Here is a 115343-nt window from a genome sequence, read left to right as displayed (position 1 = left end):
GCAGCGCAGATTGACCCTATTGCGGGTAACGCGGGCGATTGTGGAAGAACAAGCTGCTTTCTTTCGAGGAGGCATGGATCACCTGAAACCGATGGTGCTCAGGCAAATCGCCGAGAAAGTGGACCTGCATGAATCCACTGTCAGCCGGGCGGTCGCCGGAAAATATGCGCAGACACCATGGGGCACTTACGAGCTTGGTTACTTCTTTCCGTCCGGCTTCAACAGCGGGCAGGAAGATGCATCTACAGTGGAGCGCGTAAAGGCGAAGCTGCGGGAGATGGTGGAGCAGGAAGCGGGCAGTGCGCCGTATTCCGACCAACAGCTGGCGGCATTGCTTGAAGGGGAAGGCATTCCAATCTCCCGGCGAACCGTCGCCAAATATCGGGAGGAACTCGGCATTGCCTCTTCCTTCAAACGTAAGCGCGCTAAGGAGCAAGGGCTGTGACTAGTGCTCCGGGAGCATTTTGCACCACAAATTCATATCCTCGAACTTATCGTAAATATCGCAGTTCTTCGTCAGACGACCCTGGTAGTCGTAGCCTAGCTGAAATAATGCGGCATTCATGCCGAAGGACAATGCGCGCGAGAGCGAATAAGCAGAGCGAATATTCCGCTGCCGCAGATCCTCTTCCAGCACATGAAGCAGCTGTCGCATCAAACCATGTCCACGGTATGCGGGCAGCGTCAGACAGTCCGTGAGTTCCGCATTGCGATAGGTGGCGTTGATTTCAGCGGAGGCAGCGCTGATGATCCGGCCCTCATGCTCTACGACATAAAACGAAGTACCTTCTTCCATGACATGAGCCACGTATGCGGGGTCATTCATCGGAATCGGATAGGTTTCGAAAATCTGCCCATACAAGGAAGCAAGCTCCTGCGCATCCTGAGCAGCAGCACTCCGGATGGAGAACGAATCCGCTAACGGTTCTTTCTCCGTCTTCGGTTGTAGGGCAAGCACTTGCTCCAGAATGTGATCCTCTTCGATCCAGTGATCGCTCGTGCGTCTGGCAAGGTTGGTGTATTTGGCCATGCAATACGCATCTTGCCCATCGAAATACCCCTTGTAAATCCCCTCCAGCATATACCCTCGGGCCATAAAGGATCGCATATCCTGCTCACGCGCTTTTACGAACAGCTTCGTATACAAGGGATTGCCCAGTAATTCCGTGAGACGGCTGCACAGTGCATCCACATTGTCCTCGTAGTAATAATCATCGACCCGCAGCCGCTTGTTGAAATCATCTCGGCATAAGAGAAGGGTAAAGCTGCTTCCCTGCTCGGTTTCCATTGCATAATACGGCTTATCATTCGGCTTCGATTCCATGATGACTGATCCTCCAATCCCGTTTCCGTTATTCTACATGGATTGCATGCAAAATCAATGCCAGTTTAATGAAATTGTAGGCGCGTTGCTCAAGTTGGCACCGAAATTGCATGAAGTATGGGCGAGAAGAAACGCAGATGGGAGGGGAAGCGATTGACGCGGGAGCATTTGATCAAGCCGCTGCTAAGTGCCCACTATCCGATGATTGACTATGGCAAAGGCGTATTTCTGTACGATGAGCATGGAAAAGCTTACTTGGACGCCTCGTCAGGCGCTGTAACAGCAGGGATCGGACATGGGGTGCAAGAGGTGATCGATGCGATGCAGGCGCAAGCGCAGAAGGTGTCTTTCGTTTATCGGTCCCAATTTACGAGTGAACCGGCGGAACAGCTTGCGAAGCGACTCGGTGACATGGCACCGGGTCATGATTACTGGTCCTTCTTCGTGAACAGCGGCTCAGAGGCAACTGAAACCGCGATGAAGATTGCCATTCAATATTGGCAGGAGCAAGGCCGACTCGGCAAAAATAAAGTCATTTCCAGACGGATGAGCTACCATGGCATCACGCTTGGAGCATTGTCGATGTCCGGTCACGTGACGAGGAGAAGGCGGTTTATTCCGCTGCTTGAGGAGCTGCCGCTAGTAGCGGCACCGTATTGTTACCGGTGTCCGTATCAGTTGTCGGCACCGAGCTGCGGGCAATCGTGCGCGGATGACTTAGAGACGAATATTAAGCGAATCGGCGCCGACCATATTGCGGCATTCATCGCGGAGCCGATTATCGGAGCGGCCGGTGGTGCTGTCGTCCCCCCGGACGGTTACTATGAACGGATCAAAGCGATCTGCGAGAAATACGAGATTCTGTTCATCGCCGATGAGGTGATGACCGGCATTGCCCGCACCGGGACGATGTTCGGCATGGAGCATTGGGGCGTGGAGCCGGATTTGATCGCGTTAGGTAAAGGGCTTAGTGCGGGGTATACGCCGATCGCGGCTACCTTAGTGAAGGACCGGATCATGGAGCCGATTCTGGCCGGCTCACAGATTGTCATGTCCGGCCATACGTTTAGCGCAAATCCGCAATCCGCGGCAACGGCGCTGGCCGTTCTTGATTACATCGATGCCAAACAACTGGTAGTTGCCGCCGAGGAGAAGGGCAGCTATCTGCGGCAAGCACTGGAGAGGATCGCGTCTAATTGTGCAATGATTGGCGATGTTCGCGGCAGAGGGCTGCTGCTGGGGTTGGAATTTGTCGCCGATAGGGCGAGCAAGCGGGTATACCCTGTTTCGCTTGGTGTAACGACGCGGATCGTGGAGCGCGCGCAGAGCAAAGGGCTGCTTATCTATCCTGCGGCCGGAGGCGTGAACGGTGAAGGAGATGCCGTTATTATCGCCCCGCCTCTAGTGATTACAACGGAAGAGATGGACCTGCTAGCCTCACTGCTTGAAGAAACGGTTGCCGAAGTGATGGGGGAGGTCATGGTCTGATGACGAAACAGAAGACGATCGCGATCGATGAGGCGCTTGAGTGGATCGTAGATGGCTGTACGCTCATGTATGGCGGATTCGGCGGGATCGGAACACCTCCGACGCTTGTTGAGGCGATTTTGGATAAGGGCGTAAGGGACATCACACTGATCGGCAACGATACCGGCTTTCCGTGGATTGGTATCGGTCGTCTGGTTACAGAAGGCCGTGTTCGGAAAGTCATCACCTCGCATATCGGCTCTAATCCGAATGCCGGTCGCATGATGGAGGACGGTCGGATGGAGGTGGTTTTCTATCCGCAAGGCACGTTGGCGGAGAAAATCAGGGCAGGCGGCGTTGGACTGGGCGGCATTCTCGTTGATGTGGGAATCGGTACTACTTTGGAAATAGGCAAAGAGAAGGTCATCGTGGACGGCAAAACCTATCTGGTCGAGCCGGCGCTCACTGCGGATGTTGCGATCGTTCATGCTCTGAAGGCAGATGTGTATGGGAATCTAATCTATGACAAAAGCGGTCGCAACTTCAACCCGCTAGTGGCGATGGCAGGCACACGGACGATCGCGGAGGCCGATGAGATCGTTCCGTTAGGCGAGCTGGATCCGGAGTGTATTGTGACACCGGGCATCTTTGTTGACGCCGTCGTTGCAGGGAAAGGAGTGAACTGGCAATGGGTGTGGGAGAAACAAGCCGTGACCGGATCGCAAGGCGAGCCGCCCGTGAAATAAAGGATGGCATGGTCGTTAATTTGGGGATCGGCATTCCGACGAGAGTGGCTGATTTTATACCGGAAGGCGTTCATGTGACCTTCCATGCGGAGAACGGCATTTTAGGAACGGGGCCGACACCCGTAGGTGGCGAGGAGGATGGATTTCTGTGCAATGCGGGAGGTTATCCGGTAACCCTGGCTATCGGCGCATCCTATTGCGATAGCGCGATCGCTTTTGCCATGATTCGCCGCGGTTGTATCGATATGACGGTGCTCGGGGCGCTGGAGGTCAGCGAGCATGGGGATTTGGCCAATTGGATTGTACCGGGTAAACGGACGGCTGGCATCGGCGGCGCGATGGAGCTGGCGCAGAAAGCCAAACGCGTCGTTGCCGTGATGAACCATTTGAATCGCGACGGCAAGCCGAAGATTAAGAAGCAATGCGAGCTGCCGCTCACTGCGCAGCGCTGTGTCGATTTTATCATTACGGAAATGGCGGTCATGGAAGTTACGGATGAGGGCCTTGTGCTGAAAGAAGTGATGTCTCCTTTCACGATTGAGGAAGTAATCAACTGCACCGAGGCCACACTCCTCATACCCGATAAGGTTGATTACATCACGTAGCCGATGAAGGAGGCGGACAGCATGAACCTGAAGGCGCATATTCATGAATGGATGCTGCAGAACCGTGAGGAAGGCGTTGGATTGCTGCAGAGCTTGGTCCGAATCGCCAGTACGCAAGGCAATGAACAGGAAGCGCAATTGCTCGTTGCAGGCAAATTATTCGAGATGAAACTGGATGTGGATCTGTGGGAGCCCGATGGTGCCCTACTGGAAAAGCATCCTTATTTCTATTCGCCGAGAACAAGTTTCGCGGGGAGTCCGAATGTCGTGGGCATCATGCGGGGGAGCGGGGGCGGCCGTTCAATCATCTTAAACGGTCATATGGACGTGGTGCCGGAAGGCGATCGATCGCAGTGGCGCAGTCAGCCGTATAGCGGTGAAGTCGTGGACGGGAAGCTGTATGGGCGCGGGGCATCGGATATGAAAGGCGGCAATGTCTCACTGCTGCTTGCGATCCAAGCGATTAGAAGCTTGGGTATTACGCTGAAAGGCGACGTGATCTTTCAAAGCGTCGTCGAGGAAGAAAGCGGTGGAGCCGGAACGCTGGCGATGATTGTGAAAGGGTATAAGGCGGATGCGGCATTGATACCGGAACCGACCAATATGCGGATTTTTCCGAAGCAGCAGGGGTCTATGTGGTTCCGCATCGTGGTGAAGGGTCGGGCCGCGCATGGGGGAACACGGTATGAAGGCGTCAGCGCGATTGAGAAAAGCATGCTCGTGGTCGCTCATGTGCTGGAGCTTGAGCAGGTGCGCAATGCGGGGATCCATGATCCGCTCTTTGCGGATAATCCGATCCCCATCCCGATTAATATCGGCACGATTCAAGGCGGCAATTGGCCGTCTTCCGTGCCGGACACGGTGACATTGGAAGGTCGCATGGGCGTAGCGCCGGAGGAGTCACTTGAACATGCCAAGGAGCAAATGGCCAACTGGCTGGAGCTGCTCGAGGAGAAGGACGAGTGGTTCCGCACGGCACCGCCGGAACTCGAATGGTTCGGCGCCCGGTGGGTGCCGGGAAGCGTGGATCCGGCGCATGAATTGGTGCGGATCGTGGCGGAACAATATACGTCGGTGACAAATCAACCGGCAGTATTGGAGGCTTCGCCGTGGGGCACGGACGGCGGGCTGCTGACAGTTCTGGCCGATACGCCGTGCATTGTGTTCGGCCCCGGCCTAACGCAGATGGCCCATTACCCGAACGAGCATATCGAGCTCGCTGCCATGTTCGAAGCGGCCGAGATCATCGCGCTCACGTTGGCGGAGTGGTGCGGAGTTGAGGTTGAAAGTGCCAGCAGCGACGGGGATGGCGTGGGATCTGAAAGGGACGAAGGAACCGAATTAGCGGTAGAGGTTGAAGTTAGTGCGTATGCAACGGAAACGGTAGTGGAAGTGAGTGTAGGAGCGGAAGCGGCTGGAGCTAAGGCTGAAGCAGAAGCAGAAGCAGAAGCAGAAGCAGAAGCAGAAGCAGAAGCAGAAGCAGAAGCAGAAGCAGAAGCAGAAGCAGGAGCACAACAAGACGAACAAACCGTAACAAAAACTCATCGGCACTAAATGGCCAAGCGGCTATTTTCGGCTACATGTACTGAACCAACCGATAAAAAAGCGCTAAAGAATCGTAGAAGCCTTATTCGTTCGAAAACAGCTGCTAATTTATTCTAACGAACCGTAGAGGTCTTATTAGGGGCAATTGGAGCGCAAAAGGGCATTTTAACACAAAATAACGTTTGTAGGATTCGTTAGAATTTCAAAAGATGGGAACTGGTCTAAATAAGACCTCTGTGATTCGTTAGAGTTTTCACAGGGTGGACGCCACCGTGACAGCATGACAAAAGCCGCCTCAAAAGCGCATTGCGCACTATTGAAGCGGCTTTTTGCTGTAGTTAAACGTCTAACGGCAGCTTACGTCGCCACCGCGTTTACTCGCTCGTGCCCTCAGGCTCGCCCTTCGGCGCCGCCGCTTGCTCCGGCGCGCCATCCCCGCCGGCAGGCGCTGGCTGCTTTGCACCATCGCCAACCGACTGATCCTGCTGCCGCGCGCGCATGAGCTTTTGCTTCATCTCGTCGCGTTTCTCGCGTTTGTCCTTGAGCGAGTGGTGGTCGGCCGCCTGCTCATACAGCTTGCGTCTGCCGATGCGGCGCAAATTTTCTGGCACCAGGTTGAAATTTTCATCTTTGATGAGCGAAATAATGCCGGTGCTCGGCGGCTGCTTCTCAATACCATAGATTTCGTTGAAATATTCATCTGCACGGCCGGGCACATAATTGCTAGGCTCAGGATAACCGACGATGACGCCCTCATAGTTTCGCAAAATCACTTTATCCTGGCTCTGCGAGATGAGATAGTTCGGCTGAAGTGCGATTTTACCGCCTCCACCAGGGGCATCAACGACGAAGGTTGGCACAGCATACCCGCTCGTATGTCCGCGAAGCGCTTCAATAATCTCGAGCCCTTTGGAGACGGGCGCCCGGAAGTGGCCGATCCCTTCGGATAAGTCGCATTGATAAATATAGTAAGGCCGCACGCGGATTTTGACCAGTTCATGCATGAGCTTTTTCATAATATGGGTACTATCGTTGATCCCTGCGAGGATAACGGACTGATTGCCGAGCGGCACGCCGGCATCAGCCAGCATCGCGCATGCTTTCTTCGCTTCATCTGTAATTTCCAGCGGATGGTTGAAGTGGGTATTCAACCAGATCGGGTGATACTTGCGAAGCATCGTGCACAAGTTCTCCGTAATCCGCTGCGGGAAAACGACCGGCGCCCGAGTGCCGATCCGTATGATCTCGACATGGGGAATTTCGCGTAAGTTCTTCAATATATATTCCAAAATCGTATCGTTAATCAACAGCCCATCCCCGCCGGATAACAGCACGTCCCGAACCTCCGGCGTATTGCGGATATAGGCGATGGCATCGTCCATTTGCTTCTTCGGCACGCCCATGCCCACTTGGCCGGAGAACCGGCGGCGCGTACAATAACGGCAGTACATGGAGCATTGGTTCGTCACGAGGAAGAGGACGCGATCCGGATAACGATGGGTCAATCCCGGCGTTGGTGAATCTTCGTCTTCATAGAGAGGATCCTCGAGATCATATTTCGTCTTCAGCAGCTCCGCGGAGATCGGAACCGATTGCAGCCGAATCGGACAGCGCGGATCATCCGGATGCATGAGGGAGGCATAGTAAGGCGTAATGTTGAGGGGGATCGTTTGCGTCGAAATGAGCACACCTGCCTCTTCATCAGGCGTCAAATTGACCACTTGCTTCAGCTCATCCAGCGTCTTAATCGTATGGGTGAGCTGCCAGAGCCAGTCATCCCATTGTTCATCCGTCACATCTTTCCACAACGCTACTTGCTTCCAGTGCCTCTTGCTGCTTAGGGGCACCTTGTCCGTCCCGCTATCGTTTGACATGCTCATGATTGGCGCACCTCCACGGATATTTGCTACTCACACCTATTGGTGCAAGAAACATGCCAATCGTGCCAAACGCAGCCCATTCCACGCAAAAAAGGCCTCTGCCTACATGCAGAAGCCAACCCGCCACTCATCATCACGCCAACCATTGATTCAAGGTTTCTTCGAAATTCCATATCGGTTCAGCTTATATTGCAAAGCTTGCCGCTTCATCCCGAGCTCCTGAGCAGTCTGGCTGACATTGTAGCCATTCTTCTGAAAAGCGATCACGATCGCTTCACGCTCCATCTGCTTCATCCGCTCAGGCAGTCGATCATTTTCACCGCTTTCCACCTCAGCGACCACCCGATCCGCCATCAGCCCATTAGGCAAATGCCGCACCTCTATCGTTTCCTCATCGATTTCCACCATATTGAAGGCAGACTCGATCGCATGACCCAGCTCGCGAACATTGCCAGGCCAGCTATATTCCATCAATCGACGAAGGGCATCAGGTGAGATGGACCGGATTTGAAGCCCGAACACCGGATTCAGCCTCTCGATAAAATGGTTCACCAGCAGCGGAATATCTTCTGCTCGTTGCTGCAAAGGAGGGAGCTCGATCTTCACGACGCTCAGCCGATAAAATAAATCGTACCGCAGCAGCCCCTCTTCGAGCGCCTGCGCGGGATCCATATTCATAGCGGTAATGATGCGGACATCCGCTTGCTGCTCGTTGGTTCCGCCTATTCGCCTGACCATGCCATCCTGCAGCACGCGCAGCAGCTTGGCTTGCAAATAAACATCCAGACTGCTCAGCTCATCCAGAAATAACGTGCCTCCGCTTGCTTGCTCGAACAGTCCGGCCCGATCGACAGCACCGGTAAACGCGCCTCTTGCCGTGCCGAACATGATGCCTTCCAGGAGATCAGCCGGAACAGCGGCACAGTTCTGTGCTATAAAAGGCCGGTTTCGCCTAGCTCCCGCATTGTGAATGCTTTGCGCGAACAATTCCTTGCCTGTGCCTGTCGGCCCGCAAATCATGACAGGGGATACCGTGCGCGATGTCTTTTTCGCAAGAGTTAACGCATCTTGGAACGGTTTGCTCCGGCCGATGAGGTCGCTGAACTCGTATCTTGCCGTGCCTTTATTTTTGTTTTCCTTCTGCTTGGCTTGATAGAGCTGATGCCGGAGGTCGAGAATCTGATCATGCAGCTGCACAATACTCGTAATATCTTTTGCGACTTCCAGTGCGCCGATCAGTTTGCCGTTGTCATAAAGCGGATAGGTGCTGTTTATGGTCATAATGCGTTTTCCCGTCACGTTGAAATAGGTTTGAATATGAGCGGGCAGCTGCTGGCCGGTTTGAAGCACCTTCTCGAGCGTACTCGTTTCCTGCGTAAGGGAAGGGTAGAGGTGCAAAATATTTTTCCCGAGCACTTGCTCTCGGTCGAGCCCGTCAATTTCAGCCATTTTATCGTTGTAGAAGACGGTATTGCCTTCCTGATCAATGAAATGAACGCCTACGTCAATCGTGTTTAGAATCTTCTCAAAATAGTCGGACACGATGCTGCTCCGATCGGACATCGTTCGCTCGCCTCCATGCCGCCGCGATAATTTGCATAAATTCACACGCTATACACAAAAGTTATGCACCAAGCCGAATATTCATCACCCAGAAAGCAACCTAGCATACTGTGTAGGAAGGTGGTGATGAAAAATGGATTTTACACTTGCAGCATGGGTGACCTACACGATGTGGGCAGTATTTGCCCTTATGATCATTGATTTTGTTATAGCCTTTTCCAAATCGTTCTGGAAAGGGACTTTCGATACAACATTTCTCGGTTATCTGAAAGACATTGTCTTCTATGTCCTTCCTTTGAATTTCTTGCTTTCGATGGTTTCCATCGACCCAACCCGTTACACGCTTATCGTGCTTTTCTTTTTAGGCGGGGCTTCTGTCATGTATAAGTACGTGATGGATATCATCGGTCGATTCCGAGCGTCTTAATATCATAGAAAATGCTGTAGGGGGCTGCGAGGGGGCGAGCCCCGAACGGCCTCTTTTGGTCTGGGTGCGTTTAGGCTATAATTGGGAGGTCACGCCATTTTTACATTATTCCTCTTACGAAAGGTTAGGTGCGTATTCATGAAATTTAGCGAGTACCGGTACGAACGCCCGGATGTTAAAGAGTTTGAACAGAAGTTTAAGTCGCAATTGGAATCGTTCCTATCCGCGCAAACCTATGACGAGCAAGACATTGCCATGACACAGCTAAACCAACTTCGCAGTGAGTTCGATTCGCAAGCGCAGATCGCGAGCATCCGCCACTCCATTGATACGAATGACGAGTTTTATAAAGCCGAACAAGATTTCTTCGACGAAAGCGGCCCGATCGTGCAAGAATACATAACGGATTACTATCGCGCACTTGTGGGTTCCAAGTTCAGAACGGAATTGGAGCAGAAATGGGGCACTCAGCTGTTTCAATTGGCCGAGCTGTCGCTTAAGACGTTCAGCCCAGAGGTCATTGAGGATCTGCAGCAAGAGAATAAGCTGACGACCGAATATTCGAAGCTGATTGCCTCTGCCAAAATCCAGTTCGAAGGCGAAGAACGGACATTATCCCAGCTCGGGCCGTTCCAGCAATCCAAAGATCGCGATATGCGTAGACGAGCTATGGAAGCCTCATCCGGTTTCATGGCTGAGAACGAAGCAACCTTCGATCGTATCTACGATGATCTCGTGAAGGTACGGACGAAGATTGCGAAGAAGCTTGGTTTCGGCAACTATGTTGAGCTTGGATATGCACGAATGAGCCGCACGGATTACAACGCGGAGATGGTTGCGAACTTCCGTAAACAGGTGCTTCAATATATCGTGCCGGTTGCCTCGAAGCTGAAGGAAGCGCAGAAGAATCGGATCGAAGTCGATGAACTGCTATATTACGATGAGAATTTCTCGTTCAAGACGGGGAATGCAACGCCGAAGGGCAATCCGGAGTGGATTGTGAAGAACGGCGAGAAGATGTACGCCGAGCTGTCTCCGGAAACCGATGTGTTCTTCCGCTTTATGCAGGATAACGATCTGATGGATCTGGTGGCCAAGAAAGGCAAGCAAAGCGGCGGCTATTGCACATATATCAGCAAGTACAGCGCACCGTATATTTTCTCCAACTTCAATGGCACTTCCGGTGATATTGATGTGCTGACGCACGAAGCCGGCCATGCTTTCCAAGTTTACGAAAGCAGAGGCTTTGCCGTACCGGAGTACAGTTTCCCGACTTATGAGGCTTGCGAAATTCATTCGATGAGCATGGAGTTCTTTACGTGGCCATGGATGGATCTCTTCTTCGAGGATGAAGCGGACAAATACCGGTTCGATCACCTGGCTAGCGGATTGATCTTTATCCCATATGGCGTAACGGTGGATGAGTTCCAGCATTTCATCTATGAGAACCCGGATGCAACGCCTGCAGAGCGCAAGCAAGCGTGGCGCGAAATCGAGCGTAAATACTTGCCGCATCGCAACTACGCGAACAATACGTATCTGGAGCAAGGTGGATTCTGGCATAAACAGGGACATATTTTCAACAGTCCGTTCTACTATATCGACTACACGCTGGCACAGATCTGCGCGTTCCAATTCTGGAAGAAGATGCACGAGGATCGTCCGGAAGCATGGGCAGACTACTTGAATCTATGCCGCCAAGGCGGCAGCTTGTCGTTCACGGAGCTGGTGAAGGTTGCCGGCCTGAACTCCCCGTTCGAAGATGGCTGCGTAGCGTCTGTCATTGGCAGCATTGAGAACTGGCTGGATGAAGCTGCACCGAATGTCGAATAAGAATTTTTAGGTGAAAACCGCCTCTATGGCGGTTTTTTTTATGTTTTAAACAGGGTTCTGCATGGATGTGAGGAATAAGAGTACAGTGTGTAAGGAGTAATTTGAAAAAAAGTTTGAACCATTCAGATAGATTGCCGCTTCAGCTGGCATCCATAGATATAGGTTGATGTAGGAGGTAGCGAATTGTTGGTTTCGAATCATGCTGAACAAGTGCAACGGGATGAGAAAGTACCTGCTCATGAAGCGGAGCTGGTAGCCTTGGCGAGAACCGGTGATCCGGATGCTTTCGGAGAGCTTGTCCGCAGAAGCCGTGCCAAAGCGTTTAACCTTGCGTACTCCTTAACGCAGGATCACCATCTTGCGGAGGATGTGGTGCAGGAAGCGCTTGTGCGGGCATTTCTTCATCTGGGATCGCTAGTGGAAAGCAGCCGATTCGCCCCTTGGCTCAAAACCATCGTGCGCAATGAAGCCAACATGAAGCTGCGCCGCGGAGGGCCGCATCGCAGGGAGCGTCCATTCACCAGCTGGAGCTGCAGTGAGATTGCCTCGGTAGAAGGTGCGCGTGTCGGCATTGATGATCCTTTTAACATCGACCATGTGCTGTTCCGTCTCGGAAAACTTGCGCTTGATGAAGCGAAGCAGGCGAATGATCCCTCTGCGGCCTTGCTGCGCAAAGATTTAGTCGATGGCATTCGCGGCATGATGCACTGTTTAACCGGTCGGGAGAAACGGATCTTCGAAGCGTATTTCTTCGATCAGCTGCCGCCCCAGCATATCGCTTCCTTAATGAACACGGCGGTCGCCAATGTGTACAACAGCATTTCTAGAGCTCGGCAGAAGCTGCAGCAGGAGCGGATTCGCACTCAAATCAGCCTGTACATCGACGGTCGCAAGAAGTTAGGAAAGCCGGCAGTGAAGCTGCTCGCTCCACCGCAGTACAAAATGACTTGGAAGGATTGATAACAATGGAAATGATAGCGAAAACCGATTGCAGCTGGAGTCACAATACCGACACAACTGCGCTGAACAGTATGGTGCAGTATACGGAGCTGGCAGGCATGACTTTGGTAGAGGTGATGGGGTACACGGCGCATGCTTTTCGGATCGTAATTGACCAAGACGCCGTAGAGGTGGGAAGTTATTCTTGCTTCGATTGGAAGCAGCATCATGAAGCAGCTTTGAACAATCTCGGATTCTCCGTTCAATATGCCGGCAAACAGACGAACAATCCTCCGACACCTGAAGAGCTGGAGGAAGGGATCGCACTTGTGCAGCAGGCGATAGACCGCGGTATTCCCGCGCTTAGCTGGGATCTTTTTATCCCGGAATGGGGCGTAATCTACGGCTATGACGATAATCGGCGGGTTTTTAAGTGTAGAGATGTCCGTCAAGATGGCGAGCTGCCTTATGAGAAGCTGGGACGAGGCGAAGTAACGGAGCTGTATGTGCTTGGGATTACGGGCTATCAGCCCGTCGATCGGAGAACGATGTTGAAGGGAGCGCTTGAGCTTGCGCTGCAGCATGCGAAGGTGCCCCAACGGGAACTGGAAAAAGGACCTCACCGCAACGGGATCGCTGCTTATGATGCATGGATCAGAGCGTTCACGAATCGGAGTGTGGAACCTTTCGGAAACAGCGTGAATACCGTGAAAGTTTGGGATGCGCGCGAATTTGCCGTGAAATTTCTGGATGAGGTAGTCGCAAATTGGCCGGACGAGAGTGAGAAGGATTCGCCGCAATTGCGAAAGCTGGCATCTGAAGCTTCCTCTCATTATCGAATTGTGGCAGACCGGCTCGGTGCTCTAGTCAGTATGTTCCCTTTCCCGCAAGGGGGCGAGCCGAACCAAGAGGCTGTAGCGACTCGCGCGATTCAACTGCTGCAAGAAGCGAAAGCGGCGGAAATTCAAGGTGTTCGTGTTCTGGAACAGATGCTGGCAGCATTAAGTTAGCCTGCACTCTCCGCCACAACCACCGAGAAAAGAGGCTGAGAGTCGGAAAATCCGCCTCTCAGCAAACAAACTAACCCAACCCCCTCCGCACCGGATGCTGAGAGTCCGAAAACCGAACTCTCACCGCCGAAACTACAGAAAAAAGAAGCTGAGAGTCGTGAAATCGAACTCTCAGCAAACAAACTAGCCCAACCCCCTCCGCACCGGATGCTGAGAGTCCGCAAATCGAACTCTCACCGGCGAAACCAAAGAAAAAAGAAGCAGAGAGTTCCGAAATCGAACTCTCAGCAAACAAACTAACTCAAATCCCTTCGCACCGGATGCTGAGAGTCCGAAAACCGAACTCTCATCGGCGAAACCAAAGAAAAAAGAAGCTGAGAGTTCCGAAATCGAACTCTCAGCTCCCAATCTTACATTCACAGCACGGGCTGGATGATCTTAAGCGGAATATCCGCTAAAGATGTCAAATTAGAGTTAGTTTGGGGGCAATTAGCGGTATATCCGCTAATCACCAAGCATAATGAGAGTTTCGAGCGGCTTGGCAGCGGAATAGTGGATTTTAAGCGGAATAGCCGCTAAAGATCCCAAATTAAAGCTAGTTTGGAGGCAATTAGCGGAATATCCGCTTATCGTCAAGCATAATGAGAGTTTCGAGCAGTTTGGCAGCGGGCTAGAGGATCTTATGCGGAATAGCCGCCAATAACGAAAAATTGGATTTATTTCCCATACATAAAATGATCGTAAGCTTCTACCTCCTCATATAGTAGCTATATAAGCAACTAAGGGAGGGTGGACGGAATGGAAGAAATTTGGGATGGGCTCCTCGAATTGCTGGCAGGGATCGGCGTTTTGTTCTTCATTGTGAGCTCCTGGTTCTGGTTTGCAGTTGGATGCGTAAGCTGGATTCTTTACTCGGTGTTTTATCATGCCGATCCCATGCACTATATTTGTTTGGGTATCACCATCTGGTGGCTTATAACGCTATGTATTTCAAGAGAGACGAAGGATGGGCTGTGGGGCGGATGACTATTCGAGATAGATCATTTTGCGCGTCATTCCGCCGTCGATGACAATATTTGTGCCCGTCACGAAATCATTTCGAGGATCTGTCAGATATAGACAGGCTCTAGCAATGTCATCGGGCTTACCGACTCGGTGCGACGGATGCTGGTGATGATCCTCAGGACGAAGGTTATCGTAATCGCCTGTTTCGATCCAGCCCGGACTGATCGCGTTAACGCGTATTCGGTCTGGCCCCAGCGAAACCGCGAGCGCATGCGTCAGCGAGAGAATCCCGCCTTTGGACGCGGCATAAGCTTCCGAATTCGGCTCGGACATGATCGCGCGCGTGGATGAGATATTCACGATTGCCCCGCCTTTGCCGCCGGATCTCATTAATTTGGCTGCTTCTCGAGCACATACAAATGTACCGCGCAGATTGGTATTGATGACACGATCCCATTCCTCGATCGTAAGATCATAGACCGCTTTCCATATTCCAAATCCGGCGTTATTGATGAGTACATCGAGTCGACCCGTACTCTCCGCTACCTTTGAGAAGCAGGCCTCTATGGCAGCAGGGTCGCTAATATCGAGTACATGGCAGATCGGCGGAAGAAGTCCTTCTGCTGCAATCAACTGAGCAGTTCCTTCAAGCATCTCTGCATTCTTGTCCACAAGTACGACGGTTGCCGCTTCACGTGCATAGGCAAGTGCCACATTTCTCCCAATCCCATTCCCCGCGCCGGTTACGAGTACCACTTGGTTCTGAGCTCTCAATATTTTCCACTCCTGTTCTTGTACATGCCTGATACAAATACTTTATCCGATTGTTAGGTGGTGTTGCAAAAGAACAGTAGTCTGGAACATAAATTTAGGCTGTCCCAAAAGCGCGATATGCGACTTTTGAGACAGCCTTATTTAGCTTCTGGGTGTTACCTCATATATTTCTGCAGGAATGTTAGCGGTGAGTAGGTGTTATCGACTTCAGACAAACCATACAGATCGCTCCAATTGTAAATGACAAGGAACGGCAGCAGCCCAATCGCAAGGACAGCAATCATGAAACCGAACATCAACATCCGTAATGCTTTACCGGCATTCATTGCTTTTCATCTCCAATCGTGACACTTGTTAACCTGCTCCTTACTACCTTATGCCGCCCGATCGCCAAATCGGCACTTTTATAAATAATTGGATGTTTATTCATGAAGTGGAAAATACTAAAGCCTACTTAGCTTAAGTGAACATAAAGGAGAGATCATGATGGCAACGGATTCAAAACAGCCACAAGATGAATCCAGACGAAGGTTTCTAAAATATTCAGGCACCGCACTGGGAGGCGTTGTTCTAGGCGGTGTGATTGGCGGATTAATCGGATCGAGCGTCAAACAAACAACGAAGGACGAGGAACCCGCAGCACCTGCGCCGACCCCGGCCGAAAGCAAGGACTACAATCAAGCGCTGATGTTCTTCTCGCAGGATCAGTTTCTGACAGCTGAAGCAGCATCGGAGCGGATTTTCCCGAAGGATGATCTGGGTCCGGGGGCCAAAGAATTAGGCGCTGCTTTCTTCATCGACCATCAAATGGCCAGTGCTTTCGGAACCAATGCGCGCGACTATATGTCACCGCCGTTCTATAAAGCGGAAGCGTCGCAAGGCTATCAGCTTACCTTTAAGCGTAAGGAGCTCATGGCTTTAGGACTCGACTCCCTCAACTTGTATAGCAATTCAAAGTATCAGAAGCAGTTTGTGGACATTACCCCCGAAGAGCAGGATGCGGTTCTGACCGCATTCGAGAAAGACGAAGTCCATTTAAAAGGGGTTCCGGCTTCGACTTTCTTCTCGATGTTTCAGAATCTCACGCTTGAAGGGATCTATTCGGATCCGCTCTATGGAGGCAACAAGAACATGCAAGGGTGGAAAATGAGGAATTTTCCGGGCAATCAAATGAGCTATTCCAAAGAGATCGAGAAAGAAGAATTCGTCAAAATGGAACCGCTTAGCCTGGCTGATCATCTCGATTTAGGTTAGGAGTGATGGAATATGGCGACTAAACTTCCGAAAGTACCTGTCGTTATCGTCGGAATGGGCTGGGTTGGCGGCATCATCGCCGCAGAATTGTCCAAGGCCGGCATTCAAGTGGTCGGGCTTGAGAGAGGGAAGGGCCGCGGGACGCAGGATTATTTCCATGTCCATGATGAGCTTCGCTATGCGGCGCGTTATGAGCTGATGCAGGATTTGTCCAAAGAAACGGTGACGTTCCGAAACACCTATAAAATGCGGGCACTGCCAATGCGGACCTACGGATCTTTCCTGCTCGGGGACGGACTTGGCGGCGCGGGCGTGCACTGGAATGGCCAGTATTATCGTTTTCTGCCCTATGATTTTGAAATCCACAGCAAGACGGTCGAGCGTTATGGGAAGAACAAGATCCCTAAAGACATGACGATCCGCGACTGGGGAATTACATACGACCAGCTTGAGCCTTACTACGTGATGTACGAGCAAATGTCGGGGATTTCGGGGGAGAATACAACGCCTCCGAACGTTGGTGCGATGTCTAAGCCGTTCGCGACGCCGCCCATGAAGAAATCACCGGGCATGAAGCTGTTTGAGGATGCGGCCACTAAGCTTGGCTTACATCCTTATGTGATTCCGTCCGCAAACTTGACGGAAGTCTACAAGAATCCGGATGGCATCGAGCGTGCAGCCTGCCAGTATTGCGGTTATTGCGAACGCTTCGGCTGCGAATACGGCGCCAAGGCAGATCCTGTCGTCACTGTGCTTCCGGTCGCCCAAGCGTCAGGAAAGTTCGAGCTGCGCACCCATTCGAATGTGACATCCATTCTGCATAACGGTTCCAAGGCAACCGGAGTGACCTATGTCAACACGCCGACTGGAGAAGAGTACATTCAGCCGGCGGATGTCGTGATTCTGGCAAGCTACGTATTCTCGAATGTGCGTCTATTGCTGATGTCCAAGCTTGGCAAGCCTTATGATCCGGATTCCGATACCGGCGCGATTGGTCGCAACTATGCCTATCAAGTGAATGGTGCGAGCACGAGTGCGTTCTATGAAGACCGCGAATTCAATCTGGCAATGGGCGCAGGGGCACTTGGCAGCAGCTTGGACGACTTTAATGGCGATAACTTCGATCACAGCGATTTGAAGTTTCTGCATGGAGCCAATATTCGCTTTACTCAGACGGGGCTTCGTCCGATTCAGTATCAACCGGTTCCGGCCGGTGCTCCGAAATGGGGCGCCGAGTTTAAGAAGGCTACGATTCATAATGCGAACCGAATCTTATCGGTCACCGGGCAAGGAGCGAGCATGCCGAATCGCTACCACTTTCTGGATCTGGATCCGGAATACAAGGATGCGCTCGGACAGCCGCTGCTGCGGATGACGTTTGATTTTGAAGAACAAGATCGGGAGCTCGTTAAATTCATTGCGCAGAAAACGAAGGACATTGCAGACGGCATGAACGCCACCAAGGTCGAGATGCATGATGCGCTCAAGCAGTATAACATCGTGCCGTACCAGTCCACGCATAACACAGGCGGGACGATCATGGGCAGTGATCCGAAAACATCGGTAGTGAACAACTATTTGCAAATGTGGGATGCCGAGAATGTGTTTGTTTGCGGGGCTTCGAACTTCGCTCATAACAGCGGGTACAATCCGACGGCAACGGTTGGCGCATTCGCCTATCGGGCCGCTGAAGGGGTCAAAACCTATCTGAAGAAAGGAGGATCTCTTGTGTGAGCAGTGGTAAAGGCCAGGCGAATGAACTGCTGGATCGTGATTTGATTGTTCACTTGTCCGAGCTGCGCAAACGTCTGATCTATGTTGCAGGCTGGTTCCTGGTCGCCTTTAGCGCCGGCTTGTACGAATCGCCGCGAATCATCCGGTTCATCAAGTCGCATCTGGGCGGCATCCAGGTGGAATGGAGCGTGTTTGCTTTATCCGATGGGCTCGTTGTGTACATGAAATGCGCGCTTCTGATCGGGATCACCATAACGCTGCCATTCCTGATGTATCATTTCTGGGCATTTGCGAAACCCGGGATGACGGAATCGGAAGCTAGAGGCACGCTCATCTATGTACCGATGTCTGTGCTGCTCTTCCTATTGGGAGGCTCATTCGGGTATCTGGTCGCGCTGCCGATGATGATTCGGTTTATGATCAAGCTCAATCAATCGATGGGAGCCGCCGAGGTGTATGGCATCCAGCATTACATGTCATTCCTGATCAGCTTCTTGCTGCCGATGGGAATCGCTTTCGAGATGCCCTTGGTAATGACCTTTCTAACCCGAATCGGACTGCTAACACCGGAGAAAATGAAGCCCATACGCAAATATGCGTACGTCAGTTTAGCCGTGCTCGGTTCATTGATCTCGCCGCCGGATTTCGTATCGCATCTGTCCGTCACGGTACCGCTCATTCTTCTATTTGAGATTAGCGCACTGGGATGCTCCATTTACTACAGACGGAGGCTGAAGATTGCCATGCAGCCGGCACAGTAAAAAAATTCTACAATCGGAGGTGCTCCTATGTTTAACAATATTGGCATATCGGGGCTGATCATTATTTTCGCCATCGCGTTAATCGTGTTTGGCCCTGCAAAACTCCCGCAGCTCGGTCGTGCGTTCGGGGATACGCTGCGCGAATTCCGCAATTCCACGAAGGGGATTGTCGATGATACCCCTGAAGAGAAAACGAACATTATCGAGATCGAATCCAAACATTAACGAGTAAAGGAAGATCAACAATGAAACTACGATTACTGATCATCACAGCAGTAGTGGCAATGGCGGCGATAGGGCTGACAGGCTGCGGCGGCAAGGATAACAACAACACCGGCAACAACACTGGGAATAACACCAATAACGGTACGAATACCGGAACGAACACAGGCTCGAACAACAGCGGCGGCGGCAAAACGATTACAGTGAAAGCCTCCAATTTCAAGTTTGATCAAGAGGAAATTCATGTGAAGCAAGGCGACAAAGTGAAAATCACCTTGGTAGACGAAGAAGGCGTTCATGGCTTTGCAATTGATGATTTCAAGGTAGATATCAATGAAAATAACGGAACCGCGGAATTTACGGCTGATAAAGCCGGGGAGCATGCCTTTCATTGCTCCGTGATGTGCGGTTCCGGCCACGCGAAGATGGTTGGGAAGCTGATTGTGGATTAGTTAGAAACTTGCAAGAGAAGCTGCCGGGAACGGCAGCTTTTTTGTTTTCTTACGTCGATCGTGGATTGACGATTTCAACAGCATTAGGATAACATTACGTTAACGTAAGTTATTTGGAAAGAGAAGGGAGACGGATGAAGCCCACATGGAAGTAAACCTCAAATTCACGATGGAAGACATCACAGAGCGGCTCGGCATCACCGCCAGAACGCTTCATTACTATGAGGAAATTGGTTTGCTTCCGACAGTGAGCCGAACGGAAGGCAGGCACCGGGTTTACGATGAGGAGATGGTGCTTCGCATTCAACACATCCTGCGATTGAAGGAAGTGCTGGGTGCATCGCTTCAAGAAATACGTGATATTTTGCAAGCGGAAGCGGATCTTGATCGCCTTCGAGCAACGTTTTACGGTGATGCGCTTACGGAGGACGAACGGGAGAATGTGCTGGATGAAGCGACGGATCGTCTTCAGGAAATCATCGGCCACATCGATGAGCGGATGGAGAAGCTTCAGTTATTGAAGCAAGGTTTCGCAGAGCGTCTTGATCGCGCAAATCGATTAAAGCATCGCTCATCAGCTTCGCCAGCGGATTGAGTGAAAGGGGAGAACAAACGTGAATACTTCTCGAAAATGGTGGATTTTATCGGTAACGAGCCTGGGCTCCTTGTTATCGGCACTGAATTTCAGCACGCTCATCATTGCATTGCCGGATTTGCTTAAAGGCTTACAAGCATCGCTGCTGCAGGCTATGTGGGTGATGCTCTCGTATATGGTGGCGCAGACCGTTATGGTGCTTATGGCCGGCTCTCTAGCGGACCGGTTCGGACGAAAACGTATTTATATTGCGGGTATGCTGCTCTTTACGATCGTATCCTTTATCTCAGGGTTCGCCGAGCATGCTCCGCTGCTGATCGCGTTTCGAATCCTGCAAGGCATTGGCGGCGCGATGGTTATGGCCAACAGTACGGCAATCGTTGCAGATGCGTTTCCGAAGGAAGAGCTAGGCAAGGCACTTGGCATTAACATCATGGTCATCGCGGTTGGTCAAATTATCGGACCTGTTCTTGGCGGCTGGCTGACGACGGCATTTGGCTGGAAGTGGACCTTCTGGTTTAATGTGCCGTTCGGGGTTATCGGCGTCGTCTGGGGACTGGCGGTTATGGGGATCAAGGATGATAAACTTGCCGCTCCCAAAGCGGGCGGACTGGACATCGGCGGTGTGCTTACTTATGTCGTTTCCATTACAGCGCTGCTTATTGCTTTGACTTGGGGGCCGATTCAAAGCTGGACGTCTCCGGTCGTGTGGATATCCGGCTTATTCTTTGTCGTGCTTTTCCCCGTGTTCCTTCGTTTCGAACGGAGGCATCCGAACGCACTGCTGCATTTGCCATTATTTACGAATAAGATATTCTCATTCGGTATTATTTCGGCTACGTTAAACGCCATTGCACGGATGGCAGTCATGTTCATGCTCATCTTTTACTTCCAAGGCGCGCTGGAGAAGGATGCATTAGTTGCCGGCATCATGACGATTCCGCTTGCGGCAGGCATGCTCGTCGTATCGCCGTTAGCAGGCAGTCTTGGCGACAAATACGGGGAGACGACACCGGCAACTGTCGGCTTGTTTCTAAGTATTTTCGGCTTGGCCGGGCTTGCGTTGGATACGAACCTTGGAACGCCTTTCTGGCATTTAGCGCTTTATATGACAATCATTAGCATCGGTTCGGGGTTGTTTAATTCACCGAATTCCAGCAGTATTATGAATGCGGCCGGTGCCAAGTATCGCGGCGAAGCTTCAGGGATTCGCTCGCTCACGACGAACATGGGAATGATGCTCAGCATCGCGTTCTCCATGCCGATTGTGACGCATAGCATTCCTCATGAAGCGATGCTGGCTATATTCTCGGGTACGCAGGTGGGCATGAAGGGTGCAGATTCATCGTTGAATGGATTTATCAGCGGACTTCACGCCGTGTTTTGGCTCATGGCAGCATTAATGGTACTCGCAACGGTCATGTCTCATATGCGAGCGAACAAACGAATGACTAATCATGGATAAGTAGGGAGACTTTCATTGAAATGCCGGATCGAACGATATTATTGAAGCTATGGGGCGTTTCGCTGTTATGGGGCGGCAACTATGTTGCCAGTGCCTATATGCTGCGGGATTTCTCGCCGATTTTTCTGTCCTTCGCAAGACTCGTCGTCATGTCGCTGTTCTTAATCAGTGTTGCTATGGTTCGTCATTCCATGCGGAAGCCGAATCGAAGAGAAATTGGCCTGCTGCTGCTTGCGGGGATATCCGGCACGCTAATCAATCAGCTGTTTTATTTTACCGGGCTGCAGCATTCTACGGCCGGCAACGCTGCGCTGATTATTGCGTTGTCGCCGATTGCGACAACGTTGCTGTCGCGTATCTTCCTGAAAGAAGAGATTACGCTGGTGAAAATAACAGGAGCAATCGTTGCGCTTGTCGGCGTCGTTTGCATCGTGCTCTATGGCGGCAAGGAGCTTGGCATCTCCAAGGGAGACGTTTACTTGTTGATGGCCATGCTCGGTATGTCGGTCAGCTTACTGTTTATTCGAAAGCTAACCGTCTCGATGTCATCGTATGAAGTAACGATTTATTCCACGGTCATTGGCACGATTCTGATGTCTCCGGCCGTTGGCGTAGAGGCATGGAACGGCAACCTGCATGGTAGCCACAGCTGGTTAGTATGGCTGCTCCTGATTACGGTAGCAGTTATCGGCCAAGGTTTGGCCGGTTTCTGGTGGAACCAAGGCATTGCCGTTGCCGGTCCATCGACTAGTGCAATGTTCATGAACATACCGCCTTTCGTCGCCATTATTGTAAGCTTCTTTGTCCTTGGAGATCCGATTAAAGCTGCTCAGATTGGCGGCGGCATTCTGATCTTGGCCGGTGTAGCGATCACCAATATGAAACGTCGTCAGCCACAGGTTAGGACGGCGGGCGTTGATGTAAACGGGTAGCGCATATGCGTTAGGGGAAGGACTGTTTCAAAAGTGTGCAGCTGACTTTTGAAGCAGTTCTTTTGTTATGTGAAGACCAATATAGAGATGCAAGGGATTGACAGGAAACCAAATGGTTGTATATAATCGGAGACGTAAAGCGAAACCAAATGGTTTCGTATCGAACCGACTATCATACAAAGCGAGGGAAATTGCATGTTGTTTAGTGACATTAATTATTGGGCGGTAATAGTGACAGGTTTGCTATCTTTGGCATTAGGATTTCTGTGGATGGCCGTTATTTGGAAGAAGCCATATCAGCGGGATATGTATGGCAGTCCTACGACTGAGCCGAGCAATGCAGCCAAGATGCAGTCCTTTATCATCTATATAATCGTCTCGTTCGTGACCTCGATCGCGTTTGCCGTATGCTTACAGCTGTGGCAAGCCGGCGGACAGGCCTTCGATTATGACGGTGATTCCTTAGCCGGTGCATTCTGGTTCACGATGCTTCTGGCAGCGGGCTATACGCTTCCGTTCACGGTTGGCAAGAAAGTTTGGCAATTCAAGAGCTGGCTCGTTGTCGCCGTTGATACTTCTTATGAAGTGCTGCGTTTCACGATGCTGCTGCTTATCTTCTGGTTCTGGCAATAATCGATTCACGCGCAAATACCCGGTGAATGAGCGGACAAGCTCACACCGGGTATTTTTTCGATTTACACCGCGAAAGGCATATCTGCCAATGCTCCGCATACGATTAGGCGAAGAATGCGAGGAGAGGGATGATGCTGACATGGCCGCGAACGAACAGCAGCTGACGCTAATCGCAATGGCTAATTTGCCAAGTGGTGCGGAGCTGATGTTACTCAACCAGTCTGCCGCGCATGCGGCGGTTTGTGCAGCAGATTTGAATGGAGATCGATTGTCTGAGATTGCTGCGGTCTACCGGTTGGGCAACCAGCTTCATTTGGTAGTGCTGCAAGAGAAGAAAGGGGAATGGAAGAAGGCAGCTGAGGTCAAAGGGCATGGTCATGGTGTAGTGCAGCTCATGGCGATGCCGGTGCTGCGGGCAGGTCAGAACAATCTGATCGTAGGCTGGCAAATCAATGCGCAGTGGACGAAGCTGTCAGTGTATGAATGGAGCAAGGAAGGATTAAGAGATGTCGCGCCGGCAGGCATGAGCTACAGCTTTATGCAAGCGATGGATATGCCGGGCTATCAAGGGCTGGATGGCAGGGCGGAGCTTGCGATCTGGATGCAAAATAGTGGGGAATCCTACCACATCGACGTCCTTCGTTGGCAAAATGGCAGCTTTGTTCCTGCGCATGACGTGTACAGCTATTATTTTCCGCATGTCGTCAAGTATTATGAACGGCTCGTTTGGAGGTATCCGCAGTATCCGCTGTATTGGTACCACCTCGCCGATGCCCAGTATCGCTCGGGTTTTGCTGAGCCTGCGTTGGTATCCGTTCATCAAGCGCTGGCCTTCGCTCAGCCGACACGAGATACTCTGCTTGAGCTGGAGCAGTCGATCCGGGACGTGCTGGAACCGGCAGTCGCAACCCGTGCAGTGGGATTGTTTCCGGCGTCGCTGAAGACCGTAAAAGGTTTGAGATGGGGCTATATCGACAATCGGGGAAGGATGGCGATAGAGCCGCGGTTTGACGATGCCGGCGACTTTCAGGAGAACGGATTGGCGGTGGTCTCCGAGAAAGGAAAATATGGCATCATTAACGCATCCGCTCAGTTCATCGTTCCACCTATTTACGATTCAATTGGTAAATTCTCAGAGCAGCGCGCCTCCGTGATTGATAGCCAAGGCTTTAAGCTAATCAACGAAAGCGGTACGGTGTTGACCAAGAAGGCGTACCCATTCATCTCAGATATGCATAACGGCAGAGCGGTATTCTATGATACGCTGCCCGGAGCTTCGGGAGAGAGTACGATTCGCTATGGCTATTTGGATGCGCAGGGCAACGTAGTGATTCCGGCTCAATATGAGGAAGCAAATGATTTTCAAGGAAATAAGGCGCTCGTCAAAGTGAAGGATAACGAATATGCGTTAATCGGTCTGGACGGTCTTAAACTCCACACCTACAATTATCCCATGGTTGGCCCGCTTGGCGACGGTTTGTTATCGTTCCAGCGCGAGATGGGGGGTAAAAGCGGCTATATAGACGAACGCGGGAATGTCGTGATTCAGCCCGCTTTTTACTCGGCTTTTCCATTCGAAGACGGCCGTGCGATCGTCAACATTTCCGATGATTTCAGGTCGAATTATGGGGTCATCAATAAGCAGGGTACGTTTGTTATCAAAGCAGAGTATAACGACATCCGAAGCTTAGGAAGCGGTCGGTTTGCGGTCGGCAAAGCAATCGATCCTCAGCAGCCTTTTATCGGTTCCATCTATGCCATCGCAGATTGGGATGGGAAGCTGCTCACGGACTTCGTTTATACAGATGTCGCTGATTTCAACAAAGGTCTGGCTTCCGCATCGGATGCGAAGCAGACATTCTTTATCGATCGCAACGGGCATCCGGCCACAGGCTATCCGCGTGTGAACGGCAGCGGCTCGCTTACTTTGGAAGAAGGCGGATTAATCAAAGCTTTCGTGGATCAGCGGCTTTCCTATCTGGATCGCAGCGGCAGGGTCATCTGGCAGCAAAATACGACCATTCCCCTGAAGCAGCCCTACTTCGTCAAGGAAGAGAAATTCAAACCGAATCGAGATTATTTGGTTTATTATCCGCAGGTGGAAGGGATGGCTGACCAAGCAGCGCAGCAGAAGGTCAATACGAAGCTGCGCGAGCTTTCGCAGGTGAAGCCGATTCCGGCGGATCAGAAGCTCGATTATTCGTACTCCGGTGATTTCGATGTCTCCTTCTACAAGCAGAACCTGCTTCAGCTTGAGCTGACCGGCTATAATTTTCCGTTCGGAGCCGCACACGGGATGCCCACTAAAAAATACGCGATGATTGATCTATCGACCGGCCAAATGTTTGCGCTCAAGGACTTGTTTAAGCCTGACAGCAACTATGTGAAGGAGCTTAGCGATATCATAGGCAAACAAATCAAGGAAGATCCGCAATATTCCTACGTATTTCCGAATACCTATAACGGCATTCGAGCGGATCAGCCGTTCTTCGTCTCTGAGAACGCACTCCATATTTATTTTGAACCTTATGAAATTGCACCGTATGCGGCAGGCTTCCCGACGTTCACGATTCCTTTTGCCCAAATCAGATCGATTCTGGATACGAACGGAGCGTTCTGGCGGTCGTTCCATTGAACGGTTCCGTGCCGTATGAAAAGTCGCGATTTCGCGGCTTTTTTCTTTGTCTAAGTGGACGGTAAGTTTGTATAATGAGTACAAACAGGTAGGAACGCGCTTCAGTGATGCGGTGACTCGGAGCATAGCGAGAAAACAATAGGAATTGGTGATCGATGATGAATGACGATGTATGGAAAGCGAAGGAATGTCCCATTTGTCGTAAGCAAAATGCTTGTGAAGGAAGCCATGCCTGCTGGTGCAGCAAAGAGCAGTTCCCCAGCGGAATATTTGAGCTAGTGCCAGCGGAAGAGCTGAATAAGTCTTGTATTTGTCTGGATTGTTTGAAAGCCTTTGTGAAGGCTAATTCGAATAGAGGGAATTAGGGAGCCGGGAGCCGGTTGGCCAATTTCGAATTGGAGGGATGCTACACTTATGTTTCCAGAGATTACGCAACATCCGGATTATTTAAGTCCGCAATCGTTCGCTTGGTGCAAGCAACTTGCAGCAAAGACGGGGAAATACGAGTTTACTTGGTGCGCTGTGGTTGAAGGCGTATCTGGTGAAAATGTGCTGTCGGAGAAGCTTGCCACGATTATTGGTGGAAAAGTGCTCGATGTGGGATGCGGTCACGGGGACTACACGAATCGGTGGGCGGCATTTGCTGTTGAAATTGTTGGTCTGGATGTTACGGAAGGCTTTCTGGAGACGGCAAATCTCCATCGGAAACCGAATGTAAGTTTCGTTAGAGGTGACACGCATAACGCGCTTCCGTTTGCAGACGATGCGTTTGATGTGGCTTACACCAAGAAAGGTCCCGGCAGCTGGTACAAAGAAGGAAACAGAGTTGTTCGTCCAGGCGGTAAGCTGGTCCTCTATCATCCCGGTGATGAGAATGGAGAGGGCGGAGAGCTTGGATTGTGTTTTCCGGGTCTCTTCGCGCCGCCGACACTTGGCACGCCGATATGGGATCGCGTGCAGGACCGGCTGGGAACAAGCGGACTAATTGACATACATATGGAACGAATTAGAGAGACGGTCTGGATTCCAACGGCTGAAGATGTGCTAAAGATGCTGTGCTTCGGCCAACGCGATAGCTACTCGGCATATGTGAGGGAAACCTGTTTCGATGGGATCGTATCGCAATTTGAGAAACATGCCACTTCGCAAGGGATTCGCACGACCGGGTTTTATTATTTGATCGAAGCCGTGGCTTCTGGTTGAGAGGCGGCTCCAAGCACCAAGAACGCGTCGACCCGCCGTCTGGCAGAAGCTGAGAGTCTTAAAATCGAACTCTCAGATGCAAAACCGCCGAAAAAGGATACTGAGAGTTCGAAAATCGAACTTTCAGCTCCAAGAACGGGGCGAATTGCCGTCTGGCAGAGGCTGAGAGTCTCAAAACCGAACTCTTACCGGTAAAATCACCGAAAAAGGACACTGAGAGTTCGAAAATTGAACTCTCAGCGGTAAACGTATCATGAACATTCAAGTTGAAAATAGTGTAAGCGGATATTCCGCTAAATGAAGCATAATTGTACTGAAATCGATCCATCCTCGCTGCTTTTACTAAGTGTAAGCGGAAATACCGCTAAGCGAAGCATACTCCCGCAACCTCGCATCGGATGGCCAACCCCAAGAGACGATGACTCGCCAAACGCCGCGCCTTTATCTAATCCAATTTGTTCAAGCGCTTACATCAATCCTCCGCTCAAATCTTCAACACAAGCATCTGAAGATAGGTTGTTGAGCGACTATGTAGAGCGTACTCCAGTTATGATTTCCAGAGGAGCACTTCATAAATATCGCAGCCATTTTAAGCGATTGCGAATGATATGCCGCTTTACAGCCATACTAATTCAGGGCTCTCTCAGCGTGCCATTACGAAGCGACCGGAGCAAAACAACCCCTCCATGCACGCTGCTCTTCCTCGACAACAGAGCAAGAGCACTCGACAAATGCTTGCAATGTGATGCATCAATCGGAAGATAAGTTTAGTATTTCTGATTCAGAAGTGATATTTTATAAAAGACACTAGCAGTCTACTATCGATATCCATTACGTGAGGTGAATCATTGTGAAAGTAAGTCAACATGAAATTGATACCCTAACCCTAAACGAAGAAACCATTCAGCTTGCTGTAAACCTGATCCGTGTAAACGGATATGTGATCCTTGAAGGCGTCCTGCCGAAGGAAAAAGTTGCCGAACTTAAGAAAGCGTTCACAGAGGCGATGAACTGGTTCATCGATAAACATGGTAAAGAAATTTATTTGAATAAAACCGGCTTCAACGAAGGCACAAACCACTTGGGAATTTTCCTACCATTTGCGGCGCCGTTCAACGATTCACTGGTTATCGAGCACCCATTTGCGCTATCCATCATGGATCGCATTCTGGGCAAAGATTACTCCGTAACGTTGTTCTCATCGAACACATCGCTGCCTGGCGGTCAGAAAACACAGCCGGTACACCCGGATTACGGCGCTCGTTTCGGCGATCTGTGCACAACGCACCTGCCGATCACGGATCTCGTGTTCAACATTCCGCTCGTCGATGTTCACGATGGCAATGGCCCTATGGAAATTTGGCCGGGCGGCACGCACTTGCTGCCTGATAACTACTACGGTCCGAACGGCCCGAATCCAGAAGAACTTGCACCGCATATGCATTCGATGAAAGTTCATATGCCTGCAGGCTCGATCTTGATTCGCGATGTTCGCATGTGGCACCGCGGCACACCAAACCGCAGCGATGAAATCCGTCCAAACCTTGCACTGATCTACAGCGCGATGGACCGCGATAACCGCGTTCAAATCCCGCAAGAAACGTACGGGCAGCTGTCGGATCGCGCGAAGCACCTATTCCGCTGGCAGAAAATCGGTTACCCGGTTATCGAGCCGACTCACGAATAAATCATTGAAGAAGGACTACAAAATCGTTATGATTTTTGTAGTCCTTTTTTTATAGCCTTTTTTTATAGCCTTTTTGTAGTATCCATTCAAGGAGGAGCACACAATGAGAATGACACCTATTTACAATGAAGTGGGAACACCAGACAAGCTGCTCGCAATCACCTTCGACGACGGGCCAAATCCGGAATGGACACCGCAATTCCTGGATGTATTCAAGCCATATGGAGCGAAAGCAACCTTCTACGTGCAGGGGACGAATATGGAAAAATACCCTGAAGTCGCTAAACGCATGTACGAGGAAGGGCATGAGTTCGGCAATCACAGCTTCTCTCATCCGCATATGGCGAGTTTGACTAAAGAAGAGCAAACAGAGGAGCTGCGACGTGCCGAGCAAATCATTGCCGATACGATTGGAAAACGTCCGGCTACGTTTCGTCCGCCGTATTTAGAATATAACGACGACCTCCTTGCCGTTTGCGGGCAATTCGGATATCCGATCATACATGCAACGAATCTCGATACCCGCGATTGGGATATGCCCGGGACTGAACATATCGTGCATGTTTCACGGGCAGAAGTGCGTGAGGGAAGTATCCTCTTGTTCCATGACGGATTCGGTGATCGTTCGCAGTCACTGGCGGCTATTCAAATCCTGGTACCGGAGCTAATTGAGCAAGGATACAAGCTTGTCACGATCAGTGAACTATTAGCCAACGAAATCAAATAATTTCGCGAATACGCCGTACGAAGCTTTCCGCCGCAACGGACAGCTTCTTATCGCGTCTCACCGCAAACCCGATGCCCCGAGTCGGCAGGGGCACATCAAGCTTTAACTCCAATAACCTCCCGCTGCGCAGTTCTTCTTCTACGAAAGATCGGCTGATGAAGGCCGCCCCATAGTTCAACCGTGCGAATTCCGTTAATAAATCGACGCTTCCCAGTTCAATATCCGGCTTCACCGTTACACCTTTCGCGGCAAACCAGTGATCCACAAACACACGCGTACTGCTGCCCGGCGAGAGTAAGATCAAGGGCAGCTCCGCAAGCTCATGAATGGAAAGTGTCTGCTTGGCCAGCTCCTTATAATCCTCCCCAACGACAAAACAATCCTCAATCGTAGCCATCGTATGGATAAGCAGCTGTGGATCTTGTATGGGCAAATGAAGCATCGCGCAATCAATATCACCATCCAGCAGTCTACGGGTGATGTCAGGCGTTTTGCCGTGCGAGAGGCGAATTCGGATGCCCGGATACTCGCTGTGAAATGCATTCAGCTGCGGAAGCAGCAAATGCTTAATGAGAGAATCGCTTGCGCCGATGCGAATTTCGCCGGCATGAAGCTGCTTCAGATTGTACAGATGCTTTTGCGCGGAATCCAGCATCGAGAACGATTGCTCGACATAGTCCAGCAGAGCCCGGCCTTCGTCTGTGAGCTCGACTCCTTTAGATAAACGGTGAAAGAGCTGCACGCCCATCGCTTCCTCCATCTGCTTAATGGCATAGCTAACGGAAGGTTGTGTGACATGAAGCTCTTGTGCAGCTTTCGTTAAATTTCGGTGTCGCGCCGTATGGAGAAAGATCCGATACCACTCTAAATTTATCATTTTGACATAAACCACCTTTATGACAGAGATCTAATATTCCGATTTCATTTATTCCAAGTATCTCATTATAATCGGGATAGATCAATTACTCCTAAAGAGGTGGACGGAAATGGTAACGGTACATCCGGATTTTGAAGCGCGTTCTCCGTGGTCGGCGAATAATGATCGACTCGAGGTAAGAATCAGTCCTCCGAGGTCAGCAGTTGAAGGCACGATTCGTGTACCCGGCAGTAAAAGTCTTACGAACAGAGCGTTAATTATCGCGGCACTTGCTCAAGGAAAATCCGAACTGCATGGCATTCTCAAGAGTGATGATTCCTACTGGTGCATCGATTCGTTACAGAAGCTTGGCGTAGCTGCAGCCGTGCAGCAAGAGACAGCTTCCATTGAAGGCTGTGGCGGAGTTTGGCCGAATCCTTCCGCGAACTTATATGTAGGTGCTGCAGGGACGGTGGCAAGATTTCTGCCCGGTGCGCTTGCGATTGGTCATGGACAATGGACATTGAGCGGAAGTAAACGGATGAGTGAGAGACCGCAGGCACCATTGCTTGCTTCCTTAACAAAGCTCGGCGCTAAATTCGAATATTCAAACTCGGAACACAGCCTACCCTACATGCTGCAGGCAACCGGACTGAACGGCGGCGAGGTTACGATCCCAGGCAACACATCGAGTCAATTTCTTAGCGGGCTGTTAATCGCCGCCCCTTATGCGAAGGAGCCACTAACGATACGGATTGATGGAGAAGTTGTTCAAAGGGATTATGTGCAAATGACGCTCGATATGATGGCTGATTTCGGTATCAAAGCTGACGTGTCGCCAGATGGTCAATCCATCACTGTCCCGCAAGGCAGCTATGAAGCAAGGATTTATCAGCTGGAACCGGATGTCTCCACCTGTTGTTATTTCTGGGCGATTGCGGCATTGACCGGAGGCCGAATTCGGACAGAAGGCATCCAAGCAAGTCATACAAGTCAGCCTGATATCGAGATGCTGGAGATCTTGGAACAGATGGGATGTACGGTTATGCATGGAGAGAATTTCGTTGAGGTGCATGGAACGGATCAACTTAAAGGCGGATTTACGCTTAGCATGAAAAAATGGTCCGATCAGACGCTTACGATAGCTGCAATGGCTGTCTTCGCAGATGGTCCAATTACATTAAAGGATGCTGCACATATCAGGCATCATGAATGCGATCGTATCGCAGCGATTTGTGCGGAGCTAACCAAGCTGGGAATTCGCGTAGAAGAACATCCTGATGGTCTGACGATTTATCCGGGTACTCCGGTGCCGACATTGGTGGACTCCCATGACGATCATCGTATGGCTATGGCGCTTTCGCTCATTGGTCTGCGGGTTCACGATATCCGTATTTCCGACCCTGGCTGCGTATCCAAGACTTGTCCGGCGTATTTCGAGCAGCTGGCCGGACTTGGTATTCAGGTCGCATATTAAAGAGAGGAGGCCAATCTAATGGCAGGCAATACATTCGGTGAACGGTTCAAAATCACAACCTACGGAGAGTCGCACGGCGCTTCGGTTGGCGTCATTGTAGATGGCGTTACGCCGGGCGTTAAGATTGACGAGGCTTATATCCAGAAACAGATGGATCGGCGCAAACCGGGACAATCTTCCGTGACTTCGCCTCGCAAGGAGTATGATATCGTTCATATCGAGTCCGGCGTATTCGAGGGCAAAACAACAGGGACGCCGCTCTTCATTATTTTGCATAATCACGATATGAGGCCGGAGGCGTATGGTTCGATTCAGCATGCTTTTCGCCCCGGTCATGCGGACTTTACGTATTTGCAGAAATATGGCATTCGCGATCATCGCGGCAGCGGGCGTGCTTCAGGCAGGGAAACGGCGGCCCGTGTTGCCGGTGGTGCAATTGCGCGCAAGCTGCTTGAGAGGCGCGGTGTTGACGTTATTGCTTACTCTCGCGAAATCGGCGGGATTAAATGCGAAACCTTCGAGGAAACGAGCATCGAGCAAAATGCGGTTCGTGCCTGCGACGCTGAAGCAGCAAAGGAAATGATTCGCAAAATCGAACATTTGGCTTCCATCGGCGATAGCTGCGGCGGAATTGTAGAGTGCCGGATTCGCGGAGCGATGCCGGGTCTCGGTGAACCTGTTTTCGATAAATTGGATGCCGAACTGGCGAAGGCGATGCTTTCCATTGGCGCAATCAAAGGGATCGAATTTGGAGCCGGTTTTGAAGCGGCCGGGATGCTGGGCAGTGAGCATAATGATGGCATGAACAGCAGCGGCTTTCTCAGCAATCATGCAGGCGGCATTGTGGGCGGAATAAGCAACGGGCAAGACATCGTATTTCGCGTTAGCGTCAAGCCCACTTCATCCATATCTGTACCTCAGCAGACAATCAACGTGGACGGCGAAGAACAAGAGATTCAGACAATCGGCCGTCATGATCCCTGCATATGTCCGAGAATCGTTCCTGTTGTGGAAGCGATGGCCTGCCTTGTCGTGGAGGATATGTATAAGCGACAAGCAGCTATGCTTGGCTAGCGAAAAATGGTACGATACGCCTGAGAACGAAGGAGGCGAGCAACCATGAATTCCTACTTGTGGGAAGGCAGCAAGGTCAGACTGCGGCCATTGGAGTTTGGCGATTGGGAGGACTATCATCAGAATGATCGCGATTCTGAAGGTGCTCGGCTATGCGATATGATTCATTTTCCAAGAACCGAAGAAGGTACGAAGGCATGGGCGGAGGAGAAAGTCGACCATCCGGCGGAAGGTGATAACATATGGCTATCCATCGAGACGCTTGAAGGCGTGTTGGTCGGCAGTATGTGTACGAGCAATTGCGATCCGCGAAATGGTACATTCAAGTACGGCATTGCGATCTTCCGCGAGCATTGGCGCCAAGGTTATGCCTCGGAGGCGGTTAGGCTGATTCTTCGCTACTATTTCGAGGAGCTGCGGTACTACAAAGCCAATGCCCATGTGTATGCATTCAATAGCAGTTCGATTGCGCTGCAAGAACATCTCGGCTTCAAGCAAGAAGGTCGTCTGCGTGACATGATCTTCACCAAAGGCAAACATCACGATGAATTGATCTACGGGCTCACGAAGAGCGAATATGAGGAATTGCTGCAGGAGAAATCAACGATGGATTAATTCGTCGTTGATTTTTTTTATGTAACGCGTAAATCAGCCGAATGGCCTACGATAGCCGTTCAGTTCTATTGACATGGAAGCAATGCCCATATGATAATCGAATCATTGCTGGTAATTATTAGAATTGATAGGAGTCATTAGTCTTTTCAGTAGAGAAAAGAGGGATTGTATGGCTGTCATCCAAGTGGAGAACTTGCGCAAAGAGTTCAAACGCAACAAGAGTAGAGAGGGGTTATGGAACAACGTCAAAGGGCTTGTCTACCGGGAATATGAAACCAAGACGGCCGTTGACGACATCTCGTTCACGATCGACAAAGGCGAGATTGTGGGTTATATCGGACCAAACGGAGCAGGAACCCGTCACAGCTGATTTTGAACAAGACAGGAGAGTCGTTGTTCTCACCGATTCTGCCTTATGTGGCGCCGGTCGTCGGACTTGTGTTATTCCTGCTGGCTTATGCAGTTTGGAATATGGGACTTAATAAGTATCAGGGGACGGGAAGTTAGCGTTATTCATCAGGGCTGCCAGCTGGCAGTCTTTTTTTGATAAACAAAACTTATTGCATGGATAAAACATTGAAAATTCTGTTAATCGGTCGGCAGTGCTACACTCTAACTAAACGATCATTGTTGGAGGTGGACGTATGGAGATTTCGAGCATTTCCGAGAGCTTCAGAAGATTTGCCGAGAAGGAGTGCAGCGGGTCAAGCCGCTTGTACGAGCAGCTTTCCGCCCGAATTGCGGCGGATGAAGAACTATTGCGAATTGCCTCTGCCAGCAGTGAGGGCCAGCCTATTCCGAACCTCTTTCTAGGTGCTGTCCATTATTTGCTGCTGCGGGGGATGGAACATGACTTAAACGATTATTATGCGAGTATTGTGCCAGACCCTAAGGACGCTTCAGCAGCTTTTGAATCGTTCAAGGAGTTCTGCCTGCTTTACCGCGATGAGCTTGTTCACCTTCTGACTACGAGGCTAGTGCAGACGAACGAGGTTCGCCGTTGTGCGTACCTGTATCCGGCATTCTGCCTGATCTACAGTCTATCGAACAAGCCGCTTGCTTTGATTGAGATTGGAACGAGCGCCGGACTGCAGTTATTTTGGGATCAATATCGATATTCGTATGATGCCGTCGATGGATACTTTGGGAATCAGCAAGCCGAGTTCACGCTGACTACTTCTCTACGCGGCCCGAACATGCCATACCTTCGTTCAGAAAGTCCTCCGGTGGCGTCCAGAATCGGGATCGATCTTCATGTGAATCAGCTTCATCATTCGGATAGTCGCCTTTGGATGAAAGCCTTGATTTGGCCGGAGCACCGGGAACGGAATCAGCATTTTGATGAGGCGGCAGGCCATTTTGATCATCAAGCTGTTCAACTGATTGAAGGCGATGCCTTGGTAGATTTGAATGCGGCAGCAGCAAGGAGCACCGATAAGCATGCCTTATGTATCTTTCATACTCATGTAGCTAATCAACTTAGTCTTGCAGACAAACACCAATTGTGCGAACAAGTTCGAATATTGGGGGAGACAAGAGAGGTCTATCACCTCTACAATAATATGTGGGATCCCGAATTGCATCTGGATTCCTATAGGAGAGGCCGGTCCGATAGCGTGACTCTTGCCGAAACGGATGGGCATGCCAGATGGTTGAATTGGAAATTAAGCCGAATTATGAAACAAGGAAGTGATCCGGTGTTCACGGAAAGCGAATATTTCGATGAGCAATTTAAGGATATCAAGTTTTCGAAAGAAGAAGTTGTCTCCGTTCATTTTCACGATTGTACGTTCACGAATTGCGAGTTTAGTGAAACGGTCTTCGATGAATGTAAGTTTACCGGATGCACGTTTATCCGCTGTGATTTGAACCTCATGAAAGTAGCGGACAGTAAATTCTCGCAGGTGTATTTCATGCAGTCGAAGCTGGTGGGCGTCAATTGGTCGGAGGCCGAGTGGCCTCGAATCGCTGTGCCAAGCCTGCTGAAGTTCGAGGATTGCACCTTGAATCACTCGACCTTTATCGGAGTGGCGCTTCCGCAATCCACAATCATGAATTGCTCCGTTAAGGATGTCGACTTTAGAGAAGCGGATCTCTCGAAAGCTAACTTAAGAGGCTCGGATTTCACGGAAAGTGTATTTGGTGAAACGAACTTATCCGGTGCCGACCTCTCCCACGCGTCCAACTATCAGATTGACCCTAGCCAGAATCGGATTCGCCAGGCGAAATTCATGCTGCCCGAGGCGCTTAACCTGCTGTATGGCATGGATATAGTGATCGATGAAGATTGATTGAAGTATAGGCTGCCTCGAAAGTGTATCTTTTGACTTTCGGGGCAGCTTTTTTCCTATTCAGTCAGCTTTGACCCGCCATCAGGACAAAATTCCGATAGGAAAATGGCTGGACGCCTGTTATATTGGAGAAAGCGCTTCAATTTTGGAAAAATCAGTAATGGGAGGCTTTGAACAGAGATGAACAAGGTGCTGACGGATTCACAGATTGGGCAATTTATGGAGCTGGGCTGGGTTAAGGTGGAGGAGGCGTTCCCGCAGACGCTTGCGCTGGAATGCCAAGACTTCCTGTGGGAGCAGCTAAGACGCTACGAGATCGACCGAGGCAACAAAGAAACGTGGACTCCCCCTATATTGTTTATGAAAGAAAACTTTCGCAACGCGGCATTTGATCAGTGTAATACGGACCGCCTCGGTGATGCCATAGAGGATTTAATCGGCGCGGATCGCTGGACGCAGAAGGTATTATGGAACGGTGATGAGAATCGGAATTATCCCAGCTGGGGCTGGTGGCCGGTCAATTTCAATCTTGGTGCGAACGAAGAGTGGAGTGTACCGTCAACCGGCTGGCACTGGGATGGATCACATTTTCGCCATTTCGTAGACGCTCGCGAGCAGGGCTTGCTGTGTTTGTGCGTCTTCTCGGAGATCGGGACGCATGGCGGAGGGACATTGATCGCGGAGGGCTCGCATCAAGTAGTTGCCCGGTACCTAGCCACAAAACCGGATGGGATGGATCCGCATGAAGCGATAGCCGAGTGTAATGTGTGGCATCCTTGGCTGGCTGCGTTGACCGGAAACGCAGATGATTCGTTCTTGGCTGGAGCGAATCGTGTTGAGAAATTTATGACGAACGCATTTATGGATGAGCATGGCACTTTGCTTCGGGTGAAGGAGACGACTTCTTCGCCAGGTGACGTCATTTTGTGCCATCCTTTTCTCTATCATACCTCCTCGCAAAATCATAGCGGCGTTGCCAGGTTCCTGTGCAATCGTACAACTCCTCTGAAAGAGCGGATGAACTTCGATCGCATAGACGGCAGTGCGTATTCACCGCTGGAGCTCAGCATTAAACGCGCGCTTAAGCTGTAGAATTTAGTAATTGCTTCCAATCGCAAGATCATATACGATGAAGTTACTTGTCACCGAAGGGAGTGAGCGGCATGAAACGCCGGGCTACGATGACTACTACAACAATGAAGGTGAACATGAACTGAATAGGTGGGCAGGCACAGTGAGTCTGCCATGAAGAAGGATGTTTCTGTACTTTATTTCTGTATTAGGATAGGTTTGTTTGCGCATGCAAGCTTATCTTACCGATCGGAATGATGAGGCCGCAGGCAATATGCCTTGCGGTCTTTTTGCGCGCAAAAATAGGTTTACGATGCGGAGGCCAACCGAATATGTTGAAGCTGAACTATTTATTCCATAATGAAAACTTAGCCGAAATGATATTGAAGAACTGGGATTATGATGCAGACTCGATTGAGATGTTCCAATATTGCCGTATTTCATCGAATGCGATATATCCGTTTCGCAAGGCAGGCAAGACGCAGCTATTAAGGTTTGCTCCGGTTGAAGAGAAGAGCAGACCAAATATCGAGGCGGAACTGGCATTTATTAAGTACTTGCGTGAGCAACATTATGGCGTGCTGGTGGCCGTGAAATCCAAGAAAGGCGAGGAACTCGCAGAAATTCGAACGCCTTGGGGCGACTATTACGCCTCCGTGTTTGAGAGAGTGCCGGGTGCAGCGATGAATCAGACTGCACTTACCGACGAGATCATCTTCAGCCATGGCCAAGCGTTGGGGCAGCTCCACCTATTATCGAGCGAGTACGTTCCAGGCGATGCAAGAAGATGGTCCCACATCGAGGTGCTCGATTGGATTGACGATCAGATCAAACTGCTCCCGAATGAAGCGGCAGCCCGATCGGAAGTCCAATTGCTTCGCGAACATTTCGCTGCTTTTCCCATTCATAAGCGAAACTACGGTTTAATCCATGATGACTTCGAATACGACAACGTGTTCTACGATCATGAATCGAAACGCTGCTATGCGATTGATTTCGATGACGCCATGTATCATTGGTATGCGATGGATATCGAGCAAGCGCTTGATAACTTGAGAGACTGCATTTCGGAAGAGCTGTATAGCCATAAGAAACAGTGCTTCTCGGAGGGGTATAGCACGGCATTCGAATTACCGGAGGATTTGGAATCCGTATTACCGGCGATGAGACGTTTCGCAAATGTATATGGATATGCGCGTCTAATTCGGTCCGTTGCGGAGAAATGGGACCATGAGCCGGACTGGATGCAGCACTTGCGAACGAGATTTGAGCAAAGCATGCGCAGCAAATCGACGTTATTCGGCAAGAAGCTTTCATAGACGACAGGAGAAAGAGAGGCTCATTCTTTGAGCCTCTCTTTCGCTTACATAAAGAAGGAGAAGGGTAATAAATTGTTGTTGTGATTATCGAAAACTCGTTATATAATCAAATGTGCCCGAGCACATAACGATTGAAACCGTTCCCAACGTGCCGGACACAAACACGCGATCCCGCGAACCATCGGAGGGAGAACATGAGCAGATACGCAGTTGAAACGCTCAAGCAAGATGGCTTAACCGTTATTAAGTTGTCTGATTCGTTAAGCGGAAGTATCGCAGAGCTGCTGCCGGAAGTGGGCAACAATCTGTATAGCTTTACGACTGATGGACGCGAAATCATCAAGACTTCCATAAGTTTAGCCACATTGAAGAACGAGAAGTTTGCCAGCTCGAAGTATGGTACACCTGTCTTGTCTCCGCCGAACCGGATTAACAAGGGTACCTTTTCGTTTCAAGAGCGTACGTACCAATTTCCAATCAATGAACCGCCGGATTATCATTTGCATGGGGAACTAAGCGTGAGAGCATGGGAAGTGCTTGATTGCGGTGCCTCAGACGAACAGGGAGCATGGGTTATTAGCCGACTGCGGTACGAGGACCACCCGGATATCCTGGATTATTTTCCCCATTCATTGACGTTTACCATTACATACCGGCTGCTTGACGGCAAGCTGAGTATGGATAGCTGCATTAAGAATGAAGGCTCTGACGAAGCGCCATTCGCTTATGGTTTGCATCCTTACTTCTCGCTGCCATATGAAAGCGACCCCAACCTTACGCTTCAGGTACCTGCCAAAGTAGAATGGCCGATTACGAATTTATCTTTCGTTACGGGACGCCCCGAGGCCACGGCACTAAGCGAAGCCATTCAACAAGGAATCGAGCTGGCCGATTATCCGGAGCTCGGATGTACGCTGCTAACGATAGATCCGGAGTCGGACTTTATTAATCGCCTTGTTCTTCCGAAGGCGGGCTATACGATAGCCTACCAGCTGGATGCGCAATTCCCATTCGTGCTGTTGTTCCGTCCGAACTGGGACCAAGCTTTCTCGATCGAGCCTTACACCTATGTAACGGATGCATTCAATCTCCCTTATGAGCAAGAATTAACCGGTGCACAAGGTATAAAAGCGGGAGAAGAGCGCAGGATAACAACCTCACTTTGGATCGAATCGAATAAAAACACAAGCCAATAAGGAGGCACAAGGATGAAACAGCTTGATTTTCAAACCATCATTCGACCTGAGATGCCGAAACGGATGGATTACCGGATAGGATGTATCGGATCCGGCTTTATTATGCGGGATTGCCACCTTGTCGCTTATCGCGATGCCGGATTTAACCCGGTTGCCATTGCGTCCCGTACGTACGAGAATGCGAAAGCTGTAGCGGAGCTTCGTAACATTCCGAAGGTTCACCGTACATGGGAAGAGCTCGTACGCGACCCGGAAATTGAAATTCTCGATATCGCATTGCCGCCGGATCGACAGCTTGACGTAGTTCGCGAAGCGGTCAAACAATCGCATATTAAAGGTATTCTATGCCAGAAGCCGCTGGCGATGAATTCGCAGGAAGCGCGTCAAATCGTCGAGCTATGCGAGGCAGCAGGGATCAAAATCGCCGTAAACTCCAACATGCGATACGACCAATCGATCCGCGCGCTTAAAGCGATTCTTGAAGGCGGATACTTGGGACAGCCAGTACTTGCAACGATCGAGATGCGCGCGATTCCGCATTGGCAAGGATTCCTTGAGCAATACGAGCAAATCGAAATTCTCAACATGGGTATTCATCATATTGATGCATTCCGTTACCTGTTCGGCGACCCTGAGAAAATCACAGCCGTAACGCGCAGAGATCCGCGCACGAAGTTCTCTCATATCGACGGTATTTCGCAATACACGTTCCAATATGAAGATGAGCTCATGGCGACCAGCTTGGACGATGTATGGGCTTGGCCGGGCGAAGGTACGGAGAAGGACATTTACATCAAATGGCGCGTTGAAGGCTTGGATGGCATGGCTACAGGAACGATCGGCTGGCCGCGCTATCCGGAGCATTCGCCAAGTACGCTGGCATTCACGACTCGTCAGCAACCGAACGAGTGGATTCGCCCGGAATGGGATTCCGTTTGGTTCCCAGACGCCTTCCAAGGCACTATGGCACAGCTGCTGCGCGCCGTGGAAACAAACAGCGAGCCGGAGATCGGCGGCCGCGATAATCTTAAAACGATGGCTGCAGTCGACGCTTGTTACAAGTCCATCGCTGAAGGCAGAACAGTAAAGTTATCGGAATTCATTTAACCCCAAATATAACGCGCGGAGGTCATCATTATGTTACAAGTCGGTATTTTCAACGCTTATTATCCTTATTCGCTTCAGGAATCGATCGCAAGAATGAAGAAGGACGGTTTCTCTTGCGTACAGCTGGACTTGGCTTTCAAAGACATGGATCTATCCTTCGATTCCTTGACGAAAGAGAAATGCCGCACGATTCGCGATGCATTTCGTGACGCGAATCTGCCAATCGTCTGTATCTCCGGGTATACGAACCTCATTCATCCCGATCCGGTGAAACGCAAGCAGAACATCCACGGCGTGAAGAAAATTCTTGAATTTGCTCGTGACCTTGGCAGCCCGTATGTAGTTAGTGAAACTGGTACTTTCAATACGGAAAGTGATTGGGTTTGGGATCCGAAGAACGCTACTGAAGAAGCTTATGAGGAAGTAGCGACCACGATTGAAGATCTGGCGAAATTTGCTTATGACAACGGCTCCGTATTCTTGATCGAGAACTACGTGAACAACGTAATCGGCTCTGTTGATCAAGTATCTCGTTTGCTCTCGGATGTGAATCATCCGGGTCTTGGCCTACTGATGGATCCGACTAACTATTTCACAGACAACAATATTGATCATATCGATGAAACGTTGAACAAGATCTTCAATGCACTTGGCGACAAAGTCAAAATCGCGCACGCCAAAGATTGCATGAGAGCTGTAGATACATTGGAGAAACATGCGAATATCGACGCTTCGGAATCGCATTCGTTCCGCGGTGCAGGCGCAGTCGAGCTTCCGGCTCCGGGGCTTGGCAATTTGAACTATGATCTGTATCTGGAGCGTTTGGCGAAGCTTCACCCGAACATTCCGATCATCATTGAGCATTTGGAAGAAGAGGACATTCCGCGAGCGAAAACGTTCCTTGACAATAAACTCAAATCAGTTGGCGTATAAAGGCTCTTGTGAGATTAAATCATTCGCTCTATAATAGTAGGTGCCCGAGCACAACTTGAGCAATAGGAGCGAATTATGACCGTAACCATTAGAGAAATTGCCAAGCAGGCAGGGGTATCGCGAGGAACCGTTGACCGGGTGCTTAACGACCGGCCCGGCGTGAAACCAGAGGTTCGCGATCGAATTCTAAGCATCGTAGCTGAATTAAATTATGTACCCAATATTGCTGCTAAAGCGTTAGCGTATCAGAAGAAACCGCTTGTATTCGGCATTATTATGCCGCCGCAGGAAATTCAATTCTTCGAAGCCATTCGGAACGGCATCAGCGTTGCGGCAGAGGAGCTTAAGGATCTTGGCGTCCGTTTGGAGTATCGATTCGTCGATAACCAGAGTCCCGAAGAAGGGGCTGCTGCCATTCGCGAGCTTGTGGAAGCCGGCGTAAGCGGGATTATGTTCTCCGTCATGGACGATGAATTGATTCGCGCGAGCATCGATTACGCTGCTGAACGGGCCGTTCCGATTGTTACATTCAACTCGGATGTGGAGCTCAGCAAACGGATTTGTTTTGTTGGGCAGGATTTGCATAAGAGCGGAATGGTTGCTGCCGGTCTGATGAACCGCGTCTTGCAAGCAAATGCGAAAGTGTTGATTGTAACGGGGAACTTGAAGTTCCATGCGCATCGTTCGCGGGTCGAAGGCTTTAAGCAAGGACTTGCGGAGCATGGGAATAAGCTGGAAGTGCTCCATGTAATTGAGGGCTTCGACCGTTATGCGGATACGCATTTGCAGCTGGATTGCGCACTTCGTACGAATCCCGATATCGGTGGCATTTACATGGCGACAGGCGATATCGGCGCATGTGTAGACATTATTAAACAGCATCACCTAGAAGGAGCAATTCGAGTTGTCTGCAACGATTTAATCCCGCCCGCCATTCAGGGTCTGCGTGAGCGGATTATTGATTTCACGATTGTGCAGAATCCGGAGAGACAAGGGTACTTGTCGCTGCGCATCCTGTTTGATCATGTGTTTGCAGGTAAGCAGCCGGAGTCCGAGCATCATTATACAGAGACACATATTTATATTCCCGAGAGCCTGTAAGGCTTTCTTTTTTGGGGAATTTCGTGCCCGCGCACGAATATAAATAATTAAGGAGGCGGTCATAGTGGCAATTGTCGTGCAACGTAGAGATTACAGTTTGAAAGGCATCGAGAGCAAACGCGCGGATGAGAGAGGCTTGGCTTCCGCAGAGTGGCATCAAACCCCGATTCCACGTGCGAAGATGAAGGAATTAATGAAGCGGAAGGATGGTCCGGCGATCCGAGATACGCTGATCTGGTTTGGCGGTCTTATTATTCTTGGCTTCCTTGCTTATCAATCTTGGGGCACATGGTGGGCCGTTCCGGCATTCTTCCTATACGGACTGCTCTACGCAACACCGGGAGATTCCCGCTGGCATGAATGTGGACACGGCACCGCATTTAAGACACCTTGGATGAATGATGTCGTTTACCACATTGCTTCTTTCTTTGTACTGCGCTCGGCAACGCCATGGCGCTGGAGTCATGCCCGTCATCATACGGATACCATTATCGTTGGCCGCGACCCCGAGATCATTACTGCAAGACCGCCGGTTTGGAAAATCCTTTACATGCAAATTTTCCACCTGTATGGCGGCCCGCTTGCAATCAAAAGCTTCCTTCTGCACACATTCGGCAAACTGGATGAGCAGGAGAAGGATTATATTCCGGCTTCCGAGCATCATAAAGTGTACCGTGAAGCACGCGTTTACATGCTGATTATTCTAGCTGTTATTGCAGCTTGTATCTACATGGGCAGCATTTTGCCAGCTATGTTCATCATTCTTCCTTCCTTTTATGGTGGTTTGCTCGTGCTAACGTTCGGGATTACGCAGCATTTGGGTCTTTATGAGGATGTGCTGGATCATCGGCTGAACACCCGGACAATCTATATGAATCGGGTATTCCGTTTCCTTTATTGGAACATGAACTATCACACCGAGCATCATATGTTCCCGATGGTTCCGTTCCACGCCTTGCCTAAGCTGCATGAAGTCATGAAGTCCGATTGTCCGGAAGCTCGTCCGAGCCTATGGGCAGCGCTGAAAGAAGTAATCGGAGCGCTTCGCAAGCAGAAGGACGATCCTTCCTATGTAGTTGTTAAGCCGCTGCCAGATACAGCCCTACCTTATCGCTACGGTCCTAATATGGACTATCAAACAAGGAGTGAAGCATAGTGTCAAACGTATGGGTAGAAGTTTGCGATGCTGATGAAATTGAAGTCGAGGATGTTATCCGCTTCGATCAGGACGATCGTTCCTTCGCGGTATACCGTACAGATAAAGGGGATTACCACGCGACTGACGGTTTCTGCACACATGGGAAGTACCATCTGTCAGAGGGACTTGTGATGGGGAAGCAGGTTGAATGTCCGAAGCACAACGGTCGCTTCGATATTACAACCGGCGCAGCCGTACGAGTACCTGCTTGCGTGGATTTGCAGTACTACCAGGTCAAAGTAGAAGACGATAAAGTGTTTATTCTAATCTAATTTCGTACCAACAGAAGGCACCGAATGGATAGGGAGAATTTCCTGTTCGTTCGGTGCCTTTTCATGTATCATAAACCTATATTGGTTTAATATTCCAGTGAAGAGGTGCGTCTATGAGTGAGCAAGCAGTTGTCGCTAATATATCCGGTTCATCGATTGTACTATTAGTTAGAGATATTCAAGTTTCTGCACAGTTCTACAAGAAACTCGGATTTTCGTATGAAGAAATAGGTGGACACGCCCACGTTGCCAGAGGAAATATTACTTTCATTATGCATGCTGCCATCAACCCGGAGGATGTTAGACCGTTTTCATCGGCGGCAGGAGGATTATATTTCGATGCATTTGCTTATACTGACGCCGTTGACTTGTTGGTTGACGAATGTCAAACCCAAGGCGTTGAAATCGTCAATGGCCCGAATTACTCGGAGCAGTGGAGCGAGTTTACGATAAAAGATTTGGATGGTTATCGGATCACTTTTGGCGGCGGAGTTAGCAAGAAGATAGAGTAGGTTCTGAAAAAACAGGTTATACCGCTTGCATCTTTGATGGATGTAGGCGGTATTTCTTTTTGAATGACAAAAGTGTAGTAGAAGAAGCAAGCTATAGGTCATTGGTGATAAGACTCAAGCATGATTCACGGGATTACAAAATATGACAAAAATAGCGATTGTCGGTTCCTCAGTCGATCTCTATAATAGAGCTATATCCAACATTATCGATAATCGATAATGTTAAAAGGAGCAGTGAATGCCATACGCAGCCCTCATGCGGATTACCCCATCAACTCGATAAGCGAACATGTCTATGCGGATTTGAAGAAGGCTATTCTCGAAGGTGCTCTACAGCCAGGCACTCGTCTAATCGTGACGGAGATCGCGGGTAAATTCCAAGTCAGCCAAGCTCCTGTCCGGGAAGCGTTGGAACGACTGAAGCAAGAAGGCCTCATCTGCGGCATTCCGAATAAAGGCTCCGTCGTATCCACGATAACGGCAAAAGAAATAAAAGATATTTTCGTCCTGCGCGAGATCATCGAAGGTTTTGCCGTCAGGCAATCGATGCCCCTATTAACAGAAGAGGACTTCGAATATCTGCATCTCATTATCGGAGAGATGGAAATCGCGAATCGGCAGCAGGAGATGATACGCATTCTGGAGCTGGATATGGATTTCCATGCATTCTTCTATAAACGTTGTGACAATCAGGCTGTTCTGGAGCTGTGGAATCATATGCGCACGAAGGTGATGCGGTTTATGGCAATTTCCAACCGTCATCATACCACGGAGGTTCTGGCCGAGTGGCATCTCATGCTTATCGATGCTTTGCGCTCTGGCGATCCGGATGCGGCAGCGACGGCTTTTGTAGAGCACATGCACGCTTATAAGATAATTGATCTTGAGTAGCAGCATGAAAGAAACCATCAGCTGGTTAACATCCGTTCGTAAAGGGGATAGAACATGCTAAGCGAAGGGCTGTTGTATAAGGATGATGTCATTTTGACTTGGATGAGGGATCGGTTTCTTCAAGATCTTGTCTTAGGTCTCAAGCCGAAAAACACAAATTTGAAAGATAGCTTATCTCGTTTGAATTTGAATCCCTATTTCACCTACCCTGCTTTAGCGATAGTTGAGCCGACATCGTCTAATTTGGTGGAGAAGGAAAAAGTGCTTCTCGAGGAAATGCGGGATTATTTGCAGCAGCAGGTATCCGGTCCTACCGGAAGTATTGTATTTATGGATGATCAGAATCGGATTGCCTTGTTGTTCTCGTGGGTATCTAAGGCGGAATTGGAGAAGATTCAAACCAAGCTGAGCAGGCAATTCAATCTTCAAATCAACATCGCTGTTGGAAATCCTTGCAGTCAGTTAACGGATATGAAACAATCGTATAAACAAGCATTATTCGCACTGCAAGATAAGTTTTATCTTGGAATGGGCCATATCATCTATTACAGCGAACTCCCCGAATATTTGGAATGCTGCGATTATCCGGCAGACAAGGAGCTTGAATTACATGAAGCTTTGAAAATGGCAGACTCTGCTGCCGATATCGAAGAGGCGGTTGAAGCCTTCTATCATTCCTTGCTAGAGCAAGGACCGGTCGACATCAAGGCTATGTATGAATTGACGGCTCGCCTATTAATTGGAACGGAGAAGAAGCTGCTCACATCCCCCAATTATGACAGCGCTTACAATAAATTGGAAATTATGTCCATCGCGAAGATGCAAACCTTACAGGAAATAAAACAATATGTCTCTCATTTCTTATCCGGTATAAGAGAAGCCCTGTCCCAGGACCAGAAGGAGAGCCACCGTAGCATTATTAAGAAAACCATCCAACACATGGAGCAGGAATACCAGGCGTTATCGCTGCAAAGCGTCGCGCAGAAGGTATATATGACACCGACTTACTTAAGTCTGCTTTTTAAGCTAAACACCGGCAAAACCTTTATCGAACATTTGACCGACATTCGGATCGAGAAGGCTAAGAAGCTGCTTGTCAGCACGCATTATAAAAATTATGAAGTAGCTGAGCAGGTGGGTTACCAGGATCCTCGTTATTTCAGCCAAATCTTCAAGAAGAAGGTAGGTTTATCGCCGACAGAATATCGGGAAACGGTCGCGAATTAGCAAATAAATAGGACTCCGGAGAGCGTTCTTAACGCTTACCCGGAGTCCTTCTTTATTGGTTATGGCTACAATCGAACGTCGTGACTGCGGCTTCCGCCGTCGTCTAGTTTCGCTGCGCTTTCCAGCTCCTTCTCCCACGTTAAATGGCGGTATTCCGCAGCTGCCGGTTCGTTAGTAAACCAGTCGACAAAATCATTCCAAAGCGACATATTCCATGCCGCATCGATTTGAGCGGTCGAGTAGACGCCTTCCTTGAGACGGACGAAGCCGAAGATATCGCGAACCTGCGATTTCTCTGCCTGCACAACAGTAAGCTCGGCAAGGTGCGGTGGAATGAAAATCACGCCTGCAGGAGTGCCGAGCACGATATCTCCGGGCAGACAAATGGCTTTTCCGATGCGGGTAGGCACATTCATGCCCACCATCGTGACATCCGCAATGGCAGTCGGGTCACTCCCCCGATAATAAACATTGATATCCTCGATTTCGACAATTTGCTGATTATCGCGAATGCCGCCCCATATAACCGCACCTCCACGTTTCGTGCGGGTAGATATTGCCGTACTCAAATTTCCGCCAACATACGTACCGAGATGGACCTTGTCGAACATATCGACAACGACAACATCGTCCTCCACAAGGGAATCAATCACCCACTGGTTAAAGAAACCTTTGCGGCCTTCCTGTTCATGGCCGTATTTCAAGAGCGTTTCATGCAGATCGGGACGCTTAGGAACCATTACTGCGGTCACTGCGCGTCCGACCATAATCTGATCCGGATGAATGATTTTGAACTCTCCTTCAAATTGAAACGTATATCCATGGTTCCAAAGAGGGCCCCACGCTTCCTCCAACGTGATTTTTCGCATGCGGCGCAGTACATCCTCGGAAACTTTAGGACGGCCATTCGGGAAACGCTCCCCTTCCCATAGCGGGGTTAACTGTACAATATCTTCCGGGTTATCAAATCTCACCGTTTGCACCTCTTTCATTTGGTTAAGTAGGTGAATAAATAATCTTAAGTCTATTGTTAAGGACAAATCAGATATTGTCGATGCGAGGTTTTTAAGGTCTTTCCTCCGGAACGCATAATAATTTCACCTATCCTTCAATCGTTTTAAATAAATCAAACCATTTCGTAAAATTGTCACCTTCACTCATGTAACCGTTTTCTATTAGAGTATAGACGAGCTCTAACTTACAAAAAGATTACATCCTTTCAAGAGGAGGAGATCCAGGAGTGGCAACTGAAACGTTAGCCCAAGCATCACGCGCGGAGTTGGCGAGAGCAGCTTCCTTACGAAAGCGAAAAAACAAGGAAGAAACCAATGTAGCCGGGTATCTTTTTATTGCCCCATGGTTAATCGGATTTTTGTTGCTTACGTTATGGCCAATCGCGCAATCCTTTTATTTATCGTTCACGGAGTATTCTTTGCTGGAAGCGCCGGTTTGGACCGGAACAGACAATTACGCCACTATTTTTTACCATGACGATACCTTCACCAAATCGTTAAGCGTAACGTTTATGTTCGTTCTGATCTCGGTCCCGCTAAAGCTGCTCTTCTCGCTGCTGGTTGCGATGGCGCTCAGCAAGAATATTCGGGGGATGAATCTCTACCGGACGGCGATTTACTTTCCTTCCTTAATCGGGGGAAGCATCGCGGTAGCTGCGCTTTGGCGCAATATGTTCGGCTTGGAGGGTTATGTGAACCAAGTGTTGTCCTGGTTTGGCATTCAAGGCTTAGGCTGGATCACGAATCCCCACACCTCGCTGGGAACACTCATTCTGCTTAATGCATGGCAATTCGGTTCTACGATGGTCATTTTCTTGGCCGGCCTCAAGCAAATCCCGCAGGAGCTTTACGAGTCTGCCTCGGTAGACGGTGCAGGACGTTTCCGCAAATTTGTCAGCATCACGCTGCCGATGCTCTCGCCGGTCATGTTCTTTAACCTCGTGCTAGGAATCATCGGATCCTTTCAAACCTTTACTTCGGCTTTCATCATCACCAAAGGAGGTCCGATCAATTCGACTTACATGTATGCGCTATTCCTGTACGAGAAAGCCTTTAAACATTACCAAATGGGCTATGCTTCCGCCCTGGCATGGATTCTGCTCGTCATCGTCGCACTATTGACCGCGCTTAACTTCTTAGCCTCACGTTATTGGGTATTTTACGAGTCGGACGGAGGGAAGGCCAAATGACTACGATTCGGTTTAAGCTATCCAATCATTTGTTTCTCTCTTTATTCTCGCTCTTGATGCTTTATCCGGTGATTTGGTGGATCGGCGCTTCCTTGAAGAAAGCGGAAGAGCTGAGATTACCCACCATTTGGCCAGCCGTACCGATGTGGGAGAACTACAGCAAGGGCTGGAATTTCTCTGCCGACTACAGCTTCGCCCACTTCTTCGGCAACACGCTGCTGATGGAGCTTGGCAACGTAACGGGCGGGGTACTGACCGCAGCGCTAGTAGCGTACGGATTCGGGCGGCTGCAATTCAAGTTTCGCGGCTTCTGGTTTTCGATTCTACTGCTTACCATGATGCTGCCGGGCCAGGTTACCGTGGTGCCGCAATATATTCTCTTCAATAAGCTCGGCTGGGTGGACAGCTATATTCCACTGGTGCTGCCGCACTTCTTCGGCGGCGGAGCCTTCTTCATCTTCCTGCTCGTTCAGTTTATTCGCGGCATTCCGCGCGATTTGGATGAAGCCGCCAAAATTGACGGCAGCTCGGTATATGGGATTTTCTTTCGCATTATTTTGCCGCTGATTAAGCCTGCGCTTGTTACGGTAGCGATCTTCACCTTCATCTGGAGCTGGGATGATTTCTTTGCACAGGTGCTGTATATAAGCTCGATCGATAAGTTTACGGTCGGTCTGGCGCTTCGAATGTTTATCGACCAGTTTGACATCCAGTGGGGACAGCTGCTCGCCATGTCTTTCCTGTCCATCATGCCATCTGTGATCATCTTCTTATTTGCCCAGAAGTATTTTGTGGAAGGAATATCCACGACCGGTTTGAAGGGTTAGCCCCCAATACGATGAAGATTCGAGAGGAGATGGAAGGAATGAGAAGAAGAGGATCGGCTAGTCTATTGTTATTGAGCTTGGCTACGGCGCTAACGGTAACAGCGTGCAGCAGTGGAGGCGGCGACGGCAATACGAACGGCAATAACGCGGCTGGGACCGAGACCGGAGCCAATAATGAAGCTGCGAAAGGCAACAACGAGGCTACCCAGTTAAGCATTATGTGGTGGGGGCCGGATGCTCGGCATGAAGCAACGAAGAATGCACTGGCGATCTACACCAAACAGCATGCCGGAGTGACGTTTAAACCGGAATTCATGGCCTGGGATGCCTATTGGCAGAAACTTCCTACGCTTGCGGCTTCCAAATCGATTACGGATGTCCTGCAAATGGATGCCGCGTTTCTTCAAGAATATGTAGCAAGAGGGCAGCTGGAGGATTTGTCCGATATCGATTTAAGCGGAATCGTGGATCCGAAGGTCATTGATAATTTGAAAATCGACGGAAAATTGTACGGGATTCCGTTAAGCCAGAATGCAGCGGGCATTGCGTTCAATAAAGAGGAGCTGACGAAATACGGAATTGCGCTGCCGAAGCAGAATTGGACGTATGATGAGTTTTTCCAATGGGCTAGAGATGCGCGGGCGAAGCTGCCGGAAGGCAAATATCCGATCGGGGATTCGGGAACATGGGATTCATTCAACTTCTATCAGACCTCCATGGGCAAGGATCCGGTCATGGCCGATGAAGGGAAGAAATTTACGCTCGATAAAGATTTGTTTATGACTTACTACAAGACGTACGAAGAATTCCGTAAAGCCAAAATCGTACCGCCGGCGGAACAAGCAGCCGCTTTCCTCGAGAACGATCCGCAGGCTGATCCGATGGCATCCGGCGTGCTCATGACGCGCGGCGCAACGACCGGTTCGGTAAGCGCGCTGGAGCAGCTGATGCCGGGTAAAGTGGGCGTCGTCAACATGCCGATCGGTCCTTCGGGAGGCGGCTGGGCACAATCGACGATCTTCCTAAGCGTCAGTGCGAATTCCAAGCATAAGGATGAAGCCAAGAAATTTGTGCAATGGTTCATTTCGGACAAAGAAGCCGGCAATGCATTGGGGCTGACTCGAGGTATCCCAATTAACCCGGAGATATATAAGACGCTAGAGCCGACGCTTGAACAGAAGGACAAGCTGGGTAAAGAAATCTACGACCTCTCGGTAGAGAAGGCGCTGCCATTCTATTCGGCTGCTGCGGGATTTTCGGAGTGGGTAGATACGTATAAGAAGGAAATGGAGGCCGTCTCGTACGGGCAGCAATCCATCGAAGATGCGTATGACAAGATCAACAAAATGGGTATGGACTTAGCGGCAAAAGCCGCTTCGAAATAACCACGGACATAGATTCCGATGAAGAGGAGAGAACGACTATGAAGCTAGCTGAATTTTTCTCCTCACAGCCCTCTCAGCTGTGGGAGCTTGCGAAGCAAATGAACGTGAACTATGCGGTAGGCGGCCTGCCATGGGAAGAGAAAACCGAGAAGGCTTGGGACCTCATGCCGCTTATTCGGATGAAACAGCGGTATGCTGATCATGGCCTGTCTCTGTTAGTCATTGAATCGATGCCTCCAAGCAATCATATCAAGCTCGGTACTGAGGGGCGCGATGAAGAAATCGAGAATTTCCAGAAGTTCATCATTAATATGGGTGCAGCCGGCATCCCGGTGCTCTGCTACAATTTCATGGCTCAGTTTAACTGGTTCCGCACGTCTACAACAACCAAGACGCGCGGAGGGGCGCTCGTTTCGAGCTATGACCATAGCTTGATGAAGGATGCTCCGCTGACGGAAGCAGGCATTGTGACGGAGGAGCAGCTTTGGGAGAATCTCCATTATTTCATGGAACGCATCGTTCCGGTTGCCGAGGAAGCTAAAGTAAGACTGGCGCTTCACCCGGATGATCCGCCGATTACTCCGATTCGCGGTGTCTCCCGAATTCTTCGCAGCGCGGATGCGCTGCAGCGTGCGATTGATTTAGTACCTAGCCCGTACAATGGCATTACGCTCTGCCAGGGGACGATGGCTACAGCGGGGGAAGACATTCCAAGCGTCATTCGCCGATTTGCCGAACAAGATAAGCTATTCTTCGTCCACTTCCGCGACGTGAACGGAACGCCGGAGAAATTTGAAGAGACCTTCCATGATAATGGCAAAACCAACATGCTCGAAGCGATGAAAGCCTATTATGAAGTTGGTTTTACCGGACCGGCAAGACCTGACCATGTGCCGACGATGGCCGGCGAAGCGAACGAGAATCCGGGCTACGAGCTGCTCGGCAGATTATATGGAATCGGCTATATTAATGGATTAATGGAGGCTGCTTCGGCCGGGTAACGCAAAGAAACAGTCCGCAGGTGATTTACACGACCGGCGGACTGTTTTTTTTATTTCGATTAGCTCCAAAGCCGGTCATTGGAATAGTAGTTATTCCACTGATCTGTCGATTCCCACAGGCCCGGAATTTCAGGATGCAGATGCTGCTTGAGCAGCTCATCATTTAAGTCATCGATGCCAAGCCCTGGCGCATCCGTTAGGGTTATGAATCCATTCTGCACCAGCTTCTTCGGAAGCTTGCTGCCGATGACGATATCATCCCACCATTCCACTTCGCAGGAATGATACTCTAACGCAAGAAAATTCTCCGTGGCCGCGGCGACGTGGGCAGCCGCCAAACATGCGATCGGGCTTTCCGCCATATGAATCGCCATTGCAACGCCGTAATCCTGCGCCATATCGCCAATTTTCTTGGTTTCCAGAATGCCGCCCGATGTTAGGACGTCAGGATGGATAACCGAAACGCCGCCGGCTTCGAGAAGAGGCTTGAAATTTTCCTTTAAATAAATATCTTCGCCGGTACAAATCGGCGTCGTAACCGCACGTGCCAATCTCGCATACTGCTCCGTATACTGCCAAGGGATCATATCTTCCATCCAAGCCAGATTGAATTTCTCCACCCGGTTGCCTAGTTTAATACAATCCTCCAGACCGATGTGACCGAAATGATCAATTGCAAGCGGTACTTCATAGCCGATAACCGCTCGTACATCCGCCACATATTGCTCCAGCACATCCAGACCTTTGTCCGTCACATGAACGCCTGTGAACGGATGAGCGATGTTATGTATATCATAATGACGATTTCGGATATCGCGAACTTCTTCTTCTGACAGACCGGCAGCGTTTAGCTTGTAGCGTCTTCTTGACTTGTCTATCATTTCTTCAACAAAACCGAGAGGAGCGCTCAGGGTTCCGGGTTGATCCATCAATTGCCCGATACCTAGGTCCATTTTGAGGAACGTAAACCCGTCGTCCATTCTTTTCTTAAGAGCGACACCCATTGCGGTACCTGTATTCTTACCGCTGACGTCCGTATCGCAATACATCCGGATCTTGTCTCGAAACTTTCCGCCCAGCATTTGATAAATCGGCACGCCATACGCTTTGCCTGCCAGATCCCAAAGGGCGATTTCAAGACCGCTGACGCCGCCGCCTTGACGGGCATGTCCGCCGAATTGCTTAATCCGGCGGAATAGTTTGTCGATATTACATGGATTTTCGCCGAGCAGCCTGCCCTTTGTTATTTGAGCATAGACCTTGTCGGCTCCGTCGCGCACCTCTCCAAAACCAACCAGACCCTGATTGGTATACACTTTAATCAAGCTGCTATGGAAAGGACCGCCAACAATGTCGGTAAAACGGATATCCGTGATGCGAAGCTCAGATGGACTGGAATGCGTAGTTACATGTGCAAGTGTTTCTTCATAGGTGTTTGGCTTATTCGTCAACTCATTCACCCCGATTGAATAGAAGTAGCGATGCAACTTAATCTTAGTGAATTCCATTGGTCGGTCGCGATACCGTAAAATTATGATTTCGTTTGTTTTCTTTGGAGAAAAGACAGGTGTTATTCTTTCGTACGGCTTATTGTGGAAGTGGTGCAGGCCAAACGATTTCGACCCTTATTCCTCCGAGTGTTGAGGGAGAGAATCGAATATCAGTGCCTTCGCCGAATTCCAGGACAAGCCTTCGAAACACATTCCATATGGCGTAGCCCATATTCTCATTCAGAGGGGCATGCAATTTATGATGAAGGCTATCGATTTCCTCCAGGGTCAGTCCTATTCCGTTATCTTCAATGACGATCTTGTTCTGTTCACCGAGGATGCTGCCTGTGATGCTGATCATACAAGAACCTTGCAGATTCCGTAATCCAGAAGCGAGATTCCGTTCCTATCCAGCGTCGTTGCTTGCACATCCTCCATCCGGATCAGCATGAAGCAGAACGTCCCATAATCTTGATATGGAATGCCGTAGAGTTCTAATTTGGATTGCAAAGTTTCTTGTGGATAGCGTTTTCCCATAATCAGCTCTAGCAGCAGTTTCTCCTTAAGCACAGGTATATGTTCCTTCAGTGCATGGACTGCACGCTGATAGGATCCGGCTTCTTCCCATTGCCGCTTGATGTATGGGATGACGTTTAAGACGGAATTTACTAAATGCTCATAACGAATGGGCTTTAGTAAGTAATCATCCGCCTTGTTCCGGATGGCTTGCTGAGCGTAAGAGAAATCGGAGTATCCCGTTAAAATAATGCATCTGGTTTTTGGGGAGATTTCATGGATTCTTTCAATCAGTTCTAGTCCGGACATTTCAGGCATACGAATGTCAGATATAATGATGTCTACGGCATGTGACTCTATTATCTCAATGGCTTCATCGCCTGAATAAGCTTTAAACACATGATGGATGAACCAAGGGATGTTGTCAGCCAAACTATCGACATAGGGAAAGCCGTTTCAGAAAGATATGAAATTGAAAAAATAAAGGAGGATAATACATGATTCTGAATCAGGAAGAGATCGCTCAATATCATAGAGACGGATATGTGCTTGTGAACAATCTGTTTGATCGGGATGAAATTAATCCAATGATTCGCGAAATTGAAGGCGGCGAACGGGTAGCAGGTTCAACGTTTAGCAACGATGACCGCTCGGGCCTAAAAGCCAAACTGACGATCTGGTTTGAGCTTAGCCCGGACATGTGGTCAGCCGTTTCGACCTGTCCGCGCCTAGTGAATAATGTAAGTGTCTTACTCGGCGAAGATGCAGCTTTCTTTCATGGAAAAGTCATGCTGAAGGAGGCTCATTCAGGCGGGGCTTGGGAGTGGCATCAGGATTATGGCTATTGGTACGATCAAGGTTTTATGTATCCGAATATGATCAGTGTATTTATTGCCCTTGATGCGGCAACCAAAGAGAATGGCTGCCTGCAGGTACTCCGTGGCTCACATAAGCTCGGGCGACTGGAGCACGGAAAAGTAGGCGGGCAAACCGGTGCCGACGTGAACCGCATTAATCATGTCCTGTCGATGTTTGAACTTGTTCACTGTGAGATGACGCCGGGCTCTGCGCTGTTTTTCCACAGTAATCTCTTGCACTCTTCCGCACCAAACCTGTCGGATTACCATCGCCGTACTTTCGTCTCTTGTTATAATGCAACGAGTAATCCGCAGCTTCAAGGGGATGGAGTCAAACACTATGATAAATGTCCGGTAGGCACGGATGATTGGTTGAAGAAGTTCTAAGCCGCAACGAAATAATCGTGTTGTTTAAGCCGCCCAGCCAATCGGGCGGCTTTCCTTTGTTTATAAATCAATAAATAAATGAAACTTAGCATGAAATAAATGACCCCATCTAATATACTTCAAATATATTCCTAAAATTTCCTTGTTATTATGGAAGTATATCCGGTGCAATAGCAGTGCCCAAACTAAATCATGGAACGGAGAATGGTGCAATGGAATCTTATTTGCAAGAGAAAATTGAATCATTACGTTTTGAAATGAATGAACGGGCATGCCGGCACGGAAGCCTCACAGATGAGAGAGTCGTCTATGTGAGTCAGCAGTTGGACAGATACATATTTGTTTATCAGAAGCTGCAGCGAAAACGATATAAAAGCAAATCGTAATCATCGATTTGGTAGAATAGAATCCAAACGATACCGAGCGGTTGTCGGTCATGGTTTGGGTTTTTTGTTTGTTGGCGCGTTTGTTCTGGCAATGACTGAAATAATAATGGTAAACTATAGCTGTTATTATTTTACAAAACAAGGAGCAGCTAATGAATATAAGGTTCCTATCGAAAGAAGAATATTTGGTAGATGGCATTCGAGTGGACAATTTATTTGACCGGCAATACTGTATCTTTGATTTGGAAGGCACGGGCAGTTAACCGGAATTACAAATGAAAGTTAATAGACGCACCATCGTATTCGGAGGTTTATCGTCGCTTTGTTGATTTTTGCGGGGATGCTGTTCTCTGATGCATATTCTAGCAGAATATCGCACGAAGCAAGTAGCTGATTTTGACCTGACGGAAGGTTTGAAAGTGCGGAGGTTCATCATTCCACCGATGTATTTGACCTAGAAAAAACGATGAAGTGAGGAGATCATATGTCTGAAATCTTGAATCGTCAATTGCTTGAAGCGAAGGAACGCGTTCATCATCTTCATAAGGCGCAGCGCAAAAGAGAGGAACTCATGAAGAGGCTTCATTCGCAGGAACGTCTTATTATCCAATATGAATTACAGTTGGAATCTGAACAAGCAGATGTCGAGCGTTTAACGGGTTTGACGTTGACTAATATTTTTCATACGATCCTTCGCAGCAAGGATGAACAGCTTGAAATGGAAAGACAGCAGGCGTTGCAAGCCGCGCTCAAGTTGCAGGAAGAAAAGCAGAGACTTTCTGATACGCAGGAAGAATTGAAGTTAATTGGCGATGCGCTTGCTGCGTTTAGCAGTGCAGAGTATGAATATCAAGAGCTGATGAAAGCGAAGGAAGCGGCGCTGCGCAGCGGTAGCTTCGGTTCTGAAGCGCTAAGAAAGATGGAGGATCAAATTGCCGAACAGACTCTCTTAGTAAAGGAAATTAAAGAAGCGATAACGGCCGGTAAACGTGTCATGGCTTCGCTGGAGGATGCTTCGGAAAGTTTGGATAAAGCGGAAAATTGGGGCAACTGGGATTTATGGGGCGGCGGCGGAGCTATCAGTACGCATATCAAACATGGCCATGTAGATGATGCCAAAGGATTTATCCATCAAGCGAACCATCAATTGCTCGATTTCCGCGATGAGTTGAAGGATCTCGATCGCAGCATGAACATCGTCATCGATATTAGCGGAACGCTGAAGATGGCTGACTATTGGTTTGACGGCCTGATTACGGATTGGATCGTCCAAGGTCGCATCAAGGATTCGCAACAACAAACCTTGGACGCTATTCATAATGTTCGCCAAGTGATCAAACAGCTCGAAGCGGAGTATTCCAAAGCAGAAGCGGCACGTGCCGGCTTCGTCACGAAGCGTCAAAACTGGATTGAAGATACGGCGAGCGGGTAATGGATAAGTAAGAAGATGGCTCCTTTATGATGAGGAGGCCATCTTCTTTTTTATGCTCTGGTGGAGCGAAAGTAGCTGTGGAAGCGGCAGCTGCGTCCTAAGAAATTCTAACGAACCGTATAGGTCTTATTTTCGTGAAATTGGACTCACGAAAAATCTAACGAATCGTAGAGACGCTATTTAGTCCAAATAGCCAGTTGGGCATGGGATATCGGCTGAATAAGGCCTGTAGGATTCGTTAGATACTCAAATGGCCCAATTTGGGGCAAATAAGGCCTCCAGAGTTCGTTAGAAGTTCGGGAGGAGGCGCTGCGCTTCAACCATTAAAGCTTAACCCATGCCGTTAAGCCGTCCGGCTCATCGGGATTGATTCCCTGACGTTCCGCACTGCAAAGGGCCACGATCTGAGGAATGAATAGGAACGGGATACCTTGAACCGGCAGACGAAGCTGCGATTCCGTCATGACGGTGAGGTCAACATCACCTGCTGAGATGCTGGCAGTTGCATCGCCAAATGCGATTACCTTCGCACCGCGTGCGCGAATATCATGCATCAGCTTACGTTGATGCTCGCTTCCTGCGCTAGTGAGATGAGCAATTACGAGCGTGTCCGGACCAACGGTCACCATCGGACCATGGCGAACATCGAGCACATGAAACGCATGAGCCTGCACTTTAGCGATTTCCGTCAGCGCGATTGCGCCTTCGGCCGCTAGGCCGTGCAGCTCTCCGTCAGCGAGGAGGACGGCATTCGTCCAGCCATAGTCGCTCGTCTCACGGATTGCGGACTCGGCGCGTTCCATATAAGCTTCTCCTTGGCTAATCGCAGCGGCGATGTCGGCGAGAACGTGCTCGTCGTTGCCAAGAAAGGCGGCGATCATGAGATTAGCGGTATATAAATTGGTAACGGTTCTTGTCTGGCACACGCTGTGGTCAAACGCCCATGGCAGGGAAAGGGTGAGATCTGCGATTTCGGATAAGGCGGAGTCGATGATGTTGCATGAGATCGCCAGTACCGGCGCATCGCCGCGTGCTTTCAGCAGCCGAACCGATTCTACGATCTCGCTCGTCGAGCCCGAGCGCGATGGAGCAACGAGAAGTGTATCGCTGAGAAGGGGGGCGTAGGCTTCAGCATGGAGCAGCAAATCCCCGCCCGCAAGTGCAGTAGCGGGAATCCCGGCACGTAAGCGAACGGAGAACGACGCCGATTCGCTGAGCGTATAGCTCGAACCGCATCCGATAAACGTAACCGAGCGTTTGCCTTGCGAATGAAAGAAATCGGTAATCACGGTGCGATTCTTCAGCATATAGTCGTACGTTTGCTGCAGGGCCGAATATTGCGATTTTATTTCCTCATAGGTCAAGCTCATCGGAATCCTCCTCATAATAGGTGTTGTCGATGGGTATGCCTCTATAATAGATCGTTTAGCTGATGTCATCAATCATAATTTGATTGTAACGATCAATTAATGATTGTAAAGATCAAAATAACCCGATATGATTACCTTATCAGAGCCATTACTTCCAATGCTAGTTTTTGTATGTACAGCAGTCATTCAGAAACGACAGGAGGCCTCTTCCTTATGCCACTTCTTTCTTCCACCCGCATGCTTCAACAAGCCAGAGCAGGCAATTACGCCGTAGCCGCTTTCAATGTGCACACTTTGGAGATGCTCCAAGCGGTAACAGAAGCGGCAATAGAGATGCAAGCACCGCTAATCATTCAATCCACAGTAGGTACGGTCAAACATTTAGGCCCGGAATACATCGTCGCAGCAGCTACGGTTGCCGCCAATCATACCGGATTGCCGATTGCGCTGCATCTCGATCATTGTACGGAATTCAATCTCATTGTCAGATGTATCCGAGCAGGCTACACCTCTGTTATGATGGATGCTTCCATGCATCCGTTCGAAGAGAATGTGCGGCGAACCGCGAAAGTGATGGAAATTGCGGAAGCCGCCGGCGTTAACGTGGAAGCGGAGTTAGGCAAGGTTGGAGGCGTAGAGGACGATATTATCGTGGATGAGCTTGATGCATTCCTTGCCGATCCGGATGAATGCGTGAAATTCATGGAAGCAACAGGCGTCCATACACTCGCTCCTGCTATCGGTACCGCACATGGCATTTATAAAGGTACGCCAAATATTGATTTTGCTAGAATCGCATCCATTGCAGAGCGCGTTGCAGCACCGCTTGTGCTGCATGGCGGTTCCGGCATTCCGGCAGAACAAGTGAAGCTGGCGGTATCGCTTGGCATGGCGAAGATGAATATCGCAACCGAGCTTCGCATTGTATTCTCGGATGCGATCAAGGATGTTTTTGCAAACAAACCAAACGAGAATGATCCGCGCACCTACATGGTGCCGGCCAAACAAGCCGTAAAGCGGCTTGCCATGGAGAAAATGCAGCTGTGCGGATGTGTAGGCAAAGCTGTAGATATGCGCTAATGATGGAGGAAAGAGCATGATGCAATCGAAAGGCGAGCTTCGCAGAACGAAACTGCTGGAGCGAATTAAGGAATCTGGCAAAGCTTCGATTGGAGACTTGATGGAAGCAACGGACAGTTCCATCGCTACGGTTCGGCGGGATCTGGAATGGCTTGAGAAATCGAATAAAATCATCCGTACGATTGGCGGAGCGATCTATGATGAAGGCAGCGGAAGAAATGCAGAGCTGGCTTTTGCCGAGAAACGCGATGTCAGCCGTGAAGGTAAGGAGCGAATTGCTGCTGCCGCTGCCTCTTTAGTGGAAGAAGGCGATATCATCTGCCTTACCGGGGGCACAACCACGTTCATGATTGCCAAAGCGCTCAAAAAACACCAAAACATTACCGTCGTCACGAATGCGGTCAACATCGCGAATGAATTGTTCGACGCCGAAGGCGTGCAGGTTGTTGTATCGGGCGGAGTGATGCGGCATAAGAGCTATGAGCTTATCGGTCCGCTTGCGGAGAGCGTCATTGAGAAGCTGAACATTACGAAAATGTTCCTCGGCGTTGATGGCGTTTCGCAGGAGCATGGGTTTACGACTCATAATGAGCTGGAGGCCCGTATCGCGCAGCTCTTCATCGCGCGCTCCAGTAAAGTGTACGCCGTGTACGATCAGGCAAAGCTGCAGAAAACAGCGCTGTTTACCATCATTCCCTACGATAAAGTGACAGGTGTTATCACAGATCTGGAAGAGGAATAGACGTACATTCTAATTCGTTGGAGGGCATTGCGATGATCCATGCTGCAGTAATAGGAGCGGGTAGTAGAGGGATGTTCGGCTTAGGCTCTTACGCTTTACGCAAACCCCATGAAATCAAATTCATTGCCGTAGCAGAACCAAACGAAGAGAGACGTAGCAAGTTTGCTGAAATGTATGGCATCGCGCCCGAACTGCAATTTGCGAGCTGGGAGGAGCTGCTTAATCAGCCGAAGCTCTGCGAAGCGCTGCTGATTTGTACGATGGACAGGGAGCATTACAAGCCGACGATGAAGGCGCTCGAGGTCGGTTATCACATATTGCTGGAGAAGCCCATGTCGCCTGATCCGAAGGAAGCGTTGCTAATGGCAGAGGAAGCACAGCGGCGCAATCGCATTCTGACGATTTGCCATAGCATGCGGTACTCGAATTATTTTAGCAGCGTGAAACGATTAGTGGATCAGGGAGCTGTCGGGCGATTAATGACGATCCAATGGACGGAGAATGTGGGGTACGCACACCAAGCCCATAGCTTCGTTCGGGGAAACTGGCGCAACACGGCCTTATCCAGTCCAATGCTGCTGCAAAAATGCTGCCATGATCTTGATTTCTTGAAATGGATCATTGGTGCCAACTGCAAGAGCCTATCCTCCTTCGGCAGCTTGTCCTACTTCCGCGAGGAGAATGCGCCTGTTGGGTCAACCGCACGATGCACCGACGGCTGCAAGGTCGAGCATGAGTGTTCGTTATCGGCCATTAAACTGTATTTGAATGAGAAAGACGAATGGCCGCAAAATGTCGTTTCACTCGAGCCGACCTTAGCCGCGCGTCTTCATGCCCTGCAGAATGGACCCTATGGCAGATGCGTGTATCGCTGCGACAACGATGTCGTCGACCATCAGGTCGTCAATCTGCTCTTCGATAATGAAGTAACCGTTGCTTTCACCATGACCGCCTTCACGAGGGATACCAGCCGTTCGTTCAAAATCATGGGAACAACAGGTGAGATGCTCGGACATTCGGGCACCAATGAAATCGAAATCCGGCATTTCTCCGGAAGAACGGAGATCATACGTCCGGAGCAGCAAGAAGGCTCGCACAGCGGAGCTGATTCGGTGCTGATGCAGAGCTTTGTTAGACAAGTGGAAACGCAGAGCAACGGCGTCAGCTCGGGTATGGAGTCGGCACACAGCCATCTGCTGGTATTCGCTGCGGAACAATCGCGATTAACCGGTAAAACCGTTCAATTTGAGGACTATATCGAACAGTTGAAAGACGCATAGGGATTGGGAAAAGGCGCAAGCGATGCTTGTCGCTTTTTTTGTTTTGCTGCAGGAATTGTGAAAATCAATAAAATGATGAAGGTGCGAAAATATCGTAGATATCTTTTCCGCGGGTCTTCTTATATTTTGAAAGTAAGAAGTACGGTTTTACATCCAATCGGGGGAGTTGAACTGCTGGTGGAAAAAGGGGTAACGAAGGCGATTAACTTGGGTCGCTTGTATCAAGGACCATTTCAAATTGAACAGGATGATGGCTGGTATACGATCTTTACGACGACCCCATCAAGCAAGCCTGTCCGTAATCCGGGGCTTGGATTGATCGCATACGCTTGGGAGGAGAATGGACCGTCCATTAAGGCGAGGCAAGGGCTGGAGACAATTGAAGAACATGTAGAGAAGCTGGCAAAGCTTCCGTATGCCGATGTACTCTATATTCGGTGTGATTGGAGGGATGTACAATCTCGTCCCGGCCAGCTCGACTTTCATCCGATCTGGGAAGCGACATTTGCAGCCGCTGAACGCTATGGTCTCCGCGTTGCTTTCCGCATTCAGCTGTCGAGTCCGAATATTCAGCCGGCAAGGATTGCCATGCCGGATTTCTTGCATGATCAAGTGCCACTGGTCAATATCGGGCGATTCCACGAGCAGGACTTTGATTATTACGAGCCTCGTTATGATCATCCTGCGTTCCAAGCTGCCTTCACGGAGTTAAATGAGCTGCTGGCTGAGCGATTCGACGGTAATCCGATTATCGAGTTTGTGGATCTGATGATGTATGGCTTCTGGGGGGAGGGTCATACGAATGATCTGAAGAATCCATTCCCTGACTATACAACGGCAGAGCACACATTCATGTCGATGACGAGGCAGCAAATCGAGCGTTGGAAGTATACGCCGCTTGCAGTCAACACACAGCCTGACATTAGCCATACCGGCAATCGTACGGTTAGAGAGTACGCAATGAATGAGAACTGTTGGGTACGGACGGACAGCATCATTATCGAAGAGCCGGAACAAATCGAAGTGATCACAGGTCGGGCGGCTTGGACCGCAGCCGTGATTGAAGATGGTTACTACCGGCATTTCAAACAGGATAAGCTTACATTTGATAGCGGGAACGTCGATGTTATTGCAAGCTCCATGCTGCATGCGCTCGATGTCGGGGGGAACTATTGGGGATTATGGACAGAGGCCGAAGCGATAGCGAGCTATCATGAGAAGTACCCGGAGGGCATCGAGACGCTTCGGCGCCGATTAGGTTACCGGCTTCGCCCATCCTGGGTGTGGCAGCGGAAACGACAGGGGACAGATGAGCTTGTCATCGCGCTCGCCAATGACGGCGTTTCCGGTGTTCCCGGTACATTGTGGCTGGAGGCTGTCAGCTCAGATGGAAGGGAGAAGGTGCGCGGCAAGCTGGATAAGGGAAGTCCGCTGCCCGGTAAAGTGGGTCTTGCTTCAATGATTCTCCCTCCGTCTTGGCGAGATCAAGAGATTAGGCTTTCCATAGCGCTTGAAGTCATGCCAGGTCAGTTTAAACAAGTGAACTGGGCGTGCGCCCAGAAAGTAAACAAGGATGGCTCGTTGTCGATTCAATTGAAAGCGCATGAGGATACCGATTGGCGGTGCGGAGTCTAATGCTAACGATCGGTATAATCGGCTGTGGCTGGCATTCAAGGGCAACGCATGGACCTTGTTTAAAGCAGTATAAAGAAACGATCGGCGGGGTTCGACTTGCCGCTTGCTGTGATTTAGATATGGCGGCGGCAGAGGCGTATCGGGCGGATTTCGGCTTTGAACGAGCCTATACCAGTCTCACACAGATGCTTGAGAACGAACAATTGGACGCCGTATGGGTCATCGTTCCGGAGCATCTTACCGTACCCATCTCGATACGGGTCATGAATTCCGGTGTGGCGGTTTTCTTGGAGAAACCACCGGGTATCAACACCGCAGACGTCATACAGCTCAAAGAACTTGCAGCTAAGTTAGGTATTCGTCACCGTGTAGCATTTAATCGCAGGTTCGTCCCGATGGCGGCCCTACTGATCGAGAAACTGCGGGCACATGCGCAAGATAAACAAATCTACAGTATCACCTACGACATGATCCGGATTAATCGCAAGGACGCTGATTTCTCTACAACGGCGATTCACGCCATTGATGCCGCAAAGTTTATTGCCGGCTCCGATTATGGAGCGCTGCGATTTCAATACGATGATTTGTCAGGAGTCGCTCCCGGGCTTATCAATATCATGGCAGAAGGCTACTTCCGCAGCGGCGTGCGTGTGAATTTGAACTGTTATCCCTATTCAGGGTCAGCCCGAGAGATGGTCACCGTTCGGGGGGAGGGCTTCTCCTATGAGCTGCATTTGCCGCTAATGGAGAGCCAAGGCAGCTTCGCCGGACTCATTTGTTCGGAGAAGGGGAAGGTTGAAGTCATCCGCGAAGAGCGGGAGTGGACGACGGCATTTGGCTTCTATCACGAGAATGCCGGCTTCTTGGACGCGTTGCAATCGGGAGCGAATTTGAATCAGGATCTGAGCTCATCGATCCAATCGGTCGCAGTCATGGAAGCCATTCGTAATCGCGCAGAAACGTATCATGGATAAACAAACAGAAAGCCGCTTCCTTCACGATTAGCGTGAAACGAAGCGGCTTTTCTTATCCTTCAAGGAGATACTGCTGTTTGCGGAATTCGCTTGGCGTCACGCCGCTAATTTTCTTGAACATCCGGTTAAACGAATTAATGTTCTGATACCCGACCTGCGAGGCCACATCTTGAATGCGCAGATCAGCGCCTTTCAGAAGCGACTTGGCCAGATCAATCCGGTAATTGTTGATGTAATCGATAAAGTTCATGCCCGTCTTCGTCTTAAAATAGGTCGATAGATAACTGGCGGAGATATTAAGCTTGTCGGACAATATATCAAGCGTAATATCGTCCCGGTAATGCTGCTCCATATATTTCATCACAAACTCAATGATATTATCTCGCGCTGCTTTCTTCTCATTCACGCGAGCCATTGCAAAGGTGAGAAGTTTGATCAAATAGTGCTGCAGCTCATCTGGATTGGAACAGTTGCGCGCTTTGCCGGATAGCGTCAGATGGCTCTGAAGAGCTTGCATATCCAGATGAAGCGAGGCGAATGTTTTGGTTACCACTTGGACGATGTTCTCCGCAAAATCATAATACTGATTTGCCGTTGCGTTCTTCTTTTCTAGCTGGCCGAGTACCTTGGAGATGATGCGAAGCACGAATTCCTCATTGCCCGCCGACAAATTCGTATACAGCTCCTGCTCTTGTCCGCCTGTCATTGCAGCTTGCCAATCCGGCAGAGGCTCGTCAGCCGTTATGATTTGGGTTACATGATCAAGCTTACGGTAGTCGATTAAAGCTTGTACTTGTTCGTAAGCCCGCGTCAAATCAGATGAATTCCGATATAGGCTGCCGACGCCGATCGTAATGGACCAATAACGCTGGTCCAGATCGAATACGGTCTTCAAGCTGCTGAGAAAGGACGGAATCTCCTCTTGAATCGAATCTCCGATGACAAGCGAAAGAATGAGATCATGCTCCAGCTGTATCGTTTGCGTCTGCTCGTAAGTCTTCAAATGAGAGTCGATATACTCGCGTACAAAGAAGGAAGCTTTGCCTTCATCCGCATCGATGTCACGGAAGAACGCGGGCGTAAACTGCAGCCGGAACAGCAGAAGGCGATACGGCTCCTGAATGGAGAAGTCATACAACTCCTGATCCTTCAGCTTAATATTTTTGATTTTGTTCATAAAAGCATAGTAGCTGAGCAGGGAGTTTTTGCGGCTATTGGCTTGATCGATCGTGTTGTTGGTCTGAACGAGGTGTCTGACTTGATCGTTTATGTAGTTGAATTCGTGAATGCTGCTTTGAACAGCAGAGGGGGCGTTAAGCGTCTGGATGGACTGCATGATGCTTTTGACCGGATTATGGAATCGTTTCGTGAAGAACCAAGCCGCACAGATACTAATAATGGCGAACGCGATCAGTAATGTGAGTAGAATCGAGTTGATATGGCTAATTTGTGCTGAAAGCAGGTTGTCCGGAACGATCTTGACGTATCGAATACCGGTGACCAAGCCTGTTTTGTTGAAATAATAGTTATCGTTCCGGTTCACATAATTCTTGCCTTTCTCCCATGCAGGCAGAGAGGTTTCAATCTTCTCGTCGACGTTATCCGCTGCTACTGCGTTACCGGCTGCATCTAAGAGGATGAATTGATCTTGCGAGGAATCGTGAAACTCTCGAAGCATTTTGTTTACGTCCAGCATAATGATCACTTGATAATCCGGGAGGAATTTGTTTCGGACAATAACGGGCAAATATCGGCCTTTGGCCGTCAGTTGATTGATTGTCTTCTCTTTAAACGTGGAGGAAGGCAGAATGACGTAGCTGCCCGGCTTGCTGAATTGTTCCGCCCAGAACGCCGGTGAATAGTCCGCGCTTTGGTAGTATTGGGCGAACATTTCATTGGCGCCGACACCGCGGTCACCCGATATGACAAAGTTGCTATCCTTAAAATAGATGAATATATTTTGCACAGCGATATCTTTATGGCCTAAGTAGCCGTTAATGGATCGCATGAGTGATCGTGCATTCAAATAGTCGAGTGTGGGGCGGTTCAGCGTAGTCAATTTCTCGTCCAGCAGCAGATCAAATCCTATATTCCGAATTTGATTGAAATGATTCTCGTATTTCTCAATGGTTTTATTCATGCTTAAGGTATTGTATTTGATAACTTCGTCAGTGGCGTGATTCTTCAGTAGGGTGAAGGAGAAGAAAAAGAATGAGATGAGAGGGATGAGAATGGCTAGAAAGCTCAGTAGTAGCTGAATGAACAGGGAACCTGCAGCGTGCTTGAGGAGCCCGGTTTTTCCCATTGTTTTCCTCCTATTCTTTGGAATACATGAGATGTCCCCATAGTAGCATCGTAAAACTGTTAAATCAAGGTAGAAATTTGTAATTACATCTTATTAGAAAACCACACAACATTAACTAGTATAGGAAAACTTCCTTAATAGATAGGAGGAGATCGAGGCACATTCTGTCGAATACCATAGCAAAATGTTAGCACCGCGCTTGGTTGAAGGAGGGCAATCGTGTGAAGAAGAACGGGATAGCAAGGATGCTCATCATCTCCATGTTCGCGCTCCTTGCAGCATGTAATGATGAGGAAAACGCTGCGAACATGCATGATTCTGCAAGTAATCAGGCAGCTGCAAAGACGAATCCGTCTGCGGAGAACGATACCGAAGCTATGGCTGGCGACGCAGTCCGCGTATCCTATATGGACGGCTTATGGGATGCAGTCATTCCTTCTCCGGACGGTCCCGCAGTTCAAGCGATCAACAAAAAATTCGGCATTGATTTCAACCCTCAATTCTATTACATGCAGGAATACCCGGATAAGCTCGCGGTCACTATGGCAAGCGGTGATTTACCGGATATGATCGGTCTGGAGAATCCCGATGCCGGTTTCATCAGATGGGCGAAGCAAGGTGCTTTCCTGCCTCTTAATGACTTCATTAAGAATTACCCGACGTTATCCAAAATCCCGCAAAACGTATGGCAATCCGTTTCAGTCGATGGGAATATCTACGCGATTCCAAGATGGTTTACGAAGAAATACGGCAAACAACCGGTGATCCGGAAAGATTGGCTGGACAATTTAGGTTTGCCGATGCCGACGAATTATAAGGAACTGCGAGATGTGCTTATCGCCTTTACCCAAGATGATCCCGATATGAACGGGAAGGATGACACCCTTGGTTTAGGGTTGTCATCGGTGGGAACCGGACTCTTGTATGGCGCTGCGATGGGGGCTGGTTACGATTCAGCCGCTTGGTATGACCGGAATGAAGCAGGACAGCTGATCCCCGGCACCATTACGGAGAGTAACAAAGTGCAGATCCAATTTCTATCCGAGCTATATTCGGCAGGTGCTATTGCGAAAGATTGGGCCGTCTCCAAGATGAGCGATGTGCGCAATGATTTCTTCTCCGGGAAGTTCGGGATGTACTTCGAGCAGCCCTATGATTTCAACGAACAGCGTTTTACTGCGCTTAGAGAGTTGGAGCCTTCGGCTAAACTGGCCGTGATTCCGCCTTTTCTGCAGGATGACGGTCAACGCGGGTATGTTTCTTCCAGTAATGGCGTTTATCAGATGATTATGCTAAATGCCGAGCTGGAGAAGCAGCCGGAGAAGGTGAACCTGATTCTGGGCATGCTCGATTATATGAGCAGTTGGATTCCATGGGAGAATCGGAATCCGGGGAATGGGGATTTCGATTGGCAGTACGGCGGAGTGGACAAGGGCTATGAGATGAAAGACGGCATTCCGGTCGAGAAAGCAGATGCTCAAGATTTGCGTCCCAAAAACTACTTGATCGGCCGATATTGGGCTCCAAGCGATGAAGCGGTTCAGCCGCAAAATTCCTTCTCGGACCCGCTGGCGAAACAGTTCGTACAAGACGCGGTCAATACGTTGAAAGGGTACAAGTTTTACCGGAACCCGGTCGATTACATCACTTCTCCGCTGCGTAACGAGAAGGAATCGGAGCTTGAACAAGCGTTCACGGACCATGCCACGCGAATGATTGTCGGCGATGAACCTCTCTCTGATTGGGACGCCGCGGTTCGGGAGTATCTGAGGAACGGCGGACAAGCCATAATTGACGAGGTGAACAGGCTCATTAAGGAGCAGCATATTTCGCCGGGATGGGAATAACGATTGCTCTATAGGAGCTGATTCAAAAGTGCGCAGGGCGACTTTTGAGTCAGCTCTTTTTGCGTTGACGCAGAAAGGTTGAAGTGTCGCGCGCCGCCACACGCTACTCCGCCAACCGCCAACCGCCAACCCACCAACCCACCAACCCGCAACCACTTGCTAACCGCCGACCGCAAAACTCTAACGAACCGTAGGGGTCTTATATGAGCCAAATGAGGGGGTTTGAAAATCTAACGAACCCTACAGGCGCAATTACGTGTCGAGAAGCCCCTTTTTGCTCCATTTTAATGCAATAACGCCCCTACGGTTCGTTAGATTTGAAAAGCGGTTTTTTTCACGTAAATAAGGGCTGTACGGTTCGTTAGCGCGAATGCCACGCTTTTGGACCAACTTAAAGTCTCGTCAGCAGGTGTGAAAATTACAGTCTCGACCTGGTCGATTTTTTTGTTACTTCACTTTATTTCATCTGAACGAATAAATCGTTGAAGCAGTCAAAGAACAGTCGATTTTCATCTCATCGCTCATCTTATACGCTAAGTGTGAGGGGAAAGCGCTTTGCAAAATTTATTCCTCCTATATGAGCCACATTTGTTCCTTGAGAGCAGCGAAATGCGGATAATGCCGATTTTGACCGGCAAAATGGCGGTTTAGGCAAAGGATACGAAATCAAAAACGGCATTCCAGATGATATTCCGGATGCACAAAACTGCAGGAACTCTCGTTGTACGTTTAGGGTTGCTGTCTGTTACCAGTTGAGGGGAGGAGCATGAAGATGTGTCCGATATCGAACCAAGAGCTATATGAGTGGTGCAAAGTGCCGGTTAACGAGCTGATGGATCACAAGGCGCGCCGAATTCCATTAAGGCTGGTCAAGGATTCCGCCGAAATGGGCATGATCATGGCCAGAGAGTTCGCCGATGACATTCGACTCGCCAATGAAGAGGGTCGACCCTTCCGAGCGATTGTGCCTTGCGGGCCGAAGGCGTGGTATCAACCGTTCGTTACAATCGTTAACGAAGAGAGCATCTCGCTTACGAATATGACGGTGTTTCATATGGATGAGTGCTTAGACTGGGAGGGAAAGCTGCTCTCCCGCAATGACCCTTATAACTTCAGAAGTTTCATGGAGACGTATTTCTATGGCGGGGTTCGACCTGAGCTTGCCGTTCCTCTGGAGCAGCGATATTTCCCGATTCCATCTGCGATCGAGACGATCAAGTCGCGTATTGCGGAAGCCCCGATTGATCTGACGCTTGGCGGCTGGGGACAGGATGGGCATCTGGCCTACAATCAAGCGCGAAGGCATCCGTATAGCTCGATAACGGTGGAACAGCTCCGCAATTCGGAGATCCGAGTCCAGGATAATAACCTCGATACGATTATTGCTTTAGCCCAGCGCACCTACGGTGGTGCCTATCAATTCGTACCGCCGATGTCGATCACGCTTGGCATGAAAGAGTGCCTGTCCGCTAAAAAAATTAGAATTTACAGTGATACGGGAGCTTGGAAGCAGACTGCTCTCCGAGCAGCTCTATTCTCAGGCGAGACTGTCGAGTATCCGATGACCCTGCTACAGTCACACCCGGATGCGCTCATTACAGCAACACTCGAAACGGCCGCACATCCCATTGCCGAACACCCGGAATGGACGTTTGACGGGGTGCAGGTATGAGTATACTGCGGCCCGTTTCGGATACGCATTATCGCTTCCGCCGCCTGATCGGAACAGGTGGAATCGGCTCAGGCATCTTGTTTCAGCTTGAAGGAAATCAAACCCTAGGCAGAAACGAAAGCCGCCCCGGGGTGCTTACGAACAATCAGGATTTCTGCAAACTGCATATCATTTGCCATTATCCGGCTGTTCTGCTGAGCGAGCAGAGGATTGAAGAAGCGAATAGATTCAAGGTTTATCCAATCGGTAAGGTGGGAAACGACCTTGAAGGGAAAGCACTGCTAGAGCAGATAGTTAGTTCCGGGATGTCTATCGATTACGTGGGCAGATTGTCAGATGCCAAGACATTATTCAGTGTTTGCTTCCAATATCCCGATCTGGCAGGGGGCAACATGACGACTTCCAATAGCGCAAGTGAGCGCGTACTTCCGCAAGATATTAACCATGCACTTGAGCAGCTTCCACCGGAAGGTATCGCGGAAATTGTGCTTGCTGCTCCTGAAGTACCGCTCGCCGCCCGCATCGCACTCCTCGAAGGAGGGCGTTCTCGGAAGAGCTTCAACGTCGCAGCCTTACTGTCATCCGAAGCGGCCGAGTTCGATGCACTTGGCGGATATGCGCTTACGGATCTGATAGCGGTTAATCGTGATGAAGCCCGCCGAATCGCCGGATTAGCAGCAGAAGCAGGGGGAGCGGAAGCGGAGCTTTCGCTTGAGCCTGATAGCAGTCAACTAGCTGCCGTCTGTGCGAGTTACCTCGGCATCCACAATGCGGAGATAAAGATGATCATGACAGACGGTGCTTCCGGCTGTTACAGCTATGAGAACGGCAGAATCACGCATACCCCAACGCTGCCGGTAAAGGCCGTAAGCACAGCCGGTGCCGGCGATGCATTGCTGGGCGGCGTCGTTTGTGGCTTGAGCTGCGGCCTGCCGTTTGCCAAGGCGCATAGCGATGCGTATTTCGGCGAAACTCCGCTCGAAAGCGCGGTTGAGCTTGGCGCATTAATTGCCGCCTTGGCCGTTACTTCACCGCATTCCATTCATCTTGAGCTGAATGCGAAGCTGCTCGCAGCTTTCGCCATAGAGAACGAACTTTCCATGACACCCGCATTCAGACATATGCTTGGTGCAAGCCAATTATAGGAGGGAGAGAGAAGCATGATGAAGGTGAAAGTACGACTTGTGCAGCGGTTCCAAGCAGCAAGCAGAGATCAGTTCCTGGCGCTAGAAAGTCAGTTCGCCAGACTCGAACGCGAGAATCCCGCCTTTCCGAAAGGCAAACGTTATTTGCCTTACAGCGGCAGGGAAGCCGGGAACACACTGATCTGGGAATGTGACTTCGAATCCCTGGAAGCGGCTAACCAAGCGCTTGCTTTCCTTGAACAGGATACAAGTCATGAAGAGCTGGCACAGCAGCAGCTGCCTTATTTTCAAGAAGTCTATACCGAAATCTACCGATTGCTGGAGGATTAACGATGACGAAGCCAAAGAAGATTCTCCCGATTGAGGACGTCATTCCTGAGCCGAACATTATCGTCATCTCTCCGCATTACGATGATTTCCTATTCTTTCTGGGCGGTTATGTACTGGAGCTAAAGGAGCGACATCTCCTACATACGAAACACTTCCGTATTATCAACGTGTTCTCGCGCAGCAATTATCTAGCGCATACCGGAAGCGGCAATTTCGACGACAGTCTGGATCGCATCAAACTAGCAACCGGCAAACGGCTGTTGGAAGACTTGAATTGTATCGATGAGCTGTTGAACCCATACGGTTACGGCTACGAGCTGCTTGCCGAATACGAGTGCTTCACTAGAGGCAAAGCGCTGGCAAGCAGCGAGATGGAGTTTCCGCATGGCATGTTCGAGGATTTCGATGAACGGGATCAGGAAATATTCGCTAGAATGCTTGAGCGTATAGCTCAGTGGTCGATGCTTCCCGATACGGCGTTAGTATTCCCGATCGCTTTCAAGGAGCATATCGACCACTTTATCGTGCGTGAAGCTGCGGTGCGAGTGGCAAGCGAGCTTGGCAGTAAGGCGCGGGCCGCCTTTTATTTTCAAGAAGATAAGCCGTATGGAGGGATCGCAACGAAGGACGAGGAAGCGCGAACTGAAGCGTTTATTCAAACGCATAGACTGGAGAAGCGCAGCTATCGTCACCATCCGGGGAGCGTTGTGGAGCTTGCCTTCAAGCATTACATCAGCCAGGTCGATGAAGTCTATCGGATTGGCGTTCATCGTCGCGCAGATGCCTTAAGCAGGATGTACGAAACAGCGTTTCCTTGTGATCAACTATTCCGCTATCCAAGCTAGGTGAAGGAGTTACTTCACATTCAGAACCATTCTTATTAAAGGCTGATGTGGCAGGAGTCAACGCGATAGTAAGCTTAGGAGGCGACTTGAAGGTGGAGAAAATGTATGACATCACCTACGAAACGAGCTTTGGCGGCGATTATTCAGACCGGTTAACATCGTATGCAGGCGAGAAATTGAAGCTGTTCTTTGTACCAAGCGTGAAGCATGGGCGCGAGATCGTCGAATTCATACGCAGAACCGGAGTGGCGTATGAGACGGTAACAATCGACAGGGCTTGGGATTTGAACAAATGGGGACTTGGCGATTATTACGATATTCGGGCATCGGTCGATGATCAGCACATTATGTTCGACAACTTAGAGAAGGTGCTGACCTCAGAGCAGCACTTTGACGTATTGGTTATTCCGGCGGTAAATGGCTGGTCGCATTTTACGGCTGCATCCCGAGAAGCGATTCTTCGCCGTGTGGAGGCAGGCGCGGGTTTAGTGTTAATGCGTCCTTTCCATGGGGAGGACAAGCCAAAGTCTGCAGAGCTCGAAGCGCTGTCGCCGCTTGTGAACCTGTTCGAAGAAGGGTTCGCTGTCGACAATAATGCCGGAGAGGGCTACCCGAAGGTGCGTTTTGATTTGCTGAAATCTGGCCGATGGGCGGCCTCGAAGTCTCACTTTATAACAAACGGCATTCCGCTTGAGCTGCTGCCTTGCGAGGAGCTGGCCTATTATCCTTATCAAGCTGCCGGCGATGTGTTGATCGAAGCTGCGGATGGTTCGCCAGTTGCTGCAGTGAAGAGCTGCGGCAAAGGCAGAGTAGTCGCGTTCGGTTACTACCCGCGCGATATCCTGCCTCAGCATAAAGAGTTCACCGGCAAGGAATCAACCTACGATGCGGTAATTGACAGATGGGCTGGCGCAAAGAGGAACTGTTCTTTTGACTATCTGGAAACGTTCTATGAGCTTGTCTACCGAAGTGTGATCTGGGCTGCTCAACGCGAACCCGGTTGTTTGATAGAGCCGCCTGTTCGCAAGGAACAGGCATGGATCATTTGTACGTCGGGTTCCGTCACCCCAGAACGTATCCGGTATTCGATTAAGCATGCTTATGATGAGGTTGTTGCAGAAGGCGAATGCGTGGACGGTGTGCTTCGATTACCCGCGGAGTTGACGAACGGCGGCGAATTCCGCATTGCGTTGAATGCTTTTGCTGCAGGATCGTTAGTGGACTTTGCTACCTATGGTCTCTCCCAGCCATTAAAGGCGTTTATCGCTGAAGCTACGGTAAGCCAACAGTCGCTTAAAGGGGATGAAACGCTGCAAGTGATTCTCCAGCTGCAAGGTGAACCCTGTAAGCTTCGCGTTCAGATCGTCGATGATTTCGGTCAAGTATTGAAGCAATCCGTGACGGCATTTAAAGGCGGTATGGATCAGTTAACCCATGAATACCGAACAACGGCGATGAAATCCATGCATATTACGGTACAAGCAGATGTGATCATCGGGAATCATCTTGTGCAACGCTGGACGTCGGAGAAAATCGTAGTGACGCCGTCTGTAAGACGAATCGACGATTTCGAAGTGTTCACAGCTCCGCAAAATCGCGGCCATGGCGATTTTCTCGGTCTCATCGGCGAGCGTTATCAGGAGATCGGCATTACCGGTTTGTTCCCCGGCAGCTCGAAGACGCTCACGATGTCAGGGGCTGAAGGACTCGGCGTGTATTGGTACCATCGAGGGCCTTATGTGGAACGGAAGGAACAGTATTATCGGACGAAGGATAAACAATATCTCGTTCGTATTCCTTGCCTGAATGATCCGGCGTTCTGGCAGGAGCTGCAGCATAAAATCACGGGCAAGGTATCGCAATTCAAGCACTTCGGGCCGATTGCCTATTTCGCCAATGATGAAGGCTCGCTCACTTGTTATACCGATGAGCTCGATCTTTGCTTCTGTTCCCACTGCATAGGAGAGATGCAAGAATGGCTCCAACAAGAATATGGAGGCAATATTGAAGCGCTTAACCTGTCATGGGGAACTGCATATAGCAGCTGGAATGAAGCGTATCCGCTCACACGCGAGGAAGCGAAAAGAAAAGCCAGCTATGCACCTTGGGCAGATCATCGCCGCTTTATGGAGAACACGTTTATTGAAGCTTATCGGCGAATTGCCTCCATCGTTAAGGGGGAAGACGATGGAGGCGTCATTCGTATGTCCGGCTGCCAAGCGTCCACAGCATACTCCGGCTATGATTATTACCGCCTTCATCAGCATGTCGGTTATTTCGAAGCTTACGGAGTCGGCAACCAATACGAGTTCCACCGTTCCTTCGCGAAGCCCGGCACCATTATTGGCGGCTGGTTCGGTTATGGGGTCGATGGCGTAACTGCCAAACACGGTGTATGGCATGGCGTCTATCACGGGCTGACATTATGTAATATTTTCTGGGAGTTCAGCATGCTGAACCCGGATTATTCACTAAGCAATAGTGCAAAGGATCTCAGCGTCCCGTTCAAAGAAATTCGTGAAGAGGGAATCGGCAAGCTGCTTCTTCATGTGGCTGAGCGGGATCATTGCGGCATCGCCATTCATTATTCGATGGCTTCCGTACGTGGCACAACGATTGCGTCGGACAAAGCGCGCTTCGAAAGTAACCGTCAAGGCTGGATCGATCTGCTGGAAGACAGCGGGTATCAATACTCGTTTGTGGCTTCTCAGCAAATCGAAGCCGGCGAGCTGATAGGCAGTAAGTTTAAGCTGCTCGTACTGCCCTATTCCATCGCGCTAAGCGATGCGGAGACGGCCGAGATTACCCGCTTCGTTCAGCAAGGCGGCGTTATTATTGGGGATATTCAGACGGGCTTGATGAATAAGCACTGCACGCCTCTGATGCAAGGACAGCTTGACAATCTGTTTGGAATCGAGCGGCTGTCGACTGAGGCAGAGCCATTCTATAACAATGACGGCTTCGTGCCGAATGCCGACTTCGTTTATTTTGCACCGGATGCATCGTTCCAGGATGTACGGATTGCGGAATTCGGCACCCGTTCAGCGGCTGGACAGCCTGCTTTCCGCGATGACTTCATGCGTAAGATCGCGGCTGTGAATATTCACCAATATGGTGAGGGAAAAGCTGTATATTTGAATCTCGCAATGGCGGAGTATACGAAGCTTCGCCGGCAAGCAAACGGGGGCGCGGCACTTCGTGAGTTAATCGGCCACGTAATCAAGCTCTCAGAAGCGAGTAAACCTGCCGAACTTAAGAACATCGACGGCAAGGCTGTTCTTGCCGGCTGCGAAAGCTTCTATTATACGAATGGGACTGCGTCGTATGTGGCGGTACTCCGCAAACTGGGCGATGTGCAATCGTTGGGTCATGATGGATTGGCGGTCGGTGGAGGGAAGAAGCAAGAGCAAGAGGCATCGCTGCTTCGGTTCGATTTTGCCAACTTTGCACATGTCTACGATATCCGGGAACGCCGTTATTTAGGCTACACCGATCATGCGGAATTCGCGCTTGCCGAAGGGGATACGAAGCTATTTTCCTTGCTGCCGTGCCAAGTGGTCGACTTAGGCGTGACAGCCAATCGGGAATGGAAACGCGGAGCAACGGAACAAATCAGCTTCGCGCTTGAAACCGATCCGCTTGCCGAACCTAGCTTCGAAAGCGTGATTAGCATTCATATATGCGCGCCGGACGGTACGAGAGATTGGCTGTACAGCGATAATATCCGATTAGAGCGAACCAATTACGTGCATGAGGTCGCAATTCCATACAATGCGCGCACAGGAATTTGGACCGTGACGGCGAAAGATACAGCGACTGGAATTTCTGCCCAATTTGAAGTGACAATCGTATAGGGAATTCAACTCGGAACCCGGAGGTTGAGAGATGAACGATTATTTGACGGCACATGCAGCTTGGGAACAGACAGGGAATTGGATCACGAAGGATACGGCTATCGATTGCGAAACGCCATTCATGAAGGAAATGCTGAGCAGCGTCGCAAGTAAGCAGTCGAAAGCTGCGCAATATAAACGGATTACATTCCGTTACGGCGTGACGGCAGCTGTACGCGCAATAATCCGCGAACAACTGAAGTGCGAGTATGCGGAGCATGAGGAAGGTTATGTGATTCATCTCGCGGCGGATGAAATTACGGTTTATGCCGAGCAGGAAAGCGGATTGATGTATGGAACAGTAACCCTATCCAAGTATGCGGACCGTAGCCAGGGTTACGTAAATGAAGGCGTCATTTACAACGTTCCGACTTGTCCGGTAAGAGGATTGAAGGTGTATCTTCCGACGGAGGAGGGCATCGCATATTTCAAATCGTTCGTGGATATGCTGGTTCACTTCAAATACAACACCATTGTCATTGAGGTCGGCGGGGCGATGGAATATAAGAAACATCCTGAGATTAACGAAGGCTGGGTTCGTTATTGCGAGGAAATGTACGAATACAGCGGGAAGACGATCGTTATTCAGGAGAAAACCTTCTCCTGGTACAAGAATTCGATCCATGCCGAGAACGGCGGAGGCCGTTTCCTATCGCAGCGACAAGTGCGGGAGCTCGTCGATTATTGCAAAGAGCGCAACTTAGATGTCATACCGGAAGTGCCTTGTCTCAGCCATTGCGATTATTTGCTCATCAATCATCCCGAAATCCGAGAACGTCATAATGACCCTTATCCCGATACCTATTGTCCATCTGACGAACGCTCGTATGAACTATTGTTTGATGTACTGGACGAGGTACTGGAGGTATTTGAGCCGAAGACGGTTCATATCGGTCATGATGAGCTCTACTCCATCGGGCTATGCGATAAGTGTAAAACGAAACCGGCTGAGCAGCTATATGCGGATGACATCAAGCGAATCTACTCCTATTTGCAAGAACGCGGCGCACAGACGATGATTTGGAGCGAGAAGCTGCTTAATGCGATTACCGCCGATGGGAAAACCTATGGCGGCTCCGAGAGACGCATGGTCGATTATGACACCGGCGTCTATATGGGGGAAACGATCCCGGCCACGTACAAAGCGATTGATCTGGTGCCGAACGATATTATGATGATGCATTGGTATTGGGGCGTTGAACGGCATTTTGACCAACCTTTTATCGAGCGAGGGATGCCGGTTGTATTCGGAAATTTCGATGGACCTTCCTTTGCAGATTGGAGTACGCGACTTAGCGATGGACCGCTCGGCGGCATTATTTCCAACTGGAGCGCCTTGAAGGAAGAGAACCTGCAGCGAAATGGCGTACTGTTCTCCATGGCTTATGCGGCGTATCTATTCTGGCGTGATTCGTACGACGATACCTTGCACGAGGAAACGGCGAGTCTTGCTTTCGAAGCGCTATATCGATACAGGTATCGCGAAGCGCTGCGAGAAGCGGGATCCAGTGCCGGCACTTCGTACGTGGAGGTGCTTCATACGACGGATCACATTCGTGAGTACCATCAATTCATCGACGGCATCTACCTCGACAATAAGGAATATCGGATAGGGGAGTATGTGCTTGAATATGAGGATGGTTCGCGGGTTGGCGTACCGATTACGTATGGCTTCAACATCTCCAATAAGGATCGATTCTGGAATCGGAAGCTGACCAAAGGCAGTGTCCACACGGCAGCGCAATATGACGTAGATCCGATCCTGTATGAAGCAGCCTTCACTTCTTTACCTGTGCGGATTGGTGAAGAAACCTTCTACAAATGGCTGATCGCCAATCCCTATCCGGACAAAACGATTACCGCCGTCAGGCTGACAGTAGACAATCCTGCAGCAGGGAACATTTGGGTGCGAACCATAACCCATGTTCCCGATCGTGCTGATGCGATGAAAGCTGAAAGCCCGGAACCAATCCGTATCCTCGGAGAGGCCAATTTGGCTTCCAATTAGTCACTTTGTTCGAAAGCATGAAAACGATGAGAGACTTAAAAAACCGACGATAGGCATTTCGTCGGTTTTTTTCTATAGTAGGGACATTCTGATACACGCGGAGGTGAAGAGAAGCCGATTTGCATCCAAGGTGCAGTCATGACCCGGAGGATAAACGAAACGAGGAGGAAGAGGATGAGAAGAAAATCATTGGTTGTGCTTTTTGCATTGTCGCTCGTAATGGGGGTATTCAGCTTCACGCCCCAGATCAAGAAAGCTTATGCGGCTACGATCTACGAGGTTGGCCCAGGCAAAACCTACACCAATATCGGGGATGTTCCGTGGGAATCCCTGGTGGCAGGCGATACGGTCAAAATTTATTGGCGATCGACGCCGTACAAAGAGAAAATCGTCATCTCACGAATGGGTACGGCTGCAGCGCCAATTACGGTAACCGGCGTTCCAAACGCCAGCGGCGTGCGTCCGGTTATCGACGGCAATGGTGCAACGACTCGCTCGGCGCTTGATTTCTGGAACGATAACCGTTCCGTTATCAAAATCGGCGGTGCCAGATTCGCAGGAAGTGCTTCCGATCCATCAACAGGCAACTTGCCGAAATACATCACGATCGAGAACTTGGAGATTCGCGGCGCTAAATTAGGCTACAACTATACCAACAATGCCGGCACTTCTGTAGCCTATATTAAAGCGGCCTCGCCGATCTTCGTCGAGTACGGCGAGAACCTCACGTTCCGCAACAATATCATCACGGATGGCGGTAACGGACTGTTCGTTGCGAGCACAGATGCCGGCGTTTCGCGGAATATCCTTGTCGAGAAGAACTATATCTACGGTAACGGCAACAGTGGCAGCGTCTACGAGCATAACATTTACACCGCTGCGATCGGCATCACGTTCCAGTACAATCGGTTAGGAGATCTATGCAGCGGCTGCACCGGAAACAATCTGAAGGACCGTTCTTCCGGTACGGTCGTTCGCTTCAACTGGATTGAGGGCGGCAATCGTCAGATCGACTTAGTAGAAGGCGATGATACGACAGCTATTTCAAGCGACGCCAACTATCATAAGACATTCGTGTATGGCAACGTACTCATCAAGCCAAACGATACGCGTAACCCGCAATTCGTTCATTATGGAGGCGATAATGGGACAACGTCGCTTTACCGCAAAGGTACGCTGTATTTGTATAACAATACCTTTATCTCGAATCGGACGGACAATGCGACCTTGATGCGTTTGTCTACGAGCAGTGAAACAGCTGATGTACGAAACAACGTTTTCTATAAGAGCGTTTCGACCTCTGCACTCCGAATTATTGACCAGACCGGTACAGCAAATCTGTACAACAACTGGATTAACACTGGCTATACGAATATAGCAGCAGGCTCAGGTGGAACAGTCACCCATTCCGGCACGATAACGGGAACATCGCCGGGCTTCACGAATTTCTCGACGTTGAACCTGCGTCCTACAACGGGATCTGCACTTATTAACGCCGGCACCTCATTGCATGCAAACGCGAGCGCATTCCCGGTAAGCAACGAGTATGTGCAGCATCAACTATCCGTGGCTCGCGCAATAAACGGAACACTTGATATCGGAGCATTCGAGTATTAGAATTCCGCATCACGATCAGGAGAGAAGAGCCATTAGGTTCTTCTCTTTTTTTAAGATTCAGGTCAGATTTTAAACTAGTCGAAGAAGAATGAAGGTTCGCAAAAGGCTACTGTAGTTTCCGGGGGCAATCTGCGGTACGTTCAAGTAGACAAGAAATTCAACTATCGATTTCGGGGAGGTTTGCAGGAATGGTCAATCCATCACCCAGACGAGCTTTTATGATTACGATTGTCGCTTCCATGCTGATTTCATTGCTCATGATCGGCAGTGTTAGTACAGCTAATGGAGCGGCTGCACCGGTGAAGCTGAAGGCGTTATTTAACGTCGATGCCGAAAGCGGAGCTTATGATGCCGAGAAAAGCTTCGCATTCGAGGTGGATCAGAAGGACGGCTTTCAAACGATTAAGATGCCAGTTTCGGTATTGAAAACGCTAGTAGCAGATGGGAAGCTGGGCAGTATTGCTTTTGTACCTGCAGATGCTGCGCTTAATGACGATGGTGAACCGGTGGGCGGCTGGCCGGCAGACAAGGATGCCGTTTACGTGGACAAGATCAACCTCGGAAGCACGTCCATCTATGCGAATCAAGCGGATAAACCGTTCTATTTTCAAAATTTCATCAATGAAGATGATCTCTACTACACCTATTCCATCAATGGAATTGAAGCGAAGGATTGTGGGGTCAACGATTCCAAATGCGTAGCGTTCTCCGTAGCTGGGAATGCCGGCACCTCTTGGATGATCTACAAGGAGCCGATCGATCTGACAGGCGTAGCAGACTCGGAGAAGCTTACCTTCCAGTTCGACCTTAGCCGCGTGAAATACGGCAACTGGGTGCCGGATTCCTCGAAGAAGCAGCCCGGTGTGAACGAAGCACCGCCGGCTACAATCGAAATCGGGCCGGGCAAAACGTACGAGAACATCAATGATTTTGCATGGGAAACGCTTAAAGCAGGCGATGTCGTCTATGTGTATTACCGCGAAACACCTTACAAAGAGAAGATAGGCATCTTTGCGGAAGGGACGAAGGACCAGCCGATCCTTATTCATGGTGTTCCCGGTCCAAACGGCGAGCTTCCGAAGATTGACGGGAACGGGGCTGTATTCAGACCACTAAATCCGGTTCCTAATGCGAATCGCTCGCTTGTACGTATCGGCAAAGACAGCAAGCCGGCGAAGTATGTGACCTTCGAGAATTTCGAAGTGTTTAACGCCCACGCAACGAAGAAATATGTGAACGCAAGCGGTGCACTGGCCAGCTATGGATTTAATGCTTCCGGGATCTGGGTCGACAACGGCGATCACATTACACTCCGTAACAATAAGATTCATGACAACGGAAACGGCATATTCGGGACATCCTCGATGTATGTATGGGAAGGAGCGGTGATTGATTACACGTCGAAAAATATGCTCATTCAAGGCAATTCCATCTATGGCAACGGAAACGTCGGCAGAATGTTTGAGCATAACAGCTATATCGCGGCAATCGGCACCGTTTACGAGAATAACCATTACGGCGATTTGCTGCCAGGCTCGCAAGGGTATGGCTTAAAGGATCGCGGAGCCGGAACCGTTGTGCGATACAACTGGATCGAAGGCGGCAGAAGGCAAATTGCGCTCGATGATGCCGAGGATTCACCGCGTATCGTCCTTGATGCAACCTACAATGACTCGTTTGTCTATGCCAACGTGCTGATCGAACATGATCATCTGTTCGATACTTGGGGCGACGATGAGATTATTAACTTCGGCGGCGATAACGTCACGGTTCCGGATCGTCACGGTACGCTGAACTTCTTTAATAACACGGTTGTGACTTACAGACAGCAGCGTGTGTATGGACAAGACGGCGTGCCTGGCCTGAAAGATCCGGGCCGGATCGAACGGACGGTGCTGTTCTATGCACCGGGCAAACATGTGGATGCGCGCAACAATGTATTCCATAAAGCTGGCGCTAATCCGGCTCCGCTTGTCATTACGGATGACGACGGTTCAATCGAGCTGCGCAACAACTGGTTCACAGCAGGCTATTACTACGACTTCAATGAGCCGCTCCGCGTACCGGCTAAGAACATAGGCACGTTAACAGGAGCGGATCCGGGATGGATCGATGGTTCACTGAGCGGACAGAATTACAAGCTCAGCGCCAGCTCTGCCCTCATCGATGCCGGGGCGGGATTGCCGGGGCAATATGACGGTTTGATCGAGAAACAGTATGTGCTGCATCAGAATAGCGAGAAACGACCGGAGAAAGGCAAAATCGATATCGGCGCTTTCGAGTATTTGAAGAATGGCGGAAATTAACAGGTTTTATGGATTGATTCAGGGCGCCCGACTATCGGCGCCCTATCCTACCTTTTATCAACTTCTACTTAACGGAGGTACTACCAAATGACTACTCATACGATCGGTATTATTATGAACGGCGTTACAGGACGAATGGGTACAAACCAGCATTTGATCCGTTCCATTCTGGCGATTCGGAACCAAGGCGGTATCCAGCTTGCGAATGGAGATACGATTATGCCGGATCCGATTCTGGTCGGTCGACAAGCGCATAAGCTGCAGGCATTGGCACAGAAACATGGCGTTGCAAAATGGAGCACGGACTTGGAAACCTGTTTGGCGGACTCCAGCTATTCGATTTATTTTGATGCGCAAACTACGAACCGACGTGCGGAGAGCATTAAACAGGCGATCGCAGCAGGCAAACATATCTATTGCGAGAAACCGACGGCGGACAGCCTTGAACAATCGCTTGCGCTCGCGCGACTGGCGAGAGAAGCAGGTGTCAAGAACGGCGTTGTGCAGGATAAATTGTTCCTACCCGGCTTATTGAAGCTGAAACGGCTTGTGGATTCGGGTTATTTTGGACGGATTCTATCGGTTCGGATGGAATTCGGCTATTGGGTATTCGAGGGAGATTGGCAGGCAGGGCAGCGTCCATCGTGGAATTATCGCAAAGAGGATGGCGGCGGCATTATCGTCGATATGTTCGCGCATTGGCGTTATGTGCTTGACAATCTATTCGGGGAAGTGAAAGCGATTTCGTGCCTAGGTGCGACGCATATCCCGCAGCGGGTGGATGAGCAGGGGGAACGTTATGCATGTACAGCAGATGATGCGGCATATGCGACGTTCCTTCTCGAGAACGGAATCGTCGTTCAAGCGAATTCCTCGTGGGCGGTGCGCGTAGATCGTGATGATCTCCTAACCATTCAGGTGGATGGCACCGAGGGCAGCGCCGTTGCCGGTCTTCGGGATTGCAAAGTGCAGCATCGCGTGAATACGCCGAAGCCGGTCTGGAATCCGGACATTCCAAATCCGTTCCAGTTCACGCAGCAGTGGCAGGAAATGCCGGACAATCTGGTGTTCGAGAATGGCTTCAAGGTGCAGTGGGAGCTCTTCTTGAAGCATGTTGTTGACGACGCGAACCCCTTCCAGTGGGACCTGCTTGAGGGTGCAAAAGGGACGCAGATGGCGGAGCTTGGATTGCAATCTTGGGCCGAGCGGCGCTGGGTCGACGTACCGGCTTTGGAACTGTAGGAGGTGTAACCCACGATGATGAGGAAAAATATAGTATTACCTCGTGCCGGCGGCGAGTTATATCGGTATGAGCTCGTTGAAACTGCGCCGATTGCCGCACCTTCCGGACCTTTGCGGGGACGGATCGCTTATTCCGCGGTGCATGTCGTCTGTGATCCTTTCGCCGAGGCAGAGCCATTGCTCGGAGCTGCGATTGATTGGCAGACCACGATGGCGTATCGCCATCATCTGTGGTCGCTTGGCCTTGGCGTGGCGGAAGCGATGGACACGGCACAGCGGGGGATGGGGCTGGATTGGCTCCGCGCCAAAGAGCTGATTGGGTTCTCGTTGAAGGAAGCGGAGTCGGTGAAGGGGAAAATCGCTTGCGGCGCCGGAACGGACCAGCTCATGCCGGGACCGCAAGTAACGATTGATGAGGTCATTCGCGCTTATGAAGAACAGTGCGAATATATCGAGAGCCGAGGCGGGCAAGTCATTCTGATGGCAAGCCGCGCATTGGCTGCCGCAGCGAAATCGCCGGAAGATTATGAACGCGTGTACGGCAGCATTCTGCGTCAAGTCTCCCGTCCGGTGATTCTACACTGGCTCGGCGACATGTTCGATCCCGCACTCGCCGGATATTGGGGGGAGCGCAATGCGGATGCGGCGATGGACGTGTGTCTTCGCATCATTCACGCGCATCAAGACAAGGTAGACGGCATAAAGATTTCGCTGCTTGATGCGGATAAAGAAGTGCAGATGCGGCGTAAGCTGCCGAGCGGTGTTCGGATGTACACGGGGGATGATTTCAATTATCCCGATCTGATTCTTGGCGATGAGCAAGGGTACAGTCATGCCTTGCTCGGCATATTCGATGCAATTGCTCCGGTAGCCGCAGCAGCGATTCATGCGCTCGATCAAGGTGATCTTGCACGGTATCATGCGTTGTTCGATCCGACAGTTCCGTTATCCCGGCATATTTTCCGTCGACCGACTTACGCATATAAGACAGGCATCGTGTTTATGGCGTATCTGAACGGACATCAATCGCATTTCCGAATGCTGGGCGGTGCGGAAGGTGCGAGGTCTATCGTTCACCTTGCGGAACTGTTTACGTTAGCCGATCAAGCCGGGCTGCTTGCGAAGCCGGAGCTGGCTGTTCACCGCATGAAGCAAGTACTCGCACTGGCAGGCATAGAGTAGAGGGGAGTGAACGGCTTGGAAGAATTGACGACCTTTAAGCGGCTTAGCTTGAATCAAATTACGACGGATCGATTGTCGCTGCCGGAAGCCGTAGAGGCATGCTTGCGTGCCGACATTCCGTGGATTGCGCTGTGGCGTCATAAATTGGCACAAACAGGATTAACCGAAGCCAAGCGTTTGATTCGCGATTCCGGACTTCAGGTCTCGAGCTTATGTCGCGGCGGCATGTTTCCGGCAGCTACCCCAGAAGAACGCCTGCAGCGGATGGATGATAATCGGCGGGCGGTCGAAGAAGCGGCTGAGCTCGGAACGGATGTACTCGTCCTTGTCTGCGGCCCAGCTCCGGATAAAGATATTGCCGCAGCCAGGCTTATGGTGGAGGAAGGGATCGCCGAGTTGGTACCCTTTGCGGAGTCGTATGGGATTAAGCTTGGTATTGAACCTCTTCATCCGATGTATGCAGCTGAGCGTTCGGTGATCAACTTATTGTCGCAAGCGAATGAAATCGCCGAGAGGTATAGACCGGATCAAGTCGGCGTCGTTGTCGATGTGTTTCATGTGTGGTGGGATCCGTCATTATATGAACAGATTGCTAGAGCAGCCGGTAGAATTGTCGGATATCATGTGTCCGATTGGATAGTTCCGACGCCTGACCTGCTAATGGGGCGGGGCATGATGGGGGATGGGGTTATCGATCTGCGGCGCATTCGTAAGGCCGTTGAAGGAGCGGGTTATAACGGCCCGATCGAAGTGGAGATTTTCAACAAGGCGATCTGGGAGTTAGATGGCGATGAGTCGCTCTCCTTAATCAAGAATCGTTACTTGGAACATGTGTAAGGAGCGGAGGTAAGGATCATGAGAACCTATTATGAAGCGGATAAAGTACGAAGCGAAATTCCTAATGAACCGATTCCTGATGAAGTCAGGGCTATCTACTTGCGCCCGGGGGAGCTGCTATCTATTCAAGAGCAGTTCCCTGTTGCATTTCAGCCGCTCGGTACGTTGGAGTGGCATGGGAGACAGAATCCGCTTGGCGTCGATTCGCTTAAAGCCGAGCATTTATGTTTGGAAGCGGCGAAGCAAGCGGGCGGCGTTGTGATGCCTACGATTCATTTTGCGGCAGATGCTTATTGGGATGCAGGCTTTGGAATCGGCTATGGGATGGATGCGACTGCAGGCTACCAGCTTCCGGGTTCTTTTTATGCCATGGATACGGCACTTTTCTCCGCGCTGCTCATCAACGCATGCCGGAACTACTTAAATCGCGGCTTTAAGCTCGTCGTGCTCGTATCCGGTCACAATCCTTCGATTCAGCAAAATGTCCTCGATGAAGTGTGCTTCCATTGCAAATCGCCCGAAGGCGTCGAACCGGTCTGTTTTACGATGGATTATTTGCTGATGGATGCGGATGATCCGCGCCGTGCCAGCGATCATGCGGCAGGCATTGAAACGAGTATGATGCTGCATTTGAACAAGGACAGAGTCAACATGGCTGCCAATCTGGGACATACGCGCGAGCATCTTGGCATTGGCGGTTCCATGTTGTATTCGGACGCTACAGCGGAAGAGGGCGAGCTTCGGTTTAACCGGCAGGTCGCTGGTTTGGTCAAGTTTGCAACAGAACGTCACAATAGGCTGCTTGGCAAAATCTAAGGAAATCGAAGGTGATGAAGCGAACATGAAGTCGAAAATGAAGCTTGCCATCAACACGCTTGGTTGTCCGGACTGGGCTTGGGAGCGGATCATCGATGAAGCGGCCGGATTAGGCTGCGATGGCATTGAGGTCAGAGGGATTCAAGATGAAATGTTTCTCCCGAATTGTCCGCCATTCTTGCCTGACCAAATTGAATCGACGAAGGATGTCCTACGCAGCAACGGGTTGTCGATCTGTTGTCTCAGCACCTCGTGTTTCTTCCACTCCCCGGATCGGTACGAGGCAGCTATTCAAGAGGGGAAAGCTACTATTGATCTGGCGGAAAAGCTAGGCGTCCCTTATATTCGCGTGTTCGGCGATGCTATTCCGGATCCAAGCAATAAGGAGCCTGTATTTGCCGCAGTAGCTGCAGGATTGCAGGCTTTAGGTGAATATGCGGCTGGTAAGCAAGTTAGCGTGCTGATCGAGTCGCATGGCGATTTTGCCAATCATGATGATTTGCGAGAAGTCTTGAACCGGACGAACTGTTCCGCGATCGGCGTGTTGTGGGATATCCAGGTGACGTGCATGCATGGCGATGGCCAGTTACCGAGCGAAACGTACGCCAAGCTTGGCGAGCATGTCCGTCATGTGCATGTGAAAGACATTAGCGGAACCGGTGAAGGTGAACGAATTTGCTTGCTTGGTGAAGGCGATGTGCCGATTGCAGATTGTCTGGCTATTCTTCAAGAGAACGGCTACGACGGCTATTTGTCCTTCGAGTGGGAGAAGAGATGGCATCCTGACATTGAAGATCCGACGATTGCTTTTCCGGCATTCATGCAATATATGGCCCAGTTGAATAAGTAAAGGGGATGAAGCGATGGCAGCGCAAGCCATATGCTATGTTGGCGCCTCTGTTTATACACCTAATGGCATCGTGGAGCAAGGCAAGGTTATTGTAGACGACCATGGCCAGATAGCCGCTATCGGCGGGTCTGAGTTGAATGTGGAATCTCAGGTGGTGATGCAGGATGTGAGCGGCTTGCTTCTCATCCCCGGTTTCATAGATGTACATATTCATGGCGGCAACGGCTACAGTGTGATGACTGGTGAGTACGAGCACTTGGACGGCATTAGTAGATTCCATGCGGCGAACGGGACAACCTCGTTTCTGGCGACGACGACCACAGCGCCGCTTGAGCGAATTTCATTTGCGTTAGGTAAAATTGCTGCCGCTATTCGCGAAGGCGTCTCTGGGGCTGACTTGATCGGCATTCATCTGGAAGGGCCTTATATTGATGAAACGAGGCGAGGGGCACAGAGTAAAGCCGATATCCGCGAGCCCGCTGGGCCGGAGATTCAGCAGTTGATCGAAGCAGCCGAGCACCAGATTAGATTGGTGACGCTTGCGCCTGAAGTGCGCGGGGGACTTGAAGCGTTGAGGCAGTTGGTAAGTCTGGGGATTACGGTGTCGGCCGGACATTCGAATGCAACCTATCAACAGGTATGCGAAGCCGTTCGCAGCGGCCTTAGTCATACCACGCATCACTTTAATGGGATGAGTCCGCTACACCACCGCGAGCCTGGCCTAGCCGGTGCGGGACTGATGCTGGAGGAGCTGACAACGGAGCTGATTTGTGATGGCATTCATGTTCATCCGGCGGTAGTGAAGTTGTTGTTCGATCGGAAAGGTCCGGATCATGTCTGCATGATTACGGATGCCGTCACCTGCGCCGGTCTCGCTGATGGGGATTACGGTGAGGCCACGATGCATAACGGGCAAATCTATTTGAAGGATGGCTCCAGTCTTGCAGGAAGCTCGCTTACGATGATTAATGCGCTGCGGAATGCGATACGTTTCACGGGTTATTCGCTAGAGAAGCTGTTGCCGTCTATGACTTCGGTGCCGGCGCGTCAAGTAGGAGTCTCCGCTTCTAAGGGGTCGCTTGAGGCGGGAAAAGATGCGGATTTCCTCTTGCTAGATCCGGAACTCGAAATCGTGGCTACCTATGTTCGAGGGAAGTCGGTTTATCGGAGGGAGACCGATGGCTGAAGCAGCGGTGGACCTGGGAGCAATGGCTTTGAAACAAGCTTATGTAGGCGTAGATATCGGAGGTACCAATACCGTTATCGGTATTTTTAATCACTCGCGGCAGCTGCTTAAGAAGAAGTCGATCCCAACGCTGCTGCCACATTTGCCGAATAAAACGGACCTTCCCGGAACATTCTTTGATTCGCTGTCCGAAGAAATTTTCATATTGGCGAAGGATGCCGGTTGTTCAGATGGCTTGGCATTATGCGGCATGGGCGTTCCCGGCATCGTGGACCCGTCTCGTGGCAGGGCAGAAGCGGCATCGAATTTGGGCTGGTTTGGCGTACCATTCGCTGAACAGATGAGCAGTCGTTTGGGCATCCCGGTACGAATCGACAACGACGTGCGAATCTATGCGCTAGGCGAGGTGATTGCAGGTGCCGGATTGGGTTATCGCAATGTGCTTTGTTTGACAGTAGGTACAGGCATCGCGGCGGCTATCTTTGCTGACGGACGTATCGTTACGGGCGGGGACTATTTTGCCGGGGAAATCGGACATGATCCGGTGGATGGGGCAGACGGCGTTTGCATTTGCGGGCAACAGGGCTGCGTGGAAAGCATCGTGTCCGCAACCGGTATTGCTCGACTTGCGAGGGAGGCGGTTGAACGTGATGGCTCGTGTACCTCTTTGCGTTCATTGAACCGGGTACCTACTGCATTCGATGTCTACACCGCGGCTACGGCAGGTGATGTCGTTGCACAGGGGATTTTTCGATATGTTGGCGGGGTGCTCGGCTCCAAATTGCTGACCGCCGTCTGTTTGCTTAACCCGGATGCCGTCATTATTGGGGGCGGGGTTGCGGAAGCAGACGATCTGCTGCTCGGACCGATCCGCGACAAAATCCATGAGCGGTACGTCAATTCCAAGAAACCGGCGATTCTGAAAGCGAAATTAGGTGATTCCGCTGGACTAATCGGTGCCGTTACGTTTGCGCAGCAGTATCGTCATGGAGAAAGGAATGGAAGCGATACATGACATATTCACAGTTGGAAGTTACGAAGCTGGTGTTTCCCGGCCCTTTTGAGCTTGCATATGAAGCGGGGGTTCTTGATCTCGCTTCTGTGGAAGACGATCAAGTAGTGGTCAAGACCACGTACAGCTTAATCAGTCCGGGCACGGAGCTTGCGCTGTATACGGGCACTCATATCGATATCGATAATCCGCGAAATCGATTCGCCAAATTCCCGTTTTATCCGGGTTATGCTGCTGTTGGTGAAGTGATCGCTGCCGGTGACGGCACTGATTTTGAGGTGGGCGATCGCGTATTTACAGTGGGGCATCATGCGAGTTATGGCGTGTTTGGCGCCTCGGATGAGGAGATTGTCAAACTCTCAGACGGCGTCGAACCACAGCAGGCTCTATTCGCCAGAATTGCCGAAATCTCGATGACATCCGTTCTACAGGCGCGTGTTCGAGAAGGGGATTATGTAGTCGTGCTTGGTATGGGGTTGGTCGGTAATTTAGCGGCACAGCTGTACGCGAGGCAGGGAGCCATCCCGATCGGAGTCGATATGGTAGCTGAACGACTGGCGTTAGCCCGTAATACCCATTTGAAGCATGTCGTGCAATCGGGGACGGGTTTGATGGAAGCCATTCATCAGATTACAGGCGGCAAAGACCCTGATATCGTCGTCGAGGCAACGGGGGTTCCGGCACTAGTGAATACGGCGCTTGAACTGTGCAGAGTGCACGGACAGGTGATATTGCTGGGATCGACGCGCGGCCTGGTCACCATGAACGTGTATGACCATATCCACCGCAAAGGCGTCAGCTTAATCGGGGCACATGCCTCGATCAAAGATATCGACGGCCTTCCATCATCTGGCTCGCTCTATCGCGAGATGCTGCAGCTTATAGAAACAGGTGAACTAGTAGTGGAACCTTTCATCACGCATAAGCTTCCGAGTACACAAGCTAAACAAGGGTACGAGCTTTTGTTGAACAGCAAGGATGTAGCGCTTGGGGTCCTATTGGACTGGCGCGATTGATGGGCATTGTAATAGAGACGTCCGCTTCCATTAATAGGAGCGGACGTTTTTTCTTTTGGGAAACTCAACGCGGATATCCTGGGAAACTCGCAAAAGAAGCTCATCAGGGGATCTACTTTGGCGGAAAACAGGTGAAAATCGCAAAAGTAGCTCGCCTAGGGATCCATATTGGCGGAAAACAGGTGAAATTCGCCAAAGTAGCTCACAGAGAGATCTACTTTGGCGGAAAACTGATAGTAAATGCAAAAGTAGTTCGCCTAGGGAACAACATTGGTGGAAATGTGGTGGATTCACGTGAAGAGTAGCGCTGAGAGCAACACATTCGTTGGAAAGTGGTGGATTAGAGTAAAGAGTAGCGCTGAGAGCAACACATTCGCTGTAGGGTGCTGAATATGAGTAAAAAGTAGTTCTAGGAGCAACACATTCGCTGAAAAGTGGCAGATTCGTGGAATGAGTAGCTTTGGGAGCTACACAATCAGCATTTCGATTCGGACATGAAGAAAGAGTTGCTGCAGGAGCAACTCTTTCTCATGATAAATACGTTGCGTTCGGTTAGCGACCACAATTTAAAGGCTTGTGACATTCACTAGCGGAAGCAGCACCGCTACATCGGCTAAGTTTACTTGCCCGGTGCCGGGAGTCATCGCATTTGCGGTGCCAACAGCGACTGCGTACCGCAGTGCCGCCGAGATGTCCATGCCGCGTGAGCATGCGACGGTCCAGCCTGCGACAAAGGAATCGCCGCATCCAACCGCATTTACAGGTTGGATGCTCGGAGGAGTCGCCAGCCACAACCGTCCGTCCGGTGTTGCGGCAAGGCAACCGTCAACGCCCAGAGAAACAATCAAGTTTTGTACGCCATACTCGCCGAGCTGTGCTGCCATTCGGCGGACGGCGCCATAATCACGAGGATCGGAGCCGGACCATTGCCGAAATTCATCCTCGTTCGGTTTGACCGTATGCGGACCGCTTCGTGCGCCTAACGCAAGCGGTATGCCGCTCGTATCTAGCACAACATTAGCACCCGCCATATTGGCTTCTGTTATTAGCTCCGCATAGAATCGATCACCAAGCCCCCGCGGTAAACTACCGGATAGCGTTAACCACCGACCCGGCACACATAAGCTCCGCCATGCTGCTATAAATCTCTCTTTTTCCTCGGAGGAGATTACCGGACCTGGTTCCAACAACTCGGTCGAACGGCGACCGTCCTCCTCGATGATATTCAAGCAAATGCGAGATTCTTGCTCAATAGGGATCATCTGCTGTTCAAGGCCAATCTCTTTCAATTTGCTCATAATCCACGAGCCGTTGCTGCCTCCGGCGAATCCGGTCGCCAAGACGGGAGCGCCGAGTGCCGCCGTTACTCGCGCAACATTAAGTCCTTTTCCTCCCGCAGTGGCATCCACATGCGTTACCCGATTCACCTCACCCAGATGCAGAGCGGGGAGGACAAGCTGCTTATCAATCGCCGTATTCAATGAAGCACACACAATCGGAAGTCCACTCGAAGCTTCCGTCATATTGTCTGCAACCCCTTCGGCCACAGCTTTGCCAATCCCTCGCGCGAGACCGCACCGGCTCCGCCAATCGCAAGGGTAGATAGTGCCCCGCAAGCATTAGCGAACACGAGCGCTTCAGAATCGGTTTTGCCTTCGAGTTTAGCTGTAATAAACCCGGCATTGAACGAATCGCCTGCACCTGTCGTATCGACCGGATTTACAGAGAAGGAAGGAGCGAACTCGACAAGACCATCCTGGAATACGGCCATAGCGCCTTTGCTTCCGCATTTTACCACGACCGTACCACGAACTTCCGGCAAGCAATCCGGTAAACCTTCTATCGTATCCGATTCAAAAATTCGCATTGCTTCCTCTTCGCTAGGGATGAACCAATCGGTAAAAGCTAGCAGTGATCGAACTCGCTCGCGATCCCAATTCTCAGATGGATCCCATCCGGAATCGAAGGAAGTCGTGAGGCCATACGATTTGGCCTTCTTGAACACCTGGGCCCAATGCGGTTTCATCTGCTCTTGCAGGAAATACGAGCCAAAATGCACATGCGCAGCATCAAGAAAAATTCCCTCCGGTATGATTGCAGGCGAAACGGCGCCAATTGCTCCCATATACGTCAGAAGCGAACGATCTTTGCCATCTGATAGGGATAGCGTAACTCCGGTGCGCACATTGTTGTCTACTACAACATGCGTAACATCAACGCCAAGCCGCTCTAATTCCTTTACGCAGAATTGGCCGAGCTCATCCGCGCCGACAAGGGAAACAAAAGAAACGTCCACGCCTAATCCAGCCAAGCCTGCCGCTGTAATAGCAGAAGAAGAGCCTAACGCAAGCCGAAAATCCTGAATCAGCTTCTCGCGATTCGGTTCAGGCTGAATATCTGAATCGGCGAAGATCAAATCCACATTCAACTCACCAATGACGATAACTTTCCTAGCATTAGCGGACATGCGCAAGACCCCGTTTCGCAAAGGTATGAAGTGCTGCTATTTCAACTCAATCGCCGAAGCAACAATCAACTCAGCCGTTTTCCTCCGGTAGCTGTCCCAGTCACTCCCGCGTGACGACCATGAGGCTTGCCCATCCGCAATCGTTTCATGCATGCCGGTCGGAACGGCTTCCTTGGCGATCGCATCCGCCGCTCCACGGTTGCCGCGCTGCGAGGCAAGCCATAAATATTCATAATCCTGAATCCCTCTGCGGAGGTTCTTCATCCGAATGGAGCTAATCGGTCCGTTAATGCCCCGATCCTGTTCGCGGAAGAACGGATCGCGTCCGGGATAGAATAATATTCCGTCGCCATTGCCGAAGTGGACACCGTCATCCCCGTAATAAGCAGCCTCATTTTGGGCTACATACATGAACGTAACCGGATATTGAAACACATTCTGATTCCAGCGACCGCGCGGGCCTTGATGGTTATGGCGCCAGTGCGTGCCATGCCAGATGAAATACCCTTCAATGCCATAACGCCAGCGCAGCCAAGCATTCACGCGCATATCGACTGCTTCCGATTCCAGAATGAGCGACCCATGATAGGGACGGTAGCCATTGTAGAACCACAGCTTATCTCCGGTTTCCTCACATTTCCGGACGGAAACAGGATCGATCTTATGAGCGCACCAGATGTCGATGGCAGCCTCGATTTCCGGCGTGAATCTACGCGTCGTTAAGAGTGGTAATTTGCTGCCGGAACCTGCGGAATCATGGATGGTTGTCGCCTGTGCATTAATCCACTCGTATTTCGCCGGGAGCGGCTCATCTATTAAATAACAGAAATAAACGCCGGGCCACTTCAAACTTTCAAAATAATCCACCCACTTGTCCGCTTCGCGCTGAATTTCCGCCGGCACACTCCCGAGCACTTTACCTCCGTACATCCCGACCGGAAATACCCCTTCACCTACATGCTCGCCCGGGCCTTCATAGCCGTTCTCTCTGGTAAAGAACGATCCATCGAGGTAAGGCGCATATTGTTCCATCATCGCAGCGTCAAAACGATTGTTGTGCACATCCGAGCCAACCAAATCGAACCGATGGCGATGCGACATTCTGCGAAGCCGATCCCGAATATCAGGTGTATCCGGGAAGTATTCTTCGATTTCGTTTGCATACACAAAGGTGACCGAGTGATTCTCGTCCGGCAGCGCAAAATCATAGAGCTGCAGCTCGACCGGCAGCTTCGCGACCAGCTCCTCGCCGCACCGCACGGTCACCGCACCAAGGTAAATCCCCGGTTTCAACGATGCATCGCGCGGAACATACACATCGATCCAGAAGCCTTGGTTGGAGCGGGGCGTCATGTGCACGGGTTGCCCGCCAAGCCCCGGCTTGGCATCTGCGGGAATAAGCGCATCCGGTATCCAGCCGGAGCGATGAAGCGGGGGAGCGGATTCCGCATAGAACCATTGAGGCGCCGTTCCGAGATCGGGGGAGACGTATAAATAATGCTGCGTGAACACTTCGATACGCCGGCCAACGGAATTGGAGGGATCTTCATCGAGCAAAGCGGCATTTTCCATTCGGCATTCTCCGAACTCCGCATGAACAAGCTCGGACATTTCGACACAGAGCCCGGTAACCTCCGTGCTGCCTGCTTCTACGATAACCTGGAACGCGACCGTCTCGTTCCTTGCCCCGAACAAACGAATCGTGCTGCCATCCCATACGCTGTTTCCCTTTTTATTCGGATTCGCCAAATCTTCCTTCAACACCTTCTCGCCGTCATTCACGGCCCACACCGAAAGCTTCATATTGGATCAACTCCTTCTATATAACCGCTATCCTAATTGTGCGCCTTAGAAAGGCAAAGGGAAACTGTAGAAATTTCGCATGGTTCACGAATTTACCGTATCTTTACTAGTCGCTTTTTTCAGTTCTTCACGAATTTTACGGCCAGCACAAAATAAATGAACTAGTGAAAAAAGCAGCAATTTTCATAGCTATCCGACATCCGTTACATTGGAATCAGCGAAAGCGAGACGATGGCGAAACGAATGGGAGGCTAGTCGATGAAAGTGGCATTTTCCACGCTGGGCTGTCCGACTTGGAGCTGGGAGAAAATTTTGAAAGAAGCATCCGAGCTTGGGTTCGACGGCATTGAAGTCCGCGGCATCGAAGCGGAAATGGCGCTTCATAAATGTACGCCGTTTCTGCCGGCAACTATCGAGCAGTCCATGAACCAACTAAAGGAACACGGCCTGGAAATCATTTGCCTGGATACGTCCTGCGTTTTTCACGACCCGGCGAAGCTCGAAGCTTCCATTGAAGAAGGAAAAGCAGCAGTGGATTTGGCGGTCAAGCTAGGCGCGCCCTACATCCGGGTATTCGGGGATGCGATTCCGAACAAAGACGCCCGCGAAGAAACGATTGCGCAGGTTGCCAAAGGCTGGCAGGCGGTTTGCCGCCATGCGGAAGGCAAGGGAGTTTGCGTATTAATGGAAACGCACGGCGATTTCTCGGATTCCCGCACCATGCTGGAAGTGATCGATCAAGCAGGCAGCAGCGCGCTCGGCGTGCTCTGGGACATTAACAATCCCTATAAGTACGGAGACGGAGAACCGCTTGACGTCACCTATGAACGGTTAGAACGCTACATTAAACATACGCATATCAAAGATACGAAAGGCGCGGACATGCACAGTCAAATTACGCTCGCCGGCGAAGGCGACGTACCGATCCGCGAATGCGTCAGGCTTCTTGCTGAGAAAGGGTACAAGGGCTGGCTGTCCTTCGAGTGGGAGAAACGATGGGTGCCGGAGATCGAAGAGCCGGAAATCGCGTTCCCGCAATTCATCCGTTATATCAAACAATAGATACGATCGAAATCGAAGCAGGGAGGAGAAGCAGCATGGCAACAACATCCGTGGAAGCCGGCAAAACCGTAATCAAGAGTAAAAAAGTGCCTGCCAAGTCGCTTGCCTCGCGTTTATTCCGAGAGCGCTATGGATTTCTACTCTTGCTGCCGGGGCTCTTGTACTTCATTTGGTTCCGGTATGTCCCGATGCTGGGCAACATTATCGCATTCGAGGATTACAGCCCGTTTAAAGGCTTTATTGATAGCGAATGGGTAGGGCTGAAGCATTTTAAACGAATCTTTGAGGATGCGGAAGTGATCCGGGTGCTGTGGAACACGCTCTGGCTTTCTTTTCTGCAAATCGCCTTTGCATTCCCGGTGCCGATCGTGCTCGCATTGATGCTCAATGAGGTGAAGAACCAAAGGGTAAAGCGGATCATTCAATCCGTCGTTTATTTGCCGCACTTCCTGTCTTGGGTCGTCGTCGTGGGCATCGTGACGATTTTCCTGAAGACGGAAGGCATCGTCAATACGGGGTTGAACATGGCCTTCGGAATGGAGGCGATTCCGTTTCTGCAGCAGCCGGGATGGTTTATGCCGCTCATCGTGCTCGAGGTCATCTGGAAGGAAGCGGGCTGGGGCACGATTATTTTCCTGGCTGCGCTAGCCGGCGTAAATCCGACCTTATACGAAGCGGCGATTGTGGATGGCGCGAACAGATGGCGTCAGCTATGGCATATTTCGCTCCCGGCCATTCGGGGCACGATTATCATTCTGTTGATTCTGAGGCTCGGCAGCGTGCTGGATTCCGGTTTTACGCAAATCTTCCTCATGCTGAATCCGTTCACGATGGACGTCGGAAACGTGCTGGATACGTTCGTATACTTCAAAGGTATACAGCAATCGGATTTCAGCTTCGGTACGGCGGTCGGATTGTTTAAAGGGCTTATCGGACTGGTACTTATTCTAGTGGCTAATAAAATTGCCAAGAAGTTCGGCGAAGACGGCGTATTTTAATCTAAGGGAGGAGCTGGCGAGCCATGCCGATCAAGCGAACGTTGTCGGATCGCATAACCGATGGCATCAATTTATTGCTGCTGGTGGTGCTGTCGTTAGTGATGGTATTTCCGTTCTATTACATTACCGCGGTTTCGTTCTCTTCCTATGAGGAGTTCATGAATACCGAGCTTCTGCTGTTCCCGAAACATTGGGTGCTCGATGCGTACCGGTTCATCTTCGACTCCAAAGAATTTATCCGGTCGATCGGCGTAACGGTGTACATTACGATCGTCGGCTCGATCGTGAGCCTGCTCCTCACGTCCACGATGGCTTTCGCGTTGACCAGAAGGCTGTGGGGACAACGATTCTATCTGTTCCTTGTCCTGTTTACCTTCATCTTCGGCGCTGGGATGATTCCGACGTATTTGATCGTCAAAGCGACAGGGCTCATTGATTCCTACTGGTCGCTCATCATCCCGGACGCGATCAGCTCCTTTAACTTAATCGTCATGCGCCAATTCTTCATGAGCATTCCGGAGGAGCTGAACGAAGCCGCCGTCATCGACGGCGCGAACGATTGGCAAATCTATACGCGCATCATTCTCCCGCTGTCCAAACCGGCGCTCGCCGCCTTCGGCTTATTCTACGCGGTCGGTCAATGGAACACCTACTTCACGGCCATCTTGTACTTGAATGATCCGGCAAAATGGACCGTGCAGGTCATCTTGAGGCAAATCGTCATACTCGACGATGCGGCCAACACCCTTGCGAGCGCCGCTCGCGAAGCCGCGAGATCCGCCCACTTGCCGCCGCCGGAGACGATCGGCATGGCCGCCATCATTTTGGCGACGATTCCGATTCTGCTCGTATATCCGTTTCTGCAAAAGCATTTTGCCAAGGGGGTGATGCTGGGCTCGGTCAAAGGTTAAAATGCAGGATTGTAATGACGACCAGATTCGGCATACCATTAAGAAGGATACTAGGGAGGGGCTAGACATGAAAACGAAAAAGCTCGTGACGTTGTTGGCAGCCATAAGTATCATTACCGGGCTCACCGGATGCGGCGGCTCAAACGGCAATACTAACAAACCTGCAAATACCTCGGAACAAACCGACTCCAGCAATACGCCGGCTACGACGACAACGGAGAACGAACCAGCAGCAACGAACCAGCAGCCTGCTGCCGAAGAAAAGAAAAATTTCGAAATCAGCACCATTCAAGGCACGTGGGCCAGCCCGCTTCCGGACCCGAACGGCAACGGCGCCAAGATGATCAACGAGAAGTTCAACATTAATCTGAAATCGCAATTCGTACCGTATGACGAGTATGCGAACAAGCTTCCAGTCGTCATGGCGGCCGGCGATCTGCCTGATGTTATCGGCATGGAAGGCGTTGACGCCAACTTCGTCAAATGGGCGAAGCAAGGCGCATTCCTTCCGCTGAACGATTATATCGACAAATACGATGCGATCAAGAACATTCCTAAGAGCGTCTGGGATGCCGTGACGGTCGACGGCAAGATTTACGGAATTCCGAATTACTTCCCTGCCAAATACGGCAAGAAGCCGATCATCCGCCAAGACTGGCTGAACAACCTCGGCCTGTCGATGCCAACGACTTACGATGAATTGCAGAAAGTGGCGATCGCATTCGCGAAGGACGATCCGGACAAGAACGGCAAGAATGATACGCTCGGTCTGGGCCTCGCCAAGTCCATCGTTTACGGTGCATGGATGGGTGCGGAGTGGGACAGCGGCTGGTATAACAAGAACGAGAGCGGCCAGTTAATTCCGGGCAACATCTCCGAAGGCTTCAAGAAGCAGGTTACGCTCTTGAACGCTTTGTATAAAGAAGGCGCGATCAGCAAGGACTGGGCCGTTACGAAATCGGCTGACGTTCGTAAAGATTTCTTCGCCGGCAAAGTCGGCATCTTCTACGAGCAGCCTTACGATATTTCCGAAACGCGCTTCAAAACGCTGAAGGAAACGAATCCGACAGCGGAACTCGCGGTCATTCCTCCGTTTGCACAGGATGACGGCCAACAAGGGTTCATGGGCTTGCCGGGCTATTACGAGCTGCACAGCTTGAATGCGAAGCTAGCAGATGATCCGGAGAAAATCGATCGCATTCTTGAAATGATCAATTACTTCATGACGTTCATTCCGGTCGATCAGCGCAACGATCAAAATGCGGAATTTGACTGGCAGAACGGCGGCGTAGGTAAAGGCTACAATATGGAGAATGGCATTGCCCTCGACATAGACGGCGCATTCAGCGAGATGCCTACGACATATCTAGGTATTCGCTACTGGGCGCCTACGGATGAAGATACGCAGCCGGCTATGGTGCTGCAGGATCCGTTCACGAAAGGGTTCGTGCAATCGGCGGTCGATCTGCTGAAGACGACGAAGACGTATTTGGATCCGGTCAACCGCATTCACTCCGACTTGCTGTACGCGAAAGTATCCGAGCTGGATCAAGTCGTAGCCGAACATACGACGAAGATGATCGTAGGCCAGGAATCAATTAACGACTGGGATAAAATGGTACAGGAATATATGAACGCAGGCGGTAAGGAAATCATCGACGATGTCAATCGTCAGCTTACTGACAATGGTATCGCGGGCGAGTGGAAATAAGCCTTCCAAATGCGAGGGAGAGAGGAAACTCTCTCCCTCTTTATCATCGGCCCGCGACAAACGAAAGGCGAAAGGAGATGACTATGCGTACATCCTCATTGCAGGAAGAACAGGCAAATCGTAGGCGGGAGCTGTCTTATATCGACGATTATCCGAATATCGAGTTGTATCACAGCCATCCGTTCCGGCGTTATTTGGACCGGTTAAACGCGGATTATTTGGTCAAAAGAAAGACCGCGCTTAAGCAAGTGAACGACAGAGAAGGGGCATTGGCGTATCGGCAGCAGATTCGGGAAGCTTTTCAAGCGTCCGTCGGTCCGCTACCTCAGGCTGCCGAAAACGCAAAGGTAACGGGATCACTCGATCAAGGCAGTTACTTGATTGACAAGGTCTGTATCGAAACGGTTCCGGGGCTCTTCGCAACCGGTAGCTTCTATTATCCGAAGCAGAGAAGCGGTCCGCTGCCTGCGGTGCTGTTGTTTAACGGCCATGCGAACGAAGGAAAAGCGTACGAATCTTATGTTTCGTTCTGCGTCGAAGCGGTCATGAACGGCTTCTGCGTATTGACGATCGACCCGATCGGGCAAGGGGAGAGGCGCGTGCCGCAAGCGGACGGAAACGACGGCGGGAAGTGGATGGACGCGGTCGCCGCCCACTGCTTCCTGGACGAGAAGCTCAGCTTGCTGGGCGAGCATCTAGGTGCGTATATGATGCGCGACAATATCGCCGCGTTGACGTACCTGCTATCCAGGCAGGAAGTGGATGCGGAACGCGTCGGCGTAACCGGCAATTCCGGCGGCGGCACGATGTCCGCTTATATGGGCGCCTACGACGACCGAATCAAGGCGGTTGCGCCTTGCTGCTACATTACGGAGCTGCGCTCGCTGCTCTACCGGATCATGGCGCAGGATGCGGAGCAATGCTTGCCCGGCTTTATGGCGCGCGGACTCGACCATAGCGATCTCGTGACGGCTGCGGCGCCGAAGCCGTATTTGATCGGCGCAGCCATGTTCGATTTCTTCCCGATCGACGGCGTGCGCGATGCGTTCATTGAATCGAAGAAGATGTACCGGCTGCTCGAAGCGGAGGATCAATTGGAGCTGTACGTCGCGATGAAAGGCCACGGATTCTGGCACGATACGCGGGAACAGGTGCTCCGATTCTTCTGCCGCGTCTTTGAAGTCGACTTCGTGACGGACAAAGGGATTGATTACGAGCGGCTGCCGACGGAAGCGGATCTGTTGTGCTTGCAAGGCGGCGATGCCGGAGCCTCGTTCGGCAGGACGTTGCCGAGCATGATCAGGGACCGGCTGCTTCAGCTTCCTCTTGAGCGGCAACTGCAGCTGCCGGAGGTTCGCGAGCAGCTGAGAGAGCTGCTGCAGCTGCCGGCTGATAGCGCGATGAAAGCCGAGCCGTTGGCCATCGACGAAACCGGGGCGGTCGCATTCGAGTCCGAAGAAGGCATGCCGCTTACAGGAACCGTGCACTTCTTCACGGATCGGCGAGATCTCGCTCGTGTTTGCCTCGCTGTAGGCGGCATCAGCGGGCAGGGACTCGAGCAAGCCCGCGAGGCCGGATACGATGCGATGCTTGCGATCTATCCGCGGGGCACGGGTCCTGCCGCGATGGAGCCCTCATGCACCTTCGGCATGTTCGAGCCGGAGAAGGCGAGCGGCTATAATGCCAGAATGCTGGGCCGATCGCTGCAAGGGATGCGGGTCGCGGATGTACTTGCCGCGATTAGCGGCTTGAAGCGAACGCCCGGCTATGAACGGGCGGAAATTACGCTATATGGGCAGGAAGAGCATGCGCTTACGGCCCTATATGCTGCCGTGCTGAGCGGCGATTGCCATGGGCTGCATGCGGCAGGCTTACTGGAAAGCTTCCGGGCGTTTGCGGAAGCGGATTCGCACCGATACGAATCCGGCATCATCGTTCCGGGGCTGCTGCTCGCATTCGACATCCCCGATCTGCTGCAAGTGCTGGAGCAGGGGGACTTCGTAGTCGTCGAGAGCTGGCAAGACCCTATGAAAAATCCACTCCACGGAGGTACAACGAAGCGATGAGAGGACAATTGTTGAGCGGCGTTCATCAAGCGATCGGCAATACGCCTATGGTTCATCTGTCTCGGCTGACTTCCGGCTTCGAAGGGACGATCTATGCGAAGCTGGAGTATTTGAACCCCGGCTTCAGCAAGAAGGACCGAATCGCGCTGCAAATCATCGAGGAAGCCGAGCGGGACGGCAGCCTGCAGCCGGGGCAGACCGTCGTCGAGCTAACCAGCGGCAATACGGGCACGGGACTTGCTATCGTATGCGCGGTGAAGGGGTATCCGTTTATCGCGGTCATGTCGCGAGGCAATTCCTACGAACGAGCTCGCATGATGATGGCGCTTGGCGCTGAGGTTGTATTAGTTGACCAGGCTCCGGGCTCTGCTCCGGGGCAGGTTTCAGGAGAAAGCCTAGCCCTCGTAGAGGCGGAAACGCGAAGAATCGTAAGCGAGAAAGGTGCTTTCCGAGCGGATCAATTTGAACGCCCGGGAAATACACATGCTCACGAATTCCACACCGCCGCTGAAATGTGGGAACAAACAAAAGGCGAAATCGATGTGTTCGTCGATTTCGCCGGGAGCGGCGGTACATTCGCAGGCTGCGCACAGACGCTTAAACGTTATAAGCCGTCGATCCGATGTTACTTGGTTGAACCTCATCAAGCCCCGTACCTAGCGGGAAGAGCAATAATGAACCCTAATCACCGCATCCAGGGCGGCGGATACAGCATGCACTTGCCTTTGCTGGATCGAGAACAGATAACCGATTACTTGACCGTTACAGACGCGGATGCGATTGCCGCTGCCAGAGAGCTGGCTAAGAAGGAAGGGATCTTCGCAGGTTACTCCTCCGGTGCGAACATCGCTGCTGCTTTGCAGCTTTTGCAAGAAAGGGAACGCGGCTCACGAATCGCGCTTACGATCAACGATTCCGGTTTAAAGTACTTAAGCACGGACTTATTTGAATGAGTATAAGGTGGAGGAGGCGAATCAAACGCGTTCCACCTTGCGAAACTCACTTGGCGTGACGCCAGTGAACTTCTTGAACATGCGATTGAACGAATTAATATTTTGGTAGCCGACCCGGGCGGCGGCATCCTGGATTTTGACATCCGAACGGGACAGCAGCTCTTTCGCCCGGCTCACTCGAATCAAGTTGACGTAATCCACGAAATAGGTACCGGTTTTCTCCTTGAAATAGGTGGAGAGATAGCTTCTAGTGATGTTGAGCTTATCCGCCATCATATCTAGCGTAATATCATGCGCATAATGATTCTCCAAATAATCGAACACGAAGCTCGTAATATGATCTTTCTTCTCCTTTTTGCTCTTGATCAGATTGGTGATTGAAGGCAGCCACTCCTCAAACAACTGTTCCAATTCTTCGAATGTATGGCTGTGCTGCAAACGGGATTGCAAGGTTTGAAGCAGCTCCGTATCCAGATGATTAACGATATAGGCACGTTTCGTTCTGTCCACCACAATGCTTATGAAAGCTTTCACTTCATGCTCAGTCGCTTCTTTCTTCCGCAGTCCGGCAAGTTCACGCTTCATAAACTGAACGAGCTGAGACTCGTTGCCATTGTTCAAGCTCGCGGTGATCTCTTCCTCTTGAGCGGGCATTAGAAAATAGTTCACCAGCCTCGACTCCGTCTCCGCCCACAGCACTTGGTTCCTATCATTGAATTTACGATGCTGGAGCAGGGATTTGGTCTGTTCGAAAGAGAGATTGAAGTCGTCGGCGTGTTCATAACGCTTACTCACAGCCATCGTGGAGAAACAGTAAGCGCGGTCCAAATCGAGCACGATTCGAAACCCATCCAGTGTTTCGGCGAGCGTGTTTTCGGCATTATCGGAATAGATGACAGATAACAGCTGATCGCTTTCGAGCTGCAGCGTGAGGGAATCGGGATAGCGTTCCGTTAAGATTTTATCGATATAGGCGCGTATAAATAAGGTCGCACGTTCCTCATCATCGTCGATTTCCTCAAGCAGCTGCGGCCTGAAGGTCAGCTTGAACAATACGACGCGGTAAGTCTGGTTGTTTTTGATGAGATCCTTTAAAAAGCTGGTGTTGTTCCGTATGTTCTTCAGTTGATTGATGTAGGCATAATGGCGAAGAAGGGAGTTCTTCTCCTCCAGATTTTGGCTGATGTCAAAATTCGAATCGAGCAGATGTCGGACTCTCTCCTGGATGAAGGCGAATTCCTTGATTCCGCTATGCTTCTGCCAAGGAAATCCGGTTGTAAGCTGCTGGATCGATTGCACGAGCTGCTTGACCGGACGGTTGAATCGCATACTGAACAGGAAGGATACCAGCATACTAAATAAGATAGAGAGTACGAGCAGCATAACGAACGTAATATTCCATTTCATCTGCGATACGATGCTGTCATCCGGGATTACGTTGACGTAGGTAAGTCCGGTTAGCTCGCCCTTTTTGTAGAAGTAATAGTTGGAGTCCTTCTTCACATAACCGTGACTGCCTTCTAAGACGGGGAACTGTTTTTGTTGATCATTGACGGTAGTGAAGAATGAGCGCTGCGCGTCGTCTAGGATGTAGAAATCGTTGGTAATGGATTGATGAAATGCTTTATACATTTTCTGTGCGTCGGCTAAAGCGATGATATAAACAGAGGGGTTGGTTTGGTTCTTAATGATGATTGGAATCAGCTTGCGTTCACTGACCCGTTTGGTATTGTATTCAAGCTCAGAGAATATGTCGTTTGGCAATATGTTCGTCACGTAGAGTTTATCGAATTGAGATTGCCAGAACTCGTAACCGTAGGTCTTGCTTACATAATAACGCTTGAACATGACGTCAGCGTCTGCCCCGCGTGTTTTTTCAATGGCGACGTTGCTTTTCTTGAAATAGACAATCATGTTCTCCAGAAAAAGCGATTGGTTTGCGAGGTAAATTTGGATTTCGTCGATCAGCTTGCTGCCTGCAACATAATCAAAGTTTGGTTTGTCGAGTGCTGCAATATGTTCATTGAGTGAGAAGGATAGAACGGCGTTTTCGATCAGTTGGATTTTCGACTCATAGTTCTCCATGGTGTTGTTCAAGTTGACATTATTATAGGTGATGACTTCTTCCTTGATCGTACCTCTGTAGAAAAAAACGGAATAAAGAATGAAAGAAACTAGTAGGATCACAATCGTCATGTAGCTGATTAGCAGCCAGAAGAACAGAGAAGGGGACTTCATACGTGTGTAGGGGAACCGCAGCAGCCTAGCGATTATTTTCATGAAAACAACCCTCTCCCGTCATGGTCTGTTTTCAAGCCTGTTTCTCTTATATTAAAGAAAGAAAGCGGTTTGAACAATGGTCTTATTTTCATAACTTCACTGAATTTATAGGTAATGCAAATAAAATGAATGATTACAAATACTGATCGTTTCGAGCAATGCATCGTTTCGTTATAGTTTGGTCAGGACAGATCGGCCGCCAGCACGTCAAGCAAAGGGGGAGCAGCATGATCAGAATCATCAAGCAGGAAGAAGCAAGACAGTCGCTTACGCTTACTCAGGCAGCTTTTGCCGTTCGATTCTCGGAATCCGATGTGCAAGAGCGTCTAGCCAAAATGAACATGGAGCACTTTCTGGGTTACTTCGTAGAGGACCAATTAGCAGCACAGCTTGCAGTACTTCCGCTCTATATTTACGTACAAGGAGAAGCGCTGGCAATGGGCGGAATTGCCCATGTCGCCTCCTATCCGGAATTGCGCAGGCAGGGGATGGTCAGTAAACTGCTCGTCCGCAGTTTGGAGATGATGAGGGAAAATGGCCAAACGGTCTCCATGTTGAACCCATTCTCCTATGCATTCTATCGCAAATATGGCTGGGAGTATTTCTCGACGCAAAGCGTTAACACGCTCGATATGTCGGTTGTTCCGAAGTTTGGTTCGGCGGCCGGAGTGGTCAAACGCATGTCGGCTGAGGACTGGCAAACGGCAAATCAAGTCTACGATCGATACGCCCGCTCAAACTATAACGGCATGCTGCGCCGTGATGAGAAATGGTGGCGGCAGCATGTATTCAACCGTAAGCTGGGCAGTTTGGCTGTTTATTACGAAACGGACGGTGCGCCGGCCGGATACATGCTTTATGACATTAAAGACCGATTCATGAACATCCATGAACTCGTTTATCTCGATCATTCGGCTAGGAACGGCTTATGGCAGTTCATCGGCAATCATGACTCTATCGTGACGCGGCTGAAGTTTACCGGACCTACCGGCGATCCCTTTCTCTTCGCAATGGCAGAGCCCAAGCTCCAGCAAGAGATTGTCGCGAACTTCATGTTCCGCATCGTCGACGTTGAAGCGTTCATAAAACTCTATCCATTCACGGCCGAGTCCGACAAGTTAATCGTCCGCATCACCGACGATCACGCCGAGTGGAACCGCGGCGTATGGGAGATAACCGTCAGCGACAACGGGCGCGCAGAGGCCACAAAGCTTGAAGACAGCAGCTCTGAAGGAGTCGGCTGCGACATCCAAACGCTCTCGTCCATGCTGATCGGGTGCCAGCGACCTGCCCAGCTAAGCATGAATGGCCGACTGATCGGCAATCCGTCCGAAATTGCCAAATGGGAACGCGCAATCCCCCGCCGCACCGCGTACATGACGGACTTTTTCTAGGGCTGGGCAGTTGCCTTTGTTTGGTTCATTTATTGCCCTGGCGGAGCAGGTGAAAGCAGTCTGGAGAAGCGATAGCGTTCGCCTTTGTACCCTGAATTTCACCATTGAGCCATCCAAGTTCAGAAATTCAAGGGGACAACAGCGATCGGAGGACGTTTTCGCATGCGCAGCTGCTCTTGATTGTTCATGCGTAGCGTGTTTTTCAGTTTTATCATCCGCTGAAATATGATCTCTCTAGCAAAGGAGGCGCATCCTCTCGTGAAAAGCTACGCCCTCGTAGGCGCAGGCAACAGAGGCACCTATATGTTCGCGGTTCCGATTGCACGGGATTATGCCGATGTAGCTACAATTGTCGGTGTCTATGACACAAACACGAAGCGCTCAGAGCTGCTGCGATTGCGAACAGGCGGTCACTTTCCCGTGTACACGAGCTTCGATACCATGTTGGCCGAGGCGAAGCCGGATGTGGTCATCGTCACTTCCATCGATAGCACGCACCACCTGTACATCACTCAAGCTCTGCTCGCAGGTTGCGATGTCATTACCGAGAAGCCGCTTACGATTGATGAGCACAAATGCAACCAAATCCTACATACAGAGCGGCAAACCGGCAAGCAAGTTACGGTTACCTTCAACCTCAGGTACATGCCGTTCATGAATCGGCTCAAAGAAATTTCCCGGGAAAATGCGCTGGGTACGTTGACGCATGTCCATTTCGAGTGGTTTCTGGATACGAAACATGGCGCCGATTATTTTCGCAGATGGCACCGGAAGAAAGTGAATTCCGGCGGGCTGCTCGTCCACAAATCGACCCATCATTTTGATATCGTGAATTGGCTGCTTGAGGATGAACCCGTTACCGTCCATGCGTTCGGTGCTACCCGATTCTACGGTCCGACACGGGAAGAGCGAGGCACCAGATGCTCGGGCTGTTCCTACTCCGATACCTGTGAGTTTTATATCGATCTGAATCAGGGCAACTATAAAGCACTTTACCTAGAGTGCGAGGAAGCGGACCGCTACTACCGCGATCAGTGCGTTTTCGCCGATGAGATCGACATTGAAGATACACTCAGTGTTAACGTCAACTATGCCAAAGGGGCGATGATGAGCTATTCGCTCACGGCCTATGCGCCTTACGAAGGTTTCCGGATTGTGCTTACGGGAACGAAGGGGAGACTGGAAGCGGATTATTTTGACGGGGCGATCGGTCCTTATGCCGGTAAACCTGTTCAGCGTATCCGGTTATTCAATCGAGACCAGGAGAGGATTGACGTTCCGCTGCAGGAGGAAACCGGCGATCATGGTGGAGGCGATGGACGATTGCTGCGCGCGCTCATGAATGGATCGGATCCCAGTGATTCCAGGCAGGCGACTAGCCGAGACGGCGCAATGTCTTGTGCCATCGGCTTCGCAGCGAATCGCTCGATCAGAGAAGGAACAGCGGTACGTATATCAGACCTATTCGAACTAATTCCATAGGAGGCTCTACATGAACATTAAAGTATTGGAGCATGCGCAGCAATTGGGAGAGGAAGCAGCCGAACACGCCGCTCAGATTCTGAAGGAAGCGATTGATCGTCAAGGAAGAGCAAGACTGCTGCTTTCGACGGGCTCATCGCAATTTGAATTTTTCAAAGCATTCGTCAAGCAACCGGTCGAGTGGAGCAAGGTGGAAATGTTCCATTTGGACGAATATGCAGGAATCGCAGATACGCATCCCGCCAGCTTTCAAGCTTACCTAAAGGAACGTTTTATCGGTTATGTGAATCTGGCAAAGTATCACCTCGTTCATGGAGAGGGCGACATCCAGCAGACCATCGAGCGGTTGAACGAAGTCATTCAAGAGGCTCCGATCGATCTTGCGATGATTGGCATTGGCGAAAACGCTCATATTGCGTTCAATGATCCGCCGGCGAATTTTGAAACAGAGGAGCCCTACATCGTGGTTGAGCTGGACGAAGCGTGTAAACGTCAGCAAGTCGGAGAAGGCTGGTTTGCCAGCTTGGAGGATGTACCCGCTCAGGCGATCACAATGAGTGTTCGTCAGATTATGAAGAGCAAGACGATTCTCTCCTGCGTACCGCATGCGGTCAAAGCAGATGCCATCAAACGAACGCTCGAAAACGACATCACACCGCTCGTTCCAGCCACAATGCTGCGCTCCCATCCCAATTGGACGCTCTACTTGGATCAGCAATCGGCCGCCCAAGCAACGCTGTCTGACTCGGCAGTAAACGAATGAATCAAAATTCAGGCTCAAGGTGACGAGGAGGTAGCAGGCGGTGCAACGTTCGATAGAGGATCGGTTAGGTGTTATAACAGATGAAGTCTCGCCAGCGGATTTCATTGAAGCGTTGGATTTTACAGTGTTAAATGGGTTGAAGCATATAGAGATCCGTTCCATCAGCGGCCAAAATGTTCTCTCGTTCAATGACCAACAGCTTGCAATTATCCGTTCAGAAACAGAGCGACGGGGACTTTTCGTTTCCTGTATCGCTTCTCCGATATTTAAATGCGCATTAGGCACGGGCAATCAGGTAGCGGAAGGCGACAGATTTAATCAGGAAGAACGCACCGTTTCCGAGCATTTCGCGATGCTGGAACGTGCGATGGACATTGCCGATCAGCTGGGAACGCACCGAATTCGAGTATTCTCGTTCTGGCGTGAAACAGAGCCGGAGCAACACGAGGACGAGATCGTGCAGCATTTGATTCGCGCTGCCGCATTAGCCCTAAGCCGCAGTAAGCTGCTTTTGCTCGAGAATGAACCATCCTGCAATGGCGGATTTGCCGCAGAAGTTGCCAGACTTGTCGGAGCTGTCGATTCGCCTGCTTTACGCGTCTTATGGGATCCGGGAAATGAACAATACGGTAACCAATCAAGCTATCCGGAAGGTTATTCCAGCATTCGTGATCTAATTGCTCATGTTCATTTGAAAGACGTTCAGTTCAATGAGACCGGTCATCCAAAAGCAACTCCGATTGGGTCAGGCATCGTTCCTTATGAAGCGCATTTTCAAGGTTTAGATCGAGATGGGTACGCCGGTCTATTTACGCTGGAAACGCATTACATTCCCGAAGGCGGAACCGCGATGGAAGGGACAGCCCAGTCGCTCCAAGGATTAAGAAATCTGCTTGCCAATCTACGGGCTAAGACGGGGTGAGCGAGCGATGACCTGGCGATTCGGCGTGATCGGTTGCGGAACCATTGCTGACTATCATGTGGAAGCTATTCGTGGGCTGATCGGCGCCGAGGTAACGGTTGTTTCCAGCCGAAATGCCGAGAAGGCGCAAGCGATATCAGTCCGTGAAGGGTGCGACTGGACAACGGATTATCACGAGCTTCTAAGACGCGATGATGTGGATATCGCATGTGTCACAACCTCAAGCGGGAGTCATTATCAAATTGGAAAAGATGCCCTAGCCGCAGGCAAGCATGTGGTAATCGAGAAGCCAATGGCCATGCGCGTGTCGGAAGCGTCCGAACTAATCCGAATGGCACAGGAGCGAGGGCGGACGCTGTCTGTGATTTCGCAGCGCAGGTTCGAACCGCAGCACCTAGAAGTGAAGCGCGTGTTGGATGAGGGGCGATTAGGCAGGCTGCTGCTTGTGGAGGTTGAAGTGCCGTTTTATCGGACGCAGCAGTATTACGATAGTGCCGGGTGGCGCGGCACGATTGCGGAGGACGGCGGCGCATTGATGAATCAAGCGATTCACTCGATCGACCTGCTTCTATGGTTTGCCGGAGAAGTCCACACCGTATTCGGCCGGGTTGCAACGCAAACTCATGTGATGGAAGCGGAAGATATTGGCCTGGGCATTGTGCAGTTCAAGAACGGAGCGATGGGTACGATCATGGCTTCAACCAGCATCAATCCCGGGTTTCCCGCTGCCGCTCGTTTCTATGGTTCGGAAGGAACGATAAAGCTAGAGGGTTCGCAGATCGTACATTGGTCGGTACCCGGATTCAGCGATCAGCCGAATTTCGAGCTACAGTCGGCGGCGTACGGCGGTGTTTCCGATCCGAGAAGCATAAGCCATATTTTCCATCAGATGCAGCTGCAAGATGTTATACATGCGATCGAAACCGGAAGGGAGCCGCATGTGAAGGGCGAGGACGGCAAACAAGCCGTAGCGCTCATCGAGGCGATCTATGAAAGCTCAGCGACAGGCAACCATGTCGTGTTCGACTAACTCAACCATCTAAATTGGGAAAAGGGGATTGTTAGCATGGAACAAACGATCGTAAATGTCGGAATTATTGGGCAAGGCCGAAGCGGACGCGATATTCACGGGCAATTATTAGCTAAGCTGCCTCAGTATTTCAAAATCGCCGCGGTGGCGGATTCCATGCCGGAGCGTCAGCAGCTGGCGCGCCAAGAGTTCAATTGCAATGCATATGCGACATGGCAGGAAATGGTGGAGAATGAGCAGCTTGATCTTGTCGTCAATGCTTCGCCAAGCCATCAGCATGTGCCGATCTCCTTGGAGCTGTTAAACCGCGGCTTTCATGTTTTGTGCGAGAAGCCGCTGGCCAGAACTTCAGAAGAAGTGGATCAACTAATCGAAGCTTCCAAACGATCCGGTAAACGACTAGCTGTATTCCAACAGTCCCGCTACATGCCCGCTTATGTGCGTATTCGTGAAGTGATCGAAAGCGGTGTATTGGGGCGCATCGTGCAAGTCGATTTCACCAGCAGCCGGTTCGCTCGCAGATGGGATTGGCAGACATTGCAAAGCAACAATGGCGGCAGCTTGCTGAATTTGGGTTCACATACCGTGGATCAGGCGCTGCAGCTGTTCGGATCGGATCGGATACCGGAAGTCACTTGCATCATGGATCAAGCCAATACGTACGGGGATGCAGAGGATTATGTGAAAATCCTGCTTCGCGGACAAGGGCGCCCTACCATCGATTTGGAAGTCTCCTCGTGCAGCGTTTTCCCGGGGGAGTCATTCGTCATTCAGGGGACAAATGGGGGATTGCGCGGTAATAATGACCGATTGGAATGGAGCTACTTTAAACCGGAGGAAGCACCCGTTCAGCAATTAACTACGGAACCGCTCGTGGACAAGAACGGCATGCCGAGCTATTGCCGCGAAACGCTCAACTGGTATAAAGAGAATTGGGAGCTTCAATTGGCGGAAGGTCAAGGCGAATACGATTACATGACGGAGCAATTATATCTCATGCTGTACGGAACGCTTGTTAATGGCGACGAGTTAGCGATTACTCCGCAGCAGGTCAGACAGCAGCTGGTTGTCATGGAAGAGTGCCGCCGCCAAAATCCGCACATCTATCGCCCGGCTCAGGAAAGCATTAGAGGCTAAATGAAAAGGTGGCGCAGAATTGAGCTTCTGCGCCACCTTTTTACCTATTCAATGCGTCGCGCGGTACTGTCCCTGATAATAAGCTCAGGTTTCTTGGGAGGTTCAAGTTTAATCGGGATACCTTCGATCCGCTGCAGCAGCATGTCGACAATCTTGCCGCTGGAATGGGAAATATCAAAGCTGACACTCGTTAAGTTTGGCCGAAGACTCCGATACAGATCGGAAGGACCAAAGCCGATCACGGAGATGTCCTGCGGCACGCGATAGCCATAGTCGAAGAAATAGTTAAGCGCCGCCACCGTCGTAACCTCGTTCGAAATCATCAGCGCTGTAGGCTTCTGGGATTGGAGGAGCTGATGAATCGCATTGTAGCTTTCCTCCATTTGACCGGGAATGCGGACGATATAGTCATCCAAGAATGGGATCCCGTACTCGTCATAGGCTTTCTTAACGCCATTAATTCTCTCATTATTGAAAGAAATGACAATGCCTTTGATGCTGCCGACTATAAAGCGAATGTCTTTGTGATTCAAATCAAGCAGATATTTGGCTGCCATATAGCCGGCTTCAAGATCGTCGGAAGATGTATAGTAAATATCCTCGGGATTATTCGAATATTTCATGTTGAATACATAAGGAATGCCGGCGTCCTCAAGCATAGTGGCCAGAGACTCATTGTTAGAAGGGCTTAATATAATAAAGCCGTCCGCCACCTGACTCTTAATGACATTAAAGAAAGACTCGGAATCGGGATTGCTTGAAGTAATAATCAGAATATTATAGCCTTCGGTGTGCGCTTTTTCGGTTAACGCCTTGAATAAGGCTTGGAAGCCTGCATTAAAGATCAATTCACTAATATGCTGCGCGCTAACAACAAGTCCGAGTATGCCGCTCTTGCCGGATTTGAACATACGCGCGGTTTTGCTAGGGATATAACCTAAATTCTTAACGGCATCAAGAACTCGCTGCCTAGTGTTCGGCTTGACGAGGCTTGAACCGTTCATAACTCTGGAAACGGTGGAGGGCGTCACTTTAGCTTGCTCAGCGACGTCAAGTATGGTTGGCTTCTTGATATTACGTTCCTCCTAGCTAGTCCCATGAAATGTTAACGATGCCATTCTATAAGGATTGTAAATGGTTGCGCACAAAAATGCTAGCTGAAAGTGTTAAGTCAATTTATAGTATTGACAGTGCTCTGCATTGTAGGATAATATTGGCTCGAAAAGGCTTACAATCCCTTCGTGATCGCTAAAACAACTAGCGGAGGCAGTGTGAGTTTTTTATTTCAACCAAATTGGCAACGTTGCCAATTATAAGATCAATAATCAAGAAAATAAGGATTAAATTTCGAGAAACGCTGGCATCTATTACGGCCAAATCAAGGCTAAACAATTATGGCAACGTTAACATTATACCGAATCACTCGTTGAGTGAACAAAGGGAGCGTGCAAAATGAAGATTTCATTAGGTTGCGACCATGCCGGTTTCCATCTGAAGTCCGCGGTAGCCGCACATCTGTCATCCATTGGCTGCGAAGTGGTTGATCACGGCTGTTACAGCGCCGATGCCGTTGATTTTCCCGATATTGCTCGCTTGGTCTGTCATTCCGTACTTAAGGGCGAAGCGGAGCGAGGCATAATGGTATGCGGAACTGGCGTTGGCGCGAGCATTGCCGCGAATAAGATTCCGGGTATACGCGCTGCCGTATGTCATGATTATCATTCCGCGCACCAAAGTGTCGAGCATGATGACGTTAATGTGATGTGCGTAGGTGCCCAGATTGTAGGCGAATGGCTCGTTAAAGACCTGATCTCCTCCTATGTATCCGCGACGTTCAGCACGGAAGAGCATTTCCGCAGAAGAGTTGAGAAATTAGCCATTCTTGAACGTGAAGCAGCGATTAAATTACCTGAATAACAAGCGGGAGGTCTGTTCATGCAAAGCGTACTGAAATTATCCCCTTCACCTGCACCAGCTATAAAGTCACCTTACATTCAGATCATGAATCCTAAACTACTACAAGAAGCAAGTAAACTCTCTTCCCAGGATCAAACCTACAGAGTGGAAGTGGAGGAACTTTACAACTTCATCTATCAATCCATAACGAGTGCACTTAAAGAAGCGAAGCAGCCAACAGACTTTAATTATTGGCATAGCAAGGATCGGAATCAGCGCAAGGTGGAAGAGGCACTGTCTTACATCGATGAGCATTTTCATGAAGATTTCGGATTAGAGCAAGTGACGGATATTATGCATTGTTCCTCGACATATCTGAATCGGCTGCTTAAGCAGTACACGGGGAATACGTTCTATAATCTACTGACTCAGAAGAGAATCGAGCATTCTAAACATCTGCTGGCTCTCGACCTTCAGACGGTATGCGAAATCAGCAGCGAGGTCGGCTACACGAATGTACATAGCTTCATTCGCGCTTTCAAACGCAGTGTGGGCATAACGCCTGGACAATTCCGAGAAAACAGTCTCGCGCATTCAGGTTGAACGAAATCTAAATAGGCAACGGCTGATACGAGCAGCACTGATAGCATGCTAGTTTCGCTCACGATCAGCCGTACCCAATAGCATGTACTAGGAATGGTTGGCCAGTTTGTTAAACATATCGATATAGACGAGGCTTCGGTCGATGTCGATCGCTTCTTTGTAGAAGTGTCTGGCATCATCGGTGGAATACGTGAAATTAGGATTAAGAATCGGCGTTCTACGCACGACAGAAGGCACCCATTCCTCATTCAGCAGCCATGCAATAGCCGAGACATCCCAGAGAACTTTCGACCAACCAGGGCGGTTGCGGCCAAAACGCTCAAACCTGCCATGGAACAGATCGCTGAAATAGGTACCTAGCTTATTGCGGTCGCGCAAACAGGCATCGATTTCGTAAGTGGACGTTAACAGATGAGAGGCAACACTATGACAGGGCAGTACAACTAGCGGAACACCGCTGTCATAGATAATGCTGGAAGCGTGATAGTCTTGCGAAACGTTGAATATATCTTGCGTTGGCCACCAGTGGGAGTTTGGGCCAAGCCAGACAACGACAATTTTCCGAATGATCTCGGGGCATTTGACGATAGCCGAAGCTACATTCGTAATCGCGCCTATTGCGACGACATAGAGCGGATCATCTTGATCAGCCTCTAGCGCTAATGCAATGATTTTATCTACAGCCTCACTGGGCACCGGCTCTTCTCGGCTGCTCATGAATTGCGCGGATCCTCTGTGAACAGGAGGAGGTGACTGTAGGTCCATCAGCTTGTAGATGTTGAAGATTTCATTGTAGCTTTTCTCCATGCCTTCTCCCGGACTCGTTGAATTCCAATTGAAGAACGGAGCCGCCGTTACCGCCAGCAATTCGATCTTATCTGGGGATAGCAGCGCGTATGCAAGCGCAAATTGATCGTCCACTTCATTGAATGCATCCGTATCCAGGATCATTCTCACTTTGCCTGTCGGATGGTTAAGCCGCTGCAGCATCGCTGCGTGATCGAGCTGATAATTTGCCCAACTGCTCATTTGACGCACCTCTTTCAATTCCTATTCGGTAGTTTATAAGCTTCGAGTTCAGTATAGGCGAGCGATCCGGATTTCGAAATGTTCATATATCAAAGGAGCGAACGTTAGATTTCTGTACATCTTGTACGATAATTGGGCGTGGCCGGTTGAGAACTGTTTATATAAACGGACATAACCCTTCATTACAATAAAACCATGAAATGCCAATTAGCTGCAGAACACACTATGAATTCGGGGAGAGAACAAGTCATGAGTGAGCAAGTTTCTTTATTTGACAAATTTTACGGATGCATCGCCGGTGTTCATATCGGTTCGGCAATGGGAGCCCCGGTAGAAGGCTGGGACTTTGATCGGATCGATGCCCAGTATGGCATCCTTGAAGATCTGCTGCCCTATGAGCATTTTCATAACGGCTGGGTTCGCGAAGCAGGGACTACCGAGGATGGCGTAGAACGCCAGAAGCTGATGATTTCAGCGATCATGGAGAAGCAGGACCGCGTTACCGCCGAGGATGTCCGTAATATGTGGATTTCCAAAATCAAACCGGAATCGGCGGGGATGATCTCAGAGCCTTTCGAGGCCGTGCTTCTCGCCATGGCTAAGA

The 115343-nt window shown here is 50.4% G+C and carries 102 protein-coding genes and 2 pseudogenes (2 of these 104 running past the window's edge); 86 read left to right on the top strand and 18 right to left on the bottom strand.

Going from position 1 to position 115343, the window contains the following annotated elements; all coding sequences use genetic code 11:
* Positions 1 to 445, top strand: partial view of an RNA polymerase factor sigma-54 gene (rpoN, locus tag AC6ESO_RS21655; protein WP_497093202.1) — the end only. Its footprint begins 890 nt before the window's first position; 445 of the gene's 1335 nt are visible here — the last part of the coding sequence; its start codon lies off the left edge, out of view; it ends in the stop codon at positions 443 to 445.
* Here rpoN and ablB read toward each other — a convergent pair whose 3' ends face one another.
* Complete coding sequence (gene ablB, locus AC6ESO_RS21650) at positions 446 to 1324, bottom strand: putative beta-lysine N-acetyltransferase (protein ID WP_497093201.1); 879 nt, start codon at positions 1322 to 1324, stop codon at positions 446 to 448.
* Between the two features lie 153 nt (positions 1325 to 1477).
* On the opposite strand from ablB, the gene AC6ESO_RS21645 reads away from it, so the two are divergent.
* The 4 genes and pseudogenes from AC6ESO_RS21645 to AC6ESO_RS21630 all read left to right on the top strand — a co-directional run.
* Positions 1478 to 2812, top strand: a complete 1335-nt coding sequence (locus AC6ESO_RS21645) for an aspartate aminotransferase family protein (protein ID WP_497093200.1) — start codon at positions 1478 to 1480, stop codon at positions 2810 to 2812.
* On the top strand, positions 2812 to 3537 hold the full coding sequence (locus AC6ESO_RS21640) for a CoA transferase subunit A (RefSeq protein ID WP_497093199.1): 726 nt from the start codon (positions 2812 to 2814) through the stop codon (positions 3535 to 3537). Before AC6ESO_RS21645 ends, AC6ESO_RS21640 begins: the two co-directional genes overlap by 1 nt.
* Entirely contained in the window at positions 3480 to 4142 is a 663-nt protein-coding gene (locus tag AC6ESO_RS21635) for a 3-oxoacid CoA-transferase subunit B (RefSeq protein WP_497093198.1), read from the top strand. Before AC6ESO_RS21640 ends, AC6ESO_RS21635 begins: the two co-directional genes overlap by 58 nt.
* Positions 4143 to 4163: 21 nt before the next feature.
* Positions 4164 to 5432, top strand: a pseudogene (locus AC6ESO_RS21630) (peptidase); the annotation flags it as partial.
* A 629-nt stretch (positions 5433 to 6061) separates the two neighbouring features.
* On the opposite strand, the gene kamA reads toward AC6ESO_RS21630, so the two are convergent.
* The gene (gene kamA / locus AC6ESO_RS21625; RefSeq protein WP_497093356.1) at positions 6062 to 7561 is read right to left on the bottom strand and encodes a lysine 2,3-aminomutase; all 1500 of its coding nucleotides are present in this window, start codon (positions 7559 to 7561) and stop codon (positions 6062 to 6064) included.
* A gap of 156 nt (positions 7562 to 7717) precedes the next feature.
* The gene (locus tag AC6ESO_RS21620) at positions 7718 to 9130 is read right to left on the bottom strand and encodes a sigma-54 interaction domain-containing protein (protein ID WP_497093197.1); all 1413 of its coding nucleotides are present in this window, start codon (positions 9128 to 9130) and stop codon (positions 7718 to 7720) included.
* Positions 9131 to 9263: 133 nt separating this feature from the next.
* On the opposite strand from AC6ESO_RS21620, the gene AC6ESO_RS21615 reads away from it, so the two are divergent.
* The 5 genes from AC6ESO_RS21615 to AC6ESO_RS21595 all read left to right on the top strand — a co-directional run bounded on the left by AC6ESO_RS21615 (position 9264) and on the right by AC6ESO_RS21595 (position 14365).
* Positions 9264 to 9557, top strand: a complete 294-nt coding sequence (locus tag AC6ESO_RS21615; RefSeq protein WP_497093196.1) for a hypothetical protein — start codon at positions 9264 to 9266, stop codon at positions 9555 to 9557.
* Positions 9558 to 9695: 138 nt separating this feature from the next.
* On the top strand, positions 9696 to 11390 hold the full coding sequence (locus tag AC6ESO_RS21610) for a M3 family oligoendopeptidase (protein ID WP_497093195.1): 1695 nt from the start codon (positions 9696 to 9698) through the stop codon (positions 11388 to 11390).
* 183 nt (positions 11391 to 11573) lie between these two features.
* Entirely contained in the window at positions 11574 to 12350 is a 777-nt protein-coding gene (locus AC6ESO_RS21605) for an RNA polymerase sigma factor (protein WP_497093194.1), read from the top strand.
* Between the two features lie 5 nt (positions 12351 to 12355).
* On the top strand, positions 12356 to 13339 hold the full coding sequence (locus AC6ESO_RS21600) for a hypothetical protein (RefSeq protein ID WP_497093193.1): 984 nt from the start codon (positions 12356 to 12358) through the stop codon (positions 13337 to 13339).
* Between the two features lie 798 nt (positions 13340 to 14137).
* Positions 14138 to 14365 carry a hypothetical protein gene (locus AC6ESO_RS21595; protein ID WP_497093192.1) on the top strand — a complete coding sequence of 76 codons (228 nt, stop codon included), beginning with the start codon at positions 14138 to 14140 and terminating at the stop codon, positions 14363 to 14365.
* Here the strand turns inward: AC6ESO_RS21595 and AC6ESO_RS21590 are convergent, their stop codons facing one another.
* Together AC6ESO_RS21590 and AC6ESO_RS21585 are read right to left on the bottom strand one after the other, a co-directional pair.
* On the bottom strand, positions 14366 to 15118 hold the full coding sequence (locus AC6ESO_RS21590; protein ID WP_497093191.1) for an SDR family NAD(P)-dependent oxidoreductase: 753 nt from the start codon (positions 15116 to 15118) through the stop codon (positions 14366 to 14368).
* Between the two features lie 155 nt (positions 15119 to 15273).
* Entirely contained in the window at positions 15274 to 15444 is a 171-nt protein-coding gene (locus tag AC6ESO_RS21585) for a hypothetical protein (protein WP_497093190.1), read from the bottom strand.
* 160 nt (positions 15445 to 15604) lie between these two features.
* Between AC6ESO_RS21585 and AC6ESO_RS21580 the strand changes: the two genes are divergently transcribed.
* The 14 genes from AC6ESO_RS21580 (at position 15605) to AC6ESO_RS21515 (ending at position 29418) form a co-directional block, all read left to right on the top strand.
* Positions 15605 to 16372: a gluconate 2-dehydrogenase subunit 3 family protein gene (locus AC6ESO_RS21580; protein ID WP_497093355.1), complete on the top strand. Its 768-nt coding sequence runs from the start codon at positions 15605 to 15607 to the stop codon at positions 16370 to 16372.
* A gap of 12 nt (positions 16373 to 16384) precedes the next feature.
* The gene (locus tag AC6ESO_RS21575; RefSeq protein WP_497093189.1) at positions 16385 to 18106 is read left to right on the top strand and encodes a GMC family oxidoreductase; all 1722 of its coding nucleotides are present in this window, start codon (positions 16385 to 16387) and stop codon (positions 18104 to 18106) included.
* A complete protein-coding gene (tatC, locus tag AC6ESO_RS21570) occupies positions 18103 to 18867 on the top strand; it encodes a twin-arginine translocase subunit TatC (RefSeq protein WP_497093188.1) in 765 nt (254 codons plus the stop codon). The genes AC6ESO_RS21575 and tatC overlap by 4 nt, the downstream gene beginning before the upstream one ends.
* 27 nt (positions 18868 to 18894) lie before the next feature.
* Positions 18895 to 19092: a twin-arginine translocase TatA/TatE family subunit gene (gene tatA / locus AC6ESO_RS21565; RefSeq protein ID WP_494819862.1), complete on the top strand. Its 198-nt coding sequence runs from the start codon at positions 18895 to 18897 to the stop codon at positions 19090 to 19092.
* A 20-nt stretch (positions 19093 to 19112) separates the two neighbouring features.
* Positions 19113 to 19541 carry a cupredoxin domain-containing protein gene (locus AC6ESO_RS21560; RefSeq protein ID WP_497093187.1) on the top strand — a complete coding sequence of 143 codons (429 nt, stop codon included), beginning with the start codon at positions 19113 to 19115 and terminating at the stop codon, positions 19539 to 19541.
* A 145-nt stretch (positions 19542 to 19686) separates the two neighbouring features.
* Positions 19687 to 20136 carry a MerR family transcriptional regulator gene (locus tag AC6ESO_RS21555; protein ID WP_497093186.1) on the top strand — a complete coding sequence of 150 codons (450 nt, stop codon included), beginning with the start codon at positions 19687 to 19689 and terminating at the stop codon, positions 20134 to 20136.
* Positions 20137 to 20155: 19 nt separating this feature from the next.
* Complete coding sequence (locus AC6ESO_RS21550) at positions 20156 to 21601, top strand: MFS transporter (RefSeq protein ID WP_497093185.1); 1446 nt, start codon at positions 20156 to 20158, stop codon at positions 21599 to 21601.
* 20 nt (positions 21602 to 21621) lie between these two features.
* Positions 21622 to 22533 (top strand): DMT family transporter, encoded by a 912-nt coding sequence (locus AC6ESO_RS21545; RefSeq protein ID WP_497093184.1) that lies wholly within the window; start codon positions 21622 to 21624, stop codon positions 22531 to 22533.
* A gap of 231 nt (positions 22534 to 22764) precedes the next feature.
* On the top strand, positions 22765 to 23166 hold the full coding sequence (locus AC6ESO_RS21540) for a DUF1761 domain-containing protein (RefSeq protein WP_497093183.1): 402 nt from the start codon (positions 22765 to 22767) through the stop codon (positions 23164 to 23166).
* Positions 23167 to 23305: 139 nt separating this feature from the next.
* Positions 23306 to 25801, top strand: a complete 2496-nt coding sequence (locus tag AC6ESO_RS21535; protein ID WP_497093182.1) for a WG repeat-containing protein — start codon at positions 23306 to 23308, stop codon at positions 25799 to 25801.
* 155 nt (positions 25802 to 25956) lie between these two features.
* Positions 25957 to 26166 (top strand): cysteine-rich CWC family protein, encoded by a 210-nt coding sequence (locus AC6ESO_RS21530; protein WP_497093181.1) that lies wholly within the window; start codon positions 25957 to 25959, stop codon positions 26164 to 26166.
* A 49-nt stretch (positions 26167 to 26215) separates the two neighbouring features.
* Positions 26216 to 27004: a class I SAM-dependent methyltransferase gene (locus AC6ESO_RS21525; RefSeq protein WP_497093180.1), complete on the top strand. Its 789-nt coding sequence runs from the start codon at positions 26216 to 26218 to the stop codon at positions 27002 to 27004.
* An 850-nt stretch (positions 27005 to 27854) separates the two neighbouring features.
* Positions 27855 to 28691 carry a phytanoyl-CoA dioxygenase family protein gene (locus tag AC6ESO_RS21520; protein ID WP_497093179.1) on the top strand — a complete coding sequence of 279 codons (837 nt, stop codon included), beginning with the start codon at positions 27855 to 27857 and terminating at the stop codon, positions 28689 to 28691.
* Positions 28692 to 28794: 103 nt separating this feature from the next.
* Positions 28795 to 29418, top strand: a complete 624-nt coding sequence (locus tag AC6ESO_RS21515) for a polysaccharide deacetylase family protein (RefSeq protein ID WP_497093178.1) — start codon at positions 28795 to 28797, stop codon at positions 29416 to 29418.
* On the opposite strand, the gene AC6ESO_RS21510 is transcribed toward AC6ESO_RS21515, so the two are convergent.
* A complete protein-coding gene (locus AC6ESO_RS21510) occupies positions 29411 to 30295 on the bottom strand; it encodes a LysR family transcriptional regulator (RefSeq protein WP_497093177.1) in 885 nt (294 codons plus the stop codon). The two genes, AC6ESO_RS21515 and AC6ESO_RS21510, sit on opposite strands and share 8 nt — an antisense overlap.
* Before the next feature lie 109 nt (positions 30296 to 30404).
* Here AC6ESO_RS21510 and aroA point away from each other — a divergent pair, with 109 nt between their 5' ends.
* The 17 genes and pseudogenes from aroA to AC6ESO_RS21425 all read left to right on the top strand — a co-directional run bounded on the left by aroA (position 30405) and on the right by AC6ESO_RS21425 (position 46558).
* Positions 30405 to 31751 carry a 3-phosphoshikimate 1-carboxyvinyltransferase gene (gene aroA / locus AC6ESO_RS21505; RefSeq protein WP_497093176.1) on the top strand — a complete coding sequence of 449 codons (1347 nt, stop codon included), beginning with the start codon at positions 30405 to 30407 and terminating at the stop codon, positions 31749 to 31751.
* An 18-nt stretch (positions 31752 to 31769) separates the two neighbouring features.
* Positions 31770 to 32825 carry a chorismate synthase gene (gene aroC / locus AC6ESO_RS21500; RefSeq protein ID WP_497093175.1) on the top strand — a complete coding sequence of 352 codons (1056 nt, stop codon included), beginning with the start codon at positions 31770 to 31772 and terminating at the stop codon, positions 32823 to 32825.
* 45 nt (positions 32826 to 32870) lie between these two features.
* Positions 32871 to 33440, top strand: a complete 570-nt coding sequence (locus AC6ESO_RS21495; RefSeq protein ID WP_497093174.1) for a GNAT family N-acetyltransferase — start codon at positions 32871 to 32873, stop codon at positions 33438 to 33440.
* A gap of 169 nt (positions 33441 to 33609) precedes the next feature.
* A complete protein-coding gene (locus AC6ESO_RS21490; protein ID WP_497093173.1) occupies positions 33610 to 33810 on the top strand; it encodes a hypothetical protein in 201 nt (66 codons plus the stop codon).
* 274 nt (positions 33811 to 34084) lie between these two features.
* Positions 34085 to 35107 (top strand): annotated as a pseudogene (locus AC6ESO_RS21485) (DUF2332 domain-containing protein); the annotation flags it as partial.
* 9 nt (positions 35108 to 35116) lie between these two features.
* Positions 35117 to 35731 carry a pentapeptide repeat-containing protein gene (locus AC6ESO_RS21480; protein WP_497093354.1) on the top strand — a complete coding sequence of 205 codons (615 nt, stop codon included), beginning with the start codon at positions 35117 to 35119 and terminating at the stop codon, positions 35729 to 35731.
* 180 nt (positions 35732 to 35911) lie between these two features.
* A complete protein-coding gene (locus AC6ESO_RS21475) occupies positions 35912 to 36823 on the top strand; it encodes a phytanoyl-CoA dioxygenase family protein (RefSeq protein ID WP_497093172.1) in 912 nt (303 codons plus the stop codon).
* 311 nt (positions 36824 to 37134) lie between these two features.
* A complete protein-coding gene (locus AC6ESO_RS21470; protein ID WP_497093171.1) occupies positions 37135 to 38121 on the top strand; it encodes a phosphotransferase enzyme family protein in 987 nt (328 codons plus the stop codon).
* Positions 38122 to 38315: 194 nt separating this feature from the next.
* Positions 38316 to 39317, top strand: a complete 1002-nt coding sequence (locus tag AC6ESO_RS21465; protein ID WP_497093170.1) for an aldose 1-epimerase — start codon at positions 38316 to 38318, stop codon at positions 39315 to 39317.
* A gap of 12 nt (positions 39318 to 39329) precedes the next feature.
* Positions 39330 to 40424 (top strand): Gfo/Idh/MocA family protein, encoded by a 1095-nt coding sequence (locus AC6ESO_RS21460; RefSeq protein WP_497093169.1) that lies wholly within the window; start codon positions 39330 to 39332, stop codon positions 40422 to 40424.
* A 30-nt stretch (positions 40425 to 40454) separates the two neighbouring features.
* The gene (locus AC6ESO_RS21455) at positions 40455 to 41357 is read left to right on the top strand and encodes a TIM barrel protein (RefSeq protein WP_494819840.1); all 903 of its coding nucleotides are present in this window, start codon (positions 40455 to 40457) and stop codon (positions 41355 to 41357) included.
* Positions 41358 to 41432: 75 nt separating this feature from the next.
* Positions 41433 to 42458 (top strand): LacI family DNA-binding transcriptional regulator, encoded by a 1026-nt coding sequence (locus AC6ESO_RS21450; RefSeq protein WP_497093168.1) that lies wholly within the window; start codon positions 41433 to 41435, stop codon positions 42456 to 42458.
* 64 nt (positions 42459 to 42522) lie between these two features.
* Positions 42523 to 43614: a fatty acid desaturase family protein gene (locus tag AC6ESO_RS21445; protein ID WP_497093167.1), complete on the top strand. Its 1092-nt coding sequence runs from the start codon at positions 42523 to 42525 to the stop codon at positions 43612 to 43614.
* A complete protein-coding gene (locus AC6ESO_RS21440) occupies positions 43614 to 43928 on the top strand; it encodes a Rieske 2Fe-2S domain-containing protein (RefSeq protein ID WP_494819837.1) in 315 nt (104 codons plus the stop codon). Before AC6ESO_RS21445 ends, AC6ESO_RS21440 begins: the two co-directional genes overlap by 1 nt.
* A gap of 113 nt (positions 43929 to 44041) precedes the next feature.
* The gene (locus AC6ESO_RS21435) at positions 44042 to 44440 is read left to right on the top strand and encodes a VOC family protein (RefSeq protein WP_497093166.1); all 399 of its coding nucleotides are present in this window, start codon (positions 44042 to 44044) and stop codon (positions 44438 to 44440) included.
* Positions 44441 to 44674: 234 nt separating this feature from the next.
* Complete coding sequence (locus tag AC6ESO_RS21430; RefSeq protein WP_497093165.1) at positions 44675 to 45331, top strand: GntR family transcriptional regulator; 657 nt, start codon at positions 44675 to 44677, stop codon at positions 45329 to 45331.
* Positions 45332 to 45385: 54 nt separating this feature from the next.
* Entirely contained in the window at positions 45386 to 46558 is a 1173-nt protein-coding gene (locus tag AC6ESO_RS21425; RefSeq protein ID WP_497093164.1) for a helix-turn-helix domain-containing protein, read from the top strand.
* A gap of 65 nt (positions 46559 to 46623) precedes the next feature.
* On the opposite strand, the gene AC6ESO_RS21420 is transcribed toward AC6ESO_RS21425, so the two are convergent.
* The gene (locus tag AC6ESO_RS21420) at positions 46624 to 47532 is read right to left on the bottom strand and encodes an RraA family protein (RefSeq protein ID WP_497093163.1); all 909 of its coding nucleotides are present in this window, start codon (positions 47530 to 47532) and stop codon (positions 46624 to 46626) included.
* A gap of 305 nt (positions 47533 to 47837) precedes the next feature.
* On the opposite strand from AC6ESO_RS21420, the gene AC6ESO_RS21415 reads away from it, so the two are divergent.
* From AC6ESO_RS21415 to AC6ESO_RS21400, 4 genes are read left to right on the top strand one after another with little or no spacing between them, the layout of a single operon-like run.
* A complete protein-coding gene (locus tag AC6ESO_RS21415; protein ID WP_497093353.1) occupies positions 47838 to 48761 on the top strand; it encodes a carbohydrate ABC transporter permease in 924 nt (307 codons plus the stop codon).
* Complete coding sequence (locus AC6ESO_RS21410) at positions 48758 to 49588, top strand: carbohydrate ABC transporter permease (protein ID WP_497093162.1); 831 nt, start codon at positions 48758 to 48760, stop codon at positions 49586 to 49588. Before AC6ESO_RS21415 ends, AC6ESO_RS21410 begins: the two co-directional genes overlap by 4 nt.
* Positions 49589 to 49626: 38 nt before the next feature.
* Entirely contained in the window at positions 49627 to 50973 is a 1347-nt protein-coding gene (locus tag AC6ESO_RS21405; RefSeq protein ID WP_497093161.1) for an ABC transporter substrate-binding protein, read from the top strand.
* Between the two features lie 38 nt (positions 50974 to 51011).
* Entirely contained in the window at positions 51012 to 51974 is a 963-nt protein-coding gene (locus AC6ESO_RS21400; protein WP_497093160.1) for a mannonate dehydratase, read from the top strand.
* 59 nt (positions 51975 to 52033) lie between these two features.
* Here the strand turns inward: AC6ESO_RS21400 and AC6ESO_RS21395 are convergent, their stop codons facing one another.
* The 3 genes from AC6ESO_RS21395 to AC6ESO_RS21385 all read right to left on the bottom strand — a co-directional run bounded on the left by AC6ESO_RS21395 (position 52034) and on the right by AC6ESO_RS21385 (position 54379).
* On the bottom strand, positions 52034 to 53425 hold the full coding sequence (locus AC6ESO_RS21395; RefSeq protein WP_497093159.1) for a mandelate racemase/muconate lactonizing enzyme family protein: 1392 nt from the start codon (positions 53423 to 53425) through the stop codon (positions 52034 to 52036).
* 136 nt (positions 53426 to 53561) lie between these two features.
* The gene (locus AC6ESO_RS21390; protein ID WP_497093158.1) at positions 53562 to 53825 is read right to left on the bottom strand and encodes a sensor histidine kinase; all 264 of its coding nucleotides are present in this window, start codon (positions 53823 to 53825) and stop codon (positions 53562 to 53564) included.
* A complete protein-coding gene (locus AC6ESO_RS21385; RefSeq protein WP_497093157.1) occupies positions 53822 to 54379 on the bottom strand; it encodes a response regulator in 558 nt (185 codons plus the stop codon). The genes AC6ESO_RS21390 and AC6ESO_RS21385 overlap by 4 nt, the downstream gene beginning before the upstream one ends.
* A gap of 98 nt (positions 54380 to 54477) precedes the next feature.
* Between AC6ESO_RS21385 and AC6ESO_RS21380 the strand changes: the two genes are divergently transcribed.
* The 3 genes from AC6ESO_RS21380 (at position 54478) to AC6ESO_RS21370 (ending at position 57042) form a co-directional block, all read left to right on the top strand.
* Positions 54478 to 55224, top strand: coding sequence for a phytanoyl-CoA dioxygenase family protein (locus tag AC6ESO_RS21380; RefSeq protein WP_497093156.1), 747 nt, complete (start codon positions 54478 to 54480; stop codon positions 55222 to 55224).
* A gap of 212 nt (positions 55225 to 55436) precedes the next feature.
* The gene (locus AC6ESO_RS21375; RefSeq protein WP_497093155.1) at positions 55437 to 55610 is read left to right on the top strand and encodes a Spo0E family sporulation regulatory protein-aspartic acid phosphatase; all 174 of its coding nucleotides are present in this window, start codon (positions 55437 to 55439) and stop codon (positions 55608 to 55610) included.
* Positions 55611 to 56094: 484 nt separating this feature from the next.
* A complete protein-coding gene (locus tag AC6ESO_RS21370) occupies positions 56095 to 57042 on the top strand; it encodes a hypothetical protein (protein ID WP_497093154.1) in 948 nt (315 codons plus the stop codon).
* Between the two features lie 323 nt (positions 57043 to 57365).
* Here AC6ESO_RS21370 and AC6ESO_RS21365 read toward each other — a convergent pair whose 3' ends face one another.
* Entirely contained in the window at positions 57366 to 58412 is a 1047-nt protein-coding gene (locus AC6ESO_RS21365) for an SIS domain-containing protein (RefSeq protein WP_497093153.1), read from the bottom strand.
* 213 nt (positions 58413 to 58625) lie between these two features.
* Between AC6ESO_RS21365 and AC6ESO_RS21360 the strand changes: the two genes are divergently transcribed.
* From AC6ESO_RS21360 to AC6ESO_RS21340, 5 genes are all read left to right on the top strand, one after another.
* The gene (locus AC6ESO_RS21360; protein WP_497093152.1) at positions 58626 to 59492 is read left to right on the top strand and encodes a class II fructose-bisphosphate aldolase; all 867 of its coding nucleotides are present in this window, start codon (positions 58626 to 58628) and stop codon (positions 59490 to 59492) included.
* 16 nt (positions 59493 to 59508) lie between these two features.
* The gene (locus AC6ESO_RS21355; protein WP_497093151.1) at positions 59509 to 60234 is read left to right on the top strand and encodes a DeoR/GlpR family DNA-binding transcription regulator; all 726 of its coding nucleotides are present in this window, start codon (positions 59509 to 59511) and stop codon (positions 60232 to 60234) included.
* Between the two features lie 32 nt (positions 60235 to 60266).
* A complete protein-coding gene (locus tag AC6ESO_RS21350) occupies positions 60267 to 61514 on the top strand; it encodes a Gfo/Idh/MocA family protein (RefSeq protein WP_497093150.1) in 1248 nt (415 codons plus the stop codon).
* A gap of 177 nt (positions 61515 to 61691) precedes the next feature.
* Positions 61692 to 63149, top strand: coding sequence for a hypothetical protein (locus AC6ESO_RS21345; RefSeq protein WP_497093149.1), 1458 nt, complete (start codon positions 61692 to 61694; stop codon positions 63147 to 63149).
* Entirely contained in the window at positions 63149 to 64123 is a 975-nt protein-coding gene (locus tag AC6ESO_RS21340; RefSeq protein ID WP_497093148.1) for a Gfo/Idh/MocA family protein, read from the top strand. The genes AC6ESO_RS21345 and AC6ESO_RS21340 overlap by 1 nt, the downstream gene beginning before the upstream one ends.
* Before the next feature lie 52 nt (positions 64124 to 64175).
* Here the strand turns inward: AC6ESO_RS21340 and AC6ESO_RS21335 are convergent, their stop codons facing one another.
* Positions 64176 to 66428, bottom strand: a complete 2253-nt coding sequence (locus AC6ESO_RS21335; RefSeq protein ID WP_497093147.1) for a helix-turn-helix domain-containing protein — start codon at positions 66426 to 66428, stop codon at positions 64176 to 64178.
* Positions 66429 to 66649: 221 nt separating this feature from the next.
* Between AC6ESO_RS21335 and AC6ESO_RS21330 the strand changes: the two genes are divergently transcribed.
* The 18 genes from AC6ESO_RS21330 (at position 66650) to AC6ESO_RS21245 (ending at position 90537) form a co-directional block, all read left to right on the top strand.
* The gene (locus AC6ESO_RS21330; RefSeq protein WP_497093146.1) at positions 66650 to 68275 is read left to right on the top strand and encodes an extracellular solute-binding protein; all 1626 of its coding nucleotides are present in this window, start codon (positions 66650 to 66652) and stop codon (positions 68273 to 68275) included.
* A 772-nt stretch (positions 68276 to 69047) separates the two neighbouring features.
* Positions 69048 to 69947, top strand: a complete 900-nt coding sequence (locus tag AC6ESO_RS21325) for a sugar phosphate isomerase family (protein ID WP_497093145.1) — start codon at positions 69048 to 69050, stop codon at positions 69945 to 69947.
* A complete protein-coding gene (locus AC6ESO_RS21320; RefSeq protein ID WP_497093144.1) occupies positions 69944 to 71092 on the top strand; it encodes a carbohydrate kinase family protein in 1149 nt (382 codons plus the stop codon). Before AC6ESO_RS21325 ends, AC6ESO_RS21320 begins: the two co-directional genes overlap by 4 nt.
* Positions 71093 to 71107: 15 nt before the next feature.
* A complete protein-coding gene (locus tag AC6ESO_RS21315) occupies positions 71108 to 71422 on the top strand; it encodes a hypothetical protein (RefSeq protein WP_494819822.1) in 315 nt (104 codons plus the stop codon).
* Positions 71423 to 71424: 2 nt separating this feature from the next.
* Positions 71425 to 72267, top strand: coding sequence for a hypothetical protein (locus AC6ESO_RS21310; RefSeq protein ID WP_497093143.1), 843 nt, complete (start codon positions 71425 to 71427; stop codon positions 72265 to 72267).
* A gap of 101 nt (positions 72268 to 72368) precedes the next feature.
* Complete coding sequence (locus AC6ESO_RS21305) at positions 72369 to 76121, top strand: beta-galactosidase trimerization domain-containing protein (RefSeq protein WP_497093352.1); 3753 nt, start codon at positions 72369 to 72371, stop codon at positions 76119 to 76121.
* A 31-nt stretch (positions 76122 to 76152) separates the two neighbouring features.
* Positions 76153 to 78168, top strand: a complete 2016-nt coding sequence (locus AC6ESO_RS21300; RefSeq protein ID WP_497093142.1) for a family 20 glycosylhydrolase — start codon at positions 76153 to 76155, stop codon at positions 78166 to 78168.
* A gap of 174 nt (positions 78169 to 78342) precedes the next feature.
* Positions 78343 to 79785 carry a hypothetical protein gene (locus AC6ESO_RS21295; RefSeq protein ID WP_497093141.1) on the top strand — a complete coding sequence of 481 codons (1443 nt, stop codon included), beginning with the start codon at positions 78343 to 78345 and terminating at the stop codon, positions 79783 to 79785.
* Positions 79786 to 79973: 188 nt separating this feature from the next.
* Positions 79974 to 82091: a right-handed parallel beta-helix repeat-containing protein gene (locus AC6ESO_RS21290; RefSeq protein WP_497093140.1), complete on the top strand. Its 2118-nt coding sequence runs from the start codon at positions 79974 to 79976 to the stop codon at positions 82089 to 82091.
* Between the two features lie 87 nt (positions 82092 to 82178).
* Positions 82179 to 83333: a Gfo/Idh/MocA family protein gene (locus AC6ESO_RS21285; RefSeq protein ID WP_497093139.1), complete on the top strand. Its 1155-nt coding sequence runs from the start codon at positions 82179 to 82181 to the stop codon at positions 83331 to 83333.
* An 18-nt stretch (positions 83334 to 83351) separates the two neighbouring features.
* Positions 83352 to 84515 carry a dihydrodipicolinate synthase family protein gene (locus tag AC6ESO_RS21280; RefSeq protein ID WP_497093351.1) on the top strand — a complete coding sequence of 388 codons (1164 nt, stop codon included), beginning with the start codon at positions 83352 to 83354 and terminating at the stop codon, positions 84513 to 84515.
* 15 nt (positions 84516 to 84530) lie between these two features.
* The gene (locus AC6ESO_RS21275) at positions 84531 to 85352 is read left to right on the top strand and encodes a sugar phosphate isomerase/epimerase family protein (protein ID WP_497093138.1); all 822 of its coding nucleotides are present in this window, start codon (positions 84531 to 84533) and stop codon (positions 85350 to 85352) included.
* A gap of 18 nt (positions 85353 to 85370) precedes the next feature.
* Positions 85371 to 86168 carry a creatininase family protein gene (locus AC6ESO_RS21270; protein ID WP_497093137.1) on the top strand — a complete coding sequence of 266 codons (798 nt, stop codon included), beginning with the start codon at positions 85371 to 85373 and terminating at the stop codon, positions 86166 to 86168.
* 25 nt (positions 86169 to 86193) lie between these two features.
* Complete coding sequence (locus AC6ESO_RS21265; protein WP_497093136.1) at positions 86194 to 87018, top strand: sugar phosphate isomerase/epimerase family protein; 825 nt, start codon at positions 86194 to 86196, stop codon at positions 87016 to 87018.
* 13 nt (positions 87019 to 87031) lie between these two features.
* Complete coding sequence (nagA, locus tag AC6ESO_RS21260) at positions 87032 to 88204, top strand: N-acetylglucosamine-6-phosphate deacetylase (RefSeq protein WP_497093135.1); 1173 nt, start codon at positions 87032 to 87034, stop codon at positions 88202 to 88204.
* Positions 88197 to 89219 (top strand): ROK family protein, encoded by a 1023-nt coding sequence (locus AC6ESO_RS21255; RefSeq protein WP_497093134.1) that lies wholly within the window; start codon positions 88197 to 88199, stop codon positions 89217 to 89219. Before nagA ends, AC6ESO_RS21255 begins: the two co-directional genes overlap by 8 nt.
* Positions 89216 to 90232, top strand: coding sequence for a zinc-dependent alcohol dehydrogenase (locus AC6ESO_RS21250; RefSeq protein WP_497093133.1), 1017 nt, complete (start codon positions 89216 to 89218; stop codon positions 90230 to 90232). Before AC6ESO_RS21255 ends, AC6ESO_RS21250 begins: the two co-directional genes overlap by 4 nt.
* Positions 90232 to 90537, top strand: a complete 306-nt coding sequence (locus tag AC6ESO_RS21245; RefSeq protein WP_497093132.1) for a hypothetical protein — start codon at positions 90232 to 90234, stop codon at positions 90535 to 90537. The genes AC6ESO_RS21250 and AC6ESO_RS21245 overlap by 1 nt, the downstream gene beginning before the upstream one ends.
* 261 nt (positions 90538 to 90798) lie before the next feature.
* Here the strand turns inward: AC6ESO_RS21245 and AC6ESO_RS21240 are convergent, their stop codons facing one another.
* Genes AC6ESO_RS21240 through AC6ESO_RS21230 form a run of 3 tightly spaced genes read right to left on the bottom strand, consistent with a single transcriptional unit; the run spans position 90799 to position 94502 of the window.
* Positions 90799 to 91755 carry a 1-phosphofructokinase family hexose kinase gene (locus AC6ESO_RS21240; protein WP_497093131.1) on the bottom strand — a complete coding sequence of 319 codons (957 nt, stop codon included), beginning with the start codon at positions 91753 to 91755 and terminating at the stop codon, positions 90799 to 90801.
* On the bottom strand, positions 91752 to 92699 hold the full coding sequence (locus AC6ESO_RS21235; protein WP_497093130.1) for a carbohydrate kinase family protein: 948 nt from the start codon (positions 92697 to 92699) through the stop codon (positions 91752 to 91754). Before AC6ESO_RS21235 ends, AC6ESO_RS21240 begins: the two co-directional genes overlap by 4 nt.
* Positions 92700 to 92735: 36 nt before the next feature.
* Entirely contained in the window at positions 92736 to 94502 is a 1767-nt protein-coding gene (locus AC6ESO_RS21230; RefSeq protein ID WP_497093129.1) for a DUF4091 domain-containing protein, read from the bottom strand.
* Positions 94503 to 94760: 258 nt separating this feature from the next.
* Between AC6ESO_RS21230 and AC6ESO_RS21225 the strand changes: the two genes are divergently transcribed.
* The 6 genes from AC6ESO_RS21225 to AC6ESO_RS21200 all read left to right on the top strand — a co-directional run bounded on the left by AC6ESO_RS21225 (position 94761) and on the right by AC6ESO_RS21200 (position 102203).
* Complete coding sequence (locus tag AC6ESO_RS21225; protein WP_497093128.1) at positions 94761 to 95564, top strand: sugar phosphate isomerase/epimerase family protein; 804 nt, start codon at positions 94761 to 94763, stop codon at positions 95562 to 95564.
* A gap of 35 nt (positions 95565 to 95599) precedes the next feature.
* Entirely contained in the window at positions 95600 to 96562 is a 963-nt protein-coding gene (locus tag AC6ESO_RS21220) for an ABC transporter permease (RefSeq protein WP_497093127.1), read from the top strand.
* Positions 96563 to 96585: 23 nt separating this feature from the next.
* Positions 96586 to 97473, top strand: coding sequence for a carbohydrate ABC transporter permease (locus AC6ESO_RS21215; RefSeq protein ID WP_497093126.1), 888 nt, complete (start codon positions 96586 to 96588; stop codon positions 97471 to 97473).
* A 67-nt stretch (positions 97474 to 97540) separates the two neighbouring features.
* Positions 97541 to 99184, top strand: a complete 1644-nt coding sequence (locus AC6ESO_RS21210; RefSeq protein WP_497093125.1) for an extracellular solute-binding protein — start codon at positions 97541 to 97543, stop codon at positions 99182 to 99184.
* A gap of 83 nt (positions 99185 to 99267) precedes the next feature.
* On the top strand, positions 99268 to 101250 hold the full coding sequence (locus AC6ESO_RS21205; RefSeq protein WP_497093124.1) for an alpha/beta hydrolase family protein: 1983 nt from the start codon (positions 99268 to 99270) through the stop codon (positions 101248 to 101250).
* Entirely contained in the window at positions 101247 to 102203 is a 957-nt protein-coding gene (locus AC6ESO_RS21200; protein WP_497093123.1) for a PLP-dependent cysteine synthase family protein, read from the top strand. Before AC6ESO_RS21205 ends, AC6ESO_RS21200 begins: the two co-directional genes overlap by 4 nt.
* 21 nt (positions 102204 to 102224) lie before the next feature.
* Here AC6ESO_RS21200 and AC6ESO_RS21195 read toward each other — a convergent pair whose 3' ends face one another.
* Complete coding sequence (locus tag AC6ESO_RS21195; protein ID WP_497093122.1) at positions 102225 to 104483, bottom strand: helix-turn-helix domain-containing protein; 2259 nt, start codon at positions 104481 to 104483, stop codon at positions 102225 to 102227.
* Positions 104484 to 104710: 227 nt separating this feature from the next.
* Between AC6ESO_RS21195 and AC6ESO_RS21190 the strand changes: the two genes are divergently transcribed.
* The 6 genes from AC6ESO_RS21190 to AC6ESO_RS21165 all read left to right on the top strand — a co-directional run bounded on the left by AC6ESO_RS21190 (position 104711) and on the right by AC6ESO_RS21165 (position 111211).
* Positions 104711 to 105877: a GNAT family N-acetyltransferase gene (locus tag AC6ESO_RS21190; RefSeq protein ID WP_497093121.1), complete on the top strand. Its 1167-nt coding sequence runs from the start codon at positions 104711 to 104713 to the stop codon at positions 105875 to 105877.
* A gap of 258 nt (positions 105878 to 106135) precedes the next feature.
* Positions 106136 to 107359 carry a Gfo/Idh/MocA family protein gene (locus AC6ESO_RS21185; protein WP_497093120.1) on the top strand — a complete coding sequence of 408 codons (1224 nt, stop codon included), beginning with the start codon at positions 106136 to 106138 and terminating at the stop codon, positions 107357 to 107359.
* A 10-nt stretch (positions 107360 to 107369) separates the two neighbouring features.
* Positions 107370 to 108122, top strand: a complete 753-nt coding sequence (locus tag AC6ESO_RS21180) for a glucosamine-6-phosphate deaminase (protein WP_497093119.1) — start codon at positions 107370 to 107372, stop codon at positions 108120 to 108122.
* Between the two features lie 40 nt (positions 108123 to 108162).
* Positions 108163 to 109044: a sugar phosphate isomerase/epimerase family protein gene (locus AC6ESO_RS21175; RefSeq protein WP_497093118.1), complete on the top strand. Its 882-nt coding sequence runs from the start codon at positions 108163 to 108165 to the stop codon at positions 109042 to 109044.
* 7 nt (positions 109045 to 109051) lie between these two features.
* A complete protein-coding gene (locus AC6ESO_RS21170) occupies positions 109052 to 110074 on the top strand; it encodes a Gfo/Idh/MocA family protein (protein WP_497093117.1) in 1023 nt (340 codons plus the stop codon).
* A 36-nt stretch (positions 110075 to 110110) separates the two neighbouring features.
* Entirely contained in the window at positions 110111 to 111211 is a 1101-nt protein-coding gene (locus tag AC6ESO_RS21165) for a Gfo/Idh/MocA family protein (RefSeq protein ID WP_497093116.1), read from the top strand.
* Positions 111212 to 111255: 44 nt separating this feature from the next.
* Here the strand turns inward: AC6ESO_RS21165 and AC6ESO_RS21160 are convergent, their stop codons facing one another.
* The gene (locus AC6ESO_RS21160) at positions 111256 to 112269 is read right to left on the bottom strand and encodes a LacI family DNA-binding transcriptional regulator (RefSeq protein ID WP_497093350.1); all 1014 of its coding nucleotides are present in this window, start codon (positions 112267 to 112269) and stop codon (positions 111256 to 111258) included.
* 394 nt (positions 112270 to 112663) lie between these two features.
* Between AC6ESO_RS21160 and rpiB the strand changes: the two genes are divergently transcribed.
* Positions 112664 to 113128 carry a ribose 5-phosphate isomerase B gene (rpiB, locus tag AC6ESO_RS21155; RefSeq protein ID WP_497093115.1) on the top strand — a complete coding sequence of 155 codons (465 nt, stop codon included), beginning with the start codon at positions 112664 to 112666 and terminating at the stop codon, positions 113126 to 113128.
* Between the two features lie 18 nt (positions 113129 to 113146).
* Complete coding sequence (locus AC6ESO_RS21150) at positions 113147 to 113710, top strand: helix-turn-helix domain-containing protein (RefSeq protein ID WP_497093114.1); 564 nt, start codon at positions 113147 to 113149, stop codon at positions 113708 to 113710.
* Positions 113711 to 113797: 87 nt separating this feature from the next.
* Here AC6ESO_RS21150 and AC6ESO_RS21145 read toward each other — a convergent pair whose 3' ends face one another.
* Positions 113798 to 114739 (bottom strand): nucleoside hydrolase, encoded by a 942-nt coding sequence (locus AC6ESO_RS21145; protein ID WP_497093113.1) that lies wholly within the window; start codon positions 114737 to 114739, stop codon positions 113798 to 113800.
* 249 nt (positions 114740 to 114988) lie between these two features.
* Here AC6ESO_RS21145 and AC6ESO_RS21140 point away from each other — a divergent pair, with 249 nt between their 5' ends.
* Positions 114989 to 115343 carry the 5' end (the start) of an ADP-ribosylglycohydrolase family protein gene (locus AC6ESO_RS21140; protein WP_497093112.1) on the top strand. It continues 713 nt past the right edge of the window, so the window shows 355 of its 1068 coding nt (coding positions 1-355); its start codon is at positions 114989 to 114991; its stop codon lies beyond the right edge, outside the window.

It is taken from the genome of Paenibacillus rhizoryzae (assembly GCF_059686995.1).
This window is presented reverse-complemented; position numbering and strand designations above follow the sequence as displayed.

Bases quoted from the DNA above. Each gene is read 5' to 3' on its own strand.
- AC6ESO_RS21460 (WP_497093169.1), top strand. From the start codon at position 39,330: ATGAAACAGCTTGATTTTCAAACCATCATTCGACCTGAGATGCCGAAA.
- AC6ESO_RS21465 (WP_497093170.1), top strand. From the start codon at position 38,316: ATGAGCAGATACGCAGTTGAAACGCTCAAGCAAGATGGCTTAACCGTT.
- AC6ESO_RS21215 (WP_497093126.1), top strand. From the start codon at position 96,586: ATGCCGATCAAGCGAACGTTGTCGGATCGCATAACCGATGGCATCAAT.
- AC6ESO_RS21530 (WP_497093181.1), top strand. From the start codon at position 25,957: ATGATGAATGACGATGTATGGAAAGCGAAGGAATGTCCCATTTGTCGT.
- AC6ESO_RS21325 (WP_497093145.1), top strand. From the start codon at position 69,048: ATGTGTCCGATATCGAACCAAGAGCTATATGAGTGGTGCAAAGTGCCG.
- AC6ESO_RS21265 (WP_497093136.1), top strand. From the start codon at position 86,194: ATGAAGTCGAAAATGAAGCTTGCCATCAACACGCTTGGTTGTCCGGAC.
- AC6ESO_RS21545 (WP_497093184.1), top strand. From the start codon at position 21,622: ATGCCGGATCGAACGATATTATTGAAGCTATGGGGCGTTTCGCTGTTA.
- aroA (WP_497093176.1), top strand. From the start codon at position 30,405: ATGGTAACGGTACATCCGGATTTTGAAGCGCGTTCTCCGTGGTCGGCG.
- AC6ESO_RS21350 (WP_497093150.1), top strand. From the start codon at position 60,267: ATGATCCATGCTGCAGTAATAGGAGCGGGTAGTAGAGGGATGTTCGGC.
- AC6ESO_RS21320 (WP_497093144.1), top strand. From the start codon at position 69,944: ATGAGTATACTGCGGCCCGTTTCGGATACGCATTATCGCTTCCGCCGC.
- AC6ESO_RS21205 (WP_497093124.1), top strand. From the start codon at position 99,268: ATGCGTACATCCTCATTGCAGGAAGAACAGGCAAATCGTAGGCGGGAG.
- AC6ESO_RS21375 (WP_497093155.1), top strand. From the start codon at position 55,437: ATGGAATCTTATTTGCAAGAGAAAATTGAATCATTACGTTTTGAAATG.
- AC6ESO_RS21475 (WP_497093172.1), top strand. From the start codon at position 35,912: ATGAACAAGGTGCTGACGGATTCACAGATTGGGCAATTTATGGAGCTG.
- ablB (WP_497093201.1), bottom strand. From the start codon at position 1,324: ATGGAATCGAAGCCGAATGATAAGCCGTATTATGCAATGGAAACCGAG.
- AC6ESO_RS21310 (WP_497093143.1), top strand. From the start codon at position 71,425: ATGACGAAGCCAAAGAAGATTCTCCCGATTGAGGACGTCATTCCTGAG.
- AC6ESO_RS21285 (WP_497093139.1), top strand. From the start codon at position 82,179: ATGACTACTCATACGATCGGTATTATTATGAACGGCGTTACAGGACGA.
- AC6ESO_RS21435 (WP_497093166.1), top strand. From the start codon at position 44,042: ATGAGTGAGCAAGCAGTTGTCGCTAATATATCCGGTTCATCGATTGTA.
- AC6ESO_RS21410 (WP_497093162.1), top strand. From the start codon at position 48,758: ATGACTACGATTCGGTTTAAGCTATCCAATCATTTGTTTCTCTCTTTA.
- AC6ESO_RS21635 (WP_497093198.1), top strand. From the start codon at position 3,480: ATGGGTGTGGGAGAAACAAGCCGTGACCGGATCGCAAGGCGAGCCGCC.
- AC6ESO_RS21245 (WP_497093132.1), top strand. From the start codon at position 90,232: ATGGGCATTGTAATAGAGACGTCCGCTTCCATTAATAGGAGCGGACGT.
- AC6ESO_RS21250 (WP_497093133.1), top strand. From the start codon at position 89,216: ATGACATATTCACAGTTGGAAGTTACGAAGCTGGTGTTTCCCGGCCCT.
- AC6ESO_RS21355 (WP_497093151.1), top strand. From the start codon at position 59,509: ATGATGCAATCGAAAGGCGAGCTTCGCAGAACGAAACTGCTGGAGCGA.
- AC6ESO_RS21580 (WP_497093355.1), top strand. From the start codon at position 15,605: ATGGCAACGGATTCAAAACAGCCACAAGATGAATCCAGACGAAGGTTT.
- AC6ESO_RS21220 (WP_497093127.1), top strand. From the start codon at position 95,600: ATGGCAACAACATCCGTGGAAGCCGGCAAAACCGTAATCAAGAGTAAA.
- AC6ESO_RS21380 (WP_497093156.1), top strand. From the start codon at position 54,478: ATGATTCTGAATCAGGAAGAGATCGCTCAATATCATAGAGACGGATAT.
- AC6ESO_RS21560 (WP_497093187.1), top strand. From the start codon at position 19,113: ATGAAACTACGATTACTGATCATCACAGCAGTAGTGGCAATGGCGGCG.
- AC6ESO_RS21425 (WP_497093164.1), top strand. From the start codon at position 45,386: ATGCTAAGCGAAGGGCTGTTGTATAAGGATGATGTCATTTTGACTTGG.
- AC6ESO_RS21315 (WP_494819822.1), top strand. From the start codon at position 71,108: ATGATGAAGGTGAAAGTACGACTTGTGCAGCGGTTCCAAGCAGCAAGC.
- AC6ESO_RS21490 (WP_497093173.1), top strand. From the start codon at position 33,610: ATGGCTGTCATCCAAGTGGAGAACTTGCGCAAAGAGTTCAAACGCAAC.
- AC6ESO_RS21240 (WP_497093131.1), bottom strand. From the start codon at position 91,755: ATGACGGAAGCTTCGAGTGGACTTCCGATTGTGTGTGCTTCATTGAAT.
- AC6ESO_RS21455 (WP_494819840.1), top strand. From the start codon at position 40,455: ATGTTACAAGTCGGTATTTTCAACGCTTATTATCCTTATTCGCTTCAG.
- aroC (WP_497093175.1), top strand. From the start codon at position 31,770: ATGGCAGGCAATACATTCGGTGAACGGTTCAAAATCACAACCTACGGA.
- AC6ESO_RS21340 (WP_497093148.1), top strand. From the start codon at position 63,149: ATGCTAACGATCGGTATAATCGGCTGTGGCTGGCATTCAAGGGCAACG.
- AC6ESO_RS21235 (WP_497093130.1), bottom strand. From the start codon at position 92,699: ATGTCCGCTAATGCTAGGAAAGTTATCGTCATTGGTGAGTTGAATGTG.
- AC6ESO_RS21535 (WP_497093182.1), top strand. From the start codon at position 23,306: ATGGCCGCGAACGAACAGCAGCTGACGCTAATCGCAATGGCTAATTTG.
- AC6ESO_RS21510 (WP_497093177.1), bottom strand. From the start codon at position 30,295: ATGATAAATTTAGAGTGGTATCGGATCTTTCTCCATACGGCGCGACAC.
- AC6ESO_RS21295 (WP_497093141.1), top strand. From the start codon at position 78,343: ATGAGAAGAAAATCATTGGTTGTGCTTTTTGCATTGTCGCTCGTAATG.
- AC6ESO_RS21620 (WP_497093197.1), bottom strand. From the start codon at position 9,130: ATGTCCGATCGGAGCAGCATCGTGTCCGACTATTTTGAGAAGATTCTA.
- AC6ESO_RS21610 (WP_497093195.1), top strand. From the start codon at position 9,696: ATGAAATTTAGCGAGTACCGGTACGAACGCCCGGATGTTAAAGAGTTT.
- AC6ESO_RS21290 (WP_497093140.1), top strand. From the start codon at position 79,974: ATGGTCAATCCATCACCCAGACGAGCTTTTATGATTACGATTGTCGCT.
- AC6ESO_RS21270 (WP_497093137.1), top strand. From the start codon at position 85,371: ATGAGAACCTATTATGAAGCGGATAAAGTACGAAGCGAAATTCCTAAT.
- AC6ESO_RS21640 (WP_497093199.1), top strand. From the start codon at position 2,812: ATGACGAAACAGAAGACGATCGCGATCGATGAGGCGCTTGAGTGGATC.
- AC6ESO_RS21150 (WP_497093114.1), top strand. From the start codon at position 113,147: ATGCAAAGCGTACTGAAATTATCCCCTTCACCTGCACCAGCTATAAAG.
- AC6ESO_RS21170 (WP_497093117.1), top strand. From the start codon at position 109,052: ATGACCTGGCGATTCGGCGTGATCGGTTGCGGAACCATTGCTGACTAT.
- AC6ESO_RS21600 (WP_497093193.1), top strand. From the start codon at position 12,356: ATGGAAATGATAGCGAAAACCGATTGCAGCTGGAGTCACAATACCGAC.
- AC6ESO_RS21335 (WP_497093147.1), bottom strand. From the start codon at position 66,428: ATGGGAAAAACCGGGCTCCTCAAGCACGCTGCAGGTTCCCTGTTCATT.
- AC6ESO_RS21370 (WP_497093154.1), top strand. From the start codon at position 56,095: ATGTCTGAAATCTTGAATCGTCAATTGCTTGAAGCGAAGGAACGCGTT.
- AC6ESO_RS21585 (WP_497093190.1), bottom strand. From the start codon at position 15,444: ATGAATGCCGGTAAAGCATTACGGATGTTGATGTTCGGTTTCATGATT.
- AC6ESO_RS21180 (WP_497093119.1), top strand. From the start codon at position 107,370: ATGAACATTAAAGTATTGGAGCATGCGCAGCAATTGGGAGAGGAAGCA.
- AC6ESO_RS21555 (WP_497093186.1), top strand. From the start codon at position 19,687: ATGGAAGTAAACCTCAAATTCACGATGGAAGACATCACAGAGCGGCTC.
- AC6ESO_RS21300 (WP_497093142.1), top strand. From the start codon at position 76,153: ATGAACGATTATTTGACGGCACATGCAGCTTGGGAACAGACAGGGAAT.
- AC6ESO_RS21360 (WP_497093152.1), top strand. From the start codon at position 58,626: ATGCCACTTCTTTCTTCCACCCGCATGCTTCAACAAGCCAGAGCAGGC.
- AC6ESO_RS21200 (WP_497093123.1), top strand. From the start codon at position 101,247: ATGAGAGGACAATTGTTGAGCGGCGTTCATCAAGCGATCGGCAATACG.
- AC6ESO_RS21615 (WP_497093196.1), top strand. From the start codon at position 9,264: ATGGATTTTACACTTGCAGCATGGGTGACCTACACGATGTGGGCAGTA.
- AC6ESO_RS21365 (WP_497093153.1), bottom strand. From the start codon at position 58,412: ATGAGCTTGACCTATGAGGAAATAAAATCGCAATATTCGGCCCTGCAG.
- AC6ESO_RS21480 (WP_497093354.1), top strand. From the start codon at position 35,117: ATGAAACAAGGAAGTGATCCGGTGTTCACGGAAAGCGAATATTTCGAT.
- AC6ESO_RS21390 (WP_497093158.1), bottom strand. From the start codon at position 53,825: ATGATCAGCATCACAGGCAGCATCCTCGGTGAACAGAACAAGATCGTC.
- nagA (WP_497093135.1), top strand. From the start codon at position 87,032: ATGGCAGCGCAAGCCATATGCTATGTTGGCGCCTCTGTTTATACACCT.
- AC6ESO_RS21225 (WP_497093128.1), top strand. From the start codon at position 94,761: ATGAAAGTGGCATTTTCCACGCTGGGCTGTCCGACTTGGAGCTGGGAG.
- AC6ESO_RS21525 (WP_497093180.1), top strand. From the start codon at position 26,216: ATGTTTCCAGAGATTACGCAACATCCGGATTATTTAAGTCCGCAATCG.
- AC6ESO_RS21470 (WP_497093171.1), top strand. From the start codon at position 37,135: ATGTTGAAGCTGAACTATTTATTCCATAATGAAAACTTAGCCGAAATG.
- AC6ESO_RS21495 (WP_497093174.1), top strand. From the start codon at position 32,871: ATGAATTCCTACTTGTGGGAAGGCAGCAAGGTCAGACTGCGGCCATTG.
- AC6ESO_RS21210 (WP_497093125.1), top strand. From the start codon at position 97,541: ATGAAAACGAAAAAGCTCGTGACGTTGTTGGCAGCCATAAGTATCATT.
- AC6ESO_RS21195 (WP_497093122.1), bottom strand. From the start codon at position 104,483: ATGAAAATAATCGCTAGGCTGCTGCGGTTCCCCTACACACGTATGAAG.
- AC6ESO_RS21165 (WP_497093116.1), top strand. From the start codon at position 110,111: ATGGAACAAACGATCGTAAATGTCGGAATTATTGGGCAAGGCCGAAGC.
- kamA (WP_497093356.1), bottom strand. From the start codon at position 7,561: ATGTCAAACGATAGCGGGACGGACAAGGTGCCCCTAAGCAGCAAGAGG.
- AC6ESO_RS21230 (WP_497093129.1), bottom strand. From the start codon at position 94,502: ATGAAGCTTTCGGTGTGGGCCGTGAATGACGGCGAGAAGGTGTTGAAG.
- AC6ESO_RS21450 (WP_497093168.1), top strand. From the start codon at position 41,433: ATGACCGTAACCATTAGAGAAATTGCCAAGCAGGCAGGGGTATCGCGA.
- AC6ESO_RS21400 (WP_497093160.1), top strand. From the start codon at position 51,012: ATGAAGCTAGCTGAATTTTTCTCCTCACAGCCCTCTCAGCTGTGGGAG.
- AC6ESO_RS21145 (WP_497093113.1), bottom strand. From the start codon at position 114,739: ATGAGCAGTTGGGCAAATTATCAGCTCGATCACGCAGCGATGCTGCAG.
- AC6ESO_RS21255 (WP_497093134.1), top strand. From the start codon at position 88,197: ATGGCTGAAGCAGCGGTGGACCTGGGAGCAATGGCTTTGAAACAAGCT.
- AC6ESO_RS21190 (WP_497093121.1), top strand. From the start codon at position 104,711: ATGATCAGAATCATCAAGCAGGAAGAAGCAAGACAGTCGCTTACGCTT.
- AC6ESO_RS21595 (WP_497093192.1), top strand. From the start codon at position 14,138: ATGGAAGAAATTTGGGATGGGCTCCTCGAATTGCTGGCAGGGATCGGC.
- AC6ESO_RS21575 (WP_497093189.1), top strand. From the start codon at position 16,385: ATGGCGACTAAACTTCCGAAAGTACCTGTCGTTATCGTCGGAATGGGC.
- AC6ESO_RS21280 (WP_497093351.1), top strand. From the start codon at position 83,352: ATGAGGAAAAATATAGTATTACCTCGTGCCGGCGGCGAGTTATATCGG.
- rpiB (WP_497093115.1), top strand. From the start codon at position 112,664: ATGAAGATTTCATTAGGTTGCGACCATGCCGGTTTCCATCTGAAGTCC.
- AC6ESO_RS21305 (WP_497093352.1), top strand. From the start codon at position 72,369: ATGTATGACATCACCTACGAAACGAGCTTTGGCGGCGATTATTCAGAC.
- AC6ESO_RS21515 (WP_497093178.1), top strand. From the start codon at position 28,795: ATGAGAATGACACCTATTTACAATGAAGTGGGAACACCAGACAAGCTG.
- tatA (WP_494819862.1), top strand. From the start codon at position 18,895: ATGTTTAACAATATTGGCATATCGGGGCTGATCATTATTTTCGCCATC.
- AC6ESO_RS21405 (WP_497093161.1), top strand. From the start codon at position 49,627: ATGAGAAGAAGAGGATCGGCTAGTCTATTGTTATTGAGCTTGGCTACG.